Annotated in this window: 102 protein-coding genes, 2 tRNA genes and 3 rRNA genes (1 of these 107 running past the window's edge); 50 read left to right on the top strand and 57 right to left on the bottom strand. The window is 59.6% G+C overall.

Annotation, left to right across the window (positions count from 1 at the left end; all coding sequences use genetic code 11):
• The 5 genes from rrf to UF78_RS12690 form a co-directional block, all read right to left on the bottom strand.
• Positions 1 to 98: ribosomal RNA gene (gene rrf, locus UF78_RS12670) — 5S ribosomal RNA — on the bottom strand; the annotation flags it as partial.
• A 154-nt stretch (positions 99 to 252) separates the two neighbouring features.
• Positions 253 to 3,143: ribosomal RNA gene (locus tag UF78_RS12675) — 23S ribosomal RNA — on the bottom strand.
• A 249-nt stretch (positions 3,144 to 3,392) separates the two neighbouring features.
• A tRNA-Ala gene (locus tag UF78_RS12680) sits at positions 3,393 to 3,468 on the bottom strand.
• A 30-nt stretch (positions 3,469 to 3,498) separates the two neighbouring features.
• Positions 3,499 to 3,575 (bottom strand) — tRNA-Ile (locus UF78_RS12685).
• A 91-nt stretch (positions 3,576 to 3,666) separates the two neighbouring features.
• Positions 3,667 to 5,203, bottom strand: a 16S ribosomal RNA gene (locus tag UF78_RS12690).
• 705 nt (positions 5,204 to 5,908) lie between these two features.
• On the opposite strand from UF78_RS12690, the gene UF78_RS12695 reads away from it, so the two are divergent.
• From UF78_RS12695 to UF78_RS12715, 5 genes are all read left to right on the top strand, one after another.
• Positions 5,909 to 7,249 carry a TRZ/ATZ family hydrolase gene (locus UF78_RS12695; RefSeq protein WP_423831476.1) on the top strand — a complete coding sequence of 447 codons (1,341 nt, stop codon included), beginning with the start codon at positions 5,909 to 5,911 and terminating at the stop codon, positions 7,247 to 7,249.
• Positions 7,250 to 7,387: 138 nt separating this feature from the next.
• Positions 7,388 to 8,086 (top strand): bifunctional 2-polyprenyl-6-hydroxyphenol methylase/3-demethylubiquinol 3-O-methyltransferase UbiG, encoded by a 699-nt coding sequence (gene ubiG / locus UF78_RS12700; protein ID WP_045162581.1) that lies wholly within the window; start codon positions 7,388 to 7,390, stop codon positions 8,084 to 8,086.
• The gene (gene mupP / locus UF78_RS12705; protein WP_045162582.1) at positions 8,086 to 8,757 is read left to right on the top strand and encodes an N-acetylmuramic acid 6-phosphate phosphatase MupP; all 672 of its coding nucleotides are present in this window, start codon (positions 8,086 to 8,088) and stop codon (positions 8,755 to 8,757) included. Before ubiG ends, mupP begins: the two co-directional genes overlap by 1 nt.
• A 66-nt stretch (positions 8,758 to 8,823) precedes the next feature.
• A complete protein-coding gene (locus UF78_RS12710; protein WP_045162583.1) occupies positions 8,824 to 9,564 on the top strand; it encodes a YciK family oxidoreductase in 741 nt (246 codons plus the stop codon).
• A 206-nt stretch (positions 9,565 to 9,770) separates the two neighbouring features.
• The gene (locus UF78_RS12715) at positions 9,771 to 10,700 is read left to right on the top strand and encodes a GGDEF domain-containing protein (RefSeq protein WP_045162584.1); all 930 of its coding nucleotides are present in this window, start codon (positions 9,771 to 9,773) and stop codon (positions 10,698 to 10,700) included.
• 78 nt (positions 10,701 to 10,778) lie between these two features.
• On the opposite strand, the gene rluB is transcribed toward UF78_RS12715, so the two are convergent.
• The 4 genes from rluB to zwf all read right to left on the bottom strand — a co-directional run bounded on the left by rluB (position 10,779) and on the right by zwf (position 14,882).
• Entirely contained in the window at positions 10,779 to 11,912 is a 1,134-nt protein-coding gene (gene rluB / locus UF78_RS12720; RefSeq protein WP_045162585.1) for a 23S rRNA pseudouridine(2605) synthase RluB, read from the bottom strand.
• A gap of 133 nt (positions 11,913 to 12,045) precedes the next feature.
• The gene (locus tag UF78_RS12725; RefSeq protein ID WP_045162586.1) at positions 12,046 to 12,696 is read right to left on the bottom strand and encodes a bifunctional 4-hydroxy-2-oxoglutarate aldolase/2-dehydro-3-deoxy-phosphogluconate aldolase; all 651 of its coding nucleotides are present in this window, start codon (positions 12,694 to 12,696) and stop codon (positions 12,046 to 12,048) included.
• Between the two features lie 16 nt (positions 12,697 to 12,712).
• Positions 12,713 to 13,426 (bottom strand): 6-phosphogluconolactonase, encoded by a 714-nt coding sequence (pgl, locus tag UF78_RS12730; RefSeq protein ID WP_045162587.1) that lies wholly within the window; start codon positions 13,424 to 13,426, stop codon positions 12,713 to 12,715.
• Entirely contained in the window at positions 13,413 to 14,882 is a 1,470-nt protein-coding gene (gene zwf / locus UF78_RS12735; protein WP_045162671.1) for a glucose-6-phosphate dehydrogenase, read from the bottom strand. The genes pgl and zwf overlap by 14 nt, the downstream gene beginning before the upstream one ends.
• A gap of 152 nt (positions 14,883 to 15,034) precedes the next feature.
• On the opposite strand from zwf, the gene UF78_RS12740 reads away from it, so the two are divergent.
• Positions 15,035 to 15,898 carry a MurR/RpiR family transcriptional regulator gene (locus UF78_RS12740; protein WP_045162588.1) on the top strand — a complete coding sequence of 288 codons (864 nt, stop codon included), beginning with the start codon at positions 15,035 to 15,037 and terminating at the stop codon, positions 15,896 to 15,898.
• On the opposite strand, the gene UF78_RS12745 is transcribed toward UF78_RS12740, so the two are convergent.
• The 11 genes from UF78_RS12745 to edd all read right to left on the bottom strand — a co-directional run bounded on the left by UF78_RS12745 (position 15,899) and on the right by edd (position 28,502).
• Entirely contained in the window at positions 15,899 to 16,090 is a 192-nt protein-coding gene (locus tag UF78_RS12745) for a DUF1289 domain-containing protein (protein WP_045162589.1), read from the bottom strand.
• A gap of 94 nt (positions 16,091 to 16,184) precedes the next feature.
• The gene (locus tag UF78_RS12750; RefSeq protein ID WP_045162590.1) at positions 16,185 to 17,408 is read right to left on the bottom strand and encodes a maltoporin; all 1,224 of its coding nucleotides are present in this window, start codon (positions 17,406 to 17,408) and stop codon (positions 16,185 to 16,187) included.
• 221 nt (positions 17,409 to 17,629) lie between these two features.
• Complete coding sequence (locus tag UF78_RS12755; protein ID WP_045162591.1) at positions 17,630 to 18,787, bottom strand: ABC transporter ATP-binding protein; 1,158 nt, start codon at positions 18,785 to 18,787, stop codon at positions 17,630 to 17,632.
• 9 nt (positions 18,788 to 18,796) lie between these two features.
• Positions 18,797 to 19,627 (bottom strand): carbohydrate ABC transporter permease, encoded by an 831-nt coding sequence (locus tag UF78_RS12760; protein ID WP_045162592.1) that lies wholly within the window; start codon positions 19,625 to 19,627, stop codon positions 18,797 to 18,799.
• Positions 19,620 to 20,528, bottom strand: coding sequence for a carbohydrate ABC transporter permease (locus UF78_RS12765; RefSeq protein WP_045162593.1), 909 nt, complete (start codon positions 20,526 to 20,528; stop codon positions 19,620 to 19,622). Before UF78_RS12765 ends, UF78_RS12760 begins: the two co-directional genes overlap by 8 nt.
• A gap of 119 nt (positions 20,529 to 20,647) precedes the next feature.
• On the bottom strand, positions 20,648 to 21,916 hold the full coding sequence (locus tag UF78_RS12770; protein WP_045162594.1) for an ABC transporter substrate-binding protein: 1,269 nt from the start codon (positions 21,914 to 21,916) through the stop codon (positions 20,648 to 20,650).
• 116 nt (positions 21,917 to 22,032) lie between these two features.
• The gene (locus UF78_RS12775) at positions 22,033 to 23,265 is read right to left on the bottom strand and encodes an AGE family epimerase/isomerase (RefSeq protein WP_045162595.1); all 1,233 of its coding nucleotides are present in this window, start codon (positions 23,263 to 23,265) and stop codon (positions 22,033 to 22,035) included.
• A gap of 220 nt (positions 23,266 to 23,485) precedes the next feature.
• A complete protein-coding gene (locus UF78_RS12780; protein WP_155397642.1) occupies positions 23,486 to 24,946 on the bottom strand; it encodes an ATP-binding protein in 1,461 nt (486 codons plus the stop codon).
• Complete coding sequence (locus UF78_RS12785) at positions 24,930 to 25,664, bottom strand: response regulator (RefSeq protein WP_045162596.1); 735 nt, start codon at positions 25,662 to 25,664, stop codon at positions 24,930 to 24,932. The genes UF78_RS12780 and UF78_RS12785 overlap by 17 nt, the downstream gene beginning before the upstream one ends.
• Positions 25,665 to 25,704: 40 nt before the next feature.
• The gene (locus UF78_RS12790; protein WP_045162597.1) at positions 25,705 to 26,676 is read right to left on the bottom strand and encodes a glucokinase; all 972 of its coding nucleotides are present in this window, start codon (positions 26,674 to 26,676) and stop codon (positions 25,705 to 25,707) included.
• Positions 26,673 to 28,502: a phosphogluconate dehydratase gene (gene edd, locus UF78_RS12795; RefSeq protein WP_045162598.1), complete on the bottom strand. Its 1,830-nt coding sequence runs from the start codon at positions 28,500 to 28,502 to the stop codon at positions 26,673 to 26,675. Before edd ends, UF78_RS12790 begins: the two co-directional genes overlap by 4 nt.
• Positions 28,503 to 28,624: 122 nt before the next feature.
• Here edd and gap point away from each other — a divergent pair, with 122 nt between their 5' ends.
• On the top strand, positions 28,625 to 29,626 hold the full coding sequence (gene gap, locus UF78_RS12800) for a type I glyceraldehyde-3-phosphate dehydrogenase (RefSeq protein WP_045162599.1): 1,002 nt from the start codon (positions 28,625 to 28,627) through the stop codon (positions 29,624 to 29,626).
• Positions 29,627 to 29,667: 41 nt separating this feature from the next.
• Positions 29,668 to 30,144, top strand: coding sequence for a methylglyoxal synthase (locus UF78_RS12805; protein WP_045162600.1), 477 nt, complete (start codon positions 29,668 to 29,670; stop codon positions 30,142 to 30,144).
• On the opposite strand, the gene scpB is transcribed toward UF78_RS12805, so the two are convergent.
• The 5 genes from scpB to UF78_RS12830 all read right to left on the bottom strand — a co-directional run bounded on the left by scpB (position 30,138) and on the right by UF78_RS12830 (position 34,586).
• A complete protein-coding gene (scpB, locus tag UF78_RS12810) occupies positions 30,138 to 30,908 on the bottom strand; it encodes an SMC-Scp complex subunit ScpB (RefSeq protein ID WP_045162601.1) in 771 nt (256 codons plus the stop codon). The genes UF78_RS12805 and scpB overlap by 7 nt on opposite strands.
• Before the next feature lie 39 nt (positions 30,909 to 30,947).
• A complete protein-coding gene (locus UF78_RS12815; protein WP_045162602.1) occupies positions 30,948 to 31,766 on the bottom strand; it encodes a segregation and condensation protein A in 819 nt (272 codons plus the stop codon).
• A gap of 63 nt (positions 31,767 to 31,829) precedes the next feature.
• Positions 31,830 to 33,035, bottom strand: coding sequence for a tryptophan--tRNA ligase (locus UF78_RS12820; protein ID WP_196298667.1), 1,206 nt, complete (start codon positions 33,033 to 33,035; stop codon positions 31,830 to 31,832).
• 47 nt (positions 33,036 to 33,082) lie between these two features.
• Positions 33,083 to 33,706, bottom strand: a complete 624-nt coding sequence (locus UF78_RS12825; protein WP_045162674.1) for an L-threonylcarbamoyladenylate synthase — start codon at positions 33,704 to 33,706, stop codon at positions 33,083 to 33,085.
• A gap of 13 nt (positions 33,707 to 33,719) precedes the next feature.
• A complete protein-coding gene (locus UF78_RS12830; protein WP_045162603.1) occupies positions 33,720 to 34,586 on the bottom strand; it encodes a PHP domain-containing protein in 867 nt (288 codons plus the stop codon).
• Between the two features lie 179 nt (positions 34,587 to 34,765).
• Between UF78_RS12830 and ispZ the strand changes: the two genes are divergently transcribed.
• From ispZ to UF78_RS12860, 6 genes are all read left to right on the top strand, one after another.
• Positions 34,766 to 35,347 carry a septation protein IspZ gene (ispZ, locus tag UF78_RS12835; RefSeq protein WP_045162675.1) on the top strand — a complete coding sequence of 194 codons (582 nt, stop codon included), beginning with the start codon at positions 34,766 to 34,768 and terminating at the stop codon, positions 35,345 to 35,347.
• Between the two features lie 8 nt (positions 35,348 to 35,355).
• The gene (locus UF78_RS12840) at positions 35,356 to 35,655 is read left to right on the top strand and encodes a YciI family protein (RefSeq protein ID WP_045162604.1); all 300 of its coding nucleotides are present in this window, start codon (positions 35,356 to 35,358) and stop codon (positions 35,653 to 35,655) included.
• A gap of 75 nt (positions 35,656 to 35,730) precedes the next feature.
• Entirely contained in the window at positions 35,731 to 36,123 is a 393-nt protein-coding gene (locus tag UF78_RS12845) for a hypothetical protein (protein WP_045162605.1), read from the top strand.
• A gap of 19 nt (positions 36,124 to 36,142) precedes the next feature.
• The gene (locus UF78_RS12850) at positions 36,143 to 36,820 is read left to right on the top strand and encodes a response regulator transcription factor (protein ID WP_045162606.1); all 678 of its coding nucleotides are present in this window, start codon (positions 36,143 to 36,145) and stop codon (positions 36,818 to 36,820) included.
• Between the two features lie 133 nt (positions 36,821 to 36,953).
• Positions 36,954 to 37,358: a Spy/CpxP family protein refolding chaperone gene (locus tag UF78_RS12855; protein ID WP_045162676.1), complete on the top strand. Its 405-nt coding sequence runs from the start codon at positions 36,954 to 36,956 to the stop codon at positions 37,356 to 37,358.
• Between the two features lie 86 nt (positions 37,359 to 37,444).
• A complete protein-coding gene (locus tag UF78_RS12860; protein ID WP_045162607.1) occupies positions 37,445 to 38,818 on the top strand; it encodes a sensor histidine kinase in 1,374 nt (457 codons plus the stop codon).
• Here the strand turns inward: UF78_RS12860 and UF78_RS12865 are convergent.
• Together UF78_RS12865 and UF78_RS22640 are read right to left on the bottom strand one after the other, a co-directional pair.
• Positions 38,793 to 39,359: a nitroreductase family protein gene (locus tag UF78_RS12865; protein WP_045162608.1), complete on the bottom strand. Its 567-nt coding sequence runs from the start codon at positions 39,357 to 39,359 to the stop codon at positions 38,793 to 38,795. The genes UF78_RS12860 and UF78_RS12865 overlap by 26 nt on opposite strands.
• Before the next feature lie 122 nt (positions 39,360 to 39,481).
• Positions 39,482 to 39,853: a YkgJ family cysteine cluster protein gene (locus UF78_RS22640; protein WP_080890617.1), complete on the bottom strand. Its 372-nt coding sequence runs from the start codon at positions 39,851 to 39,853 to the stop codon at positions 39,482 to 39,484.
• Positions 39,854 to 40,043: 190 nt separating this feature from the next.
• Here UF78_RS22640 and UF78_RS12875 point away from each other — a divergent pair, with 190 nt between their 5' ends.
• Entirely contained in the window at positions 40,044 to 41,495 is a 1,452-nt protein-coding gene (locus tag UF78_RS12875; RefSeq protein ID WP_045162610.1) for a TrkH family potassium uptake protein, read from the top strand.
• A 5-nt stretch (positions 41,496 to 41,500) separates the two neighbouring features.
• On the opposite strand, the gene UF78_RS12880 is transcribed toward UF78_RS12875, so the two are convergent.
• Together UF78_RS12880 and UF78_RS12885 are read right to left on the bottom strand one after the other, a co-directional pair.
• On the bottom strand, positions 41,501 to 41,941 hold the full coding sequence (locus UF78_RS12880; RefSeq protein WP_045162611.1) for a nucleoside deaminase: 441 nt from the start codon (positions 41,939 to 41,941) through the stop codon (positions 41,501 to 41,503).
• A 77-nt stretch (positions 41,942 to 42,018) separates the two neighbouring features.
• Positions 42,019 to 42,948: a DUF808 domain-containing protein gene (locus UF78_RS12885; RefSeq protein WP_045162612.1), complete on the bottom strand. Its 930-nt coding sequence runs from the start codon at positions 42,946 to 42,948 to the stop codon at positions 42,019 to 42,021.
• A 256-nt stretch (positions 42,949 to 43,204) separates the two neighbouring features.
• On the opposite strand from UF78_RS12885, the gene UF78_RS12890 reads away from it, so the two are divergent.
• The 4 genes from UF78_RS12890 to UF78_RS12905 all read left to right on the top strand — a co-directional run bounded on the left by UF78_RS12890 (position 43,205) and on the right by UF78_RS12905 (position 46,966).
• On the top strand, positions 43,205 to 43,522 hold the full coding sequence (locus UF78_RS12890) for an Mpo1-like protein (RefSeq protein ID WP_045162613.1): 318 nt from the start codon (positions 43,205 to 43,207) through the stop codon (positions 43,520 to 43,522).
• Positions 43,523 to 43,694: 172 nt separating this feature from the next.
• The gene (locus UF78_RS12895) at positions 43,695 to 45,083 is read left to right on the top strand and encodes an adenylate/guanylate cyclase domain-containing protein (RefSeq protein WP_045162614.1); all 1,389 of its coding nucleotides are present in this window, start codon (positions 43,695 to 43,697) and stop codon (positions 45,081 to 45,083) included.
• Between the two features lie 65 nt (positions 45,084 to 45,148).
• A complete protein-coding gene (locus UF78_RS12900; protein ID WP_155397643.1) occupies positions 45,149 to 45,916 on the top strand; it encodes an AraC family transcriptional regulator in 768 nt (255 codons plus the stop codon).
• A gap of 147 nt (positions 45,917 to 46,063) precedes the next feature.
• Positions 46,064 to 46,966 carry a DMT family transporter gene (locus UF78_RS12905; protein WP_045162615.1) on the top strand — a complete coding sequence of 301 codons (903 nt, stop codon included), beginning with the start codon at positions 46,064 to 46,066 and terminating at the stop codon, positions 46,964 to 46,966.
• A gap of 32 nt (positions 46,967 to 46,998) precedes the next feature.
• Here UF78_RS12905 and UF78_RS12910 read toward each other — a convergent pair whose 3' ends face one another.
• The 4 genes from UF78_RS12910 to dctP form a co-directional block, all read right to left on the bottom strand.
• Positions 46,999 to 48,735 (bottom strand): IlvD/Edd family dehydratase, encoded by a 1,737-nt coding sequence (locus tag UF78_RS12910; RefSeq protein ID WP_045162616.1) that lies wholly within the window; start codon positions 48,733 to 48,735, stop codon positions 46,999 to 47,001.
• A gap of 62 nt (positions 48,736 to 48,797) precedes the next feature.
• A complete protein-coding gene (locus tag UF78_RS12915; protein ID WP_045162617.1) occupies positions 48,798 to 50,099 on the bottom strand; it encodes a TRAP transporter large permease in 1,302 nt (433 codons plus the stop codon).
• Positions 50,096 to 50,668, bottom strand: coding sequence for a TRAP transporter small permease subunit (locus tag UF78_RS12920; RefSeq protein WP_045162618.1), 573 nt, complete (start codon positions 50,666 to 50,668; stop codon positions 50,096 to 50,098). The genes UF78_RS12915 and UF78_RS12920 overlap by 4 nt, the downstream gene beginning before the upstream one ends.
• A gap of 75 nt (positions 50,669 to 50,743) precedes the next feature.
• On the bottom strand, positions 50,744 to 51,763 hold the full coding sequence (gene dctP, locus UF78_RS12925; protein WP_045162619.1) for a TRAP transporter substrate-binding protein DctP: 1,020 nt from the start codon (positions 51,761 to 51,763) through the stop codon (positions 50,744 to 50,746).
• A gap of 155 nt (positions 51,764 to 51,918) precedes the next feature.
• On the opposite strand from dctP, the gene UF78_RS12930 reads away from it, so the two are divergent.
• The gene (locus tag UF78_RS12930; protein WP_045162620.1) at positions 51,919 to 52,875 is read left to right on the top strand and encodes a LysR substrate-binding domain-containing protein; all 957 of its coding nucleotides are present in this window, start codon (positions 51,919 to 51,921) and stop codon (positions 52,873 to 52,875) included.
• Between the two features lie 142 nt (positions 52,876 to 53,017).
• Here the strand turns inward: UF78_RS12930 and UF78_RS12935 are convergent, their stop codons facing one another.
• Both UF78_RS12935 and araD1 read right to left on the bottom strand, forming a co-directional pair.
• The gene (locus tag UF78_RS12935) at positions 53,018 to 54,598 is read right to left on the bottom strand and encodes an aldehyde dehydrogenase (NADP(+)) (protein WP_045162621.1); all 1,581 of its coding nucleotides are present in this window, start codon (positions 54,596 to 54,598) and stop codon (positions 53,018 to 53,020) included.
• A 142-nt stretch (positions 54,599 to 54,740) separates the two neighbouring features.
• Positions 54,741 to 55,736, bottom strand: coding sequence for an AraD1 family protein (araD1, locus tag UF78_RS12940; RefSeq protein ID WP_045162622.1), 996 nt, complete (start codon positions 55,734 to 55,736; stop codon positions 54,741 to 54,743).
• 122 nt (positions 55,737 to 55,858) lie between these two features.
• Here araD1 and UF78_RS12945 point away from each other — a divergent pair, with 122 nt between their 5' ends.
• Entirely contained in the window at positions 55,859 to 56,815 is a 957-nt protein-coding gene (locus UF78_RS12945; RefSeq protein WP_045162623.1) for a LysR family transcriptional regulator, read from the top strand.
• On the opposite strand, the gene UF78_RS12950 is transcribed toward UF78_RS12945, so the two are convergent.
• A complete protein-coding gene (locus UF78_RS12950) occupies positions 56,812 to 57,993 on the bottom strand; it encodes a fumarylacetoacetate hydrolase family protein (RefSeq protein WP_045162624.1) in 1,182 nt (393 codons plus the stop codon). The genes UF78_RS12945 and UF78_RS12950 overlap by 4 nt on opposite strands.
• Before the next feature lie 213 nt (positions 57,994 to 58,206).
• Between UF78_RS12950 and UF78_RS12955 the strand changes: the two genes are divergently transcribed.
• The 6 genes from UF78_RS12955 to UF78_RS12980 all read left to right on the top strand — a co-directional run bounded on the left by UF78_RS12955 (position 58,207) and on the right by UF78_RS12980 (position 65,136).
• Positions 58,207 to 59,148 (top strand): LysR family transcriptional regulator, encoded by a 942-nt coding sequence (locus UF78_RS12955; RefSeq protein WP_045162625.1) that lies wholly within the window; start codon positions 58,207 to 58,209, stop codon positions 59,146 to 59,148.
• Positions 59,149 to 59,387: 239 nt separating this feature from the next.
• Positions 59,388 to 60,710: an L-fuconate dehydratase gene (locus tag UF78_RS12960; protein ID WP_045162626.1), complete on the top strand. Its 1,323-nt coding sequence runs from the start codon at positions 59,388 to 59,390 to the stop codon at positions 60,708 to 60,710.
• Positions 60,711 to 60,800: 90 nt separating this feature from the next.
• On the top strand, positions 60,801 to 61,850 hold the full coding sequence (locus UF78_RS12965; RefSeq protein ID WP_045162627.1) for a TRAP transporter substrate-binding protein: 1,050 nt from the start codon (positions 60,801 to 60,803) through the stop codon (positions 61,848 to 61,850).
• 69 nt (positions 61,851 to 61,919) lie between these two features.
• Positions 61,920 to 62,408 carry a TRAP transporter small permease gene (locus tag UF78_RS12970; protein ID WP_230623639.1) on the top strand — a complete coding sequence of 163 codons (489 nt, stop codon included), beginning with the start codon at positions 61,920 to 61,922 and terminating at the stop codon, positions 62,406 to 62,408.
• On the top strand, positions 62,405 to 63,661 hold the full coding sequence (locus tag UF78_RS12975; RefSeq protein ID WP_196298664.1) for a TRAP transporter large permease: 1,257 nt from the start codon (positions 62,405 to 62,407) through the stop codon (positions 63,659 to 63,661). The genes UF78_RS12970 and UF78_RS12975 overlap by 4 nt, the downstream gene beginning before the upstream one ends.
• A gap of 32 nt (positions 63,662 to 63,693) precedes the next feature.
• Complete coding sequence (locus UF78_RS12980; RefSeq protein ID WP_045162629.1) at positions 63,694 to 65,136, top strand: FAD-binding oxidoreductase; 1,443 nt, start codon at positions 63,694 to 63,696, stop codon at positions 65,134 to 65,136.
• 42 nt (positions 65,137 to 65,178) lie between these two features.
• Here the strand turns inward: UF78_RS12980 and UF78_RS12985 are convergent, their stop codons facing one another.
• Positions 65,179 to 66,963, bottom strand: a complete 1,785-nt coding sequence (locus tag UF78_RS12985; protein ID WP_045162630.1) for an IlvD/Edd family dehydratase — start codon at positions 66,961 to 66,963, stop codon at positions 65,179 to 65,181.
• Between the two features lie 247 nt (positions 66,964 to 67,210).
• Between UF78_RS12985 and UF78_RS12990 the strand changes: the two genes are divergently transcribed.
• Positions 67,211 to 68,281, top strand: a complete 1,071-nt coding sequence (locus UF78_RS12990) for a LacI family DNA-binding transcriptional regulator (RefSeq protein ID WP_230623641.1) — start codon at positions 67,211 to 67,213, stop codon at positions 68,279 to 68,281.
• Position 68,282: 1 nt separating this feature from the next.
• Here the strand turns inward: UF78_RS12990 and UF78_RS12995 are convergent, their stop codons facing one another.
• Positions 68,283 to 68,564, bottom strand: coding sequence for a SelT/SelW/SelH family protein (locus tag UF78_RS12995; protein ID WP_045162631.1), 282 nt, complete (start codon positions 68,562 to 68,564; stop codon positions 68,283 to 68,285).
• Between the two features lie 70 nt (positions 68,565 to 68,634).
• On the opposite strand from UF78_RS12995, the gene UF78_RS13000 reads away from it, so the two are divergent.
• Positions 68,635 to 70,815 carry a patatin-like phospholipase family protein gene (locus tag UF78_RS13000; RefSeq protein ID WP_045162632.1) on the top strand — a complete coding sequence of 727 codons (2,181 nt, stop codon included), beginning with the start codon at positions 68,635 to 68,637 and terminating at the stop codon, positions 70,813 to 70,815.
• A gap of 33 nt (positions 70,816 to 70,848) precedes the next feature.
• On the opposite strand, the gene UF78_RS13005 is transcribed toward UF78_RS13000, so the two are convergent.
• The 3 genes from UF78_RS13005 to recQ form a co-directional block, all read right to left on the bottom strand.
• Entirely contained in the window at positions 70,849 to 72,798 is a 1,950-nt protein-coding gene (locus UF78_RS13005; RefSeq protein WP_155397644.1) for a FimV/HubP family polar landmark protein, read from the bottom strand.
• A gap of 275 nt (positions 72,799 to 73,073) precedes the next feature.
• Positions 73,074 to 73,511, bottom strand: a complete 438-nt coding sequence (locus UF78_RS13010) for a MarR family transcriptional regulator (protein ID WP_045162634.1) — start codon at positions 73,509 to 73,511, stop codon at positions 73,074 to 73,076.
• A gap of 178 nt (positions 73,512 to 73,689) precedes the next feature.
• Positions 73,690 to 75,813: a DNA helicase RecQ gene (gene recQ, locus UF78_RS13015; protein WP_045162635.1), complete on the bottom strand. Its 2,124-nt coding sequence runs from the start codon at positions 75,811 to 75,813 to the stop codon at positions 73,690 to 73,692.
• A 247-nt stretch (positions 75,814 to 76,060) separates the two neighbouring features.
• Here recQ and UF78_RS13020 point away from each other — a divergent pair, with 247 nt between their 5' ends.
• Both UF78_RS13020 and UF78_RS13025 read left to right on the top strand, forming a co-directional pair.
• Positions 76,061 to 76,648 (top strand): YecA family protein, encoded by a 588-nt coding sequence (locus tag UF78_RS13020; RefSeq protein ID WP_045162636.1) that lies wholly within the window; start codon positions 76,061 to 76,063, stop codon positions 76,646 to 76,648.
• A 14-nt stretch (positions 76,649 to 76,662) separates the two neighbouring features.
• Complete coding sequence (locus UF78_RS13025; RefSeq protein WP_045162637.1) at positions 76,663 to 77,064, top strand: YbaN family protein; 402 nt, start codon at positions 76,663 to 76,665, stop codon at positions 77,062 to 77,064.
• 15 nt (positions 77,065 to 77,079) lie between these two features.
• On the opposite strand, the gene UF78_RS13030 is transcribed toward UF78_RS13025, so the two are convergent.
• The gene (locus UF78_RS13030; RefSeq protein ID WP_045162638.1) at positions 77,080 to 77,673 is read right to left on the bottom strand and encodes a tRNA-uridine aminocarboxypropyltransferase; all 594 of its coding nucleotides are present in this window, start codon (positions 77,671 to 77,673) and stop codon (positions 77,080 to 77,082) included.
• A 97-nt stretch (positions 77,674 to 77,770) separates the two neighbouring features.
• Between UF78_RS13030 and UF78_RS13035 the strand changes: the two genes are divergently transcribed.
• The gene (locus tag UF78_RS13035) at positions 77,771 to 78,442 is read left to right on the top strand and encodes a glutathione S-transferase (protein ID WP_045162639.1); all 672 of its coding nucleotides are present in this window, start codon (positions 77,771 to 77,773) and stop codon (positions 78,440 to 78,442) included.
• 24 nt (positions 78,443 to 78,466) lie between these two features.
• Here the strand turns inward: UF78_RS13035 and UF78_RS23235 are convergent, their stop codons facing one another.
• Both UF78_RS23235 and aceK read right to left on the bottom strand, forming a co-directional pair.
• Positions 78,467 to 78,592, bottom strand: coding sequence for a PA1414 family protein (locus tag UF78_RS23235; RefSeq protein WP_275589394.1), 126 nt, complete (start codon positions 78,590 to 78,592; stop codon positions 78,467 to 78,469).
• A gap of 178 nt (positions 78,593 to 78,770) precedes the next feature.
• Positions 78,771 to 80,495 carry a bifunctional isocitrate dehydrogenase kinase/phosphatase gene (gene aceK, locus UF78_RS13040; RefSeq protein ID WP_045162640.1) on the bottom strand — a complete coding sequence of 575 codons (1,725 nt, stop codon included), beginning with the start codon at positions 80,493 to 80,495 and terminating at the stop codon, positions 78,771 to 78,773.
• Between the two features lie 155 nt (positions 80,496 to 80,650).
• On the opposite strand from aceK, the gene UF78_RS13045 reads away from it, so the two are divergent.
• Positions 80,651 to 81,637, top strand: coding sequence for a DMT family transporter (locus UF78_RS13045; RefSeq protein WP_230623643.1), 987 nt, complete (start codon positions 80,651 to 80,653; stop codon positions 81,635 to 81,637).
• On the opposite strand, the gene UF78_RS13050 is transcribed toward UF78_RS13045, so the two are convergent.
• Both UF78_RS13050 and cysK read right to left on the bottom strand, forming a co-directional pair.
• The gene (locus UF78_RS13050; protein WP_045162641.1) at positions 81,564 to 82,439 is read right to left on the bottom strand and encodes a DMT family transporter; all 876 of its coding nucleotides are present in this window, start codon (positions 82,437 to 82,439) and stop codon (positions 81,564 to 81,566) included. The genes UF78_RS13045 and UF78_RS13050 overlap by 74 nt on opposite strands.
• A 326-nt stretch (positions 82,440 to 82,765) precedes the next feature.
• Positions 82,766 to 83,740: a cysteine synthase A gene (gene cysK / locus UF78_RS13055; protein ID WP_045162642.1), complete on the bottom strand. Its 975-nt coding sequence runs from the start codon at positions 83,738 to 83,740 to the stop codon at positions 82,766 to 82,768.
• 143 nt (positions 83,741 to 83,883) lie between these two features.
• Here cysK and UF78_RS13060 point away from each other — a divergent pair, with 143 nt between their 5' ends.
• The 4 genes from UF78_RS13060 to UF78_RS13075 all read left to right on the top strand — a co-directional run bounded on the left by UF78_RS13060 (position 83,884) and on the right by UF78_RS13075 (position 87,620).
• Positions 83,884 to 84,957: a DUF748 domain-containing protein gene (locus UF78_RS13060; protein WP_045162643.1), complete on the top strand. Its 1,074-nt coding sequence runs from the start codon at positions 83,884 to 83,886 to the stop codon at positions 84,955 to 84,957.
• 140 nt (positions 84,958 to 85,097) lie between these two features.
• Positions 85,098 to 85,943 carry an AAA family ATPase gene (locus UF78_RS13065; RefSeq protein ID WP_045162644.1) on the top strand — a complete coding sequence of 282 codons (846 nt, stop codon included), beginning with the start codon at positions 85,098 to 85,100 and terminating at the stop codon, positions 85,941 to 85,943.
• Between the two features lie 52 nt (positions 85,944 to 85,995).
• Complete coding sequence (locus tag UF78_RS13070) at positions 85,996 to 86,394, top strand: GFA family protein (protein WP_045162645.1); 399 nt, start codon at positions 85,996 to 85,998, stop codon at positions 86,392 to 86,394.
• A gap of 47 nt (positions 86,395 to 86,441) precedes the next feature.
• The gene (locus UF78_RS13075; RefSeq protein ID WP_045162646.1) at positions 86,442 to 87,620 is read left to right on the top strand and encodes a vWA domain-containing protein; all 1,179 of its coding nucleotides are present in this window, start codon (positions 86,442 to 86,444) and stop codon (positions 87,618 to 87,620) included.
• Positions 87,621 to 87,669: 49 nt separating this feature from the next.
• Here the strand turns inward: UF78_RS13075 and UF78_RS13080 are convergent, their stop codons facing one another.
• Genes UF78_RS13080 through UF78_RS13090 form a run of 3 tightly spaced genes read right to left on the bottom strand, consistent with a single transcriptional unit; the run spans position 87,670 to position 89,520 of the window.
• Entirely contained in the window at positions 87,670 to 88,218 is a 549-nt protein-coding gene (locus tag UF78_RS13080; RefSeq protein WP_045162647.1) for a DUF2937 family protein, read from the bottom strand.
• Positions 88,218 to 88,994, bottom strand: coding sequence for a class II glutamine amidotransferase (locus tag UF78_RS13085; RefSeq protein ID WP_045162648.1), 777 nt, complete (start codon positions 88,992 to 88,994; stop codon positions 88,218 to 88,220). Before UF78_RS13085 ends, UF78_RS13080 begins: the two co-directional genes overlap by 1 nt.
• A 58-nt stretch (positions 88,995 to 89,052) precedes the next feature.
• Positions 89,053 to 89,520 carry a hypothetical protein gene (locus UF78_RS13090; RefSeq protein WP_045162649.1) on the bottom strand — a complete coding sequence of 156 codons (468 nt, stop codon included), beginning with the start codon at positions 89,518 to 89,520 and terminating at the stop codon, positions 89,053 to 89,055.
• Positions 89,521 to 89,734: 214 nt separating this feature from the next.
• Between UF78_RS13090 and UF78_RS13095 the strand changes: the two genes are divergently transcribed.
• Entirely contained in the window at positions 89,735 to 90,175 is a 441-nt protein-coding gene (locus tag UF78_RS13095; RefSeq protein WP_045162650.1) for a universal stress protein, read from the top strand.
• 32 nt (positions 90,176 to 90,207) lie between these two features.
• Here the strand turns inward: UF78_RS13095 and UF78_RS13100 are convergent, their stop codons facing one another.
• Positions 90,208 to 90,900 carry a DUF6901 family protein gene (locus UF78_RS13100; protein WP_045162651.1) on the bottom strand — a complete coding sequence of 231 codons (693 nt, stop codon included), beginning with the start codon at positions 90,898 to 90,900 and terminating at the stop codon, positions 90,208 to 90,210.
• 136 nt (positions 90,901 to 91,036) lie between these two features.
• Positions 91,037 to 92,947 carry an ATP-binding cassette domain-containing protein gene (locus tag UF78_RS13105; protein ID WP_045162652.1) on the bottom strand — a complete coding sequence of 637 codons (1,911 nt, stop codon included), beginning with the start codon at positions 92,945 to 92,947 and terminating at the stop codon, positions 91,037 to 91,039.
• 269 nt (positions 92,948 to 93,216) lie between these two features.
• Here UF78_RS13105 and UF78_RS13110 point away from each other — a divergent pair, with 269 nt between their 5' ends.
• Entirely contained in the window at positions 93,217 to 95,145 is a 1,929-nt protein-coding gene (locus UF78_RS13110) for a transglycosylase SLT domain-containing protein (RefSeq protein WP_045162653.1), read from the top strand.
• 82 nt (positions 95,146 to 95,227) lie between these two features.
• Here the strand turns inward: UF78_RS13110 and UF78_RS13115 are convergent, their stop codons facing one another.
• The 3 genes from UF78_RS13115 to yegS all read right to left on the bottom strand — a co-directional run bounded on the left by UF78_RS13115 (position 95,228) and on the right by yegS (position 98,054).
• Positions 95,228 to 96,031 (bottom strand): MOSC domain-containing protein, encoded by an 804-nt coding sequence (locus UF78_RS13115; RefSeq protein ID WP_045162654.1) that lies wholly within the window; start codon positions 96,029 to 96,031, stop codon positions 95,228 to 95,230.
• Between the two features lie 26 nt (positions 96,032 to 96,057).
• Positions 96,058 to 96,990: a chemotaxis protein CheV gene (locus UF78_RS13120; protein ID WP_045162655.1), complete on the bottom strand. Its 933-nt coding sequence runs from the start codon at positions 96,988 to 96,990 to the stop codon at positions 96,058 to 96,060.
• Between the two features lie 134 nt (positions 96,991 to 97,124).
• On the bottom strand, positions 97,125 to 98,054 hold the full coding sequence (yegS, locus tag UF78_RS13125) for a lipid kinase YegS (protein ID WP_045162656.1): 930 nt from the start codon (positions 98,052 to 98,054) through the stop codon (positions 97,125 to 97,127).
• A gap of 370 nt (positions 98,055 to 98,424) precedes the next feature.
• On the opposite strand from yegS, the gene UF78_RS13130 reads away from it, so the two are divergent.
• The 10 genes from UF78_RS13130 (at position 98,425) to UF78_RS13175 (ending at position 111,201) form a co-directional block, all read left to right on the top strand.
• The gene (locus UF78_RS13130; protein WP_045162657.1) at positions 98,425 to 99,861 is read left to right on the top strand and encodes an undecaprenyl-phosphate glucose phosphotransferase; all 1,437 of its coding nucleotides are present in this window, start codon (positions 98,425 to 98,427) and stop codon (positions 99,859 to 99,861) included.
• 158 nt (positions 99,862 to 100,019) lie between these two features.
• On the top strand, positions 100,020 to 100,457 hold the full coding sequence (locus tag UF78_RS13135; RefSeq protein ID WP_045162658.1) for a low molecular weight protein-tyrosine-phosphatase: 438 nt from the start codon (positions 100,020 to 100,022) through the stop codon (positions 100,455 to 100,457).
• A gap of 15 nt (positions 100,458 to 100,472) precedes the next feature.
• Positions 100,473 to 102,683: a polysaccharide biosynthesis tyrosine autokinase gene (locus tag UF78_RS13140; RefSeq protein WP_045162659.1), complete on the top strand. Its 2,211-nt coding sequence runs from the start codon at positions 100,473 to 100,475 to the stop codon at positions 102,681 to 102,683.
• Between the two features lie 173 nt (positions 102,684 to 102,856).
• Positions 102,857 to 103,918, top strand: coding sequence for a glycoside hydrolase family 5 protein (locus UF78_RS13145; protein WP_045162681.1), 1,062 nt, complete (start codon positions 102,857 to 102,859; stop codon positions 103,916 to 103,918).
• 350 nt (positions 103,919 to 104,268) lie between these two features.
• Positions 104,269 to 105,525, top strand: coding sequence for a hypothetical protein (locus UF78_RS13150; RefSeq protein WP_045162660.1), 1,257 nt, complete (start codon positions 104,269 to 104,271; stop codon positions 105,523 to 105,525).
• A complete protein-coding gene (locus UF78_RS13155) occupies positions 105,485 to 106,369 on the top strand; it encodes a glycosyltransferase family 2 protein (protein WP_045162661.1) in 885 nt (294 codons plus the stop codon). Before UF78_RS13150 ends, UF78_RS13155 begins: the two co-directional genes overlap by 41 nt.
• Complete coding sequence (locus UF78_RS13160; RefSeq protein ID WP_045162662.1) at positions 106,359 to 107,120, top strand: WecB/TagA/CpsF family glycosyltransferase; 762 nt, start codon at positions 106,359 to 106,361, stop codon at positions 107,118 to 107,120. Before UF78_RS13155 ends, UF78_RS13160 begins: the two co-directional genes overlap by 11 nt.
• 158 nt (positions 107,121 to 107,278) lie before the next feature.
• Positions 107,279 to 108,310, top strand: coding sequence for a GDP-mannose 4,6-dehydratase (gene gmd / locus UF78_RS13165; RefSeq protein ID WP_045162663.1), 1,032 nt, complete (start codon positions 107,279 to 107,281; stop codon positions 108,308 to 108,310).
• A gap of 307 nt (positions 108,311 to 108,617) precedes the next feature.
• The gene (locus UF78_RS13170; RefSeq protein WP_045162664.1) at positions 108,618 to 109,532 is read left to right on the top strand and encodes a GDP-mannose 4,6-dehydratase; all 915 of its coding nucleotides are present in this window, start codon (positions 108,618 to 108,620) and stop codon (positions 109,530 to 109,532) included.
• A gap of 580 nt (positions 109,533 to 110,112) precedes the next feature.
• Positions 110,113 to 111,201 (top strand): polysaccharide biosynthesis/export family protein, encoded by a 1,089-nt coding sequence (locus UF78_RS13175; protein ID WP_045162665.1) that lies wholly within the window; start codon positions 110,113 to 110,115, stop codon positions 111,199 to 111,201.
• 153 nt (positions 111,202 to 111,354) lie between these two features.
• Here UF78_RS13175 and UF78_RS13180 read toward each other — a convergent pair whose 3' ends face one another.
• The 3 genes from UF78_RS13180 to UF78_RS13190 form a co-directional block, all read right to left on the bottom strand.
• Positions 111,355 to 111,543 (bottom strand): hypothetical protein, encoded by a 189-nt coding sequence (locus UF78_RS13180; protein ID WP_045162666.1) that lies wholly within the window; start codon positions 111,541 to 111,543, stop codon positions 111,355 to 111,357.
• A 386-nt stretch (positions 111,544 to 111,929) separates the two neighbouring features.
• The gene (locus tag UF78_RS13185) at positions 111,930 to 112,556 is read right to left on the bottom strand and encodes a PQQ-binding-like beta-propeller repeat protein (RefSeq protein ID WP_045162667.1); all 627 of its coding nucleotides are present in this window, start codon (positions 112,554 to 112,556) and stop codon (positions 111,930 to 111,932) included.
• Positions 112,557 to 112,592: 36 nt separating this feature from the next.
• Entirely contained in the window at positions 112,593 to 113,804 is a 1,212-nt protein-coding gene (locus UF78_RS13190; RefSeq protein WP_045162682.1) for a hypothetical protein, read from the bottom strand.
• 487 nt (positions 113,805 to 114,291) lie between these two features.
• Here UF78_RS13190 and UF78_RS13195 point away from each other — a divergent pair, with 487 nt between their 5' ends.
• Positions 114,292 to 115,343, top strand: the 5' portion of a protein-coding gene (locus UF78_RS13195; protein ID WP_045162668.1) for a TRAP transporter substrate-binding protein. The gene runs 10 nt beyond the window's last position; only the first 1,052 of its 1,062 coding nucleotides appear in the window; it begins with the start codon at positions 114,292 to 114,294; its stop codon lies beyond the right edge, outside the window.

Raw genomic sequence — 115,343 nt, forward strand, 5'->3', positions numbered from 1 at the left:
CTCACATGGGGAGACCCCACACTACCATCGGCGATGCGTCGTTTCACTTCTGAGTTCGGGATGGGATCAGGTGGTTCCAACGCTCTATGGTCGTCAAGCAATTCGGTTGGGGAGTCGGTGTTCAGTCGCTTCCCCTAATTGGGTATGTGATGGTGTTGCTGTATTGGTTTCGCTTGCGAGCGATGCGTCTTTTCGGTTTGTTTGTCGACTTCAACCGTCTGACACGCAAACATCAAATTGTTTGGGTGTTATATGGTCAAGCCTCACGGGCAATTAGTATGGGTTAGCTCAACGCCTCACAGCGCTTACACACCCCACCTATCAACGTCGTAGTCTTCGACGGCCCTTCAGGGAGCTCAAGGCTCCAGTGAGATCTCATCTTGAGGCAAGTTTCCCGCTTAGATGCTTTCAGCGGTTATCTCTTCCGAACATAGCTACCCGGCAATGCCACTGGCGTGACAACCGGAACACCAGAGGTTCGTCCACTCCGGTCCTCTCGTACTAGGAGCAGCCCCTCTCAAATCTCAAACGTCCACGGCAGATAGGGACCGAACTGTCTCACGACGTTCTAAACCCAGCTCGCGTACCACTTTAAATGGCGAACAGCCATACCCTTGGGACCGGCTTCAGCCCCAGGATGTGATGAGCCGACATCGAGGTGCCAAACACCGCCGTCGATATGAACTCTTGGGCGGTATCAGCCTGTTATCCCCGGAGTACCTTTTATCCGTTGAGCGATGGCCCTTCCATACAGAACCACCGGATCACTAAGACCTACTTTCGTACCTGCTCGACGTGTCTGTCTCGCAGTCAAGCGCGCTTTTGCCTTTATACTCTACGACCGATTTCCGACCGGTCTGAGCGCACCTTCGTACTCCTCCGTTACTCTTTAGGAGGAGACCGCCCCAGTCAAACTACCCACCATACACTGTCCTCGATCCGGATAACGGACCAGAGTTAGAACCTCAAAGTTGCCAGGGTGGTATTTCAAGGTTGGCTCCACGCGAACTGGCGTCCACGCTTCAAAGCCTCCCACCTATCCTACACAAGCAAATTCAAAGTCCAGTGCAAAGCTATAGTAAAGGTTCACGGGGTCTTTCCGTCTAGCCGCGGATACACTGCATCTTCACAGCGATTTCAATTTCACTGAGTCTCGGGTGGAGACAGCGCCGCCATCGTTACGCCATTCGTGCAGGTCGGAACTTACCCGACAAGGAATTTCGCTACCTTAGGACCGTTATAGTTACGGCCGCCGTTTACCGGGGCTTCGATCAAGAGCTTCGCTTGCGCTAACCCCATCAATTAACCTTCCGGCACCGGGCAGGCGTCACACCCTATACGTCCACTTTCGTGTTTGCAGAGTGCTGTGTTTTTAATAAACAGTCGCAGCGGCCTGGTATCTTCGACCGGCATGAGCTTACGGGGTAAACCCTTCACCCTCACCGGCGCACCTTCTCCCGAAGTTACGGTGCCATTTTGCCTAGTTCCTTCACCCGAGTTCTCTCAAGCGCCTTGGTATTCTCTACCCAACCACCTGTGTCGGTTTGGGGTACGGTTCCTAGTTACCTGAAGCTTAGAGGCTTTTCCTGGAAGCATGGCATCAACCACTTCTCCTTCTAAAAGAAGGATCGTCATCAGTTCTCGGCATTAAGATCCCGGATTTACCTAAGACCTCTGCCTACCACCTTAAACTTGGACAACCAACGCCAAGCTGGCCTAGCCTTCTCCGTCCCCCCATCGCAGTAACTAGAAGTACGGGAATATTAACCCGTTTCCCATCGACTACGCTCTTCAGCCTCGCCTTAGGGACCGACTCACCCTGCGTCGATTAACGTTGCGCAGGAACCCTTGGTCTTTCGGCGTGCGAGTTTTTCACTCGCATTGTCGTTACTCATGTCAGCATTCGCACTTCTGATACCTCCAGCAAGCTTCTCAACTCACCTTCACAGGCTTACAGAACGCTCCTCTACCGCTCAACTTACGTTGAACCCGTAGCTTCGGTACCTGGTTTGAGCCCCGTTACATCTTCCGCGCAGGCCGACTCGACTAGTGAGCTATTACGCTTTCTTTAAAGGGTGGCTGCTTCTAAGCCAACCTCCTAGCTGTCTGAGCCTTCCCACATCGTTTCCCACTTAACCAGGATTTTGGGACCTTAGCTGACGGTCTGGGTTGTTTCCCTTTTCACGACGGACGTTAGCACCCGCCGTGTGTCTCCCGTGCTGACACTTGCTGGTATTCGGAGTTTGCATCGGTTTGGTAAGTCGGGATGACCCCCTAGCCGAAACAGTGCTCTACCCCCAGCAGTGATACACGAGGCGCTACCTAAATAGCTTTCGAGGAGAACCAGCTATCTCCGAGCTTGATTAGCCTTTCACTCCGATCCACAGGTCATCCGCTAACTTTTCAACGGTAGTCGGTTCGGTCCTCCAGTTAGTGTTACCCAACCTTCAACCTGCCCATGGATAGATCGCCCGGTTTCGGGTCTATTCCCAGCGACTAGACGCCCTATTAAGACTCGCTTTCGCTACGCCTCCCCTATTCGGTTAAGCTCGCCACTGAAAATAAGTCGCTGACCCATTATACAAAAGGTACGCAGTCACCTAACAAAGTAGGCTCCCACTGCTTGTACGCATACGGTTTCAGGATCTATTTCACTCCCCTCTCCGGGGTTCTTTTCGCCTTTCCCTCACGGTACTAGTTCACTATCGGTCAGTCAGTAGTATTTAGCCTTGGAGGATGGTCCCCCCATATTCAGACAAAGTTTCTCGTGCTCCGTCCTACTCGATTTCACTTCTAAGATCCTTTCGCGTACAGGGCTATCACCCACTATGGCCGCACTTTCCAGAGCGTTCCGCTAAAATCAAAGAAGCTTAAGGGCTAGTCCCCGTTCGCTCGCCACTACTAAGGGAATCTCGGTTGATTTCTTTTCCTCAGGGTACTTAGATGTTTCAGTTCCCCTGGTTCGCCTCACACACCTATGTATTCAGTGTGTGATAACCATCTTATGATGGCTGGGTTCCCCCATTCAGACATCTCCGGATCACAGTCTGTTTGCCGACTCCCCGAAGCTTTTCGCAGGCTACCACGTCTTTCATCGCCTCTGACTGCCAAGGCATCCACCGTATGCGCTTCTTCACTTGACCATATAACCCCAAGCAATCTGGTTACTGTCTATAACGTGAAGACGACATTCGCCGAAAATCCGCATTTCGCTCTCTCGAGCAACTCGCAAATTTTACCTTGACTTGAATAATCACCAGTGAAAGTAATTACCCAAATCTACTTCTATCACATACCCAAATTTTTAAAGAACAGTTACTGGCGCAAAGACCAGAAATCAATACACTCAAAGAGCGCATTCATTTCTGTGCTTTCAGCGATTATCGAGTTAATGGTGGAGCCAAGCGGGATCGAACCGCTGACCTCCTGCGTGCAAAGCAGGCGCTCTCCCAGCTGAGCTATGGCCCCATCTACAGATCGGCCACATCCCATGACAATTGGTGGGTCTGGGCAGATTCGAACTGCCGACCTCACCCTTATCAGGGGTGCGCTCTAACCAACTGAGCTACAGACCCAATCGTCTCTCTCGGGTCGAAACCCAATCGCTTTTCGCTAGTGAATCAAGCAATTCGTGTGGGAACTTATGAAGAAGCTGAAGTCTTCGATTAAGGAGGTGATCCAGCCGCAGGTTCCCCTACGGCTACCTTGTTACGACTTCACCCCAGTCATGAATCACTCCGTGGTAACCGTCCCCCCGAAGGTTAGACTAGCTACTTCTGGAGCAACCCACTCCCATGGTGTGACGGGCGGTGTGTACAAGGCCCGGGAACGTATTCACCGTGACATTCTGATTCACGATTACTAGCGATTCCGACTTCACGCAGTCGAGTTGCAGACTGCGATCCGGACTACGATCGGTTTTATGGGATTAGCTCCACCTCGCGGCTTGGCAACCCTTTGTACCGACCATTGTAGCACGTGTGTAGCCCAGGCCGTAAGGGCCATGATGACTTGACGTCATCCCCACCTTCCTCCGGTTTGTCACCGGCAGTCTCCTTAGAGTGCCCACCATTACGTGCTGGTAACTAAGGACAAGGGTTGCGCTCGTTACGGGACTTAACCCAACATCTCACGACACGAGCTGACGACAGCCATGCAGCACCTGTGTCAGAGCTCCCGAAGGCACCCCTCCATCTCTGGAAGGTTCTCTGCATGTCAAGGCCTGGTAAGGTTCTTCGCGTTGCTTCGAATTAAACCACATGCTCCACCGCTTGTGCGGGCCCCCGTCAATTCATTTGAGTTTTAACCTTGCGGCCGTACTCCCCAGGCGGTCGACTTAATGCGTTAGCTGCGCCACTAAGATCTCAAGGATCCCAACGGCTAGTCGACATCGTTTACGGCGTGGACTACCAGGGTATCTAATCCTGTTTGCTCCCCACGCTTTCGCACCTCAGTGTCAGTATTAGCCCAGGTGGTCGCCTTCGCCACTGGTGTTCCTTCCTATATCTACGCATTTCACCGCTACACAGGAAATTCCACCACCCTCTGCCATACTCTAGCTTGCCAGTTTTGGATGCAGTTCCCAGGTTGAGCCCGGGGCTTTCACATCCAACTTAACAAACCACCTACGCGCGCTTTACGCCCAGTAATTCCGATTAACGCTTGCACCCTTCGTATTACCGCGGCTGCTGGCACGAAGTTAGCCGGTGCTTATTCTGTCGGTAACGTCAAAACAGCAAGGTATTAGCTTACTGCCCTTCCTCCCAACTTAAAGTGCTTTACAATCCGAAGACCTTCTTCACACACGCGGCATGGCTGGATCAGGCTTTCGCCCATTGTCCAATATTCCCCACTGCTGCCTCCCGTAGGAGTCTGGACCGTGTCTCAGTTCCAGTGTGACTGATCATCCTCTCAGACCAGTTACGGATCGTCGCCTTGGTGAGCCATTACCTCACCAACTAGCTAATCCGACCTAGGCTCATCTGATAGCGCAAGGCCCGAAGGTCCCCTGCTTTCTCCCGTAGGACGTATGCGGTATTAGCGTTCCTTTCGAAACGTTGTCCCCCACTACCAGGCAGATTCCTAGGCATTACTCACCCGTCCGCCGCTGAATCAGGGAGCAAGCTCCCTTCATCCGCTCGACTTGCATGTGTTAGGCCTGCCGCCAGCGTTCAATCTGAGCCATGATCAAACTCTTCAGTTCAATACTGCTTGGGTTTTGAGAAAACCCTAAACTTGGCTCAGCAATCGCAAATCTCTTCTCCTAAAAGAAGAGCACTCAATGATTTCTCGTTGAGTACATTGTGATGCTGATAATCTTGCTGACCATCAGTCTTACCTCACAAGCACCCACACGAATTGCTTGATTCAGTTGTTAAAGAGCGTTTCGATCAAGTCTTTCGTCTCAACCGAGGCCGCGCATTCTACAGCAGCCTTGTTTCTCGTCAAGCTGTTTTTGAAGAAGTTTTTCTTTCTTCTCAACCGCTTGCGCTTCCGATCAATCTCGCGTCTCTCGTCAGCGGGAGGCGAATCATACAGCGTCCAAAACCGCTGTCAACCACCTCTTTCAACCGCCTCCGATCAACCCGACCGAAGCTGCCAACAGGACTCAACCTCCACCCTGTCAGCCCGGCGCATTCTACTCGAATCCGCCTTCCGTGCAAGCCTTTATTTTAGCTAACTTCTTGATTTACAAGACGTTTCGCCAAAAGCCTGCGCCGGAGAAGGTGCGCATTATAGGCACTCACAAAACCACGTCAACGGTTGTTTTCAGTTTTCTCTACGGGGCAAATGGCTACGTACGTGCATATAGATAGGCCTGCCCAGTTTGCCGACGGTAGAGTTTCCTCCGGCTTCCTTCAAAGTACCTTCGACAGGCTTTACACTGGGCCCTTCTTTAGATCAATCGATGACCCAAATGCCGCATACACCTGCCGATCCGCTCGACCTATTGCTGCTTCCAACTTGGCTCGTCCCGGTCGAGCCAGCCGGTGTTGTCCTGAAGAACCATGCATTAGGCATCCGTGACGGCCGCATCGTGCTGATAGCGCCTCGCGAGGAGGCAGTCCAATACATTGCCCGCGAAACACGGGACCTCACCGGAATGCTCCTGGCCCCAGGGCTTGTCAATGCTCATGGGCACGCCGCCATGACCTTGTTTCGCGGACTGGCCGACGACCTGCCACTGATGACGTGGCTGCGCGAGCACATTTGGCCAGCGGAAAGCAGGTGGGTAGACGAGGCATTCGTACAAGCCGGAAGCGAGTTGGCGATCGCGGAGCTGCTTCAAAGCGGTGTCACCTGTTTTTCTGACATGTATTTCTTCCCAGACGTAGTCAGTCAGCTCGTGCACAAGCACGGCATTCGTGCACAGATAGCGATCCCAGTGCTGGACTTCCCTATCCCAGGCGCGCGCGACGCCAACGAAGCGCTTCGCAAAGGCGTCGCGCTGTACGACGACCTCAAGCATCATCCTCGCCTGAGTATCGCATTCGGTCCACATGCACCCTACTCGGTGGCAAACGGCACGCTGGAAAACATTCGAACCCTTGTCGCGGAAATGGACATCGGCATTCATATGCACGTCCATGAAACAGCGCACGAGGTAGAAGAGTCACTGAGCAAGCATGGCGAACGCCCACTGGCTCGGCTGGCCCGCATGCAGCTTTTAGGCCCACGTTTTCAAGCCGTCCACATGACCCAGATCGATGACGAAGATATCGCCTTGCTGGTTGAACACAATTGCAGCGTCATTCACTGCCCTGAGTCCAATTTGAAACTAGCCAGCGGCTTTTGCCCAGTCGAACGCCTCTGGGAGGCCGGAATCAATGTCGGCATAGGGACCGACGGCGCAGCCAGCAATAACGACCTCGACTTGCTGGGCGAAACCCGTACCGCCGCGCTGCTTGCCAAAGCCGTCGCAGGATCGGCGACGGCTCTCGATGCCCATCGCGCGTTACGCATGGCAACGCTCAATGGCGCTCGCGCTCTCGGACTGGACGATCACACCGGATCACTGGAGATAGGAAAATTCGCAGACATGGTGGCATTCGATCTATCAGGCCTTGCGCAACAGCCCGTCTACGACCCTGTCTCCCAACTGATCTATTCCAGCGGTCGAGATTGCGTACGCCATGTATGGGTGGGCGGCAAGCAGTTGGTCGATGATCGTCGACTGATCCGTATGGATGAAGAGCACCTAATTGCCACAGCCAAGGCTTGGGGGGAGAAGATCGGCGCTAAGCATTAAACGAGCACCGCTCATGCGGTGCTGCGACAAACTGACGTACACGAAGCGCTTCACCAAAGCCTCTTCGTCTGACAGAAGGTGGCAACATGAGCATTTGCAGCTCAAGCTTCTCCCTCAAGCTTTCAAACGGAACGGATCATGAGCAACGTCGACCACGCCGAAATCGCCAAATTCGAAGCCCTGGCTCACCGCTGGTGGGACCGGGAAAGTGAGTTCAAGCCGCTGCACGAGATCAATCCGCTTCGGGTCAACTGGATCGACGAGCATGTCTCGCTAGCCGGCAAGAAGGTTTTGGACGTGGGCTGCGGCGGTGGAATTCTCAGTGAAGCCATGGCCCAGCGCGGCGCTACAGTGACTGGGATCGACATGGGCGAAGCCCCTCTGTCCGTTGCACGACTGCATTTGCTCGAGTCCGGCCTGGAAATCGACTATCGACAAATTACTGCCGAGGCGCTGGCCGAAGAGTCACCAGAGCAATTCGATGTCGTGACCTGCCTGGAGATGCTTGAGCATGTTCCCGATCCAGCCTCCGTTATTCGCGCTTGTCACAAGATGGTGAAACCTGGCGGGCAAGTGTTCTTTTCAACCATCAACCGCAACCCGAAAGCCTATGCATTCGCCATTGTAGGTGCCGAGTATCTTCTGCAACTACTGCCGCGGGGCACCCACGACTTTCGTAAGTTCATTCGCCCATCGGAGCTCGGCGCATGGAGCCGCGAGGTCGGGCTTGCAGTCCAGGACATTATCGGCCTGACATATAACCCATTGACGAAACATTACAAGCTGTCGCCGGATGTGGATGTGAACTACATGCTCCAGACGCTTCGGGAGGCCTGATGCGTCTGCGTGCAGTGTTATTCGATATGGACGGCACGCTGCTGGACACCGCGCCGGATTTCATCGCTGTCGCACAGGCCATGCGTCTGGCACGCGGCCTTGATCGCGTTCCGGACCAGCAGGTCCGCGACGTCGTTTCGGGCGGAGCTCGGGCTATGGTGCTCAGCGCCTTTGATGTCGATCCCCTGTCTGATGAGTTCGAAGTGCTGCGGCTCGAATTCCTGGACCGCTATCAGGAGCACTGTGCCGTCGAAAGCCGCCTGTATGAGGGTATGGAGGAGTTACTGGTCGAGATCGAAAAGACAAATCTTATCTGGGGGGTGGTTACCAATAAGCCGTTGCGCTTCGCCGAGCCGATCATGCATCAGCTGGGCCTCGCTTCGCGCTCTGCCGTGCTGGTCTGCCCCGACCACGTCAGCAAGAGCAAACCCGACCCGGAACCAATGTTGCTGGCATGCAGCCAACTAGATCTCGACCCCTCGACCGTGCTGTTCGTGGGTGACGATTTACGCGACATCGAGTCCGGACGCGCAGCAGGGAGCCGTACGGCAGCGGTGCGTTATGGGTATGTCCACCCCGATGACGACCCGGATACCTGGGGAGCGGACATGGTCGTTGATCATCCCCTTGAATTGCTTGCCTTGCTGCATCGTACGACCGGGAATAGCTGACTCGTCGCCCGGCCACTTTATTGATAACACCCGGTGGGTGTCACCCACGATTACATGAGGCTTCAGATGTTCAAATACTCGGCCCGCCCCGACCTGCTCAGGAATAGGATCATCATGGTCACCGGCGCAGGCCGCGGGATTGGCGAAGCCGCCGCCAAAGCCTACGCCGCGCACGGTGCGACCGTCCTGCTGCTGGGCAAGAACGAGGACAACCTCAACAGGGTATACGACGAGATCGAAGCCGCCGGCGGGCCGCAGCCGGCGGTCATACCATTCAACCTGGAAACCGCCCTACCACACCAGTACGACGAACTAGCAGCGACCGTCGAGCGAGAGTTCGGGCGACTCGATGGCTTGCTGCACAATGCAGGCATCGTCGGCCCGCGCACGCCGATCGAACAGTTGTCCGGCGACAACTTCATGCGAGTCATGCAGGTGAACGTTAACGCTGCCTTCATGCTCACCAGTAGTCTGCTCCCCCTGCTCAAATTGTCGAACGACGCCTCGGTTGTTTTCACCTCGAGCAGCGTTGGGCGGAAAGGCCGCGCCTATTGGGGCGGTTATGCCGTATCGAAGTTCGCGACCGAAGGGTTGATGCAGGTGTTGGCTGATGAACTTGATGGCACCGCATCCGTGCGCAGCAATAGCGTCAATCCGGGCGCGACTCGTACGGACATGCGCGCAAAGGCTTACCCAGGGGAAAATCCGGCGGTCAACCCGCTACCGGCAGATATCATGCCGATCTATCTCTATCTGATGGGGCCAGACAGCACGGGCATCAACGGCCAGGCGTTGAACGCTCAGTAACTTACACCATCCAAAGCGCCTGTTTTTCGGCACTTCGTAACGGTGGGCATGTCATATTGGCATCACTCCGCCGTTCCGCTGGCAACTCTTTGCCGTAACGCCAGAAAAAATTACGCTAAGTCTTTGATACGAAAAGACATCCTTGAACTGGCATTAAATTCGCTTTAGAACCTCTACCAGCGCCAATTGCGTTCGAGGTTCACTTTATGCTGCCAGAGAAGCAGGACAATACCACCGATATCGAGACCGCTCGCGTCCGGCGTCTGGAGGTCAATTTCAACAAGCCGCTATCGATACGTCAGCTCGACCTTTCCGAGCTGTTACGTAATCTGGCATCACGCCTGCAGACCAGCTTGGAGATTGACAGGTTATTGGGGTTCTTTTTTGACGAAGTCTGCAACCTGGTCCCGTTGCGCGGCCTGTCCTATCGCCATGTCGGCACTGACTCCAACCTTCAGTTTGGCGAAGCCGAGGGATTCGTCGTGAACTATTCGCTGTCCAACCAAGCCGACTCTCTCGGCGAGCTCCGCCTGTTCAGCCAATATCAGTTATCCACGTTGGCGCTGGAGCAGCTCGAAAGCGCTGTTAACTGCATGCTCTTTCCATTGCGCAATGCTCTGCTCTACCGGCATGCCCTTCAGGCCTCGCTCAAAGATTCGCTGACGGGCGCGGGGAACCGCATGGCCCTGGAGCAAAACCTGGCTCGGGAAATTGAGCTGTCCCGACGCCATGATCAGGCCATGTCAGTCATCATGTTGGACATGGATCATTTCAAGACCCTTAACGACACCCACGGACACCAGGCGGGAGACGCCGCATTGAAAGCGACCGCCCTCTTGCTTAAAGAGCAGCTGCGCAACGTGGACATGGTTTTTCGTTTTGGCGGCGAAGAGTTTGTTCTGGTGTTATCCAACACCGGGCTTGAGGCGGCCGCTGTTGTAGCCGAGCGAATCAGAGCCGCCATCCAGAACCTGTGTTTTCTCGTTGGGGAAAAGCAGGTCCGGTTGTCGGCTAGCCTTGGCTGCGCCACTTATCAATCATCCGAGTCGCAGGAAGCGCTTCTGCGTCGGGCCGATCAGGCGCTGTATCAAGCCAAACGCGACGGACGCAATCGAATGTGCGCGGCCTCGGTATAGCATTCGCTCGAATGGCTGGCGAAAAAAAGGGCGGGGCCATTATGGCCCCGCCCTTCTCATTTAGCTTGCATCCATAGCTCAAGGACGTTTGGAGCGATCACCGCGTCCGAAGCCAGGACGCTGCCCTTCAGAGGCCGGCGGTCCATTGCGCTTGGCGGGAGACGGTTTGCCGCGATTGCGCCCAACAGTACTCGGCCGCTCCGCCACGGGTGTGCCGCGACTCGGTTTGCTGCGTTCATCGGCGTCACGCGGTTTGCGCGCCGGCTGATCGTTGCGCGTACGACGACCGTTATTGCCACCACTCGATGCATCCGCTTCATGAGCCGAGCGCAGAACCCTGGGGCGGCGCTCGGCGCGTCCGATAGGCTTGGCCACCTTGCGCTGCATACGGTCGAGCTTCTCCTTGGTCTTCGCTTTCATCCCCGGTAGCGCCACCGGCTTGAGCCCCACCTCCTCGCTGAGGATGTCGACTTCGCTCTGAGACATCTCGCGCCAGCGCCCCATAGGCAGGTCCGAAGTCATGAACACCGGCCCGAAGCGCACACGCTTCAACCGGCTGACGACGAGACCTTGAGACTCCCAAAGACGGCGCACCTCGCGGTTGCGCCCCTCCATCACCACGCAGTGGTACCAATGATTGAAGCCTTCCCCACCGGGCGCTTGCTGAATATCGGTGAACCGCGCCGGCCCGTCTTCAAGCATGACGCCCGTTTTCAGGCGCTCGATCATCTCGTCGTCGACTTCACCACGCACGCGCACTGCGTACTCACGGTCCATCTCATAGGACGGATGCATCAGGCGATTGGCCAGCTCGCCGTCAGTGGTGAATAGCAGCAGGCCGGTCGTATTGATATCGAGACGACCGATATTGATCCAGCGCCCTTCTTTCGGACGGGGCAGGCGATCAAAAACCGTCGGGCGACCCTCTGGGTCATCACGAGTGCAAATCTCGCCATCCGGCTTGTTGTAGATCAGGACACGGCGAACCACTTCAGCGGCTTCTTCGCGCTTGAGCAAGCGACCATCGACCGCGATCGCATCATGCAGATCGACGCGCTGACCCAGCGTCGCTACGGCGCCGTTGACCTTGACCCGGCCAGCGGCAATCCAGTTCTCCACGTCGCGGCGCGAAGCCAGGCCAATTCTGGCCAGGACCTTCTGCAGCTTTTCGCCGTGGGCAATATGAGGGGTTTCATCGTCGTGTTCGGTCATCTGGGCACCTCCCGGTGTGGCAGTTCCGATAGAAAGGCCGCGCACTATACGCGGCCCGGCTCACCAAAGCACTAGGAAGGTTAGCAGCCCGAACCAAGGTGCGCGCAGAGCGGCGCGCCAGGTGATTACAGGCTCAGCGTTTATCCAGCGCCGCCAGTGCGTCAGCCGTCGCTTGCTGAATCGCTGCCCAGTCACCGTTCTTCAGTGCCGCGCCGTCAATCATCCAGGTTCCGCCAACGCACATCACGTTGGGCAATGCCAGGTATTGCGCCGCGTTGCTCGCATTGACGCCCCCAGTCGGGCAGAAGCGAACATCACCGAAGGGTCCACCGAGTGCCTTGATTGCCGCAACACCACCGCATACCTCGGCTGGGAAAAGCTTAAAACGGCGGTAGCCGAGTGCGTAGCCGCGCATGATGTCCGACGCATTGCTAATGCCAGCCAACAACGGCACCGAGCTGTTCACGCCCGCTTGCAACAACTCATCCGTGCAACCCGGCGAGACGATGAATTGCGCGCCTGCTGCCTCGACTTCGTCCATCATCCGCTTGTCTAGCACCGTGCCTGCGCCCACACAGAGTTCAGGCCGCTCTTCACGCAGGCGACGGATGGCAGTGAGGCCGTGTGCCGAGCGCAGCGTGATCTCCAACGCCTTCAGGCCGCCCGCGGCGAGTGCATCGGCCAACGGCAAGATCTGCTCCTCGCTGCCTATGGTGATGACTGGAAGGATTCGGGCTTCGGTACAGATCTTTTCGATCAGTGCGTTTTTCTGGTCCATGGTCATGGAAAGTCCTCGGGCCTCACGGGCACCAGTAGATCTCTAACGGGGAATGCAGAAATGCGCGGATGGGCATCTGCAAGGTTTCGAGCTGCATTGCCTGACGCAGGGTTTCCAGCTTGGCCGGCCCTTGGATGGCCAGGCACTGAACCCGCGCGGTGGCCAGCAATGAATAGGTCATGCTGATGCGCTGTTCCGGGCTGACAGGTGCTTGCATCGGCAGGCAATGGGCTGCCCCATCTGGATCGAGCCCTTGGGCCAGCAATGGACTGTTCGGAAACAACGAAGCGGTATGACCGTCGTTGCCCATACCGAGCACCAGTACATCAATGGGCTGGTGCAGATCATCCAATCGGTGGCTAGCCAGCCGAGCGGCCTGCTCAAGTGTTTCGGCCGGCTGATACAGACCGAGCAGTTGCGCATCGGCTGCGGCATTCTGCAACAAATGGCGGCGAACCAGCCCTTCGTTGCTGTCGGCATCGTTGACATCGACCCACCGCTCGTCAGCGAGACTCACCTGCACCTTCGCCCAGTCCAGTGGGCAAGTCGACAATACCTCTAGAAAGGCGATGGGGCTGCGGCCGCCAGACACCACCAGGCTGGCACAGCCATGAGTCGCTACAGCGTAGCTCAGCGCCTCGGCGACCCGATCAGCCAACGCCCGGGCCATCTGATCGGGATCAGCGAGGCTATGTGCAACTACGCCCGAAGGCAGTTCAAGTTCAGAGATCGCCATACCAAGACCTCCCATCACGAGTGATCAAGGCGATGGACGCGACCGGCCCCCATGACCCGGCGGGATAGGGCTTCGGTGCGTCACCGAGGCGCGACCAGCCATCGATGAGCTGGTCACACCATTTCCAGGCGTATTCGATTTCGTCTTTGCGCACGAACAGATTCTGATTGCCCTGCATCACCTCCAACAGCAGGCGCTCATAGGCATCGGGAATGCGCGAGCTCTTGTAGGTCTCGGAGAAGTTGAGCTGCAGCGGCCCACTGCGAAGGTGCATGCCCTTGTCGAGCCCCTGCTCCTTGGTCATCACCTGCAGCGAGATGCCCTCGTCCGGCTGCAAGCGGATGATCAGCCGGTTGCTGATCAGCGAACGCTGCTCAGGCGCGAAAATATAAAATGGTGGCTCTTTGAAATGGATGACGATCTGCGAGACCTTTTCGGCCATGCGTTTCCCGGTACGCAGATAGAACGGCACGCCCGACCAGCGCCAGTTACAGATATCGGCACGCAGCGCGACGAAGGTCTCGGTGCTACTTTCGGCGTTGGAGTTTTCCTCCTCCAAATACCCTGGAACCGCCTTGCCGCCGACCGAACCAGCCACATACTGGCCGCGCACTACCTGCTGACCGAGGCGTTCCGGCGTGATCGGTGCCAGCGCCTTGAGTACCTTGACCTTCTCGTCGCGAATGCTGTCGGCGGTGAGGTCGCTCGGCGGATCCATCGCGATCAGGCACAACAGCTGCAGCAGATGGTTCTGGATCATGTCGCGCAGCTGTCCGGCCTGATCGAAATACCCCCATCGCCCTTCGATGCCGACCGTCTCGGCGACGGTAATCTCGACGTGAGAAATGTGGTGCTGATTCCACTGAGTCTCGAACAGGCTGTTGGCGAAGCGCAGTGCGATCAGGTTCTGTACCGTCTCCTTGCCAAGGTAGTGGTCGATCCGGTAAATCCGGGTTTCGGGAAAGTACTTTGCGACCGCGTCATTGACCACGCGCGAGGATTCAAGATCGTGTCCGATGGGTTTTTCCAGCACGACGCGGGTCTGCTCGGCCAATCCGACCGCAGCGAGGTGTTCGCAGATCGAACCGTAAACCGAGGCAGGCGTGGCGAAATACGCAATCAAGGGCATGTCAGACGACACCGCCTCAGCCAGCGCCGCATAATCATGTGCGTCGCGGAAATCCATCGTGAAGTATTCCAGCCGCGTCTGAAAGCGCGCGAGCGCCGTTTCGTCCAGTTGCGCGGCAGGGATGTACCGTCGCAATGCCTGATCGATCCGCTCCAGATGGACGGCAGGCTCTCCTTTATCCCGCGAAAGCGCCAATATGCGCGTATCGCTATGAAGGAGCCCCGCTCGGTCTAGCTGGTAAAGTGCGGGAAACAGCTTGCGCAGTGCCAAATCGCCCAGAGCGCCGAACAAAGCAAAGGTGGTCGCGTCAACAGTAATAGCAGGCATGTTTTTTATACTAACCAAATTAAGCTGCATGACAGATTCGTTAGCGCAGTTTAAGCGCATAATGTTGTTATTAAAACAACATAACCTGTTTTTTTTGCGCTCTGGATGGCATCTCACAGCCGCCGCGAGCACGGCCCCTTGAAAGAAGAGACATGGATCGCATGAAAAATCTCTTGGAACAGATAAAAAATCGGCTCGACGAGCTGAACAAAGCGGAAAGGAAGGTCGCCGAGGTGATACTGAGCGACCCGCAACAGGCCACTCGCTATAGCATTGCGGCGCTGGCACAAGCGGCGAAGGTCAGTGAGCCGACGGTCAATCGTTTCTGCCGGTCGTTCGGCGCCGCCGGTTATCCGGTGCTCAAGATCCAGCTGGCCCAGAGCCTGGCGAGTGGCGCAGCCTATGTCAGCCGTGCGGTAGAGGCGGATGATGGCCCCGAGGCCTACACACGAAAGATCTTCGGCAGCGCCATCGCATCACTAGACAGCGCTTGTCAGGCGATCGATCCACAAGTCATCAGCCATGCCGTGGACCTGATGATCCAGGCGCGGCAGATCCATTTCTTCGGCCTTGGTGCGTCCGCATCGGTAGCACTGGATGCCCAGCACAAGTTCTTTCGATTCAACCTACCGGTGACGGCTCATAGCGACGTGCTCATGCAAAGGATGCTGGCGTCCGTAGCGCATACCGGCGATCTGTTCGTAATCATCTCCTACACCGGTCGCACGCGCGAGCTGGTGGAGGCCGCGTCGATTGCGCGTGACAACGGAGCTTCCGTTCTGGGACTGACCGCTGCCGACTCGCCATTGGCCAAAGTTTGCACGCTGAGCCTAGACATACCCTTGCCGGAAGACACGGACATTTATATGCCGATGACCTCGCGGATCATCCAGTTGACCGTGCTCGACGCGCTGGCAGCCGGTGTCACCCTGCGGCGTGGGGTCGATTTCCAACCACATCTGCGCAAAATCAAGGAGAGCCTGATGGCCACCCGCTATCCGGCCGAAGAAAGCTGATCACTGCTTTTTCTTCCGCGCTTTGTTCAACGCCTTCAGCCGCCCGACGGCTAGCGCGTTGACCACCTTGCGCTCCTTGTTCTTCATGCTCTTCCAGGCCTTCATCTCGTCCCGGCTGCGACCGCAGCCGATGCAGACGTCGTCCTTGAGCTTGCAAATGCTGACGCACGGATTCTTCGCCTTGTCGCCCAAAACCACCTCCGATCAGCCTGAGGACCCTACCGCCTTGGCTAAGTAGAGGCCCTCTTCGCCTGGAGGTTCTAACCGAATCGGACTATCGGCTCGATCAGTCCCACCAGTACTCGACCTGCACGCCGAAATTCGAACCGTGTTGGTCGCCACCAAAGGCGCCGGTGTCGGACAGCGCACTACCGGCTGCCATCAGATTGGCCGCGTCCTGTGCCGCTTCGTTCCACTGGGCATAGGTGTAATACAGGCGCACCTCAGGACGAGCCCAGAAGTCGGGGCCAGCCGGTGACCACGTGGGCGCCACGGTGAATTTGGTCAGCTTTCGGGTGCCTTCCGGTGCATCGATCTGATCATGCCCGAGCTCGGCGACCAGCTTGAATTGGTCGCTCAAGGCATAAACCGGGCGCACGCCAACCGAGATCCAGTCCTGATCGCCGCCGCCTTGGCGCTTGTCCTTCTGGTACACGGCCTGGAACTGCCCACCGAAACGCGGCGTGACCTGCCAGTCGAAGTATTCGACCGCCCGCCAGCTCTTGTCACTGCTGCCCAGCGTCACGTCGCCGGTATAGCCGAGACCGGTACCCGGCCCTTCGCCGTACTGGAGAGCGAAGGTGTTGCTGCCGCCCAGGAAACCAACCTGCTTGTGTTGCACAGTAACGGCCCAGCCGCTGTTGGCATCCTCACGATCCGGCTCGTCAATGTAGCTGACACCGAACTCCAGCTCTCCGCCGGGGTTGCTGTCGAAGCCCCCGACGTTGAAATCGTGACGGTTGATGTAGTTTTCCTGGAACACGTTGTCCTTGCGGGAAAATGCGTAGCTGTACTTCAGCCCGCCGATCTCCATGTCTTCGATACCGGCACCAGTGGCACTCTGGTTCCAGTAGTAGAAGTCGGAGATATGGATGTCGTTCCGCTTGTAGAAACGCCGCCCCGCCCACAACGAACCACCATTGAGTGCCGGCACCTTGCTCCATTCGGCGTAGGCTTGCACCATCCGCGCCCAGCCATGGTCGCCGGTGAACTTCGGTGTGTGGTCATATTCGTTGTAGAGCGCCGCCATACCCTCGACGCTCAGCACCGAACCATCGCTCAGCGTGAACAGGTCCTGACGCAGTCCCAGCTCCGCGTACTGCTCGCACTCGTTACCGAGACGGAACTTGGACGGGGCTCCCGGCAGTTGGAAACAGGCTTGCGAAGCGCTACCGCTCGATTCGCCTACGCCGCTGCGCACGTAACCGTTGAAATCCAATGCCTGAACGGTGAATGGCATGGCGAGGCTCGCCAGCGATACCGCGAGGCCCAGGCGTGTGGTTTTTTTCATATCCGCTCCAATTAGCTCTTATTGTTGTTACTGCCGTTGGATCGAGCCGGTGAAGGCTCTCCTTACGATCCGCATGCCAGCTACCTGCGTGCTGCGGTTCGAACTTTAGCGATCCGGGCTCGCCCGCGTCGCCGAAAAACCAGGCACATCAATAACATTCAGACGAAACCTGCGCCGGTACGCAGATATACCGCGACCGGTCCTTTTCCTCACACTTCCGATCAACGAGCTATCAACCGGGTGACGATGCCGTTATGCCCAGCGGAGCCGTTTCCTTGGGTGATACCCAGCCGCTCGCCTGTCTGTGCGTCGAACAACAACACCTTGTCTGGCTCGAACAGCAGATCCAGGCTGGAGCCAGGCGCGGGCGCCGCGTCCGGAGCGAGACGAACACAGACCTTGGTCTGGTTGAGCTCGACGAAGACCATGGTGTCGGGCCCGGTGGGCTCAATTACCTGCACTTCGGCCCGCAGGGACGGCAGACCGCCTCCAGCGCCGAGCGTGATCTGCTCCGGACGGATACCCAGGATCACCTCGCGGCCTTCCAACGACTCGCCATCAGCCAGGCGCAGTGGCAACTCGCAACGGTCCTGACCGCTGTCCAGCAGCGCCTGCCAGGCGCCGCCCTGCTTGATCAGTCGCAGCGGAATGAAGTTCATCGGCGGTGAACCGATGAAACTGGCAACGAAGAGGTTGGTTGGATTGTTGTAGATCTCTTTAGGCGTACCGAACTGCTGGACGACGCCATCCTTCATCACTGCGACCTTGTCACCGAGAGTCATCGCTTCGATCTGGTCATGGGTGACATACACCGTGGTGGTCTTCAGCCGCTGATGCATCAGTTTGATCTCGGTGCGCATCTCGACCCGAAGCTTGGCGTCGAGGTTCGATAAGGGCTCATCGAACAGGTAGATCTTTGGCCGCCGCGCCAGTGCACGGCCCATCGCCACGCGCTGTTGCTGACCACCGGATAGCTGCGACGGCTTGCGCCCCAGCAGGTGCTCGATCTGCAGCAGCTGGGCGACTCGCGACACTTCCTCGTCGATCTTCGCCGCCGGCACCTTTCGCATCTTCAGGCCGAAGGCAATGTTTTCCTGAACGGTCATGGTCGGGTACAGCGCGTAGGACTGGAACACCATGGCGATATCGCGATCCTTGGGGCTTGCGCCGCTAATGTCGGCCCCGTCCACACGGATCTCTCCGCCGGTAATGTCCTCGAGCCCGGCAATGCAGTTCATCAAGGTTGATTTTCCGCAACCTGAAGGGCCAACCAGGATTAGGAATTCGCCGTCCTCGATCTTCAGGTCGATATCTTTCAAGGTGTCGTTGGAGCTACCCGGATAGCTCTTGCGGACGTTGCAAAGTTCAAGTGCAGCCATGTCGTTCTCCTAACCCTTGACCGCGCCGGCCGTGAGCCCACGCAGGAAATACTTGCCGGCGAGGATGTACACCACCAGCGTTGGCAGCCCGGCGATCATTGCCGCAGCCATATCGACGTTGTATTCCTTGGCACCGGTACTGGTGTTGACCAGGTTGTTCAACGCCACGGTGATCGGCTGCGAGTCGCCGCTGGCAAACACCACGCCGAAAAGGAAATCGTTCCAGATCTGGGTGAACTGCCAAATCAGGCAGACCATGATGATCGGCGTCGACATGGGCAGCAGAATTCGCCCGAAAATAGTGAAGAATCCAGCACCGTCCAGGCGTGCCGCACGGACCAAGGCGTCAGGTACGCTCACGTAGTAGTTGCGGAAGAACAGCGTGGTGAAGGCGATCCCGTAGACCACATGCACCAGCACTAGGCCGGCCGTGGTGTTGGCCAGACCGAACTTTCCGAGCGTGAACGAGGCAGGCAGCAACACGGTCTGGAACGGCAAAAAGCAGCCGAACAGCAATAACCCGAAAAACAGCTGGGAACCGCGGAAGCGCCACATCGACAAGACATAGCCGTTCAAGGCTCCAATCGCTGTGGAGATCAGAACGGCGGGTACGGCGATTTTCACCGAGTTCCAGAAGAACCCGTCGACCACGCCCCAGGCCTTGACCCAGCCGATCACCGTGAACACCTCAGGCCAGGACAACAAGTTGCCGGTGCGGATGTCGTCGGGCGTCTTGAAGCTGGTCAGCAACATCACCACAAGCGGCACCAGATACAACACAACCGCCAGCAGCAGCGTGGCGTGGATGGCCAGACGGCTCGGGCTGAATGTCCTAGTCATGACGCTTGCTCCGCAGTTCCGAGTAGAGATACGGCACCAGGATCGCCAGGATCGCGCCCAGCATCATCATCGCGCTGGCGGAGCCGATGCCCATCTGGCCGCGGCTGAACGTGAAGTTGTACATGAACATCGCGGGCAGGTCGGACGCATACCCGGGCCCTCCCCCTGTCATCGCCGCCACCAGATCGAAACTCTTGATAGCGATGTGAGCGAGGATCATCACGGCGCTGAAGAACACCGGCCGAAGGCTCGGCAGGACGATGCGCAGGTAAATGCTCGGCAGGCTGGCACCGTCGATCTGCGCCGCACGCACGATGGATTGGTCGACGCCGCGTAGCCCGGCTAGAAAAAGCGCCATGACGAAGCCGGAGGCCTGCCATACCGCCGCAATCACGAGGCAATAAACGACACGGTCTGGGTCGACCAGCCAGTCGAAGCGAAAACCTTCCCAACCCCAGTCACGAAGCATTTTGTCGATGCCAAGACCTGGGTTGAGCAACCATTGCCAGGCGGTCCCGGTGACGATCATCGACAAAGCCATCGGGTACAGATAGACGGTCCGGATGAAGCCTTCACGGCGGATGCGTTGATCCAGCAACACCGCCAAAAACACACCGATCACCAGGCTGATGCCAATAAACAGACCGCCGAATACCAGCAGGTTCTGGCTCGCCACCCACCAGCGCTCGTTGTCCATCAAGCGTGCGTACTGTTGCAAGCCGACCCACTTGTAGCTCGGCATGAAGCTGGAGTTGGTGAAGGACAGCACCAGCGTCCAGAGGATGTAGCCATAGAAGCCGACCAAGACCACCAACATGGTCGGTGCCACCACCAATTTAGGAAGCCAGCGCTGAAGCGCATCCAGGGGTGAGGGCTTGGTCATTACCGTCGCGACACTCATCGGGCATTACCAGTCAGAAGTGAAATCCGGGCCAAGCGCTCCCTACGACAGGTCCGCAGTCCTGTCGCGGGAAGCTTTGACGAAGGAGAAAGGGCCGCGGAACATCGGCCCTAGTCAGCCTATTGGGCGGACTTGATCGCCGCGTAGAGCTGCGCCCCGGCTTTGCTCGGATCGGCGTTCTTCTCGCTCATGAAGTTGGTCACGACATCGAAGATGGCGCCTTGCACCGCCAAGTTGGTGGCCATGCTATGCGCCATGCTCGGCTCCAATTGGCCATTTTGGTCGGCTTCCTTGAAGTCCTTCATCGAGGCTTGTGCGCAGCTGTCGAACTTGCTCATGTCCAAGTCGGAACGTACCGGAATCGAACCCTTGTTCTGGTTGAACACATACTGGAATTCGGGCTCCAGGGCGATCCGTGCCAAGGCATGCTGCGCCGCGACGTCGCCTTCGTCCTTGAGCTTGAACATAGCGATGGAGTCGATGTTGTAGGTGTAGCTGCCAGCGGTGCCGGGCATCGGTACGCACTGATAGTCCTTGCCTGCCACTTTGTCGGCAGCAGTCCATTCGCTCTTCGCCCAGTCGCCCATGATTTGCATCCCGGCCTTGCCGTCGATCACCTGTGCGGTGGCGAGGTTCCAGTCACGGCCGGCACGATTGTCGTCCATGTACGTGGAGAGTTTTTTCAGCGCGGTAAACACTTCGGTCATCTGCGCACTGGTAAGGGTCGCCTCGTCATGCTCGACGAATGCCTTGTGGTAGCCCTCAGGCCCCATGATGCCCAACACCAGGCCTTCGAAAACCGTGCTGTCCTGCCACGGCTGGCCGCCATGGGCCAATGGCACGAAGCCGGCAGCCTTGAGCTTGTCACCCGCGGCATAGAGCTCTTCGAGGGTGGTGGGCGCCTTGTCGATCCCGGCTTTTTCGAACACCTTCGGATTGATCCACAGCCAGTTGACGCGGTGAATATTCACCGGCACCGCGACGTAGTGGCCATCATATTTCATGGTGTTGGACACGGTCTTCGACAGCAGGCCATCCCAGTTATTGGCCTCGGCCACTTCATCGAGCGGGCTCAGAAGATCGAGAGCGCCCCACTCCTGCAGATCAGGGCCCTTGATCTGCGCTGCGCCGGGTGGATTACCGGATACCACACGTGTCTTCAGTACGGTCATGGCCGCGGAGCCTGCGCCGCCAGCGACTGCGCCGTCTTTCCAGGTAAAGCCTTCTTTGTTGACCAAGTCGCGCAGGACATTCACAGCGGCGGCCTCTCCTCCGGACGTCCACCAGTGGACAACTTCAACAGTGCCCTTGGAATCGGCAGCCAGTGCCGAGAGGGGAAACAGGGAGGCGAGAGAAACAACTGTGGCGAGGCGAGTTATCGCGTTCATTTGGATACCTTTTCTTGTTGTTATGCATGCAAGCTCAAGGCTTGCGCTGCATTGAATTCTAAGTCGGGTAAATACCTTAAGACGTAACGAAGGGATGCGCGTGTGTCACCGCTCCGTTACACAGCAGCGAGGGCCGTTGCCAGGCTCGGCGTCAGAGGTAGGCGAGGCAACAATACGGCCTGATAGGCGTGATAGAGATCGGGTTTGCCCGGCCAGATGCTACTCCCCGGTCGGTTTCCGCTATCGAGCTCATGGTGCCAGCTGCCGTTTTTCAGATCGATGAGGTGGCTCGCAGCGAACTCCCAGAAGCAGCGGTACCAGTCCTCATAAACCGCAGAGCCCGTGCGTTTGAGCAGCGCCGCGGCCGCTGCGCTGGCTTCGGCGTGCGCCCAATGCAAGCGCGCGCGCACCACGGGCTGGCTCTCCCAATCGAGTGAGTACACCAACCCGGGAGCACCGTCCGCGTTCCAGGCATCACGGCAGGCCTTGGCGAACAACTCGCAGGCGTCATCCAGTAACCATCCGGGCGCAACGAGGCCGGCATGCTCCAAAGCAGCCTCCAGGTTCAGCAGCAGGCGCGCCCACTCGAAACTATGGCCCGGCGTGCTGCCGTAGGGGCGAAACGGGTCGGCACGGTTACCGTCGTTATAGCCCGGCAGCGGACGCCATTCATGATCGAAATGCTCGACCACTGCATACCCACTTGCCGCCGCATGGCCGTGGATCAGCCGCTCCGCGATGCGTAGGGCGCGTAGCAGCCACACCGTGTTGCCAGTGGCGTCGGCCAGGGCAAGAAAGGCCTCGGTAGCATGCATATTGCTGTTGGCGCCGCGATAAGGCTCTTCCTGCTGCCAATCACGGCTCAGGCTTTCACGTAAGGCGCCCTCCTCTTCGCTCCAGAAGTGCGTCTCGAGGACCGCGATCGCCTCGTCCAGCAAGGTCAACGCTGCAGAACGGTCGGCAGCCAACGCGGAACTGGCAGCCAGGGCAACGAAGGCATGCAGGTATGCTGACTTGTCGCCCGTGCGCGTTGCATCGGCGAACCAACCGCCGAAATCGGCATCGTGCAAGGCGCCTCGCAGCGCGGCGAGCCCGTGGTCGACCAGCTCGGCGTATCCGGGAATACCCTGGATATGAGCCAGGGCGAAACAATGAGTCATGCGCGTGGTGTGGATCAACTCGGCGCAGGCGTGTTCCGGGAGGTGCCCGCTCGCATCGAGTGCGGCGAATCCTTGGTCGACTCGCGAAGCCCTGGCGAACGGCAGCAGACGCATGCCTTCGTCAGCCAACCACGCCAAATGGGCAGGCTTCTGCAGCCAGCTGCTTGAGGATAATTCAGCGGTTTTCATTATTATTTTTCCGTGCGAGCGAGTATGTCGTTGCCAATGACCGTGAGCGGTCAGCGTGGAGAACTGTGAGCATTTATATGAGTTCGGGCCGCTCAAGGGCAGAAGCGTTTTGCCCTTCACGGTGCATCGGCCAACTCATCGACCCGTTGCCGGAGTCTAGCGGGCGCTCGGAACCGGTCGGGTAACGAACATGCCGACCATCGTCACCACCTGGTGACATTCACTCGAGCTTGCGGGGCAGACGCAAGGTCACGCGAAGCCCGCCTTCCTGCAGGTTGCAAAGGCTGACCTCGCCACCATGGCTGTGGGCGATATTGCGTGCGATACCGAGTCCGAGACCATAGCCGGGTTGCTTGGCCGCCAAGCGAAAATTCGGTTCGAATACCTGCTTCAGCCAGGTTTCCGGCACGCCAGGGCCTTCATCGTCAACGTGCAAAACGAAGATGTTCTTGTCGTCCTCGATAAACAGATGCGCCCGCTCGCCATACTTCAACGCGTTGTCCAGCAGGTTGCCGATGCAACGCTTTAGCGCCAACGGCTTGCCGGCATAAGGCGCGAGCGCCCGGCCCTGAACTGTCACGCGTCCATTCCCGGCGGGTGCCAAGTAGGGCTCGGTGACGCAATCAAGCAGCAAATTGAGATCGAGCGGTTCGATGTTTTCGTGAATATCCGTGTCCTTGACGCATTGCAAAGCGCCTTTGACCAGCAACTCCAGCTCGTCGAGGTCCCGGCTGAATTTGCCCTGGAGCGTCTCGTCATCCAGTAGTTCAACACGCAGCCGCAGCCGCGTGATTGGGGTGCGCAAATCATGGGAGATCGCACTGAACAACTGGCTACGCTCGGTCAGGTAGCGACCGATGCGTTCGCGCATGCTGTTGAACGCCCGACTGACCTCGACCACCTCGCTGCCGCCCGCTTCCGGCAGCAACTCAACCTCGCTACCCAGCGACATTTCTCGCGCCGCGCGCGCCAAGTGTTTGAGTGGACGGCTCTGCCAGTGAACGAGGATGCCGATGAACAACAGCAGAAAGCTGGTAGTGAGAAAGATGAACCAGAGTTGCTGGTTAGGGATTCCTTGGTCTTCGAGGCTGACGTACGGCGCCGGCATCAGCGAAGCAAGATAGAGCCACTCGTCAGGGGCGATCTGGATCTGCGTGACCAGCACGGGCGGATTCAGCGGTTCCAGGCTCAATGCGTAATGTGCCCAGGATCGCGGCAGTTCGTCGAGCTTCAGTCCGCCATTGAAAATACGCAGGTCGTCCGGACTGACAAAGTTAACCGACATATCGACACTTTTGCCCAAGCGTTCACGCAGCACCTCGTCGACCTGCGCCAGCACCGCCTGCTTGCGTTCGGTGGGTGGCAAGATTTGCATTTCCAGCGGCTTGTCGTTCAGCGATACGAAAAAGCGCGTACCGCCCATGCTGCGCAATTGATCAAGCACCAGCGGCCGATAGCCCAGCGGCAGCGAGCGGAAATAGCTGACGCTGGCGGCCATTGAATGCGCCAGACTGCGTGCACTGGTCAGCAATCCCTCCATTTGACTGGCGCGCAGTTGCGACACCCAGATGAAGCTCGACAACGCCTGTGCCAGCAACACCACCAGCAGGGTCAGAAAAAGCATCCGTCCAAGCAGCGAACGCGGCACCAGCAACCAGCGACGCCTAGCCGAGCGAGTCATGATGCGGCAACACCTGGGCGGCGAGCAGGTAGCCACTGCCGCGAACGGTACGAATCAATCGTGGGCACTTGCCGGTATCCCGAAGGCGTTGGCGCAGACGACTGACCGCCATGTCGACGATTCGGTCGAGCGGCATCACCTCGCGGCCACGAGTCGCGTTGGCGATGGTGTCGCGGTCGAGTATCTGCTGCGGATGATCGAGAAAAAGCTTGAGCAAGGCGAAGTCGGCACCGGACAACAGCACCTCCTCGCCGTCCTGATGAAATAGCCGGTGGCTGACCATATCCAGCCGCCATTCGTCGAAGGCCAGCACATCGCTACCGCGCTCATGAGCGAAGCTGACCCGGCGCAACAGGGCCTTGATTCGCGCCAGCAATTCCCGCGGGCTGAAGGGCTTGCCCAGGTAGTCGTCCGCGCCCAGCTCCAAGCCGATGACGCGGTCGGTCTCGTCGGAACTGGCGGTCAGCATGATGATTGGCATCTGTGCCAGCCGCTGGTGTCCACGCACCCAACGGCAGAGACTGAAGCCGTCTTCGTCCGGCAGCATGACGTCGAGAATCACCAGATCCGGCGTATCCCCGCCCATGGCTTCGCGAAACTGCGCGCCGTCGGCAACGGTGCGCACTCGAAAGCCCGAACGGCTCAGATAGGTTTCCAGCAATTCGCGAATTTCCTGGTCGTCATCGACCAGCAGAATCGATCTTCCAGCCTGGCTCACCCGGCATCCCTTCTCTTGTTATATATCGTTTCAAGGCCGTTCAAGGCCCAGTCGGCACGACCTCCAGCAACTGCTGCAGCGCGACGCCAGCGCCCTCCAGACCAGGATAATCGGCCGTCACCACCCAGACTGGGACGTCGTCAAAATAGCGGCTCATGCAACCTTTGTCGCGAAAGCTCTGACGAAAACCGCTGCGCATGAAGAACTCGACGAAACGCGGCACTATACCGCCAGCCACATAGACACCACCGCGCGCACCGGTGGTCAACACGTTATCGCCGGCAATCCGACCCAACGATACGCAGAATTGTTCCAACACCGCTGCAGCGGTTGCATCACCGCTCAACGCAGCCGCTGTCACTTCTGCCGGAGTCGTCAGGGTTGCAGGCTCGCCATCCAGCGCGCAGCTGGCTCGGTACAGCTCCAGCAAGCCACCACCGCTGAGCACAGCTTCGGCGTTCACATGACCGAGCTTCTCGTGCAGGTGCTGCCAGAGCGCGGCTTCACGAACACTGCCGACCGGCAGGCAAACATGCCCCCCTTCGCCAGGTAAAGCATGCCAGCTACCGTCTGGCATCGGCAGCAGCGTGGCAACCCCGAGGCCGGTCCCCGGCCCGATCACCAGACGCGCACGCCCCGGCTCGGAATGGCCTTCACAGACGGTAATCAGTTCGTCGTCACCCAGCCGGGTCATGCCCAGCGCCATCGCGGTGAAGTCGTTGATCAGCAACAGATCGCTCAAGCCAAGGTCCTGGCAGAAGGCCTTGCGACTCAGGCGCCAGTGATTGTTGGTGAAGACGAACTCGTCGCCGGAAACCGGGCCGGCACAGGCAAGACAGACCGCCTGCAGCGCTTCGACACTCTGCCCGACGCCGCGCAGATAAGCGCGGATGGCATCTTCAGGACGCGGATAATCAATGGTCGGCAACACCCTCACCGACTCGATCTGCTGATCACGCCACAGCGCGAAGCGGGCATTGGTGCCACCGATATCGCCTACCAGTGCGGTCACTTGAGCGCCTCCAGCTCCTCGGTAAACACGCTCGCGCCCTTCTCCGCCGGGCTGAACGCGGCACGGAGAAAGCCGAACAGCTCGCGGCCGCAACCGATGCCCAAATCGTTCGGTGCCATCACCCGCTCGCGGGCGTCGAACTCGGCCTGATCTACCAGCACACGGAGTTCGCCCGTGTCACCGTCGACACGAATGACATCACCGTCGCGCACTCGGCACAACGGACCGCCATCGAGCGCCTCGGGACTGACGTGAATCGCCGCCGGTACCTTGCCCGATGCACCAGACATGCGTCCGTCGGTAACCAGCGCCACCTTATGGCCACGATCCTGTAGCACGCCGAGGAACGGCGTCAGCTTGTGCAGCTCCGGCATGCCGTTGGCCTTCGGCCCCTGGAAGCGCACCACGGCGATGAAGTCCTTTTCCAGCTCGCCGTTCTTGAATGCCTGCGCCAACTCCGCCTGGTCACTGAACACTCGCGCTGGTGCCTCGACCACACGGTGCTCCGGAGCGACCGCGGAAATTTTGGTCACGCCACGCCCGAGGTTGCCTTCCAGTACGCGCAAGCCGCCCTCGGGCGAGAACGGACGACCGGTGGGACGCAGGATGGCTTCATCGAGGCTATCTTGCGGGCCCTCTCGCCAGACCAGCCGTCCGTCTTCGAGGAAAGGTTCCTGGGTGTATTGCTTGAGCCCCTGACCCATCACGGTATAAACGTCTTCGTGCAACAGGCCGGCATCGAGCAGCGTACGCACCATGAAAGGCACCCCGCCACAGGCATGGAAATGATTCACGTCGGCCTGGCCATTGGGATAGACCTTGGCCAGTGTCGGCGTCACCGCGGAAATATCGGCCATATCCTGCCAGGTCAATTGGATGCCCGCCGCCTGGGCGAAAGCCGGAATATGCAAGGTGTGGTTGGTCGAGCCGCCCGTGGCGTTCAGGGCCACCACCGAGTTGATGATCGCCTTCTCGTCGACGATCTTGCACAGTGGCAAGTAGTTGCCGGACTGCGGGGTCAGGCGAGCGACCTGGCGCGCCGCCTCGCGGGTCAGCTCGTCGCGCAACGGGGTATAGGGATTGACGAAGGACGAGCCCGGCAGGTGCAGCCCCATGATTTCCATCACCACCTGATTGGTGTTCGCCGTGCCATAGAAGGTGCAGGTGCCCGGGCTGTGATAGGACAGCATTTCAGACTCCAGCAGCTCTTCACGACTGGCCTTGCCTTCGGCGTAGCGCTGGCGAACCTCGGCCTTCTGCTTGTTGGGAATGCCCGATGGCATCGGCCCGCCCGGTACGAACACGGCCGGCAGATGGCCGAAGCGCAAGGCACCGATCATCAGACCCGGGATGATCTTGTCGCAGATGCCCAGATACAGCGCCGCATCAAACATGTTGTGTGACAGTGCGATGGCGGTCGACATAGCAATCACTTCGCGACTGGCCAGGCTCATTTCCATTCCCGCCTCGCCCTGGGTCACGCCATCGCACATGGCCGGTACGCCGCCGGCGAACTGGCCGATCGAGCCGACGTCGCGCAACGCCTGCTTGATGATCTCCGGAAAATGCTCGTACGGCTGGTGCGCCGACAGCATGTCGTTGTACGCCGAGACGATCGCCACGTTGGCCTCGTTCATCAGCCGCAGCTGCTGTTTGTCGCTGGTCGATGCGCAACCCGCCACACCGTGCGCGAAGTTGGCACATTGCAGCTTGCCGCGCTGAGGCCCATCGCTCGCCGCGCCGGCCATCTGGGCAAGGTAGCGCTGCCGCGACGGACGGCTGCGCTCGATCAAACGTTCGGTAACTTCTTGAATCCGCGGGTGCATGCCATCACTCCTGCTCATGAATCTGTAGTTTTACCAACAAAACAACATGTATTTGGGCTTGATTTCTATTTTGACAGGAATAATCTTGTAATTCCTACAACAAATTCCGCCAGGGACTCATTATGACCATTCGTATCGCCATCAACGGCTTCGGCCGTATCGGACGCAACGTCCTCCGTGCCCTGTACAGCCACGATTACCGCGAACATCTGCAGGTCGTGGCGATCAACGACCTCGGCAGCTCGGCGATGAATGCCCACCTCTTGCAGTACGACAGCGTCCATGGTCATTTCGACGCAAAAATCGAGGTCGGCGATGATCGGCTGATAGTCAATGGAGATTCGATCGCCGTGACGGCGATCCGCAACCCGGCAGAACTGCCTTGGCGCCAGCACGAAGTCGATGTGGTCTTCGAGTGTACCGGTCTATTTACCTCCCGCGAGAAAGCCAGCGCTCACCTGCAGGCCGGCGCCGGCAAGGTCATCATCTCCGCTCCGGCTTCCGGCGCCGATGCCACCATCGTCTACGGCGTCAATCACGACATTCTGCGCCAGTCGCATCAGATCATCTCCAATGCATCCTGCACCACCAACTGCCTGGCTCCGGTCGCACAGGTGCTGTCACGCGAATACGGTATCGAGCACGGGCTGATGACCACTATCCACGCCTATACCAACGACCAGAACCTGTCCGACGTTTATCACAGTGACCCCTACCGCGCTCGCTCGGCCACTCAGTCGATGATCCCGACGAAGACCGGTGCCGCCGAAGCCGTTGGCCTGGTGTTGCCGGAGCTGGCCGGCAAGCTGACCGGCATGGCCGTCCGGGTGCCGGTGATCAACGTATCGCTGGTGGACCTGACCCTGGAGCTCAGCCAGGAAACCACTGCAGAGGAAGTCAATGCACTGATGCTGGACGCCAGCCGACGCTCGCCCATACTGGCCTGTAACTCGCTGCCGCTGGTTTCCTGCGATTTCAACCACAACCCGATGTCGTCGATTTTCGACACCAACCACACCAAGGTTAGCGGACGACTGCTGAAAGTGATGGCCTGGTATGACAACGAGTGGGGATTTTCCAATCGGATGCTGGATACTTGCCGCGCCCTGCACGAGGCGCCGTAGTCAGCGCTTCGGCCCTACCGCCCAATCAGCCAGGGAAGAACATGAACCGTATCGATTTCGTTACCGCGACACTGCCCGCCCGCAAGCGCATTGCGCTAGTAGCGCACGATCACTGCAAGGAGCGTCTGCTGGAATGGGCCGACCGGCAGAAAGAGCGGCTGGCAAGGCATGAACTGCTCGCGACCGGAACCACGGGCCTACTGATTGAACGGCGCCTGGCGCTGCCGGTGGAATGCATGATCAGCGGCCCGCTGGGCGGGGACCAGCAAATCGGCGCACGCATCGCCGAGCGACGGATCGACATGCTGGTGTTCTTCTGGGATCCCTTCGAACCGCAGCCCCATGATCCAGATGTGAAAGCGCTGCTGCGGGTTGCCGCCGTGTGGAACATCCCGCTGGCGGCCAACGAGAGCAGCGCCGACTATCTATTGTCGAGCCCTCTGCTCGATGAAGCCCACTCCCTGAGCATCCCCGACTACAGCAGCTACCTGGCAGGCCGGCAGTCCGCGGATCAATAATCGCGGCGATCCTCGTCTGGAAGACGTTGGCTTTCGTCTTCCGCTTCGTCACGCAGGTCGTCGAAGTCGGTTTTGAGACCTGTTTCCATGCTGTCCAGCTCGGCCAGCAGGCTGCGAAAGCTGGTTTGCCCGCGAGAGGCCTCCTCCGGTTCCTGTTCGAGATCTGCACGAGCCTGCAACGCCACCGGCACGGGCGCTTCTTCCACATCCACTGGCAGCGGCTCGGGCTCCATTTCACGCAGCACCGCCAGCGGTGGCAGCTCGTCGAGGTTCTTGAGGTTGAAGTGATCGAGAAACTGCTTGGTGGTGGCGAACATGGCCGGTCGCCCCGGAACGTCGCGATGGCCAACCACTCTCACCCATTCGCGCTCCAGCAGTGTCTTGACGATCTGACTGTTAACCGCGACGCCACGAATGTCCTCGATCTCGCCCCGGGTAATCGGTTGCCGGTAGGCGATCAGCACCAGGGTCTCCAGCAAGGCGCGCGAATAGCGCTGCGGCCGCTCCTCCCAGAGCCGCCCCACCCAGGGCGAAAAGCGCTCGCGAACCTGCAGACGATAGCCACTGGCAACCTCCTTCAGTTCGAACGCACGCCCCTTGCAGGACTTGTCGAGCACCTCCAGTGCTTTGCGCAACAGTGCCGGCGCGGGCCGCTCAGCTTCTTCGAACAGCTCGGCCATTCGGTCGATCGACATCGGCTTGCCCGCCGCCAGCAGAAAAGCTTCGAGCAGCGAAGCGAGATCCTTGGGATCGGAAAGATTCAACCTTGACTACCTCGGCTCATCCATAAATCGCACAAACAACTATTCGACCCGAGCTCGAACATGAATCGGCGCGAAGGGTTCGTTCTGCACCAACTCGACCAAGGATTCCTTGATCAGTTCGAGCACCGCCATGAACGTGACCACTACGCCAAGCCGACCTTCCTCGATCGTGAACAGAGCGGCAAAGGGAACGAAAGCGCCGCCGTTGAGCCTTTCCAGCACATCGCTCATGCGCTCACGAGTCGACAGCGTTTCGCGCGTGACCTGATGGCTTTCGAACATGTCGGCACGGCGCAACACCTCGGCCATGGAGATCAGGAGCTCCTCCAGACTGACCTCGGGCAACAGCTTGCGCGCCCGCGCATCCGGCGCATCCAGTCGCGGCACATGTAGCTCGCGACCGACACGTGGTAATTGATCGAGATCTTCGGAGGCCGCCTTGAAGCGCTCGTATTCCTGCAACCGGCGTATCAGTTCGGCACGCGGGTCGAGCTCGTCTTCTTCCACCTCAGCCGAACGCGGCAGCAGCATACGCGACTTGATTTCCGCCAGCATCGCGGCCATCACCAGGTATTCGGCAGCCAGCTCCAGACGCACCGCCTTCATCAGCTCGACGTAGCCCATGTACTGGCGGGTGATCTCCGCAACCGGAATATCCAGGATGTCAATGTTCTGCTTGCGAATCAGATAGAGCAGCAGATCCAGCGGCCCCTCGAACGCCTCGAGAAACACCTCCAGCGCATCTGGCGGGATATAGAGATCCTGCGGCAGATTGTTGAATGCCTCACCGTAGACCAACGCCAGCCGTAACTGCTCGCCGGGCGGGTCGATCGGCGCGGCGGCCTGGGGTTCCTGCATGCTCTCTCCACGGTCGAAGGATATTGAAAGCGGCAACAGCTTAGTCCTGTGGCCCCGCGACCTCTAGCGGTAGTTCAGGCCCATGGCCTGACGCACGACCATCAGCGTTTCCCGGACCTCGTCACGGGCCTGCTCGGCCCCTTCAGCCAGAATGCTGCGCACCAGATCCGGATTCTGCTCGTAATCCTGAGCCCGCTCTTGGAGCGGTGCCAACTCGAGTTGGATCGCCTCGATCAGCGGCGCTTTGCATTCCAGACAACCGATACCCGCGCTGCGGCAGCCCTGTTCGGCCCATTGGCAGACCTCCTCTCCCGAATGGGAAAGGTGCATCTGCCAGACGGGGCAGCGCGTCGGCTCACCGGGATCGTGACGGTGCACCCGTGCCGGATCGGTGGGCATTCGCTTGATCTTCTCTTCGATTTCGTCAGGCGTGTCGCGCAGGAAAATGGAATTGCTGGCCGACTTGGCCATTTTGCCGCCGTCGAGTCCCGACAGCTTGGACGAATCGCTCAGCAGAGCCTGCGGCTCGGGCAGCAACAATCTGCCGCTTCCTTCCAGATACCCGAACAGACGCTCCTGATCCCCGATGGTGATGGTCTGCTGATCCTTGAGAAGGGCGCGGGCGGTGTTCAACGCCTCGAGATCGCCCTGTTCCTGATAGCTCTTGCGCAGGCTGGTATAGAGCTTGGAGCTCTTCTTGCCGAGTTTGCGTATGGCGGCCTCAGCCTTCGCCTCGAAGTCTTCCTCGCAGCCATAGAGATGATTAAAGCGTCGCGCCACGTCACGCGCGAACTCGATATGCGGCAACTGGTCGGCACCCACCGGCACGACCCCGGCTCGGTAGGCCAGAATATCGGCGGCTTGTAGCAGCGGATAACCGAGGAAGCCGTACGTGCCGAGATCCTTATGCTGCGAATCGAGCTGTAGCTCTTTATAGGACGGCACGCGCTCCAGCCAGGCCAAGGGACAGATCATCGACAGTAACAGATGCAGCTCGGCATGCTCAGGAACCTGGGATTGAATGAACAGGGTTGCGGAGCTCGGGCTAACCCCTGCCGCCAACCAATCGATCGCCATGTCCTGTACATGCCGGGCGATATCGCTACCGGCAGCGTGATCGGTGGTCAGAGCGTGCCAGTCGACGATGCAGAAAAAGCACTGATATTCATGCTGCATCCTGACCCAGTTCTTCAATACGCCGTGGTAATGGCCAAGGTGAAGGCGGCCGTTGGGCCGCATTCCAGAGACCACACGTCGCTGCGAATCCATGGAGCTCAAAAGGGTTTCCTTCGTAGTTTTCGAAAAAGCGGATCGGGTCAGGCAGCGAAAGGCGCGGGATCACCACACCCCACCCGCACAACTTCCGGATCGCCGTCCACCAGGCTGATGACCGTGGAGGCCTCGACGCCACCGTAACCTCCGTCGATGATCAGGTCCACCTGATGCTCCAGCGCATCGCGCATTTCATAGGGATCGCTCATCGGCTCGGTCTCGCCGGGCAGTATCAGACTGACACTCATCAATGGCTCACCGAGCTCGGCAAGCAGCGCCTGGGCGATCGGCTGCGCCGGGACCCGCAGGCCAATGGTTCGGCGCTTGGGGTGCAAGAGCATCCGTGGCACTTCTCGGGTGGCGCTGAGGATGATGGTGTACGGCCCCGGCAAGTGCGTCTTGAGCAGACGAAAGGCCGCAGTGTCGACCTTGGCAAACAGGCCGAGCTGGGACAGATCACGGCAGACCAGCGTGAAGTTGTGTTTGTCATCCAGTTGGCGCAAGCGGCGAATACGTTCGATACCCGCCTTGTTGCCCATCGAGCAGCCAATGGCATACGACGAGTCAGTGGGATAAACCACCACTCCGCCGTTGCGAATGATTTCCACCGCCTGCTTGATCAGCCTGGCCTGCGGGTTTTCCGGGTGTACTTGAAAAAACTGGCTCACGGGAACTCCCTGTTCAGCGGGCAGCAGACTCGCATGGTTCATGGTCGAAATGTCTCCACAGCGGCGGCAGGTCATCCGGCAAGGTTCGATACATTCCCAACTCCGACCAGTCGCCAGGCGCATGAAAATCGCTGCCGATACTGGCCATCAGGCCGAACTCACGCGCGAGAATCGACAGACCGCCGACCTGCTCCAGCGGCTGCATGCCGTTGACGACTTCCAGCGCGTGGCCACCGGCCTGGGCGAACTCGACCACCAGACGCCGCCGCTTGCTACGAGTGAAGTCGTATTGCCAAGGATGCGCCAGACTGATCCAAGCCCCCGCTTCGCGCAGCGTAGTTACGGTTTGTTCGAGACTCGGCCAGTGCTGTTTGACATCACCGAGCTTGCCCGAGCCGAGCCATTTACGAAATGCTTCGGCGCGGTCGCGAACATGGCCGGCGCGCACCAGAAATTCGGCAAAGTGCGGGCGTGCCGGGGCGTTGCCGCTGTCACCCAGCTCCTGTTGCACGGCTCGTGCGCCTTCCAGCGCGCCCGGCATGCCTTTCACTTCCAAGCGCTGGGCAATCAGTTCCGCCCGACGCCAGCGGCCGTCGTGCAACTCCGCGATGGCCTTCTGCAGCACCGCGGCGTCCCGGCGGAACGCATAGCCGAGGATATGAATAGTCGCGCCGCCCCAGACGCACGATAGCTCGATACCGTTGACCAGCCGGATCCCCAACGACTCTGCCATGGCACGGGCGGCATCGAGACCTTCCAACGTGTCGTGATCGGTCAGCGCGAGCAATTCGACACCACGTGCATATGCCCGCTCAACCAGTGCGTCGGGCGAGAGCACGCCATCGGACGCGGTGCTGTGGCAATGCAGATCAACAATCATTCGGGACCTATTCTCCAGGGACTTGGCGGCATACTGTTACTGACCGTCGCCGCCAGCGCTCGTGCCGTCATCCACTTCGCCAAAGCTTGCGCCGCGTCCAGGAAATGGTCCGCAGGCAGCGTTCCGCCGAAAGCGCGGTTTGCTATTATGCCGCCCACATACCGCTTCTGGCTCTCTTCGTGAAACAAATCGTCGACTTCATTCCGCTGCTGCTGTTCTTCGTGGTGTACAAACTCGAGCCCAGAACTTTCGAACTGGCGGATCTGAACGTCACCGTCGGCGGCATTTTCAACGCGACCGCGGCGCTCATCATCAGCTCGGTCGTCGTGTATGCCGCGCTGTTCATTCATCAGCGCCGGCTGACCAAGAGCCAATGGCTGACGCTTGCCGCATGCCTGCTGTTTGGTGGACTGACCCTGGCCTTGCACAGCGAAGCCATTCTCAAGTGGAAGGCGCCGGTGCTGAACTGGTTGTTCGCGCTAGCGTTCACCGGCAGCCATTTCATTGGCGAAAAGCCGCTTATCCAACGCGTAATGGGCCATGCGGTACAGTTGCAGCCGGCACAATGGACAAAACTTAATGTCGCCTGGATCCTGTTCTTCCTCATCTGCGGCTTCGCCAATCTGTTCGTCGCCTTCGTCTACCCCTCTGTCTGGGTCGACTTCAAGGTCTTCGGCAGCCTGGGGCTGACACTGCTTTTCATGGCAGGTCAGGCCGTATACCTGGCCCGCCACATGCAACCCGAACCTGAAGAATCATAGGAGTAAACATGCTCTACGCCATCATCGCCACCGACGTAGCGAACTCGCTAGAGAATCGTCTGGCGGCCCGCCCGGCCCACCTGGCGCGTCTCGAGCAGCTGAAAAGCGAAGGCCGCATGATTCTCGCCGGGCCGCATCCAGCCATCGATAGCAACGACCCAGGCGCTGCCGGGTTCACCGGAAGCCTGGTGGTCGCCGAGTTCGAATCCCTGCAAGCCGCGGAAGCATGGGCGGCGGCTGATCCGTACAAGGCTGCCGGCGTCTACGGAGAAGTGGTCGTCAAACCTTTCAAGCAAGTCTTTCCCTGAGTCGATCGGCTGACGCCGTCAGATATTGCTCTGGTCGTGGGGTTTCTACGGCCGTTTAAGGAAAAAGGAGTTCCGATGCGCCAAGGTTCGCTAACCCTGCTGTTTTTCCTGAGTGTTGCCATGCCGCTCGTGAACGCCGAGGAAGGTCCAATCGATCCGTCTGCCGAACGACCACAGGTGGAGCTCGAAGAACGCCTGTCCGACAATGAACTACAGCCCGAAGCGCCCAACGACAGCCTCAGCATGGCCATTACCGATGCCGAGCGGGCTCAGCTGGCGCATCTGCGCAAAGAGAACCACCGGCTGCGCATGCAGTTGCAGCAAGTCCAACCGAAGGCGCAACCGCAACCACAACTGCTGAACGATCAGCAGCAGTGGTTTGCCGTGGGCGGCGGCGTCGGCGTGCTGGGTTTCCTGCTGGGCGTTCTCACCACGCGGGGACGCCGGCGCCGGCAATGGTTGAACTGAAGCGGATACGAGCAAAGGCATGAGCGAACTGTTACTGATAGACGATGATGAGGAACTCTGCGAACTGCTGGTGAGCTGGCTCGCCCAAGAGGGTTTTGTCGCTCACGCCTGCCACGACGGTCAAAGCGCCCGCGCGGCACTGGCCGAACACCAGCCGGCTGCGGTGGTGCTCGATGTGATGCTGCCCGACGGGAGCGGCCTCGAACTACTCAAACAATTGCGCAGTGAACATCCGGACCTGCCGGTATTGATGCTTTCAGGGCGCGGCGAACCGCTGGATCGCATCCTCGGCCTGGAACTGGGCGCAGACGATTATCTGGCCAAACCCTGCGATCCCCGCGAGCTCACCGCCCGGCTACGTGCCGTGCTGCGGCGCAGCCAGCCGGCAAGCACGCCAACTCAACTGGAGCTGGGCGATCTTTGCTATAGCCCGGCGCGCGGCGTCGCTAGCGTCGGCGATCACGAGGTCACCCTGACGCTTTCTGAAGGCCGCATTCTGGAAGCGCTGCTCAGCCAGCCGGGCGAGCCTTTGGACAAGCAGGCACTGGCGCAGCTCGCCCTCGGTCGCAAACTGACCCTGTATGATCGGAGCCTCGACATGCACGTCAGCAACCTGCGGCGCAAGCTTGGCCCTCATCCCGATGGTCGTCCGAGGATCGTCGCCCTTCGCAGTCGCGGTTACCTTTACGCCTCCTGATCGGCTTTACCGAGCCTTTACCCTGTACTGACCGCCGTTGACCTTGCGCTCCCTAGACTGAGCTCATCCGATCGAAGCGCAAAGCGCGCAGGCGTTCTGGCGATCGGTTCCCATACACAGGAGAGACCTCATGATGCGCAAGACTGTTATAGCCGTGCTTTTCGCTTCCGCCCTGCCCACCCTTGCCATGGCGATGCCCGACGAGGGCCATCGCCATCATGGCGGCAAACATGCCCCGTTCGAACAGCTGAACCTCACTCAGGAACAGAAAGCGAAAATGCGCGACCTGATGGGGGCCCAGATGAAGCACCGTCGCGAAATCACCCAGCGCTACCTGGACAAACTGCCCGAAGCCGAGCGAAAGGCCATGCTGGACGAACTTAAGTCGAGCAAAGAAAACACCCACAAACAGATGCGCAACCTGCTCAAGCCCGAGCAACAGAAGCAGTTCGACGAAATGCACGAGAAGATGGAAGCCAAGCGAGCAGAGCGCGCCGAGTTCCAGCAATGGAAAGTCGAGCGCGATCAGAAGAGCTAATTCCAGGCCTGTGCATCCGAGACCAACCCGCCGGTCGCGCCTCACCGAGGAGGCGCGAACTGGGCATTGTCGTAGAGAGATGACCGTTGCGATCTTTGTTCTGGCGTATCCTTGCAACATTCTGGCTGGCCATCGCGCTGGTGGCCGGCCTCGCCATGCTGCTGGGCCGCGCGCTAAACCAGGACTCCTGGATCATCAATCGGCATCCTGGCGTCAAGGATCTGGCCGAAATCTGGACGAGAGTCTACGAGCGCCAGGGCCCCTTGCCTGCGCAGTTTTTGCTCGAACAACACCGACAACGCTTCCATATCGACGTTCAGGTACTGGCCGAAAACGGCCAACCGATCATCCGCGGAACCTTTCCGGCACGCGCCGCCGCATTCGAAGCACGACAGGAAAACCTCTCGGGACGCCTGCCTTGGCGGCGCCTGACCACCGACTACACCAGCCCGCTCAGCGGCGAAACCTACCTGTTCATCTACCGTATTCCCAATTCCGAATTGCAGGCCTGGCACCGTGGCAGCCTGTTCTGGCCATTGAGCGCGATCGCCATCACGCTGGTCGTGCTGACCGGCTTCAGTCTGCTACTCACCCTGTCCATCACGCGCCCCCTCGACCGCCTTCGCGGCGCCGTACATGACCTCGGGCAGACTACCTATCAGCAGAATTCGCTTGCCCGTCTGGCTACCAGACGCGACGAGCTCGGCGTGTTGGCCAAGGACTTCAATCGCATGGGCGCGCGCCTGCAGAGCCTGATCGGCAGCCAGCGACAGCTGTTGCGTGACGTTTCCCATGAGCTGCGCTCGCCACTTGCGCGGCTGCGCATTGCCCTGGCGCTCGCCGAACGAGCGACCCCGACGGAGCGTGAAGCCATCTGGCCGCGACTGGCGAAGGAGTGTGACCGCCTGGAGGCACTCATCAGTGAGATCCTCGCGCTGGCGAGACTGGATGCCGAGCCCGGCGCGACGATCCCGGTCGATTTGCCGGCCATGTTCCAGCAACTGGAAGAAAATGCACGCATCGTGTCGCCTGCCCAGCGCATCGAAACCCGGATGGATGCCACGGTTGAATTTCACGGTTGGCCGGACATGCTGGAGCGAGCGCTGGACAATCTGCTGCGCAACGCGCTGCGCTTCAATCCAGAAGGCGCGCCGATCGAGCTGTACGCCACTGCCGACAACGACTGGCTGCTCCTGAGCATTCGTGATCGCGGTCCAGGTGTCGATGAAGCCCACCTCGCGCGACTGAGCGAACCGTTCTTCCGCGCGCCGGGGCAGACCACTGCCGGTCATGGGCTGGGACTGGCGATCGCCCGCCGCGCCGCCGAACGGCATGGCGGAGAGCTGTTGCTGGGCAATCATCCCGAGGGCGGTTTCGTCGCCAGCCTGAGGCTGCCGCTAAAACCGCCCGGTCTTTCCATCCCCGACCTGAGCTCTACTGCGCGCCGTTCCACCGGCTGACGAAAGACTGGGGATCCAACTCCGGCGGCGTCCGCAGATTGCCTTCCGGCGTGCCTAGATAAATGAAGCCGAGTACCTGTTCGTTCTCCGCCAGGCCTAATCGCTGTGCCACATGCCGGTCATAGGCGAACTCACCGGTGCGCCAGACCGCGCCTAATCCCTGGGCATGCGCCGCCAGCAACACACCATGCGCCGCACAAGCAACCGCGAGCACCTGCTCGGATTGGGGGATTTTTGGGTGCGGCAACACCTGGGCGATGACAACGACTAGCAGCGGTGCGCGCAGCGGCATCTTGCGCGCCTTGGTCAGGGCGTCCTCTGGCGCATCCGGCTGACGCAAACGAAGCGCCTCGACGAACACCTCGCCCAGCCGTTCGCGCGCGCCATCCTGAACGGTTAGAAAGCGCCACGGCCGAAGCTGACCGTGATCCGGTGCGCGCAGTGCCGCGCGGAACAAGACATCCAGTTGAGCGGCCGTCGGCGCCGGATCAGCGAGTCGCGTAACTGAAACGCGGTTGAACAACAGGTCAAGAGCATCCATCCAACACCTCCAAAACGAATCGGACATTCTAGGGGGTGTTGGCGTTTCATCGCGACCGCGCGGCACCATTTCGACAACGGCCTGTTTGGCAACCTAGCGGCTAACAGCTTGACAGGCGATGGTCAGGCGACCCGATCAGGCGACAGATGTGGCTCCAAAGGCGGAGTCAGTGGTGGCAGGCCATGGGCGGCCCGGGCCGCGTCGCAATGGGCATTGTGCTGGCCATCGGCCCAGGACGCTTCGAACTCGCGGCAGGTACTCGAGCGCTGCTCATACATCGTGCAACGCACGCCACACCCCACATCGCCCATCAGGCCGACGCACCGCGCTGGCTTGGATTCGGTCCCGAGCATCGCAACATGAAATGGGCTGACCTGCACGGTCACGTTGTCGGGTACGGTACCACCGGATGAGGCGCACTCGCCCCAGAAGAAGGACACACGAAAATACGCGCAGCAGGCGCCGCACGTGAGGCAGGGATTGTCGATCGACATGGAAGGTGAACACCCAGAAACCGGGAAAGGGCCGGCGCCCGGGCGGCTATTCTAATCATCGCAACGGACTTGGGAAGAGCCTCCCGGGGTGCTCCACAAAAGATTTTCCAGCGGGCCGATAGCCGGTTTACTGCCGCTGCGACAGGCGTAGAATGGCGGCCTCATTTTTCGAGCCGAGCATCAATCAAAAATGGCCTTGCCGACGCTGCGCATTATCGGTTTCATCCTCGGCATTTTCCTGATCACCCTTGCAGTCAGCATGGTCATTCCAATGATCACGCTGTTCGCTTTCGATCGTACCGATGATCTCCAAGCGTTCATCTGGGCGAGCCTCATCACCTTCAGCTGCGGTTTCGCTCTGGTAGCGCCAGGCCGCCCGGCGAACACCCACCTGCGTCCTCGCGACATGTATTTCCTGACGACCATTAGCTGGGTGATCGTTTGCTGCTTCGCCGCCCTGCCACTGATGCTCATTCAGCACATCAGCTATACCGATGCCTTTTTCGAAACCATGTCAGGTGTTACCACCACTGGCGCAACTGTACTTTCAGGGTTGGATAGTGCATCGCCGGGTCTGTTGATGTGGCGCTCGTTGCTGCACTGGCTTGGAGGCATCGGCTTTATTGGTATGGCGGTGGCGATCCTGCCGTTGCTGCGAGTCGGTGGCATGCGCTTATTCCAGACCGAGTCATCAGACTGGTCGGAAAAGGTCATGCCCCGCTCTCACATGGCCGGCAAATACCTGATCGCAATCTATGTGGCGTTTACGCTGGCCGCCTTCGTTGCATTCTGGCTAGCCGGGATGAGCGGCTTCGATGCCATCAACCACGCGATGTCGACCGTGTCGACAGGGGGATATTCGACGTCCGACGCGTCCCTCGGCAAATTCAGCCCTGCATCGCATTGGGTTGCGATCTTCTTCATGGTGCTGGGCAGTCTGCCGTTTACGCTGTACGTCGCTACCGCACGAGGAAATCGCGGCGCTTTATTCCGCGATCAGCAGGTCAGGGGATTTCTCCTGATGCTTGCGCTCACCAGCCTTCTATTCAGCGGTTGGTACTGGCTCAACCATGATGACAACTTGCTCGACTCGCTGCGAATCGTAACGTTCAGCGTGGTATCGGTGATCACCACCACCGGCTTCGCCGTTACCGATTACACCCAATGGGGTGGATTCGCCGTCATGGCATTCTTCTACCTCACGTTCCTTGGCGGATGTTCCGGCTCCACCTCAGGCGGATTGAAGATGTTCCGCTTCCAGGTCGCCTATGCCCTGTTGCGTTCGAACCTCAAGCAACTGGTTCACCCGCGAGCAGTGATACGCCAGCAGTACAACGGTCACAACCTCGACGAAGAAATCGTCCGTTCGATTCTGACATTCTCATTCTTTATCACCATGACCATCGGCGTGCTGGCCCTGTGTCTGGCGCTACTTGGCTTGGACCCGATCACCGCACTCACAGGCGCGGCTTCAGCGGTCTGCAACGTTGGTCCCGGCCTGGGGCCGATCATCGGTCCAGCCGGCAACTTCTCGACTCTGCCAGACGCTGCAAAGTGGCTACTCTCAGTCGGCATGCTGCTCGGCCGTCTGGAAATCATTACCGTACTGGTCATGCTGACACCCTCGTTCTGGCGTCACTGATCCAATTAGGTTTCGCCGATATCCTCGTTCCACAGTTCAGGGCTATTGGCGATAAAGCTGCGCATCATCTCGACGCAGCCTGGGTCCTGCAACACTTCGACCTCGACACCGCGGCCACGTAGCAACAGCTCTTCGCCCATGAACGTCTGATTCTCGCCAACCACGACTTTGGGAATCCCATATAGCAGGATCGCCCCGCTACACATCGAGCAAGGCGACAGCGTCGTATAGAGCACCGATTCGGTATAAACAGAGGCCGGTTGCCGTCCGGCATTCTCAAAGGCGTCCATCTCGCCGTGCAGTACAGCGCTGCCCTGCTGAACACGTCGGTTATGTCCACGCCCGATGATCTGTCCTCGGTGGACGATCACCGAGCCGATCGGAATGCCGCCTTCGGCCAGCCCCTTCCTTGCCTCGTCGATTGCCGCCTGCATGAATGCATCCATCCCCTTCTCTCCCCTGAATATCCAAGCCAATGAACAGGCCGATACGGCTGAATCGCGCGCCACTCAAACGTGAGCACTCAGACCGTGTCGGTCTTGCCCTTGAACAGCCGACGGCCCAGCGTAAGCGCTGCGAAAACCAGCCCCCCGACGAGGATGCCGAATGCCGCATCGAGCACCGTCGGCAGCAACCCAGCCAACACCGAGCCGACATAGGGCAACGCCACGGTGTTCTGGGCGCTGTCCTCGATGAAATGGTGAATCGCCTGGATGCCATGGGTGAGGATGCCACCGCCGACCATGAACATGGCCGCCGTACCGATCACCGACAACGATTTCATCAACCAGGGCGCCACCGTCAGTATGCCCCGCCCGATCGCCTGCGCCGCGCCACTGGCGCTTTTACTCAAGGCCAGACCGGCATCGTCCAGCTTGACGATACCGGCGACCAGCCCGTACACGCCGACGGTCATGATGACCGCGATGCCCGCCAGCACCGCCACTTGTTCGGTGAAGCTCGCGGCCGCCACGGTACCCAGCGTGATGGCAATGATTTCGGCCGAGAGGATGAAGTCGGTGCGTACCGCGCCGCTGATCTTGTCCCGCTCAAAGGCGACCATATCGACCTGCGGGTCCGCCAACGCCTGCAATTGCTGTGCATGGTGGTTGTCGTCTCGATGCAGAAAACGGTGCGCCAGCTTCTCGAAGCCCTCGAAACACAGAAACGCACCGCCGAGCATCAGCAACGGCGTAATCGCCCACGGAATGAACGCACTGATCAATAGGGCGGCCGGTACCAGAATCAACTTGTTTCGAAATGATCCCTTGGCCACCGCCCAGACGACGGGCAACTCCCGATCCGCCTTGACGCCTGTGACCTGCTGGGCGTTGAGGGCAAGATCATCGCCGAGTACACCCGCGGTTTTCTTCGCGGCGACCTTGGTCATGACGGAAACGTCATCGAGAACCGTCGCGATATCGTCGATCAGGGCAAGCAGGCTACTGGCCAATGCTGAGCATCCTCTGGAAGGGTTGGACAGAGCGGCGAGAACATGCCGCTGTATGGACTCTGGAACTAAGGCCGTCGCGCCGCAGCACAAGTTCCGGCGCAACTGCCGTCAGCGCTGGCTTCGCCACGCCAGCCCTATGCCATCGGGGCGCTGTCGGGGTTTCTGATGCCGGTCCGCAATACGCGAGCCGAAACCCTATGGCGAGCAAGCGTCAGCGAATCTAGACTGCGATGACGACAATAACAGGAGGTGCCGCATGAGCACGCAAACCGCCGAACGCTTTACCCGCTTTGCTGATTTTTATCCGTTCTACCTGGCTGAGCATAGCAATCGCATCTGCCGCCGCCTGCACTACGTGGGCAGCCTGCTGGTGCTGGCCATCCTTGCCTATGCGCTCATCAGCCAGCAATGGCTGTGGCTACTGGCGATGCCGGTGGCTGGATACGGATTTGCTTGGGTCGGCCATTTCGTTTTCGAGAAGAACCGGCCTGCGACCTTCCAGTATCCGCTGTACAGCTTTTTGGGCGACTGGGTCATGCTCAAGGATATGCTCACTGGAAAGATTCGCTTCTGAGGCTGAGCCAGGCACGGCCCGCTCGATACTCGCGGCCCGTCACGGATTGGACGGGCGATTTGGCGCAATGACGATGACTTGGTTATGATCGCCGGTCAGCGTCGTTCGATGCGCTGTTGCCTCCAACGGCGCATCCTAGAGCGCTGGAACCTTTCAGGGATAGTTATCCATCATGCCAACCGTGACCGGTGAACGGCGTAACGGCCTCGCGACTCGCCCCTTGCGCGAGTACTACGCCCGGGTGTTCGCCTACCTGACCTGCGCCGCCACGCTCGCCGCCGGTGTCTATACCCAGCAATTCGCCCTCGACTTGCTGTGGATGGTCCCCTATACCCTTCTCTATCCGCATTTCGCCTATCACCTGAGTTATCGCTTCAAGCGCGAATACCCGGAGCAAACTTCGCAGACCCTGCTGTGCCTCGACGCCTTGAATGCCGGCGCGGGAATCGTGCTGCTCGGCTGCATCCTGGTACCGAGCATGATGTTTCTGCTGACCCTCGGTTTCAGCGCACTGGTTATTGGCAGCCTGCGCCACTTGTTGATGACCATACTGATGGTGATCATCGGTGCCGGGCTGACCAGCCTGCTGGTGCCTTTGCGCTTCGACGGCGCAACCCCTACTCTGGTGTCGGCGGTCAGCATTTTGTTCACCACCCTGTATGTCTGTATCACGGCCTACTACGTGCACCAGCAGGGCGAGCGACTGGCACAGGCGCGCCGCGAAGTGGAAGCCGAGCAGGCAAAAGCCGCACGGTTGGCTCGTAATCTGGCCAAATACCTATCCCCGCAGGTCTGGGAGTCGATCTTTTCCGGCAAGCGCAGCGTACGGCTGGAAACCCAGCGCAAGAAACTTACGGTGTTCTTTTCGGATATCAAGGGCTTCACCGAGCTCGCCGAAGAGCTGGAAGCAGAAGCCCTGACCGATCTGCTCAACAACTACCTCAACGAGATGTCGAAGATCACCCTCAAGTACGGCGGAACCATCGACAAGTTCGTTGGTGACTGCGTGATGGTGTTTTTCGGCGACCCCACCAGCCAAGGCGCAAAAAAGGATGCGGTGGCGGCGGTATCGATGGCCATCGCCATGCGCAAACACATGAAGGTGCTGCGCCAGCAATGGCGGGCGCAAGGCATTACGAAACCGATGGAAATCCGCATGGGGATCAACACCGGCTACTGCACGGTCGGCAACTTCGGTGCCGACACCCGCATGGACTACACCATCATCGGCCGCGAAGTTAACCTGGCCAGCCGTCTGGAAAGCTCCGCCGAAGCCGGGGAAATTCTCATTTCCCACGAGACCTACTCCCTGGTCAAAGACGTCATTATGTGCCGCGACAATGGCCAGATCACGGTCAAGGGGTTCAGCCGACCGGTTCAGATCTATCAGGTCGTGGATTTTCGGCGCGATCTCGGCGCAACCAATAGTTTCGTCGAACACGAACTACCGGGCTTCTCCATGTACCTGGATACCAACGGTGTCCAGAACTTCGACAAGGAACGTGTCATCCAGGCGCTCAACCAGGCGGCTGACAAACTGCGCGACAAAGTCATCATGTAGTGCCAACGGCACGCGTCGAATTCCGCCGCAGCCGGCCACGCCATCCGCTTGCAGTCGAGGTAAACATGTCGCCCATCCTGTCCCTGCGTCATTACAACCAGGACCAGGTCATTCACAGCCATCAACATACGCAATTGGTGTTCGGCCTGCGGGGACAGCTGGATTTCGAGATTGATGGGCACGGTAGCCGCATTCAACAACAACGCCTTGCTGTAGTACCCAGTGATGCGCGCCACGCATGCGGTAGCACCGATGGCAGCCTCTGCCTGGTCGTGGACATACCCGATGGCGGCTGGTTACAACAGCACCTTGGTCATCACGCCAGCTCCACTCAGCGCTTGCTGGAGCAGTCCGCAGCACTACAGCTGACGCCATCCCAAAGCCAGCTCGTCAGCTGGCTTGCCGCCAGCCCGATCAACGATTCAATCATTGGCGCACAAGGCGCAGCCTTGCTGCTGGCCAGCCTGGGGGCAGGCTGCGAGCAAATCAGCCGACCGCAGTCGCTTCCGCTGGCCGCGCTCCATGCCCACGTCGACCGGCATCTGGCGCATCCGCTTGAAGTCAGGGATCTCGCGCGGCTGGCCGGCCTCTCCGTACAACGCTTCCATGTACGTTTCGTCAGCGAAACGGGCCTGACGCCACAAGAGTTCATCCGATTGCGCCGCCTGCAACAAGGCCGAGAGCTACTGAGCAGTACCCAATTGGCAGTCGGCGAGATCGCCGCACGCGTCGGCTATGCGTCGCAAAGCGCCTTCACGGCCGCTCTCAACCGCCAATACGGCACTACGCCTCGCGCCATCCGCCGCGAGACGCACGACAAATCACGAGACTGACGCGACAGACGAGCCGCACCGCACGACCTACCCTGGTGGCTCAACGCTGCGGGCGATGCTCCAACGCATATCGCGAGGCTCCATGATGAACTTATTCGACACCTCTGCTTCCCCTTTTCAAGGCCGATCCAAGCAGGCGGATCTACCGTGACCCACCGCAACGCCTTATTGGCGATCCACTTCGGCGCGCTGATGTTTGGCCTCTCGGGGGTATTCGGCAAACTGGCCGAAAGTCCGCCCCTGCTCATCACCTTTGGCCGCGCACTGTTTGCCGTCATCGCCTTGTTGCTGGCAGCGCAGTTCTTGCGTGTCGGCGGCAACCGTCCAAGCGGGCGGCAGCGTGTTGGCCTGTTGCTCGGCGGCGTGCTGTTGGGCGGGCACTGGCTCACCTTCTTCATGGCCGTAAAGATCGGAGGGGTCGGCATCGCCACGCTGGGCTTCGCCAGCTTCCCGGCCTTCACGGTGCTGCTTGAAGGACTGCTGTTTCGCGAGCGTACCCGTCCGGTCGAGTTCGCCATGGTGGGACTGGTATGCGCAGGCCTGCTGCTGGTGACGCCACACTTCGATCTCGCCAGTGAAAGCACTGTAGGGCTGCTCTACGGCATCCTCTCGGGGCTGACGTTCGCCCTGCTCTCGCTGCTCAACCGTGCCATCACCCGCGGCGTCGACCCGGTACAGGCCGCACTTTGGCAAAACGGCACCATCCTGCTGTGTCTGCTGCCTGTCACCTGGACCTCACTTCCCGCGGTACCAGTGCTGGACTGGCTATGGCTGGGATTACTCGGCGTGTTCTGTACGGGACTGGCGCACAGCCTGTTCGTGGCGAGCCTCAAGGTGCTGAAGGCGCGGACCACGGCGGTGATTTTCGCGCTCGAACCGGTCTATGGGATTGCTTTCGCGTGGTGGCTGTTCAACGAACAACCCACCCTGCGCATGCTGATCGGCGGTACCTTGATCATTCTCGCCACGGTGATCACCAGCCGTCTCAAGGCTCCGGCTGGCACCAGTGCCGCAGCATCGCTGACAGAGATGCCGAAGGCGCAGCGTTAGCTACGCCGGGCATGCAGCGGACAGCACTGCCGTCAGTGGGAATGACGCGGTACGTCCGCCCCTCGACAGCCCACGAGGAAGTCGAAGTCGCAGCCTTCATCCGCCTGTAGTACATGATCGACGAACAGGCGCCGATAGCCGCCGTCCCACAACAAGCCCTGCGGCGCTTGCCAGGCAGCCAATCGCTCTTTCAACTCTGCATCGGGAATGTCCAGATGCAGGCGGCCCGCCAGGCAATCCAGTTCGATGAAGTCGCCATTACGCACCACTGCCAGCGGTCCACCAGCGGCGGCTTCGGGGGCGACGTGCAACACCACGGTGCCGTAGGCAGTCCCGCTCATCCGCGCATCGGAGATTCGCACCATGTCGGTAATCCCCTTCGCCAGTACCTTTGGCGGCAACCCCATGTTGCCGACCTCGGCCATGCCGGGATAACCCTTGGGTCCGCAGTTCTTCATCACCAACACGCAGGTTTCATCGACGTCCAGCTCCGGATCGGCGATGCGCGCCTTGTAGTCGTCGAAATCCTCGAAGACCACCGCACGCCCTCGGTGCTTCATCAGCTCAGGTGTCGCCGCAGAGGGTTTCAACACCGCCCCGCTGGGTGCCAGATTGCCGCGCAGCACGCAGATGCCGCCGTCCTCGCGCAGCGGATTGTCCAACGCACGGATAACCTCGTCCTGCCCGTAGATCGGTGCTTGGGCGCAGTTGTCCCACAGCGACTTGCCATTGACGGTCAAGGCATCCGGGTTGGGTAACAACTGGTTTTCACCCAACCGACGGATCACAGCGGGCAGGCCACCGGCGTAGTAGAACTCCTCCATCAGGAAGCGCCCCGACGGCTGCAAGTCGACGATGGTGGGCATGCCCCGGCCGATGCGCGTCCAGTCATCCAGATCGAGCTCGACGCCTATCCGCCCGGCGATCGCCTTGAGATGGATCACCGCATTGGTCGAACCGCCAATGGCGGCATTGACGCGGATGGCATTCTCGAACGCCTGCTTGGTCAGCACCTTGGACAGCCGCAGGTCTTCCTGAACCATCTCGACGATGCGCATGCCGGACAGATGCGCCAGCACGTAGCGGCGCGAATCCACTGCGGGAATCGCCGCGTTGTGCGGCAACGAAGTACCCAGCGCTTCGGCCATGCAGGCCATGGTCGAGGCCGTGCCCATGGTGTTGCAGGTGCCGGCCGAGCGCGACATGCCAGCCTCGGCCGAAAGAAATTCGTCGAGACTGATCAGGCCGCCCTTGTACGCCTCGTGCATCTGCCAAACGATGGTCCCGGCGCCGATGTCGCGGCCGTTATGCTTGCCGTTGAGCATCGGACCGCCGGTAACGACGATGGCGGGAACGTCGCAACTTGCTGCCCCCATGAGCAACGCCGGGGTGGTCTTATCGCAGCCGGTGAGCAGCACCACCGCATCGATGGGGTTGCCACGAATCGACTCTTCCACATCCATGCTGGCCAGGTTACGGGTGAGCATGGCGGTCGGCCTGAGGTTCGATTCGCCGTTGGAGAACACCGGAAACTCCACCGGAAACCCGCCTGCTTCCAACACGCCCTTTTTCACGTGCTCGGCGATCTTGCGGAAATGCGCGTTGCAAGGGGTCAGTTCGGACCATGTGTTGCAGATGCCGATGATCGGCTTGCCCTGGAATTCGTGATCCGGAATGCCCTGATTCTTCATCCAGCTGCGGTACATGAAACCGTTCTTGTCGGTGGTGCCGAACCATTGAGCGGAGCGTAGGGGGCGTTTGTCGGTCATTTGCGATGCACCTGTTTCAGCGGCTGACCCGCCGGGCCCGCCAGATTGAACGTTCGGGTTGATTACAGCAGCCAGGTCGAGATGGCCGGGAAATACAGCAGCAGGCCGAGTACCGCGATCTGAATGACGATGAAGGGCACCATCGAACGGAAGATGTCGGTCAGCGTGATATCCGGCGGCGCCACGCTTTTGAGATAGAAGGCAGCAGGGCCGAAGGGTGGCGAGATGTAGGACACCTGCATGCTCACCGCGAACAAAATGCCGAACCACACCGGGTCGTAGCCGAGCTCGACGACTATGGGCACGAAGATCGGCAGGCAGAGCATGGCGATGCCGATCCAGTCCAGAAACATGCCCAGCAGCAGGAAGATCAGCATCATCACCAGCACGATGACGAAGGGCGCCACCTCCAGCCCGGTAATCGCGGATGAGACGAAGCGGTTGCCGCCCATCAGGTTGTAGACCCCGACCAGACAGGCCGCACCGATACCGATCCAGACAATCATTCCGCAGGTTTCCAGCGTCTGGGTCAGGCTTTCCTGAAGCAGCTTGACGCTGAATTCGCCGCGCACCAGCACGGCCAGCAACACACCCAGCGCGCCCATGGCCGCGGCCTCGGTGACCGAGGCGATACCGCCGTAGATGCTGCCGAGCACCAACCCGGCGATGGCGATCGGGAAGAACATGCCCTTGAAGGCTTCGGCCAACGTAAGTCGTGGCTGATTGATGTCCTTCTCCAGATGCGCACCGCCCATATGCGGATACCGCATGCACATCACCACCACGTAGAGCATGTAGCTGCCCATCAACAGCGCCGCGGGCATAATCGCCGCCTTGAACAGGTCGGCAATGGAGACGCTGGCGATCAGCCCGTAGATGATCAGCACAATCGACGGCGGCACCATGGTACCCAGCGAGCCACCCGCGCAGACCACGCCGATGGCGATGCGCTTGTCGTAGCCCAGGCGAAGCATCTGCGGCAGGGCCAGCACGCCGAGCAGGACGATTTCGCCACCGATGATTCCCGAAATCGCAGCGAGAAAGAACGCCACGACGATGGTCTGTACCGCGACCCCGCCCGGCAGCCGACCGGCGAAAAAGCGCATGGAATTGAACAAATCCCGCGCCAGACCCGATCGGTCCAGCAAGCCCGCCATGAAGACGAACATCGGTACGGCCACCAACGAGTATTCGGTGATAAAGCCGAACATCCGGCTCGCCACCAACGGCACCGCCACAGGTCCAAACCAGCCGAGGGTGAAACCGGCGGCCACCAGGCCGGTGACGAAGGCCAGCGGCAGGCCCAACACCAGCAAAGCGAAGATCGCGAAGATCATCAGGTAGGTTGCGATCTCGATGGTCATTGCGCGGCATCCGAATCATGACGTGCACGACGGTGAGTCGCGATCCGCACCACCTGCTGCACACACATCAGGGCAATCGAGGCGAGAATGACGATCTTGGTGAAGGCCGGCAGCGGCTGGTTCCAGGACGACCCGGAGGTTTCCAGGCGCCAGCTGCCATCGGGCGCGTGAGTCGCGTTATAGGCCAGCACCCAGGCGGCATAACCGATCGCCAAACAGAACAGGATGCCCAAAAGCAGATTCAGCAATTCCAGCCAGCTCCGCTTACGCGGCGAAAGCCGGTCGAGCAGGATGCGAATCTGGATATGCCGGTTGGTCGCCAACGCATAGGGCCCACCCAGCGCGAAGATCGCAGCGACCAGAAAGGTCGTGGTCTCGTGCGCCCACTCGGTCGGCGAGTTGAAGCCGTAGCGCATGATGACCTCGAACACACTGACCAGCATGGCGATGAACACCAGCCAGGCGATGGCTTGGCCGGCGCGACGAACGCCGCGATCGAGCAATCCGCGGCCCGGTTCGGGGGCGCAGGCGTCGAGATGATCGTCAGATGAAGGTTGAGCATTTTTCACAGCGAAACTCCTCGGACTACCCGGCCGAAGCCAGGGAGCCGTTGGTCATCGAAGAGAGGAACCGCAAGGTGCGGCTTAGAGCATGCCTTTGTCCTGCAAGTAGGCCTGGATCGAATCCACCGCCTCCTTGGCCTGGGGGCTACGCTCACGCCAGCGCGCCCACTCTTCCCGGGCGGATTGGCGGAAGCTCTTCAACTGATCGTCGGAAAGCGAGGTCAGGGTCACGTCGCCCTTCTGCTTGGCCAGCGCAACTTGTTCCTCGTCCTTTTTCTGCAGATCGCTGACCAGCTGTTCGGTGAACGCATCGACAGAGTCTTCGAGAGTCTTCTGTTGCTCGGGCGTTAGCTCATCCCACAGCGCCTTGTTGACCGAGATGTCCTTCATCGGCATAGAGTGAAAGCCGGGATAGACGGCGAATGGCGCGTACTTGTGATAGCCCTGCTGGTAATTGGTGGAGAACACCGTGTAGTCGGCTGCGTCGATCACGCCCTTTTCCAGCCCGGTGTATACCTCGGAGGTGGGCAGATTCACCGGCGCCGCGCCGACCAATTTGAAGATGTTCGAGACCATGCCTTCCGGCGCACGCACCTTCAGGCCCTTCAGATCGCCGAGCGTTTCGATCTTGCGCTTGCTGATCAGGGATTCGGCCCCCACGGCGCCAGCACGAATGAGGTGAACGTTGTATGGCTCGACCAGGCGGTTGTAGCCCGCCTCGCCGCCAGCGTTGCGCATGTAATCGAGAAACGGCGTCGGACCGCTCCAGGCGCCGACCATATTGCCGTACACCGCGAAAGCCGGGTTCTTGCCTGAGAAGTATCCGGGGTCGGTGATGTGCCCCTGGATGATGCCGGCACCGACCGCGTCCAGCGTCTCGTTGTTACCCACGATGGTGCCGGTCGGCAGGACCTCGACGGTGATCTCGCCGTTGGTTTTCTCGCCGACGCTCTTGGCCCATTGCTGGGCGATGCGGTACTCGTCGTCACCGGCATTGACGTTAATCTGAAATTTCCATTCCTGAGCAGCGGCGACACTGCCGGAAGCAAGGATCAGGCTCGCCGCAAGGACAAGGCCGGCACGGGGAATAGTCGGTTGCATAGTTGCCTCTCCACTTATTGTTATTCGGCATCTTCGGCCACGGTGACAGCGCTTCTTGGCGTGGCCTGTCCCGCTGTTGAAAAGACTAAAGAGCGCAGCCATCATCAACAAATACAAAATCTCGCCGCACCTATACGCAAACGGATATATCCGACATGAAACCGATCAACAGCAACTGGTTCGTACGAGCTCGCTTGAAGAACCGTCACATCCCTTTGTTGGTAGCGCTAGGCGACACCTCGAACCTCAATCGCGCCGCCGAAGGCCTGGGGATTTCCCAACCGGCCATTTCGAAGCTGCTGAAGGAGTTGGAAGACGGGCTTGGCGTCGCCCTGTTCGAGCGACATGCGCGCGGGGTAGTCCCGACGCTTTACGGCGAGACCATGATTCGCCACGCCAGGCGCTTGCAGAACACACTGGACAACGTCTACAGCGAAGTCGACGCGTTGCGCCAAGGGCAGCAAGGCCACGTTCGGATCGGCACCATCCTCACACCCTGCGCTGAGCTGTTGCCGGAAGTGGTCGGTCGTGCCAAGCAGCGTTTCCCGAACCTGGAACTGAGCATCCGGACCGGCTCGAGCCGCGATCTGATGGCGATCCTTGACGACGGCGAGCTGGATTTTCTGGTGGCGCGCTTCTTTGCCGGTAGCCAGCAGCACGACCTGCGCTTCGAACCACTGGCCAAGGAACCCCTGCGAATCTGTGCGCGCGCGGGACTCATCCAGCGGCCGATGTCGCGCGCCGAACTGAACGCCGCCGACTGGGTGCTGCCGCCGGCGGGCAGCGTGTTGCGTCAGGAATTCGATGGTTTGTTCCAGCGTGTTGGCATGCGGCCGCCGACCAAGGTGGTCAACGCTGAAAACCTGCTGATGGTCACCACGCTGGTCGAGAAGAACGACATGCTGACAGTGCTGCCGCGCGATGTACTGGCGCACTACGCACGTTATGGGATGCTCGCTGAAATCGACGTCGACGCCAGCATCGACACCGACCTGAATCAGGGCTTGATGGAGTTTGGCATCATCACCAAGGACCAGCGGCTGCTTTCCCCAGCCGCACGCAACGTGCTGGAACTGCTACGCGACGTCGCCCAGCAGACCGCGCTGGCATAACGCCGACCGAGATGGCACTGCCACAGCAACCACGAGCAATGACAGTCCATCTGCTAACGCGCGATCGCCATCGGTAAAGGGTGCCATTGAATGGCACCCAGATGACGTTCGGCTGATGCATCACATCAGCCGTCGGATTGAGCTAGATCGCGCTCCGGGTCATTTCACCATCGACGAGGCGGTTGATGCCCAGCGGGTTGGCGTTTTTCAGCGCCTCCGGCAGCAGTGCCTCGGGGAAGTTCTGATAGCACACCGGCCGTAGGAAACGGTCGATCGCCAAGGTGCCCACCGAGGTGCCTCGGGAATCGGAAGTTGCCGGATACGGCCCGCCATGCACCATGGAGTCACACACCTCGACGCCGGTCGGATAGCCATTGAGCAGCAAGCGTCCGGCCTTCTGCTCCAGCACCGGAGTGAGATCGGTGAAAGCGCTGAGGTCCGCCTCATCGGCAATCAAGGTAGCAGTGAGCTGCCCACGCAAGCCATGCAGCGCGCGCAGCAATTCCGCTTTGTCGGCGACCTCGACAACGATCGTGGTGGGCCCGAAGACCTCCTCCTGCAATAACTCGTCACCGTCGATGAGCAATTGCGCATCGGCCTTGAACAGCTGTGGTCGCGCCTGATTGCCGTCCTGCGCGGCGCCGGCCAGATGGGTGATACCCGGATGCGCCTGCAGATGCTCCAGGCCTTTGGCATAGCTCGTCAGTGTTCCGGCGTTGAGCATGGTTTGCGCCGGCTGCTCGGACATGAAACCTGTGAGTCGCTCGAGGAAGTCTGAAAACTCTGGCGAACGAATACCGATGACCATGCCCGGATTGGTGCAGAACTGGCCACAGCCCAGCACCACAGAGGCCGTCAGCTCATTGGCGATGGCGTCACCGCGCGCTTTAAGTGCTTCGGGCAGTACCAATACCGGATTGATGCTGGACATCTCGGCGAAGACCGGAATGGGCTGCGGGCGCGCCGCCGCCATATCGCATAGCGCACGTCCACCGCGTAGCGAGCCGGTGAAGCCGACCGCCTGGATCGCCGGATGCTTGACCAGCCACTCGCCGACACCGCCGCCGTAGATCATGTTGAACACGCCCTTGGGCATGCCGGTTTTCTCAGCGGCACGCAGGATCGCATCGGCGACCTGCTCGGCCGTTGCCATATGCCCGCTGTGCGCTTTGAACACCACTGGGCAGCCGGCGGCCAGCGCCGAGGCGGTATCGCCGCCGGCAGTGGAGAATGCCAGCGGAAAGTTACTGGCACCGAACACCGCGACCGGGCCCAGGCCCATCCGGCATTGGCGCAGATCGGGCCGCGGCAGCGGCTTGCGCTCCGGCAAGGCGCGATCGATACGCGCGCCGTAGAAATCGCCGCGACGCAGCACTTTGGCGAACAGCCGCATCTGACCGCTGGTACGTCCGCGCTCACCCTGGATGCGCCCGGCCGGTAGTGCGGTTTCCTGGCAGACCAGCGCGACGAAGTCGTCGCCCAGCGCGTCGAGCTCATCTGCGATGGCATCGAGAAATTCGGCGCGCCGTTCGGCTGGAAGGGCACGGTAGGTTGGGTAGGCGACGGCAGCGGCCTCTGCCGCCGCGTTCACTTCGTCTTCCGTCGCCTGAATGAATTCGAACGGCAGCGCCGCGCCGCTGGTGGCGTCATGGCTCTGCAGCTTTTGGGTGCCAGCGGCGCTACGCGCACCGGCGATGTAATTGTGGCCGAGAATGGCGGACATGGAATATCTCCTCTACCTGTTGGTTCAGGGGGCTCCGCATGGCGTGCGGAGCATGGCCGACGGCCCGTGGGCGAATGCCGCCGACCTCCAAAGCTGGGCCGGTGACTCGCCTGGTATGACGATTACAACTGCGCAGATTCGATCAGAGCGCCTTCACCCCGCCCGCGCCGATGCCGGGCTTGCGGATGGAAATACCGTTGCGCAGCGGCTCACCGAAGGCATCGAGGCTGACCTCGAACTGGTCACCCGGCTGCGCCTTGATCCCATCCGCGAACGACAGGGTAGCCGTTCCGAAGAAATGCACATGTACATCACCGGGTCGCAGGAACTGAGCGTACTTGAAGTGATGGTATTCGAGATTCTCTAGGCTGTGGCACATGTTGTCCTCGCCGGAGAGAAACTCCTTCTCCCAGAGCACCTCGCCGTTGCGGCGGATGCGACTGATACCAGCCAGGTTCGCGGGCAGCTCACCGATCCGCAGCTCCGGTCCGAAGGAACAGAACCTGAGTTTGGAGTGAGCCAGATACAGGTAGTTCTTGCGTTCGGTCACATGATCGGAGAATTCATTGCCCAGCGCGAAACCGAGCCGGTATGGCTGGCCGTCGTCGCCAATGACATAAAGGCCAGTCAGCTCAGGCTCTTCGCCGAAGTCCTCGGCGAAATCGGGCGCAGGAAAATCTGCACCGGGACGCACCAGGATGCTGCCATCGCCCTTGTAGAACCACTCGGGCTGCGCGCCGACGGTTCCCGGCTGCGGCTTTCCGCCCTGCATGCCCCAACGGAACATCTGCATGGTATCGGTCAGTTTTTCCGCGGTCTGCTCGACCTGCTGGTGCATCTTGTCTCGGGTCGAAGCGCTACCCAAGTGAGTCAGGCCGGTACCGCTGACCAGGCAATGCGCAGGGTCTTCATGGTCCAGCGGCGGCAGCACTCGCCCGGCATCCAGCAGTTGCCTATACGACGGCCCGGCATCGCAGCCCTGCACGTCGATCTGAGCCGCCAGGCTGTTACCGTTGCGAATCGCCGCCAGTGCCAGCTCGCGGGTACTGCTCACGCCGCGCAACATGTCGATGCGTTCGCCAATCACCACGCCTACCTGACGCTGGCCCTGTTCGTTCTCGAATTGAATCAACCGCATGAGGCTTCCTCTTCTTATTGAAGGGCCTGCAATCGCAGGCATCTGCTGCGGCCACTTTAAAAAGCACCGTAGGTGGTGCCTAATGAAAGCTTCTGATTGAGTGATAACTTCCAGTCATCCCCATGATCGCCGCCCTGCCCTCCATCGTTTCTCGCTTGCGCCTCAAGCAGCTGCGCCTTCTCATCGCACTGGATGAACAGGGCTCGCTGCACCGTGCCGCCGAACAGGTCTCGATCAGCCAGCCCGGCGCCACGAAGGCGCTGCACGAGATTGAAACGACCTTCGCCGCCGAACTGTTCACCCGTAGCAGCCAAGGGCTGCAACCCAACGATCTGGGTCGTTGCGTGATCCGCTATGCACGGCTGATCCACAGCGACCTGGCGCACCTGCGCGAAGAAATGGTCGGCATTCTGCAAGGACATGGTGGGCGTCTCTCGATAGGCGTGATAATGGGCGCCGTGCCGCTGTTGATGCGCGTGCTGGGCCGGTTGCGGCGCAAGCAGCCGGAGCTGTCAGTGGAGATCGTCGAGGACACCAGTGCGCGCCTGCTCGGCCTGCTCGACGAAGGCCGGCTGGACCTGGCGATCTGCCGGAGCAGTGTCAGCCGGCGTCCGGACGCTTATGACTGCCTGACCCTGCATGAGGAGCAGCTGGCCGTGGTCGCCCATCCTGACCATCCGCTCGCCGACGCCGCGGCGCCGCTGACCCTGGCCGATCTGAGCGGCTATCGCTGGGTCATCTACCCGGCGAACATGCCGATGCGCCAGTTGCTCGAGCGCGAATTCAGCGAAGCCAGCCTTGAGTTCCCGCGGTACCCGGTCGAAACCGCCTCCACCTTCACCACCCTCAGCCTGCTGCAGGAGGATCCCGAGCTGGTCGCCGTCATGCCGCTGTCGGTGGCCCGTTTCGGCGAACGCTTCGCCATGATCCGTCAGCTGCCGCTGACACTGCACTCGCGCAGCGAACCCTATGGTGTCATCGCCCGGCACGGGAGCAGCCTGTCGCCAGCGGCGCGGCTATTGCTCGAAGAGCTGCAGGACGAAAGCGGCTCGGCAGCGGCCGAGCCTTGCGTGGGCTAAAGCAGGCCGCGTGCCCCGAGGTTCTTCAGCAGCGCCAACACCCCGAACTCCCAAGGCGCCACCGCATCGCTGTGGTTGACCCGGTTGTGCAGCGCCCCCAGTTGATCGCTGCGTATGCTGACCTTGTCGCCCAGCTTGTGGGTGAAGCCCGAACCCGCCGTATCGCGGTCCTCGGTGGGCGCGAACAAGGTGCCGAGAAAGAGCAGGAAACCATCGGGATACTGGTGGTTGCGGTTGATCGCCTGCCCCACCAGATCCAGCGGGTCTCGACTGATCTGGTCCATCGAACTGCTGCCGTTGAGTACGTAGCCGTCCTCCCCCTCGACCCGCAGCTCCACCACGCTGCGGCGCACATCGTCGATGGCGAAGCTGTCGTCAAACAATCGAATGAAGGGCCCGATGGCACAGGAAGCGTTGTTGTCTTTCGCCTTGCTCAGCAACAACGCACTGCGACCCTCGAAGTCGCGCAAGTTGACGTCATTGCCCAGGGTTGCACCCACCGCCGCACCACGGCTGTTGACCGCCAGCACAACCTCTGGCTCGGGGTTGTTCCATGCCGAGCCCGGATGAATGCCTATTTCAGCCCCGGTGCCAACCGCCGCTAGCAACGGCGCTTTGGTGAATATTTCCGCATCCGGACCGATACCGACCTCCAGATATTGCGACCACAGGCCCTGCTCGATCAGCAAGCTCTTGAGGCCCATCGCCGCCTCGGAGCCCGGCTGGATGCGCGACAGGTCCGTCCCCAGAACCTGGTGAACCTGGCCGCGCACCGCTTCGGCCTTGGCCGGATCGCCCGCCGCCTGTTCTTCGATCACACGTTCGATCATGCTGGCGGCGAATGTCACACCAGCGGCCTTGATCACTTGCAAATCCGCCGGCGCCAACAGGTAAGGCCGGGCCGGGTCGCGATCTTCACCGCTGTTGGCCAGTAGCGCCTCGATGCTGGCGATCCGCGGCGCGTCCAGTTGTTGTAAACGCTGCAACAGTTCGGGCCCCTCGAACAGACCGCTCAGGGTGGCTGACACGCGGGACAGGTCATAGACGCCGCCCTCGCGCAACAGCACAGGGGTCGGGCCGGCCACGTCGCCGGGCAACCAGACGCGTCCGACCAGGGTGCCCTGCAGGCCATCGACGGGAAGGGTGTTTTCGAGAGTGAGCTGAATCCGGCGCGGCATAGGTCGGTTACCTTGGCGAAGATAAGAAACGCCGCGCCTTTAGCAGGACAACGAGCCCATGGCGTTGCAGCCTGCAGTACTATCCAGAGGGTGCTACCCGGACTGCGGGCGCGGCGATCATCACTTTAGGCAGCCAAACCGCCTGGCTTCTAATGACAAATTTTCAGGGTTCGATATGACTTCGTTATCACTCCGCCGTCGAACAGACCGATCATGAGCGTTGAACAGGGCAATTTGCCCGCGTTGAAAAACTGGCTCAAATACCGCCATCTAGTGCTGATATCCACCCTGGCGCGTACCGCGAACATGCACACCACAGCTGAGCAGATGGGCCTCAGCCAGCCGGCCGTCAGCAAGATGCTGCGCGATATCGAAGAGCTGTTCGGCTTCGCGCTGTTCGTACGTCTGTCACGCAAGCTGGTACCCAGCGAGCTCGGGCAGGTGGTCATTCAGCATGCTGAGAGTACCCTCAACGACACCCAGCGCTTCGCCCATCAGCTCGATACCTTGCGCAAGGGCGGCCACGGCAACATCAAGATCGGCGCGATCATCGCCGCCACCGCCGCCACCATTCCGGTGGCGCTGGTCGAACTCAAGCGACAGCGTCCGCTGTTGATGATCGAACTGGTTGAGCAGACCAGCGATCACCTGCTGGACATGCTCGAAAACAAGCAGCTCGATCTGGTGGTAGCCCGTTTTACCAACACCCGCCAGCAGCAGCGCTTCGACTTCCAGCCGCTGGCCGAAGAGCCGTTCTGGTTGGTCTGCAAACGCGATCATCCATTGAGCGCACAGCGCGACATTCATCCAGCCGAACTAACGCGCTGGCCTTGGGTGCTCTACCCCTTCGACACGCCGATGCGACAGATGCTCGAGCAACTGCTGAGCCAGCTCGACGTCGCGCCGCCGAGTAACGTCGTGGAAACCACCTCGGTGCAGACCACCCTCTACCTGCTGCGCAACAGCGAAACATTGGCACTACTGCCCGAAGCCATCGCCCGGCAGCAAGTCGAGCAGGGCTTGCTGTGCGAACTGTCCACCAGCCTGGCCACCCAATCGCTGCGGTACGGCATCCTCACCCGCAAGCATCAGACGCCCTCGAGCAATGCGCAGGAATTGATGGAGATTCTGTTGCGAGGGCGCAGCGAGCTTTGAGTGTTACGCGTCGTGCCATAACGACGCGGCTGTGGTTGACGACCAAACCAGATCTCAGACGTCGAATAACTCCCCGTTATCGTTCAATGAAGAAGCCTCATTAGTCCCGCGGTCGAAGCCGTCTATACCTTCCTCAGTGCTGGCGAGGGGACATCCCGCCGCTGAGCACCATCGTGCGCCGCGTCTCATCAGTCGCGACAGCAACAACAAGAACAAGACGCACCGGAAGGAAACCCGCAATGCCGACGATCACTCGGGTCGAAGTTCAGGATGTCCGGTTCCCGACGTCCCGCTCCCTGGACGGCTCGGACGCCATGAATGCCGCACCCGACTATTCCGCGACCTACGTCACCCTGTACACCGATGCGCCCAGCGGCCTCACCGGCCAAGGTCTGACCTTCACCATCGGCCGGGGCAACGACATCTGTGTTGCCGCAGCCCGGTCGCTGTCAGGTATGGTCGAGGGGCGCAGCCTCGCCTCGATCACCGAGAACATGGGCCGGTTCTGGCGCCAGATCATCTCCGGCGACAGCCAGTTGCGTTGGTTGGGGCCCGAGAAGGGTGTGATCCATCTCGCCACCGCTGCCATCGTCAATGCGGTCTGGGATCTCTGGGCCAAGATCGAAGGCAAGCCGTTATGGAAGTTGCTGGCCGATATGTCGCCCGACGAGCTGGTGCGCTGTCTCGATTTCCGCTTCGTCAGCGATGTGCTGACGCCGGAAGAAGCACTCGCCATGCTGCAGCGCCAAGCCAGTGGCAAGGCGTCGCGCGAACAGGCGTTGATCGAGCGCGGCTACCCCGCCTACACCACCTCGGCCGGCTGGCTCGGTTACTCCGAAGAGAAGATTCGCCGGCTGGCCCGTGAAGGGCTGGCCGAAGGCTGGACGCATTTCAAACAGAAGGTCGGCGGCGACCTGCAGGAAGACATTCGGCGTGCATGCATCCTGCGTGAAGAAATCGGCGAAACCGGCACCTTGATGATGGATGCCAACCAGGTTTGGGACGTCGACGAGGCGATCCACAACATGCGTCAGCTGGCGCAGTTCAACCCGATGTGGATCGAGGAGCCGACCAGCCCCGACGACATCCTCGGCCACGCCGAAATCCGTCGGCGCCTCGATGGCATCGGCGTCGCCACGGGTGAGCATTGCCAGAACCGCGTGATGTTCAAGCAGCTGCTGCAAGCGGGTGCGATCGATTACTGCCAGGTGGATGTCGCCCGTCTGGGTGGATTCAACGAAGCCATCCTGGTCCTCCTGCTGGCGGCCCGTTTTGGCGTGCCGGTCTGCCCGCACGGCGGCGGCGTGGGCCTGTGCGAATACATCCAGCATCTATCGATGTTCGATTACATCGCAGTGTCCGGCTCGCTCGAGGGGCGCGTGCTCGAGTACGTCGACCACCTGCACGAACACTTCGTCGATCCGGTGCGTGTGGAACGCGGTCACTACCGGGTGCCGACCGCAGCGGGTAGCAGCATCACCATGCATGCCGCGTCGCTCGCCGAGCATCTGTTCCCCACGGGTGCAGCCTGGCAGCTGGATGCGAGCCCAAGCGACCGATGAGCCAGGAGGTTACCCATCGCAGAGGCCTTCAAAGCAGGCGACCCTGAACCACCCGTCCCGCAGACCTTCACCCCAAAACGGAATGCCACGATGAAAACAAAGACAAGAAAACAGGTGATTTCCATACTCGGCGCGCTGGGCATTGGCCTTGCGTGTTTGCAGGCGGCCGCCGCGCCGGAATTTCCACCGCTTCCCGAGGTGAAGGGCGATACCGTCCCGGACAAAGGCACCTTCAACATCAAGTTCAGCATCGGTACTACCCAGTCCGGCGCTCAATACCGGGGGCTGGAGTACTTCAAGAAGATCGTCGAGCAACGCAGCGAAGGGCGCGTCAACGTCAAGCTGTTCCACAGCGCGCAGCTGGGCGATGACCTACAGGCGGTCAGTTCGCTACAGGCCGGCACACTGGAAATGACGGCACCGTCGACCTCTCCACTCGTTGGCATGCTGCCGCAACTCGCGGTGTTCGATCTCCCGTTTCTGTTTCCCACCCCGGCAGACGCCGACCGCGTGCTCGATGGTGAGATCGGCCAGAGAATGCTCAAGGATGCGTCCGGGCAAGGATTCGTCGCCATCGGCTGGGCCGAGAACGGCTACCGTCAGCTGACCAACAGCAAAACGGCCGTGCAGACGCCTGACGACCTGGCCGGGTTGAAAGTCCGCACCATGCAGAATCCGATTCATATCGACATCTGGCGCACCCTCGGTGCGAACCCGACGCCGATGTCCTTCGCCGAGCTGTTCACCGCACTGGAACAGGGTGTGGTCGATGGCCAGGAAAATCCCTGGATCACCATCTCATCGTCGCGTTTCAACGAAGTGCAGCCCTACGCAACCGAAACCAACCACGTCTACACGCCGTTCATGACCTTGGTTTCCGAGCGATTCTGGAATCGCCTGCCGGCTGAATACCAGGCACTGCTGGTGGATGCGAGCAAGGAGATGGGCATCTATGAACGCCATGTCAGCCGCACCATGAATGACCAGCTGAAGGCGGAAATGAAAGCCTCGAACATGAACGTCACCGAGCTTACCCCCGAGCAGGTAGCCGTCTTCCAGGAGCACCTCGAGCCCGTCTACGAGAAGTGGAAGTCACAGATCGGTGAAGACCTGGTGGATGCGATCCTGAGCAAGAATTGACGCCTCGCCCCGTCACGGGCAGGCATCCAGTGCCTGCCCGCCTCCCGTAAGCCTTCAGGTATGGTTCCCATGACCCGTCACTCATCTGCTCTCCAGGCCATGCTGGGCGTTCTGCGTTCAGCGCTGGAAATCACCATCGGCCTGCTGGTATTGGGCGTGGTGTTCTGTGTCGCCGCCAATGTCTTTGGTCGTTTCGTCCTCAATTACTCCTTCGTCTGGGCCGAGGAGTTTTCCCGAATCATGTTCATCTGGGTGGTCCTGCTCGGCGCCGGGCTCGCCAGCCTGAACGACGAGCACGTCTCGGTGACCTACTTCAAAAACCTTGTTGCCGCCCCGCTGCAGAAGGCGTTCAGCCTGATCACCGTGGCCGTCATCTATGCGGTCTGCATCTGCATCCTGATCGGCTTCAAGGACATCCTGTCCGGCTTCGTCAGCGTCACGCCCCTGCTGCAAATCTCCAAGACCTTCATTTACAGCGCCATGCCGGTCATGGCGGTGCTGACGTTGATCGCCAACACCATCGCCCTGTTCTCGATATTCAGCCGGAGCTCGACATGATCCTCTGGAGCATTCTGATCGGCCTGCTGGTGGCCATCGTGGTGGGCGTGCCGATCTCGTTCGCCCTGGCGGCGATAAGCCTGTTCATCTTCTTTTACGCCGACTACGCGATGACGCCCATCGTGTCCGAGGCGATCAACGGCCTGGATTCATTTCCCTTGCTGGCAATCCCGCTGTTCATCCTGGTTGGCGAGGTGATGAGCGAAGGTGGCATCGCCAAGCGCCTGGTGCGCCTGGCCAGCGCCATGGTCGGCTTCGTCTCCGGCGGTCTGGGGCAGATCGCTGTGCTCACCTCGATGTTCTTCGGCGGCATCAGCGGCTCGGCGGTCGCCGATGCTTCGGCGGTCGGCAGCATGATGATCGAACCCATGAAGCGTCATCACTACCCGGCACCTTTGGCCGCGGCGATCATCGTGGCCTCCTCGGTCGTCGGCATCATCATCCCGCCGTCGATCCCGATGATTCTCTATGGCGTGGTGACCAACACCTCGATCTCGCAGCTGTTTCTCGCCGGGATCGTGCCCGGAGTCCTGATCACCCTGGGTCTGGCCATCACCACCTACTTCCAGTCAAAAAAGATCGGCAAGGCGCAGCCCTTCAGCGTCGGCGAGCTAGGCAAGGCGCTGCGCGGTGCGCTGTTGGCGATGCTGCTGCCGGTGATCATCGTCGGCGGCATTCTCACCGGAGTCTTCACCCCTACCGAGAGCGCTGCCTTCGCGCTGGTCTATGCGCTCGTCATCTCGATGTTCGTCTACCGCAGCCTGACGGTGAAACGCTTCTTCCAGCTGTGTATCGCCACCGGCAAACTCACCGGGATCGTCATGTTGCTGCTGGCATTCGCCAACGTGCTGGCCTGGCTGCTGACCGCCAACATGATTCCGCAGCAGCTGGTCGAGGCCCTCGGCGCGCTCTCGCAAAGCAAGTTCGTCATCCTCGGCATCCTCACGCTGTTCTTGCTGCTGGTCGGCTTCTTCATGGACCTGACGCCGGCAATGGTGATTCTCGCGCCGCTGATGACGCCCATCGTGGTGAAGCTCGGCGTCGACCCGGTGTACTTCGGCGTGCTGATGTCCTTCGTGCTTGGCATCGGCCTGATCACGCCACCCGTCGGCACGGTGCTCTACGTGGGCTGCGGGGTCGGCAAGGTCGGCATGGAGCAGCTGGTGCATCGGTTGCTACCGTTCTACTTCACGCTGCTGGCGCTGCTGGTGCTGTTCCTCGCCTTTCCCGGCCTGGTGCTCTGGTATCGCTAGCGCGGGGCTTGCTCCCAACGAAGGAATTACGCATGAAGATTTCCCGCCAGCAGATGCTCGAAGGGCTGGTTTCGATCCTCGGCGAAGCCGGTGTAATGCGTGACGCGCAGGATTTTCAACGCTACGTCAGCGATTGGAGTGGCAGCCACCTGGGCACACCGCTGGGAGTGGTCCGGCCGGCCGATACAGCGCAGGTGGCTGCCGTCGTCCGGTTCTGCGCACAGCACGGCATTCCCATGTCGCCGCAAGGTGGGCATACCGGCCTGGTCGGCGGCGCCTTGCCCGATCGCACTCGACCGGAGCTGGTAATCAGCCTCGAACGACTGAACCGCGTCCGCCAGCTCGACCCCATCGGTTTCACCATGACCGTCGATGCGGGTTGCGTGCTCGAACAGGTCAAGCAGGCGGCCGAGGTGGCGGATTGTTACTTTCCGCTGGCACTGGGTGCTCAAGGCAGTTGCCAGATCGGCGGCAACATCGCCACCAACGCCGGCGGGGTGAATGTGCTGCGCTACGGCATGATGCGTGAGCTGGTACTGGGGCTGGAGGTGGTGCTGCCTGACGGCCGAGTCTGGGAAAGCATGAACGCTCTGCGCAAGGACAACCGCGGCTACAACCTGCAGCAGTTGTTCATCGGCAGCGAAGGCACGCTAGGCATTGTCACCGGAGCCGTACTCAAGCTCTCGCCGCGCCCACAGCGCACGCTCACGGCCTGGCTGGCCGTCGCGTCGGCGGCCGATGCGGTGCTGCTGTACACCCGTGCGCGACGAGAGTGCTGCGAGCAGCTGTCGGCCTTCGAGCTGGTCCCTCGGATCGGCATGGAGCTGGCGTTCGAAGCGATTCCACTGTTGTCCGATCCGCTGTCCGAGCCCCACCCCTTCTATGTGCTGCTGGAGCTGAGCGTCTCCGGGCCGCTGGACTTACGAGGCTTGTTCGACGGTTTCCTCGAACGAGCCATGAGCGACGGTTTGGTGCACGATGGCGCGCTTGCCAGCAGTGGTGAACAGGCGCGCAGGCTATGGCTGATCCGTGAGGGCATGGTCGAAGGCCAGCGTTTGCGCGGCGAGCACCTGCGAACGGACGTCTCGGTGCCCATCTCGTCCATCGCGGCGTTCGTCGAGCAAGCGAGTCAGGCGGTCGCCGAGATCTCGCCGCAAGCGACGACCCTGGTCTACGGGCACATCGGCGACGGTAACCTGCACTTCAACATCCTGCCGCCCCTCGGTCTGGACAACGAAGCGGTCAGCGCCCTGCTGCTGCACATCGAGGACGTGATATTCGCCGTCCTGGATCGCTTCAATGGCAGTATCAGTGCCGAGCACGGTATCGGGCGGATCAAGCAACAGGCCTATCTGTCTCGAATGGCACCGGAGGACGTGCAGCTGCTCAACGGCCTGAAGGCCCTGTTCGATCCCCTGGACCTGATGAACGCCGGCCGCATCGTTCTGCCGCGCGCGCGGACCGCGGCCGACTAGCACGCCCTGCCCGGCTGGCCTGCAGCCGGACTCGGTATTCGATCAATGCGAGTGGCGCGGCTCCCCGCGGTTGGCGATCACGCGCAAATAGAGTGTGGCAGGCTCCAAACAACCACCTGTCGAGAGCTGGCCGACCAGTTGCCGATACAGCTCCTGCCAGGGAGTTTGCGATTCTGGAATCGGCGGGATGGCATCCTGGCGCCGTCGCTCCAGCTCTACTTCGTCGACCAGTAAATCGACGCTACGGTTGTTGAGATCCACCCGTAGCCGGTCGCCGGTGCGAAGCAGCGCCAGCCCACCGCCCACCGCGGCCTCTGGGGACATGTTGAGAATCGAGGGGCTGGCCGAGGTACCGCTCTGGCGACCATCGCCCAGGCACGGCAGCGAATCGATGCCGCGGCGGATCAGATCGGACGGCGGCGCCATGTTGACCACCTCGGCGCTGCCCGGATAACCGACGGTGCCGCAGCCACGGATGACCAGAATGCAGTGCTCGTCGATCTCCAGTGCTGGGTCGTTGATCCGTGCGTGATAGTCCTCCGGCCCGTCGAACACAATCGCCCTCGCCTCGAAACGGTTTTCGTCACCTGGGGTGGCCAGATAGGTTCTGCGGAAGGCTTCGCCCACCACCGACATCTTCATGATGGCGCTGTCGAAGAAATTGCCGCTAAGCACGATGAAGCCGGCGCGGTGCTTGAGCGGCTCCGCGTAGGGGCGAATCACATCGCTGTCGTGGGCCTGGGTCGCGGCGACGATCTCGCCAATGTTTTTGCCGGACACAGTCCCGCAGCCGGGGTGCAAGCGCCCCGCCTTGAGCAGTTCGTGCATCACCGCCGGCACGCCACCGGCACGGTGAAACCCTTCACCCAGATACTTGCCAGCCGGCATGCAGTTGACCAGCAACGGCACCTCTTCACCGACGCGCTGCCAGTCCTCGAGCGACAGCTCAACGCCGGCGTGGCGAGCGATGGCAATCAAGTGCGGCGGGCAATTGCTCGACGCGCCAAGGGCCGAGGCCACGGCGATGGCGTTCTCGAACGCCTCCCGGGTCAGAATCTGCGACGGGCGAACGTCCCCGAACACCAGGTCAACGATCCGCTTGCCGGTGAGGTAAGCCATCTGGCCGCGCTCGCGATAAGCCGCGGGAATGCTCGCGCAACCCGGCAACGACATGCCCAGCGCCTCGGCCAGTGCATTCATCGAGAGTGCGGTGCCCATGGTGTTGCAATGACCGATGGAGGGCGACGCCGCCGTGGTCATTTCCATGAAGCCTTCGTAATCGATCTCGCCGGAGGACAACAGTTTGCGCGCATGCCACAGCACGGTACCCGAACCAATCAGCTCGCCTTTGTGGTGGCCGTCGAGCATGGGCCCGCCGGACAGGACGATTGCCGGCAGGTCGGTGGTGGCGGCCGCCATCAGGCACGCCGGGGTGGTCTTGTCGCAGCCGGTGGTGAGCACCACGCCGTCGAGCGGGTATCCGTGAAGAATCTCTACGAGGCCCAGATAGGCGAGGTTGCGATCCAGACCCGCCGTCGGGCGGCGGGTCTGCTCGGCCAGCGGATGCACGGGAAACTCCATGGGTATGCCACCCGCATCGCGTATGCCCGCCTTGACTCGCTGGGCCAGCTCCAGATGGTGCCGGTTGCAGGGAGCCAGGTCGCTGCCAGTCTGGGCAATGCCGATGATCGGGCGGCCGGACTGCAGCTCGCCCCGGGTGAGCCCGTAGTTCATGTAGCGCTCGACGTAGATGGCGGTCATGTCGGCGTGGCTGGGGTCGTCGAACCACTGCTGGCTGCGCAGCGGTCGTTTGTCAGCTTGGGTCATGGGAGCCCTTCTTGTTTTTGCCGGCCAGGACGCTCCTCGGCCGATCAGTTAGGGGGACGCCAGCCGCCGAACACAGAAGCGGATATCGAATAAATCATCCACAACACATCCAAGGAGCAGCAACTCGCTCGTCACAGCGCAAAATGTTACCGATAACATTCGCCTTGTAAAGCGCGGTGAACGACCAGACCGACAACGGGCCGCAGGTATACTCCGATGCCACCAGTGACTGCCGGAACCCGTACCGATGACGGACAACATCCTCGCGCCAGACGTATCGCCCCCGCGCATGGCGGATGTCGCCAGGCTCGCCGGCGTCTCCAAGATGACGGTTTCGCGAGTGCTGGCTGGGCGGAGCGTCAGCGAGAAGACGCGAAAGCGCGTTCAGGAAGCCATCGAGCGCCTTGGCTACTTGCCCGACGCTTCGGCCGGCACCCTCTCGAGCGGACGCTCCGAATTCATCGTCGCGCTGGTGCCCTCGCTGAACAGTTCGAACTTCGCCGACACGGTGCGCGGCCTGAATGATTGCATTCAGGGGCAGGGCCTGCGTCTGCTGCTGGGCGACACCGATTATCACCCCGAGCAGGAAGCGTTACTGGTGCGGACATTGCTGCGGCACCGGCCGCTAGGCGTGATGCTGACCGGCAGTGCCCACCTGGACGTCACGCGCAAACTGCTGTTGCAGTCAAAAGTGCCAGTGGTGGAAACCTGGGACGTGCCTGACGAGCCGATAGAACAGTCCGTGGGCTTTTCCAATGCTGAAGCCGCATCGGCTCTGGTTCGCTACCTGCACGGTTGCGGCTATCAACGCATCGGCTTCATCGGCGGAGCGTCAGCCCTGGATCATCGCGGCCTGCAGCGTCGTGAAGGCTATCTGCGGGCGCTCAGTGAGCTGAATCTGGATTCCCGGGTGGTCGAACATGGCCAGTCGCCGATCACCATGAGCCACGGCGGCGAAGCCATAAGCCGCCTGCTGGAGCAATGGCCCGACACGGACGCGGTGATGTGCGTCAGCGATCTCTCGGCCTTTGGCGCGATCATGCATTGCCATCGTCAAGGCCTGAGCGTACCGGACGATATCGCCATCGCCGGTTTTGGCGACTTCGAGGTATCACGCCATTGCACGCCGACGATCACCACTGTGTCCGTCGACCCGTACCGAATCGGCTGGCGCGCCGGAGAAATGCTGCTGGCCAGCGCGGCCGCGCAACGTGCGGGCATGCCGAAGCCGCGGGAAGTTTCGATCGTCGACTACCAGATCCTTGCCCGTGAAAGCACAGCACCGCCAGCTGCCGGCCGGAACACCCCTACTGTCTGATCTATCTGTCGTTATGCCCGAGGTCCCGTTGCGGATCGATCTGGTCGCGCACGCGCTGTTTCAGCTCCTTGGCTTCCGGGAAGCCGCCGTCGCGCTTGCGCTCCCATATCTGCACGCCGTCACAGGCAATATGGAATGTACCGCCACTGGCCGGCACCAACGAGACCTTGCCCAAGTCCTCGGCGAAAGTGGACAACAGTTCCTGAGCCAGCCAGGCCGCACGCAGCAGCCACTGACACTGGGTGCAGTAGGTAATGACGATTTCCGGTTTGCTATCGGCCATGACAGGACGCTCGTGGGCTGACGGACGCCTATAATAGCCGCCATTTCGCAATCCTCCCGCCGGTGTTGCCATGTCCCGCCTACTCGTTCTGCTGATCCTCCTGATGCCGCTGACAGGATTCGCCGATTCCCAGCCCCGCACTGGTTTGGTGCTGTCCGGAGGTGCTGCAAGAGGACTGGCACATATCGGCGTCCTGAAGGCATTGGAGGAGCACGGCGTGCGAATCGATGCGATTGCCGGTACCAGCATGGGTGCGGTGATCGGTGGGCTCTACGCCGCAGGCTATAGCGTCGAGGAGTTGGAAACGCTGGCACTCGATCTCGACTGGCAACAGGTACTGTCGGATGATCCGCCGCGGCAGGATGTACCTTTTCGACGCAAACAGGACGACCGCGATTTCCTGGTCAAGCGCAAACTCAGCTTCCGCGACGATGGCAGCCTAGGGCTGCCTTTGGGTGTCATCCAAGGACAGAACCTTGCCCTACTGCTCGAACGCCTGCTCGTGCACACCAGCGACACCCGTGATTTCGATCGCTTGCCAATACCCTTTCGCGCTGTGGCAACCGATATCGCCAACGACAAGAAAGTCATCTTCCGCAGCGGCCATCTGCCCCAAGCCATTCGCGCCAGCATGTCGATCCCTGCGGTGTTCGCCCCGGTCGAAATCGAAGGCCGTCTGCTCGTCGACGGCGGTATGGTCGACAACATTCCCATGGATGTCGCCCGCGACATGGGCGTGGATCGGCTGATCGTGGTGGACATCGGCACGCCACTGCAGCCCCGCGAGCAGCTGCTTACGGTCGTCGATGTACTCAATCAATCGATCACCATGATGACCCGACGTAACTCCGAGGCTCAGCTGGCGACCTTGCGTCAGGAAGACCTGCTGGTACAACCGATGCTGGCGGGGTTCGGTTCGACCGATTTCGGCCGCACGGAAGCGCTTATCGACGCAGGGTATCGTGCGGCCACCGCGCTGGACGCCCGTCTGACCGCCATGCGCAGCGAAACCGGTGGCAACCCTGCGCTGAGCCTCGCCCGCTCAGCCGAGCCTCGTACACCACTGATCACCGCGGTGCGCATCGAGAACGATTCGAAAGTGGGCAACGCGGTCATCCGCCGGCACATCCGCCAGCAAGTGGGCAAGCCCCTGGATCTCCAGGATCTGCAGAATGACATGGGCACGCTGTACGGACTGGACTATTTCGAGCAGGTCGAATACCGCGTGGTGCATGGCAATCCGGGCAATACGCTGGTCATCACCACCCGTGAAAAGCGCTCCGGCACCGACTACCTGCGCCTGGGCATCAACCTCTCGGATGATTTTCGCGGCGACAGCGCATTCAACATCGGCGCCAGCTATCGCAAGAACGGCATCAACGAGTTGGGCGCCGAGTGGCTGACACGCCTGCAGCTGGGCGATCGCCAGGAGCTGTTCAGCGAGTTTTATCAGCCGTTGGATGCCGGTTCGCGCTGGTTCGTTGCACCCAACCTGTTCGCCGAGACACAGAACATCGAGGCGATCATCGATAACGACCCCATTGCCGAATACCGCCTGCAGCGATACGGCTATGGGCTGAACCTGGGGCGACAGATTGCCAACAATGGCGAAATCCGCTTCGGTGTAGGTCAGGCTTGGGGCGAGGCAGACATTCGCGTCGGCGACCAGCAGCTACCGGATTTCAACTTCGAGGAAGGTTATTACCAGCTGCAGTATTCGTTCGACACGGTGGACAACGTCGATTTTCCGCGCGAGGGCGAAGATATCGGGCTGACCCTGCGCCAGTACGATCCAAGTCTCGGCTCGGATCAGCGCTATCGCCAATGGGAGTTTCGCCTGGATAAGGCCGTCAGTTTCGGCCTGCATACGCTGGTCTTCGGTGGCCGCTATGGACGCACCCTGGACGACGCCGAGATCGTCACATCGAGCTTCTTGCTCGGTGGCGCACGGCAGCTGTCGGGCTTTCGCCAGGATGCCCTCTCCGGTCAGAACATCAGCCTGGCCCGCATGATCTATTTCCGCAGGATGACGCCGCGCTCGTTCTTGCCACTGGATTTCCCGCTGTACTTGGGGGCATCGCTTGAACGCGGTCGCGCCTGGAACAACGACAACGCGTTCGATAGTGGCTATATCAACGCCGGCAGCATCTTTATCGGCTACGAAACGCCCCTGGGACCGCTGAACTTCAGCTACGGCCTGAACGATGAATCCGAGCGCGCGCTGTACATGAATCTTGGGCGCAGCTTTTGATGGCCTCGCCCAGCGCTCATACCGGAACCTCGATCAGGCGATCTGTGCAAGCAACTCGTTGACTTGCTGCCGCTGCTTCTCGTCGCCTTCGATCGCGAGGCTTTCCAGAATGACGCAGGCGCTCTCCATGTCGCCCTGCTTGATGTAGGCGGCAGCCTGATTGAGGCGAACCAGATGCTCCGGGTTTGCCTCCAGCTGGCGCAGTTCTTCGGTCGCCGAAATCGACGCGAAGCTACAGGAATTATCGAACAGACTGGGCAGGTCGCCGAGCGTCAATGCACTTTCGTCAATGCCATCCAGCCAGGGCTGTGAATCTTCAGAGGCAATCTGCTCGCGACTCTCAGCCAGGCGTGGCTCGGCGACCATGGGCGCCAGGCCTACCAACGGCGACGGAGAAAACTCGTTCAGTACGAACGTGACGTCTGGATCCAGCGATGACTCATGATTAGCGGATGCAAACGTCGCAGCCAAGGCGGGACACACGGTCAGCAGCGGGTCCAGCTGCGCCTGGCTACCACCCGCTTGCAGGTAAGCATTGGCAGCGGCGCGGCAACGGTCGATATCACCAGACTCCACGAGAAGCCCGAGGTGGCGCAAGCGAATATCGAGCTGCTCGGGTGCTCGCTCGATACCGCGCTGCAGCACTTCGAGCGCCTCGTCGCGGCGACCGTAGGACAGGTAGATCTCCGCCGCCTCGAGCACGTCCGTTTCGCTGACGGAGGCGTGCGCGGGCTGGCGAGGCATCTCCAGCGCCACCGTCGGCGCGACAGGCGCCGTAGGTGTCGGCGGTACAACCGATACGGGAACAGCTACCGGGAATTCGACGTGTCGTTTGTGGCGGCGCCCGAACCACAGCCCACCCAGCAGCAGCGCTACCAGCACGCCTCCGCCAGCCAATGTCCAGTCCTGCCACCCGAATGCCGGCTCGGCAATGGCCATTTGTGCAGCTGACGGCTCAGCGACAGGTTGCTCAGGCGTATCCACTGGCGCAATCGATTGTTCAAGCTGAGGCGAAGCGGTCGTCTGTGGTCGCTGCTGCTCGACTAATTGCCCGGTGACAGCCTCGAGCTCCATCTGCAAGTCGGCCAACGTCTGCCTGAGCTGCTGGTTCTCCTCTCGACTGGCCGCCAGCTCTTCGAACAGCTGACGGCGCAGAGCCGTGATTTGATCGTCCAGTGCCGAGGCATCGGCAGGCTCAGAACTGGCTACCGGATGATTCTGGGCCATGGATTCAGCCATCGGCTGTGCACTGACAGGTTCGGCAAGCGTAGTGGCAGCTCTCTCCGCCGAATCTGGCAACAGCAGGTTCGCACCGGCTTTTAGGCGCCCCGGATCACCATCGGGAAAGGCATTCGGATTAAGTGCCTGGATATCGCGCATGAACTGCGACTGGGAACCCTGCGCGCCGTCAGCGACATAAGCGTTTGCAATCGTCCAGAGACTTTCGCCACTCGCAACCCGATGGCGCTTGCCCAGCGACGCTTGCGGCAATTCGGCGGGCTCTGAAAAGTGAGCTGGTTCGGCGCGCACTGGCGAAGCCACCGCTTGCGGGACGCTGACCACCTCGTTATCGGGAGCCGGCGTGGTCGGCAGCGGATCAAGCAGAACCGTGTACTCGCGCAACATCCGGCTCTTCGCCCGGGTGATCTCGACCAGGAAGTTCAGGTAAGGCTCATTAACCGACTTGTTGGAAGCCACGCGGATCCGGCTGCGGGTACCGTCAATCACGGGGGTGAAGCTCAGATCCTGCAGGAATGCCAGGCGCTCGACACCGACACGGGCGAAGTCATTACTAGAAGCTAGGGCAACACGGATGTCATCGGCCGACAGATCGGCCACATCCAGCAACTCGATTTCAGCGCTCAGCGGCTGATTCAACGCGGAGCGGAGTGTGATATCGCCCATGCCCAAGGCAGACACCAGGCCGGAATAGATCAGCGAGCCCGAGGCTACCATTAACAAGACTCGACGACTTAGTGCCATAACAACCTCCACAGCCGACCAGCGGCGTGCATGGACGCCGACCCACTGTTCGATTACTGAACTGTGACGCGGTTATCGACAGATACAGAAAAAGATGGATGCATTTCGTCGGCGAACGCGCTATGGCATTGTGCCACTACCATGCAAACCAGCCTACGAGCAAAGGATGAACGGCGGTCGCCGCCTGGTTTGCGAACAGTCGAATGAGGAAGAACGACGCGCCAATCGACGACGACAAGGGCAGCGATCTCGGTAGTGATTAGCCCACGCCGGCTTTAACGTTTGGCCTTGACCAGGTTGGCCAGAATGCGCTCATGCACCTGTTGGCAGTTGCGCAGGTCTTCCTCGTCGATGCCTTCGAAGAGCTCCTGCCGAACCTGGGTGGAGATCGCTTCGATCTTCTGAATCAACGGGCGCGCCGGCACGCCAAGAGTAATGAGCTTGGCACGGCGATCCCCCGGCGCCGGCTGGCGATGCACCAACCCCTGAGCTTCAAGGCTGTCCAGCAATCTGGCCAGCGTCGGACCTTCGACCGCCACGCTTTGCGCTAGCTCGCGCTGGGTTGGATCGTGATCGAACCGGGCCAGATGCAGGAGAACCAGCCACCGGGCCTGCGACAAGCCTAGATCGGCCAGCCGGCGATCCAACTCGGCGCGCCAGCCACGCGAAAGTTGCGCCAATTGCATGGCGAAGCGGTGTTGGTCTGGGTACATGGAGCGGCGTTCCTGCAAAACTAATTATTAGTGAGCTAACCACAGCTCTAAAATGCTGGCAAGCGGCCCTCTACTCTGGAACGTAACCGTGAGTTGCAGGACAAGCCTCAGCCCGAGCGCAATAGGCAACAAGCGAGGCGCCGGCTAGCCACGCCGGACTATATGCCAGGTATGGCGATCAGAGTTCGAATTCGGCCTGCAATGACGCCCGCACGCAAAACAGTACCGCTTCTGGAACACGTCCGACGAAGTGCTCGGCAATTGACGCAACGGGAGGAAGCTCGCCTTCGCCATCGAGGAACGCCTCCTGGATCTCGCCCAGCAATTCCTCGGGTAGATCCAGCGCCTGCTCCAAGCTGAGCTGTTGCTGGCCGATCGCTTCGGCGAGCATGGCGTACACATTCTTCTCGCTGCAATCGAGCTGTCGGGCTATCTGCGCTGGCGTCATACCGGCACGCGACAGGGTGATGAGCTCATGACGCACATCCGCAGGGGACCTGACCGCCTTCGCCGTACCCTGCAGGACTTCCAGAAACGCTTGGCCATAGCGCTCAAGCTTGCGCGCACCCACGCCACTGATGCGCGCCATGTCGCTAAGCGAGCTCGGTTGGCTGCGGAGCATTTCCAGCAAGGTCGCATCCGGGAAAATTACGTAAGGCGGTACGCCATGTTCTTCGGCGAGCTTGCGGCGCAGCGTGCGCAACGCCTCCCAGGTCTCGCGTTCCTCGCTGCGAACCAATTGACTCGCCGCGCTGACGGAGGTCTTCGGCGCCTTGGCAGCCAGCTCGCGGCGCAGTTCGAGGGTGACTTCGCCACGCAATAACGGACGGCAGCTGTCGCTGAGTCGCAACCCACCAAAACCTTCCAGGTCGACATCCGCCAGCCCCCGCGCGACCAACTGACGGAACAGCGAACGCCACTCCCCTTCCGATAGCGCCTTGCCAACGCCGAACACCGACAGTTGTTGATGGCCGAAACTACGAATCTTCTCGTTGTCGCGGCCGAGCAGGATATCGACCAGATGCCCGACGCCGTAGCGTTGTCCGCTGCGGTAGATCGCCGACAGCGCTTGCCGCGCCGGTTCGGTGGCATCCCAGGTCTGTACGCCATCGACACAGTTGTCGCAATGACCGCAAGGTTCGGGCATCTGCTCGTCGAAATAAGCCAGCAGAACCTGGCGACGGCAGCGGGTTTCCTCGCACAGCGAGAGCATGGCGTCGAGCTTGTGCTGCTCGATGCGCTTGTGCCGATCATCGCCCTCTGAATTGTTGAGCATCTGCTTGAGGAAAATCACATCCTGCAGGCCATACGCCATCCAGGCATCAGCAGGCAGGCCATCGCGACCCGCACGGCCGGTTTCCTGGTAATACGCCTCCAGCGATTTGGGCAGATCAAGATGAGCGACGAAACGCACGTTGGGCTTGTCGATCCCCATTCCGAAGGCGATGGTTGCCACCATGATCAGGCCTTCCTCGTTGAGGAAGCGCTTCTGATGGAAAGCCCGCAGATCGTTCGGCAACCCGGCGTGGTAAGGCAGCGCAGGAAAACCCTGCTCGGTGAGGAAGGCGGCAATGTCATCGACCTTCTTGCGCGACATGCAGTAGATGATGCCAGCATCGCCGCGACGCTCCGCCAGGAAGGCCATCAACTGCTTGCGAGGCTGTTCCTTGGGCACGATGCGATAAAAGATGTTCGGACGATCGAAGCTGGAAAGAAAACGCTCGGCATTCTCCAGATGCAATCGCTGGACGATTTCCTCTCGGGTGCGCTTGTCCGCCGTGGCAGTCAACGCGATTCGCGGGACGCTGGGGAAAAACTCTGCGAGCTGTCCCAGCTGAAGATACTCGGGACGGAAATCATGGCCCCACTGCGAGACGCAATGGGCCTCGTCGATGGCAAACAGACCGATTTCCAAACGTTGCAAGAACGCCAGCATGCGCGGTTGAACCAACCGCTCGGGCGCGAGATAGAGCATTTTGATTTCGTTGCGGCGCAGGCGATCGGCGATGTCTCGCTGTTGCTCAGCCGTCAGGGTCGAATTGAGCGCTGCCGCAGCAACACCCAGCTCCTCGAGCGTGGCCACCTGATCGTCCATCAGCGCAATCAGCGGCGATACCACTACTGCCAGGCCGTCACGGAGCAATGCCGGCACCTGATAACAAAGCGATTTGCCGCCACCGGTCGGCATCAACACCAGTGCGTCATCGCCGCCGGCCACGCGCTCGATGATCGCACCCTGGTTGCCACGAAAGGCGTCGTAGCCGAAAACATCTTTGAGAATGCGCTGTGCCTGATCGAGCATGCCGGTCTCCGAAACAAGACGCGCGAGTATACGCGACACGGGCGCGGGGTTCAGGCTGAACACCACGATGACGCGATAGCCGGACGGTGAGTTCTATTGCAGCGGAACTCCATCGGTATTTTTCTATCTGTCGAAGGACGACGGCGCGCGAAAGCTGGCCCAGCCACTACCGCCTGATAGCGCGCGGTAGCGGGAGACCCGCAGCTCGTCTAGAATCACCGCTGTTCTCATCCCAAGGTAGTCTTTGATGTCATTCGCCGAGCAACTCGCCCGCTTGCAAGTGTTTCTGGATGCAGATGACCTGCATGAAGAAGCACTGGATTACATCGCCGCGCACGGCTACCTGACCGCGCTGTGCATTTGCTCGGAGCAGGTGCCCGAACGCGAGTGGATCGATGCGCTGTTCGCCGAGCCGCCGAAGTACGCCGACGACACCGAGCGCGAAGCCATCGAGGCGACACTGACTCAGCTTAAGGCGCATATCGCCCGGCAGCTGGCCAGTGACGAAGATATGGAACTGCCTTGCGAGCTCGACATGGGCGACGAACCGGACGAATCCGATCTGCGCGGTTGGTGCATCGGCTTCATGGAAGGCGTGTTCATGCGCGAGTCGGTGTGGTTCGAAGATTCCGAGGAGGAAGTCAGCGAGCTGCTCCTGCCGATCATGGTCGGCTCCGGGCTGTTCGATGAGCAACCCGAGTTCAGCGACATCGCCGAGGATCAGGATCTGGTCGGGGAAATGGTCGCGCAGATCCCTGAAATCCTCACCGCGCTGTACCTGATCTGCCATGCCCCCGAAGAGAAACCGGCGCTTCTTAAACCGCGCAAACATTAAACCCGGGTAACCTCTTGGCGCACCGCGATATCCCGACGTATCGCAACCCGGTAGTGCGTTATACGCTACTGGGTATCGGCTGGTTGAGCGTTGCGCTCGGCGTCATCGGCATCTTTCTGCCGGTCCTGCCGACTACGCCCTTTCTTCTTCTTGCCGCCGCCTGCTTCGTCCGCAGTTCACAGCGCTTCTACAACTGGCTGGTGATGCACCCGAGGCTGGGTCCCTGGTTCCGGGATTATCTGGAAGGCAAAGGCATCCCGCTGAAGGCAAAAATCTATTCGATCGTAACGATGTGGCTGAGCATCAGCGTGTCCTGCTGGTTAGTGCCGATGTTCTGGGCACGAATCGGAATGCTGACCAGCGCGACACTGGTGACGCTGTACATCCTCCGCCTGAAAACCCGTCCGCCGCGCTAAGCCACGGATGCGTGCTCACCGGTGCTGGAGGCTTGCGTGATTGCGCTGGAACACCTCTGTGCCCATCGCCGCGATCTGCCGCTCGATCATCGTTTCGAACGGTCCCAGCAACACATCGAACCTATCGGTGTCCTCAAGCGTATTCAACACAGCCACAATCGCTTCGAGGGTGGACAACGCACCGGGCATCGGGGCCTTGCGCAGTCGATAGCGGGACATCAGGCCCTCTGGTAGTGCAACACGCGGCAGGTCGGCAATACGCGGATTGAGGTGCAGCAGCTTGCGGGCCTTGCGCCAGGTGCCGTCCGGCACGATCAATCGCAGCGGCCCACCCTTCTGTGCCAAATCCACAAGCGACACGGCCTGCTCGCCGGGAAACAACAGGTAGCTTTCGAGGCCATCGTCTGGGAGATCCTCGAATACTTCGCCCGCTCGGAGCTCGGCATTGGTCAGACCCAGCGCTGCCAAGCGCGCCGTGTTCAGGGCGTGTCTCGTTTCGCTAGGGTGCTGAAGGATCAGCACAGCAGTGGTGCTGGCAACAGAGGGGATCAAAGCACAGAGGCAATGACTCAACGGGCGCTGGCAACGCGTGCATTGTGGACGGGACATGGCTTCTCCTGAATGGAGGCGAAGTCTGCCACAACCGGCAGAAACGTAACGGTGGACTAAGCTAGTCGCGGTCACCGATTGTAAAGAGGCTGCACCGATGCTCACCCTGCACCACCTGGACAATTCCCGCTCGCAACGCGTGCTCTGGCTGCTGGAAGAACTGCAACTCCCTTATGAGATCAAGCGCTACGCTCGAGACCCGCAGACAATGCTTGCTCCACCTGAACTGAAGAAGGTGCATCCGCTCGGCAAGTCGCCCGTCATTACCGACGGCGACCTGACTCTGGCCGAGTCCGCCGCCATCATTGAGTATCTTGTCGACCGCTACGGCGACGGCCGACTGACCCCGCCCATAGGCTCATCCGAATACCTTCGCTTTCGCTATTGGATGCACTACGCCGAAGGTTCAGCGATGCCGCCGTTGCTGCTCAAACTGGTATTCGATCGCATTGGCAACGGGCCAATGCCCTTTTTCATTCGGCCGGTGGCGCGGGCAATCGCCAAAGGCGCGAACAAGGCATTTATCGGCCCACAGCTAAAGCTCCATCTGGATTACATGGAGAAGGAACTAGAGAAAAGCCAATGGTTCGCCGGGGACGAATTCAGCGCTGCCGACATTCAGATGAGCTTCCCGTTAGAAGCCGCCCAAGCGAGAGCGGGCCTGGATGCCAGTCGCCCGAGGCTGAGTGCGTTCTTGCAAAGGATACGTGACCGCCCCGCTTATCAACGAGCCATAGAACGGGGTGGTCCGGTGATGCCCGGGCGCTGAAATTCAACCCCCCGGCTGTACGGGTCAGCGCCTCTTGGCTGCTGACTCGCCTCGTTGCGCGCGGACCGGTATCGGTTGCAGCCGCGGCGGTTCGATGAAGCCAAGCGCCACTGCCAGATTCCAGCACACACTACTGAGCCATGCTTTCATGATGAACCCTCCTGCTTGGTAACGGGTCTTGGTGGAGCCATGGGCTTCGTAATCAGCATAACCCAAGAAAAGCGCCGTTGCCTGCAACAAATGTTGCTGATTGTCAGCCTCCGAGCCTATGTGGTTTGGCTCTATAAATTGCGACCCGCCTTGACCGCGAGCGTTCACCACATACCACTCACTGGGCAGCCTCCAGCCTGCGCCTGTACGGAAAGACATCGATCACTTTGCCATCGCTTATCGCTTGCTGCAGGCCCTTCCAATAGTTGGCGTCGTACAGCTCGCCGTGGAGCTTGGCAAAGAGGCGACGCTGCTTGATATCGGCAAACAGAAAGCGCGGGAACTCCTCTGGAAACACATCGTTCGGACCGACCGAATACCAGGGTTCGGACGACATTTCGTCTTCCGGATAACGAGCCTCGGGGATGTAGCGGAAGTTCACCTCGGTGAGGAAGCAGATCTCGTCGTAGTCATAGAACACTACCCGGCCATGACGGGTCACACCGAAGTTCTTCAATAGCATGTCGCCGGGAAAGATATTGGCGGCGGCGAGTTGCTTGATCGCCAGTCCGTAGTCCTCCAGCGCTTCCTGTACCTGCTGTTCGCTGGCGCTCTCCACGTAGATGTTCAATGGCGTCATCCGCCGCTCGGTCCAGCAGTGGCGCACCAGCACCGTATCGCCCTGTACCTCGACCGTTGACGGCGCAACCTCAAGCAGTTCTGCCAGGCAGTCGGGATCGAACTTGGACTTAGGGAAGCGGAAATCGGCGAATTCCTGCGTATCGGCCATGCGCCCTACCCGGTCGACACTTTTAACCAGCCGGTACTTCTCGATGACGGTCGCCCGGTTGACGTTCTTGGTCGGAGAGAAGCGGTCCTTGATGATCTTGAAGACCGTGTTGAAGCCCGGCAGCGTAAACACGCTCATGACCATACCGCGCACACCCGGCGCCATGATGAAGCAGTCATCAGTGGTTGCCAGGTGATTGATCAACGCGCGATAGAACTCCGACTTGCCGTGCTTGTAGAACCCAATGGAGGTGTACAGCTCGGCGATGTGCTTGCCCGGCATGATGCGCTTGAGAAATCCGATGAACTCCGCGGGTATCGGCACCTCGACCATGAAATACGAGCGCGTGAACGAAAAGATGATCGAGACTTCCGCTTCGTCGGTGATCAACGCATCGGCGACGATTCCCGCGCCTTCGTGGTGAAGTAGCGGTATCGCCAGCGGCCATTGTTCGTCGCGTGTGAAGATCCGTCCAACCAGATAGGCGCCCTTGTTGCGGTAGAGCACCGAACAGAAAAGCTCAACCGACAGCTCAGGGTCCTTGCATACCCAGTCTGGCAAGGACACCTGCAGCTGCGCCTCGAGCCGCCGCAGGTCACCGTTCAGATCCGCGTAGGGTACGGAGAAGGCAAAGTCCCTAAGGATCTGCGCGAGCATGCCGTAAAGGTCACCGCCGGGCTGATACCGACGCGTCTGGGCCTTTCGCTCGTGGGCACGATTGGAGGGCCGAGTGGTATGGATGAACATGGTGCCGTCGCTGATGCAGTCATGGCTGAACAACGTACAGAAGATCGAGTTGTACCAAGTCTCGGACAATTCATCGTCAAAGCGGGGATTGATCTGATCGATATAGGCGCTCTTGATCTGCGGCCACTGCTGTACATCCAGCAGTACCTCTGGCTCGAATAACGCTCGCAGGTCCGCTGCCGTTTCGCCGACCTTCTGTTCGTACAAGTTGATGCGTGCCGCCGAGGCATGCTGAGCATCTTGCCACTGTGCTTGTTCGAACCGGGACCGAGCACCTTCAGTGATCAGCCGGAAATGTTCACGGTAGTTATCGAAGCCCAGCAGGATCTGCCGCGCGATTTCAGCGTCCGGCGATTTTGACAGCATGGCGATCGTCTCCAGCGATGGAAGCCCGAGCTTATCCAGCCACCGATCGCAATGAAAGGACCGCAGCGGGTCGCAAGCCGGTTTGAAAGCGTGATTCGGGTTGCCAGACAGGCAGACCTCGCCAACACTTCGGTGTCCCGTCGTCGGAGTTTCCCATGCGTCCTTCAGACCTACTGCGCCTGCTCGGTCTCGCTGCCATCTGGGGCGCCAGCTTCCTGTTCATGCGAATCATCGCGCCGGAACTCGGGACATTTCCCACTGCGTTCTTCCGGGTACTATTTGCCTGCCTAGGCCTGTTGGCGATTCTGATGATGATGCGGATCCGCTGGGATTTTCGCGGCAAGCTGAAACTGTGTCTGATTCTCGGAATGATCAATTCCGGCGTCCCGTTCGCGCTCTATGCCCTGGCAGCGCAATTTCTGCCAACCGGCTATTCCGCGATTTTCAACGCAACCACACCAATGATGGGCGTAATCATTGGTGCTCTATTTTTCGCCGAAGCGCTGACGGCAGCGAAACTGGTCGGAGTGCTATTCGGCCTGAGCGGCGTGGCGCTGCTGACACGTACCGGCCCCGTGGCATTCGACGCACAGCTGTTGATCGGCGCGCTCGCATGCCTGGGCGCGACCGCCTGTTATGGATTCGGTGGTTTCCTGACTCGTCGCTGGATCAACCAGCACGGCGGGTTGAGTAGCGAATTGGTTGCCTTCGGCAGCCAAGCGGGAGCGGCACTCTGTCTGCTGCCACTGTTCGTCCTGTCACTGCTGACAGCGCCCCCGGTTTCCTGGGGTGACAGCACCGTCTGGCTCAGCCTTGCCGGGCTCGGCATCGTCTGTACCGCATTCGCCTATATTCTGTATTTTCGCCTGCTTGCAGACATCGGCCCGGTTCGTACCCTGACGGTCACCTTCATCATTCCACCCTTCGGTGTGCTCTGGGGCGCCCTGTTTCTTGATGAACCGCTGGACTGGGCCTATGCCTATGGCGGTGCGCTGATTGCCGTGGCGCTCTGGCTCGTACTCAAGCAGGCGCCGGCCACGACCGCGGCGACACCTGCGTCCAACGAAGTTAACGACGGTCCGGCGCTGGCCGAAATACCAGAACGAGACCAAGCACGATCAGCAACATGCCGACCAGACTGAGCATCGCCAACCGGTTGCCGAATACCAGGTAGTCCATTACCGCCGTCACCGCCGGCACCAGATAGAACAGGCTGGTCACGTTGACCAGATCTCCCTTGGCGATCAGTCGATACAACAATAAGGTCGCGGCCACCGAGATTACCAACGCCATCCATGACACCGACAGCCAGAAGCCCGGTTCGAAGGTTATGTTCATGGGCTGGAATGGCACGAACAGCGAACAAAGCAAAAGCCCGGCGAGATACTGCAAGGGCATGGCACGTAGCGGATCACCTTTGGCTCGTTTCTGCATCATCGAGCCCAGCGTGATGCTCGACAGTGCCAGCAAAGCACAGGCCACGCCCGCCACGGACAGCCCTCCCACGCCAAGGCTCTGATACACCACCAGCACCAGTCCACTCAGACCAAGCAGCAATCCGAACAGCCGCAGCGGTCTTAGCCGTTTGCGCTCCAGCAACACGGCCGTCAGGATCGGCTGCACGCCTAGCAGAGTCGCCATGACCCCCGGCGTCATCTGCAGATCCAGTGCCAGCAGATAGAAGATCTGATAACTGCCCAGCAGCACCAGACCGGTGGTCAAGGCATACCGACGCGCCTTCCATCCGTCAGGCAGCGATAGCGAGGCCAGCCTCACCACCCCCACCAACGCCACCAGCGCGATAACGAAACGAACCAACAGGAAGGCGAACGGCGACGCGTACGCCAATCCCCATTTCGACACGATTGCCCCACTGCTCCAGAGCAGCACGAAAAGGCCCGTAGTCGCATACGCGACCAGGTTGTTGCGTGAGAAAGAAATCATCCTGCCACCTTTGATCAGGCATACGAAACTGCGCCAACGAATGGCAAATGCAGTGACGGAAGTGCCGGCGAACCGGCGTGACTCAAGCCACCGCGGGTGGCGGTGGCGGAGCCAGGAACAAGCCCGGTGGTGGGCTCGCAGGATGGCGGGGAGATGTGATCGGCATGCGTGCAAGAGCTGCGAAACCACCCGCGTATGGGCGTTCGTGGTCAGCGACGTTGCAGAAGCATGTGCGGTTCATACCGATCTCGAAGCATTGGAGAAGCAGGTTTCAGACTATAGCGGTGCTGCGCCGGTTCTGCCAAGCCAGATCGGCGCAACGGGTGTTACTGCTGCAGTTCCTGCTCACCGAACAGGTCGGCAAACAACATGGTGGACAGGTAGCGCTCGCCGGAATCGGGAAGAATCACCACAATGTTCTTGCCCTGCATTTCAGGCCGCTGGGCCATGCGCACCGCCGCAGCCATGGCGGCGCCGCAAGAGATGCCACAGAGGATGCCTTCTTCGCGCATCAAGCGCAGCGCCATGGCCTTGGATTCTTCATCACTGACCAGCTCGACTTGATCGACAATGGACAGATCGAGATTCTTCGGCACGAAGCCGGCACCGATGCCCTGGATCTTATGCGGGCTCGGTTTGACCTCATCTCCCGCGAGCGTCTGGCTGATTACCGGAGAGCTGGCGGGCTCGACCGCCACACTGAGAATCTTCTTGCCCTTGGTGCCCTTGATGTAACGCGAAACCCCGGTGATGGTGCCGCCAGTCCCAACCCCCGAAACCAGTACGTCGATGTTGCCTTCGGTGTCGTTCCAGATTTCCGGCCCGGTGGTTTTCTCATGGATCCCCGGGTTGGATGGGTTCTCGAACTGCTTCGGCAAGTAATACTGGTCACGGTCCGATGCGGCGATTTCAGTCGCCTTCTCGATGGCGCCCTTCATGCCTTTCGCCGGATCGGTGAGCACCAGCTCCGCGCCAAGCGCCTTGAGTACTTTGCGCCGCTCCAGGCTCATCGAAGCCGGCATGGTCAATACCAACTTGTAGCCACGTGCCGCGGCGACGAACGCCAGACCGATGCCGGTATTGCCGGAAGTCGGCTCGATGATCGTCATGCCTGGTTTGAGCAGTCCGCTTTTCTCGGCATCCCAGATCATCGCCGCGCCGATCCGGCACTTTACCGAATGGGCCGGATTGCGGCCCTCGATTTTGGCCATGATGCTGACGCCCTTCGGGCCCAACCGATTGATCATCACCAACGGGGTATTCCCGATGGCCTGCGCATTGTCAGCGAAGATGCGGCTCATGACAGTGTCCCTGCGAGTGGAAAATCAGACTGATCAGCCTAAGCCCAGTCTCATGACTCGTCCAGCCGAACTCACCGATACGAGCAACGGTCCACCTTCAAGTAAAGGCAGTTCGATGACCACACCTTCGGCCAGACCACTCCATGAAAAGACGTTACCGACTCCCGCTGTGGATACTTCTGTCATTGGCATTGCTACTGCTGATCATCCACCTTGCCCTGCCCCACTTGGTGCGCAACTACCTGAACGACAAGCTGGCGGACATGGGCGAGTATCGCGGCCATGTCGACGACGTCGATCTGGCCTGGTGGCGTGGTGCATATCAGATTGACGGGGTGCTGATCGAGAAGAAGAACGAGAAGGTTCAAGCCCCTCTGTTCACCGCTCCGACAATCGATATCGGGGTGAGCTGGCGAGCACTCTGGAAGCATCGCGCCCTGGTAGGTGAGGTCCGGCTGGAACAGCCAGAACTGAATTTCGTCGACGGCAAGGACGCCGGCGATTCGCAGACCGGCGAAGGGGTCGACTGGCGCGAAAGGCTTGAGGAGCTGGTGCCGTTTACCTTGAACGAGCTGCGTGTCATCGACGGTCAGCTATCGTTCCGCAACTTCGAATCCGATCCGCCAGTGCATATCTACGCCAACGCGATTAACGCCAGTCTCTACAACCTGACCAACACGGCGGATGGGCAAGGCCGCGTGGCGACGTTCGAAGGCAACGCCAAGTTTCTGAACCATGCCCCTATGGAAGCCACCGCGAGCTTCGACCCCTACACCAACTGGGAAGATTTTGAAGTGAACCTGCGCTTGACCGGGGTGGAGCTGACCAAGCTGAACGACTTCAGCAATGCCTACGGCAAATTCGATTTCGCCGGCGGCACCGGTGACTTGATCATGGAAGTAGAGGCCAACGACAGTCAACTGTCTGGCTACATCAAGCCCTTGCTGCACCAAGTCGAAGTGTTCAACTTCGAGCAGGACGTCGAGAACGAAGACAAAGGCTTCTTCCGTGGGATCTGGGAAGCCGTGGTCGGTGGCGGCGAAGAAGTCCTGCAGAACCAGAGCAAAGATCAGTTCGCTACGCGTGTTGAGCTATCCGGCAGCACCAAGAACACCGAGGTCAGCCCGTTTCAGGCCTTCATCGCCATCTTGCAGAACGCTTTCGTCGAAGCATTTTCGGCCCGTTTCGAGCGTTCACTGAGTGAAGACGACAAATAGCGGAGCACGGTTGAGCGGCCTGCGCCCATTCAGTGACTGAATGATTCGCTCGCGTTCACACTAAAGGGCCCATCCCTTATAGTCGATCTCTGACTCAAACACGAAGCGCCTGCGTGCCAGGCCCGATCAAGGAAATCCTGATGAAGTTCGAAGGCACCCAATCCTATATCGCCACCGACGACCTCAAACTGGCGGTCAACGCAGCCATCACACTGGAGCGCCCGTTGCTGGTGAAAGGCGAGCCGGGCACCGGCAAAACCATGCTCGCCGAGCAACTGGCAGAGTCATTCGGTGCGAAATTCATCACCTGGCACATAAAGTCCACTACCAAGGCCCATCAGGGCCTGTACGAATATGACGCGGTGAGCCGCCTGCGTGACTCGCAGCTAGACTCAGACCGGGTGCACGATGTACGCAACTACATCAAGAAGGGCAAGTTGTGGGAGGCGTTCGAGTCCGAACAGCGCGTCATTCTGTTGATCGATGAAATCGACAAGGCGGACATTGAGTTCCCCAACGACCTGCTGCAGGAACTCGACAAGATGGAGTTCTACGTCTACGAGACCAATGAAACCATCAAGGCCAAGCAGCGCCCGATCATCATCATTACGTCAAATAACGAAAAGGAGCTGCCGGATGCCTTCCTGCGCCGATGCTTCTTTCACTACATCGCCTTCCCTGACCGGGAAACGCTGCAGAAGATCGTCGACGTGCATTATCCGAACATCAAGAAGGACTTGGTGGCCGAAGCCCTCGACGTGTTCTTCGATGTTCGCAAGGTACCCGGGTTGAAGAAGAAGCCATCCACCAGCGAACTGGTCGACTGGCTCAAGTTGCTGATGGCCGACAACATTGGTGAAGCCGTGCTGCGCGAACGTGATCCGACCCGAGCGATTCCGCCCCTGGCTGGAGCCCTGGTAAAAAACGAACAAGACGTGCAATTACTTGAGCGTCTGGCATTCATGAGTCGTCGCGCCAGCCGCTGAACGGCGGCGGCTCCAAGCGGAGCCGACCACCTCACACACTGGAGGAAGAACCATGCAAACGCATACCGGTAGTTGCCTCTGCGGTGTCGTGCGGTATCGCATCGACGCACCGATCAACCAGCTCACCCATTGCCATTGCAAGATGTGCCGCAAGGCGCACGGGGCTGCATTCGCGACCTACGCGAGCGTGCCGCTGGAAGCGTTTCACTTCCTCTCCGGCAAGGATCAGCTGGGCGTCTTCCACTCCTCCGAACATGTGACGCGGACGTTCTGCATTCGCTGCGGATCCAATCTGCAATTCGTCGATAACCGAGAGCATGAGGTCGGCGTCGCTGCCGGCACGCTCGACTCTTCGCTGCCCGTCCCGCCCCAGGAGCACATTTTCGTCGGTTCCAAGGCGGACTGGTACGAGATCAGCGACGGGCTCGCGGAACACGACGAAGACCTCTGACCACCAAACGCAAGGTGCCGTGATGACGGTACGCCCGAGGTTCTGCCATGTTGCTTGGCCTGTTCAATGAAATGCGCGCCGCCAAGGTGCCGGTGTCGGTACGCGAGCTGCTCGACCTGATCAACGCGTTGAAACACAACGTGATTTTCGCCGATATGGACGAATTCTATTTCCTGTCGCGGGCCATTCTGGTCAAGGATGAGCGCCACTTCGACAAGTTCGACCGCGCCTTCGGCACCTACTTCAAGGGCTTGGAAAACCTCGATCAACACATTGAGGCGTTGATTCCAGAAGAATGGCTACGCAAGGAATTCGAACGCTCGCTGAGCGATGAAGACCGCGCCAAGATCGAGTCCCTCGGTGGGCTGGACAAGCTGATCGAGGAATTCAAGAAGCGCCTGGAAGAGCAAAAGGAACGGCACGCCGGGGGTAACAAATGGATCGGCACCGGCGGCACCAGCCCGTTCGGTTCCGGTGGCTACAACCCCGAAGGCATTCGCATCGGTGATGCTGGCAAGCGTCAAGGCAAGGCGGTGAAGGTCTGGGACCAGCGCGAATACAAGAATCTCGACGATCAGGTCGAACTGGGCACTCGCAACATCAAAGTCGCCCTGCGCCGCTTGCGCAAATTCGCCCGTCAAGGTGCGCAGGACGAGCTGGACCTCGATGGCACCATCGACCACACCGCTCGAGACGGCGGGCTACTCAACATCCAGATGCGCCCGGAACGACGTAATGCGGTGAAGCTGCTGATCCTGTTCGACATCGGCGGCTCGATGGACGCTCACGTGAAGGTCTGCGAAGAGCTGTTCTCCGCCTGCAAAACCGAGTTCAAACACCTGGAGTATTTTTACTTCCACAACTTCATCTACGAGTCGGTCTGGAAGAACAACTTCCGCCGCACCTCCGAGCGCACCTCGACACTCGACCTGCTGCACAAATACGGCCCTGATTACAAAGTGGTATTTGTCGGCGATGCCGCCATGGCGCCTTATGAAGTGACCCAACCCGGTGGCAGTGTCGAACACTGGAATGAGGAAGCGGGCTACGTCTGGATGCAGCGCTTCATGGCCAAGTACAAGAAACTCATCTGGATCAATCCCTACCCCAAGGACACCTGGGGCTACACCTCATCCACAGGGATCATCCGCGAGCTGGTGGAGGATCGGATGTACCCGCTGACATTGAGCGGTCTGGAAGAAGGGATGAAATTTCTGGCGAAATAGCAGCCAACCGATCACCGTCACGGTGCCATAGCGAACCCGCCTGGGCTCGCTATGCATTATCACCTGGACGACCCGAGCGAGCGACGCGACGCACATTACGTGGCCGACGCTGCGGAAACAGCAATCGGCGGATCAGCAGAAAAATGCTCTCGGCAATCCAGGCCAACAGCAATGCACAGCCGACCCCCCAAGCGATCGCCTCGGGCGCCAGCAGGACCTGAAAGCGGTAACTGCTCCAGACCTGATGGCGAATGGCCTGGTCGGCCCCGAAGAACACATGCCAGGCTTGTGCATACCAGGGACCCTGCATGATTCGCCACTCACGATCGAGCAGGCGTGCGCGTTCCACGAGCGCCGCGACACTGCGTGCATCACTCTGGATAACTGGATCATCGCTGGCACGATAGTGCTCCACCAGCGCATTCAAATTGCCCTCGAAGAACCGTCCGGCCGTTTCCTGAAAGCCCAGCAGCCCCTGCTGCGCTTCGATCCGGCGCGCCTCGACGTGACGTTCATATGCTTGAATAAAGCCCGGCACCTGGACGCCAATCAGCAAGCCAAGGGCGAACACCGTCAGTCGCAAATAGCTTCGTAGCATCACTGCACCTGCCCGCGCGCAACGCACTCGCCCAAACGCCAGAGCGTCCATTCGCCCGGCTGGTGAACTTGCCACTGCTCGTTATCAGTCAATGGCTCGGTTGCCAATACGGTAACGACATCATTCGGCGTTGTTTCAACGGTGAAATCGACCGTCAGGTCGGCATCTTTCAGTTGTGCCGGGCCAAAGGGAGCGCGCCGAGTAATTTGCACGAGCTTGGTGCTGCAGAAACTGAACAACCATTCACCGTTGCTCAGCAAGCAATTGAATACGCCTTTGGCACGGTAGCCCGCGCAGGCGTCGAGCAGTGCAGGGAGCAGGTCCTCGGCAGCCACGCGGTCGGGGAACACGCTGCGCACCCGGCTAAGCAGATCGCAGAACGCCGCCTCGCTATCGGTATCGCCGACTGGCTGGTAGAAACCACGCGCAGGACTGAAATCAGCGAGCTGACCGTTATGGGCGAAGCACCAATGCTGCCCCCACAGTTCTCGCACGAAGGGATGGGTATTGACCAGAGCGACCCTGCCGACGTTGGCGTGACGGATATGACCGATCACCACTTCGCTCTTGATCAGGTAATGCTGAACCATCTTCGCCACTTCGGACTCGCAGCTGGCCACTGGATCCTGAAACAGACGCAGACCACGGCCTTCGTAGAAAGCGATGCCCCAACCATCTTTGTGTGGCCCGGTGCGCCCCCCGCGCTGCATCAGCCCCGTGAAGCTGAAATGAATGTCGGTCGGTACGTTGGCGCTCATGCCGAGCAGTTCACACATGCATGATCTCCCGCTATCTCTTGTGTTCCGAGTGCCCGGTATTAGCCGGTCGACTCGCTCATAACCTGGGCTCGGTCCGTGACTGGTAACGATTGGAGGGGCGGTAGTCCACCTGCTCGTCATCCTCGAGCCGCTCCCGCAAGGTACGAGCGTCCTCCTCTGCTGCAGATGCTGTGCGCCGCCGCCCGAGCCGGCGCTCGATCGGCCAGCGCAGCGCCACCAATACTGCGTATAGCGCGAATGCGATCAGCCCGTAGAGTGCCAAATCCGCAACTGCACGCCAGGCGTTGTTGCCGACCTTGAACAGTAGATCCAGCGCGGTGATCGCCACAGCCGGCGCGAACAGTTCCCGAGTGGGATCGACGATGGTGGGTGTCAGTAGCAGTACGGCTGCGATCAGCCGCAGCGGCTCGCGCAGCCAGCGCCACAGGGGTCGCGTGACACGGAACCACACCAGCAGAGCTCCCAGTGCAGCCACTCCATAAGCTGTCCAGGCGAGTAGGTAATCATTGGCGAATAGGAACATGACGATCTCGTGTGTAAGGCAGTGTGCTCACCGGCGTGTAATGCCGCGCATGATAACAGTGGCGAGCCTGCCGGCTGCCAGTTCGCAATGCAATGACAAGCTGGTCATCATCCATGTAACGCCGTATAAACGCTGAAAACAAAAAAGGGCCGGAAAGCGCCAGTAGCGTGCCGAGAAGCCATACTTGTCACACGGACACATCAGGAGAGCCATCATGACCTACCAGCATATTCTGGTCGCTACCGACCTGAACGACGAATGCCACCCGGTCGTAGCACGCGCCGAGGCATTGGCCATCGCCAGCGGCGCAAAACTAGCCTTGGTCCACGTCATCGAACCAATGGCCATGGCCTTCGGCGGTGACGTGCCGATGGATCTATCGATGCTGCAGCAGCAGCAGTTCGACCAGGCCCGTGAGCGCTTGACCGGGTTCGCTGAGCGTTACCCCAGCCTGACTGTCGAGCAGCGTCATCTAGCCTACGGACAGCCCCGTCAGGAGATACACAGGCTGGCCAAGGAACAAGGTTGCGATCTTGTCGTTGTCGGCAGTCACGGCCGTCATGGTCTGGCGCTGCTGCTCGGCTCTACCGCCAATGACATTCTTCACGGAGCCCCCTGCGACGTGCTTGCTGTTCGGCTGACCAAGGCCGAGTAACTTCACCGATTCTGCGCCTGAGCCCTGGCGGCTCAGGCCATCTCCGGCCCCTCTCCGGCGCTCATCACCAGCGGTCTGATTTTCTTCAACTGGGTCTCCAGTGAATAGGTCAGGCTGGTTGCCATGGAGAAAAACGTCAGGAAAGCCTTTAGATTGGAGTCGCCGTGACAGGTGTCGTGGATTCGCTGCCAGAACGCCTGATTGACCAACTGCAGTTGCTGGAAAGATCGCACCAGGCCACGCAACTCCCAGTCGGCATGGCGTCCTTCACGTAAATTGAAGTACTGCCGGGCCAGATACAGCGAGACCGCACGCAGCACGAACTCCTGATTGCTGGCGAACGGCAGATGCTGATGCGCCATCGGCTTGAGCCTGCCCAGCACCGGGCACGCGCTGGTAGCCATGATAACGCCGAGCAGCGCACGCAACCCCTCCTCCAGCCCTACCAGCTTGTTGTATTCCCGTTCCGGCGTACGCACTCGCACTTGCGCTTTCTTCACCGCAGGCAGGCCCTGGAAGTCCTCGATGACCCGGTGCAGGTCCACCGCGGCGGGGCAATGGCTGAAGCTGTCCCGACTCAGTGGGCAATTGTTGCACTGCTGATGATCCAGGCGCGTCCATTTGGGTGCCTGACTGGCAGCCTCGTGATCGTAGACGCGGTCCAGCTCGATCCGGTAGCTGAACTCATGCTCGTCGTCCAGGACGATGCGGTAATCAATTGCCATCTAAGCTCCGTCTGGAATGCTGACAGGTGTCGTTTAGTCTTGGTGTCCGGGTCACGCCATGCGGAACATCAAGGGCTGATCTATGGCATCGAGAGATGTGCTGGACAGAACGGGGGATTTCCACCACGCGTGCGCTTCAATCTTCCAGCTCGGCCCAGCGCTCCAGCAATTCGTCGAGTTCTGCCTGCAGCGCCTCAAGACGCGATATCGTTTCGCCAGTATGCTCCGCAGTCTGCTGATAGAACGTCGGCTGCGCAATTTCGGCTTGCAACGCGGCGATGTTTTTTTCGACTGCGTCTATTTTTCCCGGTAGCGCCTCCAGTTCGCGCTGGACCTTGTAGCTGAGTTTCTTCTTCGCCGGGGCAGGTTCGGCGTTGGGTGTCGCGGGCTTGCTCTGCGGTGTTTCGACTTTCGCTTCCTTGGCTTCCTTCGTCTCGGCTACGCCGAGCAGTTTTACCGAGCCGCCTTGCCGCAGCCAGTCCTGGTAGCCGCCGACGTATTCGCGAACGACCCCGTCACCCTCGAAAACCAACGTACTGGTGACCACGTTATCGAGAAACGCCCGGTCATGGCTGACCATCAATACCGTGCCCTGGAACCCGAGTAGAACCTCCTCGAGAAGCTCGAGGGTTTCCACGTCGAGATCGTTGGTCGGCTCGTCCAGTACGAGCAAGTTGGCCGGCTTACTGAACAGTTTAGCGAGCAAGAGGCGTGCCCGTTCTCCGCCAGACAGTGCCTTTACTGGCGTGCGGGCCCGCTGCGGGCTGAACAGGAAGTCACCGAGGTAGCTGAGAACATGGCGATTCTGGCCGTCGATAGTGATGAAGTCGCGCCCCTCGGCGACATTGTCGATGACAGTCTTTTCCAGTTCCAGCTGGTGACGCAATTGGTCGAAATACGCCACTTCCAGTTTGGTCCCCGCCTCAACCGTGCCACTGGTGGGTTGCAGATCGCCCAACAGCAGCTTGAGCAGTGTGGTCTTGCCGGTTCCGTTGGCCCCGAGCAAACCAATCCGATCGCCACGCTGCAGCACCATCGAGAAATCGCGAATCAACGGCTCGCCGCCCGGATGAGCGAAGCTTGCATGCTCGACGACGATGACCTGCTTGCCGGATTTCTCCGCTGCGTCGACCTGGATGTTGGCCTTGCCTTGATGCTCACGGCGTTCGCTGCGCTCGGCTCGCAATGCCTTGAGTGCACGAACACGGCCTTCGTTACGAGTACGGCGGGCCTTGATGCCTTGGCGAATCCACACCTCTTCCTGCGCAAGCTTCTTGTCGAACAGCGCATTGGCCGTTTCTTCAGCCGCCAACTGTTGTTCCTTGTGCACCAGGAAGCTGGCGTAATCGCCGTTCCAGTCGATCATGTGGCCTCGATCGAGCTCGAGGATGCGAGTCGCCAGGTTCTGCAGGAACGCACGGTCATGCGTGATGAACAGCACCGCACCGTTAAAACCGGTCAGCGCTTCTTCCAGCCAGGCAATCGCGCCGATATCCAAGTGGTTGGTCGGCTCGTCCAGCAGCAGCAGATCGGGTTCCGATACCAGCGCCTGAGCCAGCAGAACGCGCCGCCTCCAGCCGCCGGAAAGCTCGGCGAGGGTTTTGTCGGCTGGCAGCTGCAAACGACTCAAGGTGCTATCGACCAGCTGCTGCAGACGCCAACCGTCCTTGGCTTCGAGTTCTTGCTGGACATGCATCAGCTTGTCCAAGTCGGCTTCGTTCTGGATGTTCTGGCTGAGGTGATGGTAGTCGGCAAGCAACTGACCGACGCCGGACAAGCCTTCGGCTACCACGTCGAACACGGTGCGCTCGTCAGCGAGCGGAAGCTCCTGCGGCAGCTCGCCGATCTTCAGCCCCGGCGCGCGCCAGATTTCGCCGTCATCGGGCAACTGGCTGCCCTTGACCAGACTCAGCATGCTGGACTTTCCGGTGCCGTTGCGGCCGATGATGCACACCCGCTCACCCCGCGCAATCTGCCAGGACACTCCATCGAGCAATGGATTGGTGCCATAGGCGAGGGACACATTGGTCAACTTGAGCAGGGTCATGACTACCTCCGGAAAACAGGGCGCGCAGTCTAGCAGAATGCGCCTGTCAGACGGACGTCACCGCGTTTGCGGGCATGCGTCCGAGGGCTTCATCCACAACCAGCCATCATGATTCCGCCAGCGTCCCAGGCGCGCCACATCTGGCTTATCGTACGTTCGTCGGAACGTACTAGTTTGTTGGTTTCAACAGCTTAATCCTCGTTTAACTGCCAGCGCGGCCAAGCTAAGCTAGCGCAGCAATCCCTCATGCCCCCGTCTTCGGAAGTCTCATGCGCGGTCGACTCTCCAGTATCTGTTTTTGTCTGTTGTTCACTGCCGTCACCCTCGAAACCGCTCAAGCCGCCAGCCTTCAGCAGCAACGGCAGTATTACGACGAAGCCAAGCGAGCCTTGGCCAAGGGCGACAGCGGCCCGTATCGGCGCTACGCCAGCGCGCTGCGAGACTACCCGCTAGAACCTTACCTGGCTTATGACGAGCTGACGGCACGGCTGAAGTCCGCCAGCAATGACGAAGTCGAGAAGTTTCTGGCTGAGCATGGCGACTTGCCCCAGGCCAGCTGGATGAAACTGCGTTGGCTGCGATTGCTCGCCGCGCGCGGCGACTGGCGGCCCTTCGTCGCGCACTACGATCCGAAGATGAACTTCACCGAACTGGACTGCCTGTTCGGCCAATACCAGCTCGCCAGTGGACAGACGAAACAAGGTTACGAGACCGCCGAGCGGCTCTGGCTGGTTGGTAAATCACAGCACAACGCATGCGATGCGCTATTCGACCGCTGGGAAGCCGCCGGACAACTCACCGAAGAGTTACGTTGGAAGCGCACCAAACTGGCGGTCGAGAACGGTAACTACGGCCTCGCCAGTTTCCTCACCAAAAGCCTGCCGACGCTGAAAGCGCAGGGCGAACTGCTGATCGATGTCGCGCAGAAGCCGCAGATGCTTGATCAGACGGGCCGCTTCATGACGCCAACGCAGACGATGGGCGATATCGTCTCGATCGGCCTGCGCCGGCTTGCACGCAAGGATCCGGAAAAGGCCCTCCGGCTGCTTGAGACATACGCCAGGCGCCTGTCGTTCTCAACGGACGAAAAGGTCGCGATCGCTCGCCAGATTGGTCTCACCCTGGCCAAGCGCTTCGATGCACGCGCACTGAAGGTCATGGCCGAGTACGATCCCGAGCTGCGTGACGATACCGTCAGCGAATGGCGGGCCCGCCTGTTGTTGCGCCTGGGACGCTGGGACGACGCCTACGCGCTGACCCAACGGTTTCCCGAGGAGCTCGCCAACAGCAACCGTTGGCGTTATTGGAAAGCACGCAGTCGGGAGCTGGCCAAGCCCAATGACGAACAAACCATTCAGCTCTACCGGCCGGTCGCCAGCGAGCGCGACTTCTATGGATTCCTCTCGGCCGACCGCATCCAAGCGCCTTACAAGCTCAACCATCAGCCACTTGCGCTGGATCCAAAGTTGATTCAGAAGGTCCGTAACACCGCGGGTATCCGCCGTGCTATGGAATTCCATGCGCGTGGGCAGATCGTCGATGGGCGCCGGGAGTGGTACCACGTCAGTCGGCTGTTCAGCCGTGAAGAGCTGGTCGCGCAAGCACGGCTAGCCTACGAGATGGAATGGTACTTCCCGGCCATTCGCACCATCAGCCAGGCGAAGTATTGGGACGATCTGGACATTCGCTTCCCCATGGCCCATCGCAACAGCTTGGTGAAGGCAGCTAAAGCGCGGGAGATTCATCCAAGCTGGGTGTTCGCCATCACACGCCAGGAAAGCGCCTTCATGGCCGACGCCCGTTCGCACGTCGGAGCCACGGGACTGATGCAGTTGATGCCGGCCACCGCGAAGGAAACCGCCAGACGCTTCGGCATCCCGCTTTCATCACCGCAACAGGTGCTCAATCCCGATGTCAACATCCAGCTGGGCGCCGCCTATCTCAGTCAGATCTACGGTCAATTCAAAGGCAACCGGGTGCTCGCCTCAGCCGCTTACAACGCTGGTCCCGGGCGGGTTCGTCAATGGTTGAAGAACGCCGAACATTTGCCGTTCGACGTCTGGGTCGAAAATATCCCGTTCGATGAAACCCGCCAGTACGTGCAGAACGTGCTGACCTACTCGGTGATCTACGGACAGAAGCTCAACGCACCACAGCCCCTGGTCGAGTGGCACGAGCGCTATTTCGAAGGGCAGTGATGGCGATGGCAGGCCTTAAAAATGCCGGCCGCACGATGGGGACGCACCCCATTCTGCGGCGCTGCGGTTTTGCTATCCGAACCTATTCGAGCACTTGCACAGGCATGCCCACCTTCAGCACGCCAGTGCCCTCGGCGATGAGGTTCTGTCCGAAAAACACCCCGCCATCCCCCTTTCGGTAGTTCATCAGCGTAGCCAGTGGCTCACGGGTCGGGCTCTTCTCACCGTTGAGCGGATCAATGGTCGGGATGATGCAGCGCGAACACGGCTTGACTACGCGAAACTCCATATCGCCAATACGAATGCGCCGCCAGCCGTCCTCGGCGTAGGGGGCCGAGTCGGCGATCAGCAGATTCGGCCGAAACCGTCGCACGTCGAGCAGTTGTCCCACCCGTGCAGAAAGATCGTCAAGTGATCGCTGGCCGATCAGTAGGAAGGGAAAGCCATCGCTGAATCCGGTCAGCTCGCCAGGTCGGGCATAGTCCTGGTCGATCTGGATGCCCAGCGCGTTTGGCAGATGCACCAGCCGGCACGGGCGTTCGAGCAAGCGCGTCAGCCAGGCCGCCGCGGCATCACCGGCATCAGGTGCCCGCAGGGTCTCGCGCCAGATCAGCACGCCGCGCATCATGCTGTCCGGGCCAGGCACTGGTACCCGCAGCGTCTCCATGCCGGGGGCGCACATCAATAGCGCCGTTTCGCCCTGCCAGCGCGCGGTCAGCAATGCCATCTGCGGCAGTATTCGCTGTGTCAGGAATTTTCCAGTCGCCGCATCCACCACCATCCAGCGGCGGTCGCCGCTCAGACCGAGCTCGTCGCATCGCCCCTCCTCAAGCAACTCAGCGGAACCGGACTTGAGCGGAAAACGGTACAACGAGGAAAGGTGCATGCGGGTGCCTCGATCAGATGGACGGGTCAGCGAGTTTCGTCCAGCAACAGGCGTTCTCGGACGACATCCACCAGTTTCTCCGGCTGGAACTTGGAAAGGAAGTTGTCACAGCCGACTTTCTGCACCATCGCCAGGTTGAAATTTCCGGAAAGGGACGTATGCAGCACCACATACAGATCACGCAGACGCGGATCGTTACGGATTTCAGTAGTGAGCCGGTAGCCGTCCATCTCCGGCATTTCAGCATCGGTGAACACCATCAGCAGGCGATCGGTGAGCACTTCTCCCGCATCGGCCCACGCCTTGAGCCGGTTCAGCCCTTTCATGCCGTCGCTGGCGGCATGTACGGTGATGCCGAGCTGGCTGAGGGTCTCGCGCAGCTGCGCCAGTGCGACGGTTGAGTCATCGACACAAAGCACTTCACGCCCCCTGGCGCGCTCGAGCAACGGATCGGTTAGACGTTCGGGCGCGATGCTGGTGTTGTACGGGACGATTTCGGCCAGCACCTTTTCCACGTCGATGACCTCGACGAGCTTATCGTCGACCTTGGTGATCGCCGTGAGGTAATGCTGGCGTCCCGCCGTGGTCGGTGGCGGCAACACTTCCTCCCAGTTGAGGTTGAGGATGCGGTCCACGCCACCGACTAGAAACGCCTGAATCGAGCGGTTGTACTCGGTCACGATGATGGTGCTGCGCTCATCCGGCACCAGTGGGCGCAGCCCGATGGCACGCGATAGATCGATCACCGGGAGCGTCTGGCCACGCAGATTGACGACGCCGCAGACCGAGCCGTGCCGGTGTGGCATCAGCGTCATCTTCGGCAGTTGCACCACCTCCTGGACCTTGAACACGTTGATCGCGAATTGCTGGCGACCCGAGAGCCGGAACATGAGGATTTCCAGACGATTTTGCCCCACCAACCGGGTGCGTTGATCGACTGACTCTAGAATGCCGGCCATTATGCGGGCTCCTTGCGAATAAGGGATGTAACAAGCTATCGGCCGCAAAGCTTCGCGCTTTATTATCGGAACAAGTATTTTATCGGCCCGCAGCGAGCCACCTGATTGATCAGCCGGTAGTGGGTACGCCGCGGTCAGGCGGGCTCGCCATCAGCTCGAGGCAGTGGCTCATCCCGCAGTAACGGGCTGCCGTCGGGAAGATGCAGTCGCAACGCCCTACGCTTCACCGAGAAGCGCATACGCTTCGCTGCAAAGGGTTCACCATCAAGGTTGATGTCGATCTCATCCGGCGCTTCAACCTCGATCCATGGCACGCGCGCGGTTACTGAAACGGTATCGATTCCCAGCAGCCCACCGCTCAACAGCGTACCCAAGGTGCCTACCGTATCGGCAGGCGCCGGGACGATGCAGATATCGAACAGGCCATCATCGATCGAAGCCTGCGGACACAGCTGTTGCCCACCCCCAGACTGACGACCGTTGCCGATACCCAGTGCTAGAAAGTCGCCTTCCCAGGCGAAGTCAGGTCCAACAAAGCGCCCCCAGGCAGCGCGCAGTTCACTGAAGCGCGACAAGCCGGTCAACAGATATGCGCTGCCCCCCAGCACCCGCTTCAGCTCTTCGGAAGTCGTAGCAGTGACCTTGGAACCGAAGCCACCGGTGGCCATGTTGAGGAAGGTTTCACCGTTCATTTCTCCGACATCGACCCTCACCGGCTCGCGATTGAGCAAGGTCAGCGCCTCGAAGGGCGTCAGCGGAATCTCGGCGGCTTGGGCGAAATCATTAGCAGTACCCAACGGCACTATCGCTAGGCTGGCATCCGAACCACTTTCGAGCAAAGCCTGGGTCATTTCCCGCGCGGTCCCGTCTCCACCTCCAGCGATCAGTGTTCGGTATCCCGCGGCGAGCGCTTCCTGCACCAGGCGTGCGGTATCACCGGCTTCCCAGGTCACCCGTACGGCCAGTTCGTTTCCCAATTGACGCCATTCGTTGACTGCGGCACGCAGCTCGTCGTTGAGCGCCTGTTTCCCGTGAAGAACAAGTAACGCCTTGGGTTCATTCATTTCCAATAACTTCCATTCGGTAATCGGCAAATAGGACCTGCTGCGGCACCAGAAAGTTGTGAGTCTGGGACCAACCGCGACTTAAGCCCATCGACACATCGCGTTGACCATCGGTCAGGAGACCGCACCCGAAAACGCTCGGTGCGGAACCAGCCCTTGCTCATAACCTTTAAATATCAGCCCTTTAGCAGCGAATTTAATCCTCACGACTGACTAAGCACTTTGCACCCTGACGGTGAACTCATTTCCTGGAAGGCGGTCGGAGCAGGTGTCCAGGTGAAGGTTGCGATAGCGGCCTGCCATCAGAACCGCGGATCGCGGCGATCAAAACGAGTATTGAGCTAGCAATAGCCGTAGGAAGGAGCCTTGTATGCGCTTACAGTCCGTTGGAACCCTTGAGTACGCCCACCCCAGTTTTGTTGATTATTTCCTTGCCAGCGTTCGCTTGATTCACGGACTGACCGCTGTTTTGCCGGGCGTCCTGCTGTTGCTTTTTCTGCCGCTCGAACTGCCGGCGGGCGGTGGTACTTTCAGTACCTTTCTGATGTTTTTCGGCGTCATCAGCGTAGTCATTTTCCAGTCGGTTGGTATCTATAGCGAAGAAGTGTTCAGCACACTGCTGCGCTTCCGCACCATGTTGGTGGCCTGGGCTGCTGCGTTCAGCCTGTTGATCTTCATGCACCAGGGGCTGGGCATGTTCAGCTACCTGGAAGCCAAGCACCTGACTTTCTGGTTCATTGCCAGCGGCGTCCTGTTCGGCGCCGAGCGATTGATGATGCTTGCACTGTTCCGTCGCCTGATGGCCAAAGGTGTATACCTGCAAAATGCGGTGATCCTCGGCGGCACCGATAACGGCCTGCGCGTTGCCGAGTATCTAGCCCATCACCGCGACATCCGCACCGGCGTACTCGGTTTTATTGATGACCGCCTGGAGCGCCTGCCCAAAACGCTGGCCGACCTCCCACTGCTGGGCAATACGCGCGATCTGGAACAAATGATCCGCGAAGAAAAAGTCACCCAGGTTCTAGTCGCCCTGCCCTGGTTCGCCGACAGCCGCATCGGCCAAGTGATCAATGAACTGCGCAAGCTGCCGGTCAACGTGCTGCTGGTCCCGGACATGGTCGCCTTCCGTCACGCCAACAAGCGCATCACCGAAGTCGGCGGGCTGCCGACGCTGATCGCTTCCGATCTGCCGCTGCGCGGCTGGTCGCCAATGTTCAAGCGCATCGAGGACATCATCCTCTCCAGCCTGGCTCTGCTGGCCGCCGCGCCCGTGATGCTGTTGCTGGCCCTGGCGATCAAACTGGACTCGCCCGGCCCGGTACTGTTCAAGCAGAAGCGCTACGGCTACAACAACCGGCTGATCGAGGTGTTCAAGTTCCGCTCGATGTACCACGCCAAGTCGGATGCCAATGCCGAGCGCCAGACCACCCGTGATGACGACCGCATCACCCGTGTAGGTCGCTTCATTCGCAAAACCAGCCTTGACGAGCTGCCCCAGCTGCTCAACGTCTTCCTCGGCAGCATGTCCATGGTTGGCCCGCGCCCTCATGCAACCGCGACCAAAGCCGCGGGCGTGCTGTTCGAAGACGCCGTCTCGGAATACTCCGCGCGCCATCGCGTCAAGCCCGGCATCACCGGCTGGGCACAGATCAATGGCTATCGTGGCGAAACCGACACCCTCGAAAAGATCGAAAAGCGCGTCGAGTTCGATCTGGACTACATCGAGCGCTGGTCGGTCTGGTTCGACATCTACATCCTCGCCCGGACCATTCCCGCCTTGCTATTCAATAGGGACGTCTACTGACTGCAGCACGCATTGACCGGCCCCATCAAGGCGATACGCCACTTCATGCGCGAGCGCAGCAGGAAGATTGAACTAATGAAGCGAGCAAATATCAGATTTGCGTTCTGCTACACGCATGCCCATCCGTCCAGGAATTCGGGGCTGAGAGGCTAAGCGAGATGTTCCAGAACATATTGATCGTCTGTGTCGGCAACATCTGCAGAAGCCCGGCGGCCGAAGCGTTGCTGGCGCATAGGCTCCAGGGTAAAGGCCTGACAATTAGCTCGGCAGGCATAGGTGCACTAGTAGGCAATCCAATGGACAAGACCGCACATGAGGTGCTTGCCGACCACGGCCTGGAACACAGGTCCCACCGTGCTCGGCAGGTCGATAGCGAGATGCTGCACCAGGCCGACCTGATCCTCACCATGGAGCACAGTCACGTCCAGCACATCCGCCAGATAGCCCCCGAAGTACATGGCAAGACCTTTCTGATGGGTAAATGGCTAGACAACATGGAAATCCCCGATCCCTTTCGTCAATCCAAGCCCGCATTCGAACATGTCCACAGCCTTCTGACGCAGTCCGTCGAGAGCTGGCTTCCTTACCTGAAATAAGAAGAAGGAACTTCAATGACCACCATGCCCCGCCCCATCTACGAAACCAAAGAGGACAAGGACATTGACCTGGCCCACCTCTTTGACACGCTCATCAATAATCGGGCCTTGATCCTCACCATCACAGGCTTCTTCGCGGCACTAGGTGTCGCCTACGCATTGCTCGCCACGCCGGTGTATCTGGCCAGCGCGATGATTCAGATCGAGCCGAAGAATGGCTTGCCCAGCCTCACCGATGTGGTGGGCAACGCACCGGCAGTCTCCCCGGCACAGACCGAAATCGCACTGCTCAAGTCGCGCTCCGTTGTGGGCGGCGCGGTGGAGGCGCTCAACCTCGACATCAACATCGAGCCGCATTACTTCCCCCTGATCGGCGGGTTCGTGTATCGCCGCTTCGAGCCGACTGAAGAAGGCGAGCTGGGTTGGTACCCGGACGGTTTCGAGTCCTACGCCTGGGGCGGTGAATCGCTGCGTGTCACTCAGCTGATCGTGCCGGACAAGATGCATGGCGAAGAGTTGACACTGGAAGCCGCTGAGAATAATGGCTTCATTCTGCGCGACCCCGACGACGAAGTGGTCGCTCAGGGTGTGGTTGGCGAACCGGTCGAAACGCCGGATTACGGAATTACCGTCGCCGAGCTCAACGCGCGGCCAGGTACCACCTTCACGGTGATCAAGAACCGCACCTACGCCACCACCGAGGACTACCAGAATCGCCTCTCCGCTGGCGAGCTCGGCAAGCAGTCCGGCATCGTCAATGTGACCCTGGAAGGCACCGATCCGGACAAGGCCATTCAGGTGTTGGAGGAAGTGGCGCAGCGCTATGTGGACCAGAACGTCGCACGCAACGCCGCCGAAGCGACCCAGAGCTTGGAATTCCTCAGCGAACAGGTACCGGAAGTTCGCAAGAAGCTCGATGCCGCCCAAACAGCGCTGAACAAGTACCAGACCGGCAACCGTTCGGTAGACATCTCGGCCGAAACCCAATCGGTACTGGATCGCATCGTCGATCTGGAAAAGCAGATTTCCGAGCAGAACCTCAAGCGTACCGAGATGGAACGCCGCTTTACCCGTCAGCATCCGAACTTCCAGGCGCTGATGAATCAGATCAATCAGCTACAGATGCAGAAGGCCGAGCTGGAGAAACAGATCGGCACCCTCCCCTCGACCCAGCAGGAACTGCTACGCCTGACCCGTGATGTGGAAGTGTCGTCCGAAACCTATTCGATGCTGCTGAACAAGACTCAGGAGCTGGACATTATCCGTGCCGGTACCGTGGGCAACGTGCACATCATTGACCACGCGGCAGCCGACATCGATCAGCCCGTCAAGCCGAACAAGCCACTGATCGTCATTGCAGCCATCCTCCTCGGAGGCCTTCTCGCAGTCGCCTTCGTTTATGTTCGCGAGGCGCTCAAGCGCGGCGTGGAGAATCCAGAAGAGATCGAGCGAGTCGGCATTCCGGTGTACGCCGCAATCCCGTTCAGCGAGAAGCAGGGCGCGCTGGAAAAACGTTTGGCCAACTTCAAGCGGGACAAAAGCAGTGCTTCTTATCTGCTGACCATCAACGATCCGGCGGATCTGGCGACCGAAGCCATGCGCAGCCTGCGCACCAGCTTGCACTTCGCCATGATCGAGGCCAAGAACAATATCCTGATGATCACCGGCCCCAGTCCAGCCGTCGGTAAGTCGTTCGTCACCAGCAACCTGGCGGCGGTAATCGCGCAATCCGGCAAAAAAGTGCTGCTGGTCGACGCCGACATGCGCAAGGGGTATCTGCACAAAGTCATGCGTTGCCAGGGTGAGAAAGGGCTTTCGGACATCCTGTCCGGGCGCATCACGCTGTTCGACGCCATCCAGAAGACCCAGCTCAACAACTTGCACGTGATTGCTCACGGCCAGTTGCCACCCAACCCGTCCGAGCTGCTGATGCACGAGAACTTCTCTCGCTTCGTCAAAGAAATCAGCACGATGTACGACATGGTGATCTTCGACACGCCGCCGATCCTCGCAGTCACCGATGCCGCCCTGGTCGGCAGCCAGGCTGGCACCACGCTGATGGTTACCCGCTACGGCCTGAACGGCGTCAAGGAGATCGAGGTCGCCAAGCGCCGCCTCGAGCAGAACGGGCTTCTGGTCAAAGGCGTGATCTTCAATGCCGTGATTCGCAAGGCGTCGAATTACAGCGAGTACGGCTACTACCAGTACGACTATCAGAGCAAGTGAGTGTACCCGGCATGTACCGCATGCCGGCCTCACGAACAACAGCTTTTGCCACTCGTTGCTCCGCATCGACTACTCGTTCCCGTTCGCTCGCATTCGTTAGCGAACGGTGCACGCAGGTTGCGCAGTCAATGCCAGCCCTGTTGCAGATAGTTCAATTGGAGATCAAGGTAAATATGACACGTTGCTTTCTTTCGCCCGTGCTTGGCGCGATACGGCTGGCTGCAGGCTTGGCACTGGTCAGCTGTGTATCGCTTGCGCAGGCTCAATCCAGCGAGAATAGCGCCGGTATCGACCTGATCGGCATCAATATGTCCGGCGCCAATTTCGCACCTCATATAACGCCCGGTAAGGTCGGCACTAACTATTTCTACCCGGAGGAAAAATACTTCAAGTATTACGCGGACAAAAATATCCGTTTGATCCGCTTTCCATTCATCTGGGAGCGCGTGCAACATGACCTATACAAAGGCGTGAACTTCGATCAGATCCGCCTGATTAGGCGCACTTTGGATTACGCGGCCAAGCATGGCCAGAAAGTCATTCTGGATATGCACAACTATGGCCGATACAAGGGCAACCTGATCGGCTCTCCCGAAGTGCCATACGAAGCCTACGCTAGCGTCTGGAGAAAACTCGCCGAAGAGTTCAAGGATCACCCCGCTCTGCTGGGCTACGACATCATGAACGAGCCCCACTCCACCAAGGGATTGTGGCCAGCTGCGGCACAGGCGGCGGTCGATGCGATCCGTCAGGTGGACATGAACACCCTGATCTTCGTGGAGGGCGACCGCTGGGCCAGCACTTTCCACTGGCGCAAGGTGAACGAGGACTTTCTGATCGAAGACCCCGCAGACAAGCTCATTTACGAAGGTCACCTGTACTTCGACAAAGACTTTTCCGGACGCTATGCAGCGGACGAAACCGTCAGCCCCATGTTGGGGGTGGAGCGAGTCCGACCTTTCGTCGAGTGGTTGCAGGAACACAACCTTAGAGGTTTCTTGGGTGAGTACGGCGTACCTGGCCATTCCGAGTCGATGCTGGTCGCCATGGATAAATTGCTCGGCTATCTCAACGAACACTGCATTCCCAGTGCCTATTGGGCCGGCGGCCCGGGTTGGGGCAAGTACGTCCTGGCCGTTGAGCCCATCGACGGTAACGACCGGCCGCAAATGGAGGTGCTGCAAAAGAACATCGCCAATAGCTGTACGGAATACGGACCGACGCCGCGGCCTTGATCGATGCCCAGCTACCCTATCCGCGTATCCGCCGTGGAGAAACGCGTAGCACCTCGGCGGTGTGACGGCAGTCAGAAATTTTTGGCAAAACTGGCAATCACACGCAACCCAACCACTAACCGGTTGTCCAACGTTTCGACCGAGCATCAGCGGATTAATGCGAGCGAAACTCGAATGACCCGCCTATCGAAGGAGTCTGGTTACCGACGGTTGCTGCGCGATGAAAGGCAGGCCGGTAACAGCGATACCAGGACGACGCATCGAAGCATCGGTACGACAACGTTCAATGGCTTGAGTTTGTTGCGGCGTAGTTGGTCTGGACAATGGAAAAGCACCTAAGGACCCAGGTGATGACAAACATCAGCTCAAGATTCTTTTATTTACCTTTGACGGTGTTGGCGCTCGTTCTACATTTCTCTGTATTCGGCGATAGCACGCACAACCCGATCGGATTCAAATTTCTCAACGAAGCCTATCTGGCGGTTTGCCTTGGTGCATCGTTGCTTCTCGTGCTCGCAGCTGCAGAGGATGCGTCCCGAGAATTGCGCGTTCTGATGTACTACGCCTTATATAGCGTTTTGGTATTTACTCTGCTGCCGGCGATATTCTCGTTCTATACGTTCGGCCAACCCATTGCTTACGGGCTTATCGAAGAACGAAGAATTTTGTTCGCTTTTGGTTTCGCACCTCTTTTATTGCTCGCGAAAAAACTGACGACCCGCCAGTTCGAGCATTCGCTCTTGGGCGCGGCGCTGCTGGCAGTATTTCTTTCATGGTGCTTCAAGTTCGGCCTGTTGCCTGATCTGCGCACAGAGCAAACAGCATGGGACCGTCCAGATCGCTCCTCCATAGGCCCCTTTCTGATTTGCTTTACCTACTTCTATTGCATTCAGACCTGGGCGAGAGGGAAGTCTCCGATCAATGGCGACAAGCGGGCGCGTAACCTCTATCTCATCATGGCCGCGATACTTCTCATGACGCTGATTTTCGCAACGCAAACTCGCCAGCTTATTGTACTTTGCCTTGCTTTTACGCTTTTTTCTCTTAGGGCCAAGGCCATCATATGGGCCGCTTCACTCTGTATTATCTTATCGCCCTTCTATTTCTATCCAGAACTTCTCCAAACCTTGGGGCTGAACATCGAGTTCTATCAAAACAGTCTTGAAGGCGATGTAGACGATGGCGTGCGTCGTTACACGATCGCCGCCATATTCAATCATCTGGATCTGGTCAACTGGCTTCCCAGCGGTTCACTTTCGCTGATGTGGCAGGACGGCTTCATCCCTTATTTCGGTGAACATTTTTTCCTGTCGGACGTCGGGATCATCGGAACCATGTTCCGCTTCGGGTTTCTGACCTTCCTGGTGGTGCCAATGTCGCTGTTCATTTATCAGCGCATCGCCCGCAACATAAACCCGGACATGGGCTTCAATTACGCGGTCATGCTGGCGCTCTTCGTGATATGGCCACTCAGCGGCCTGTTCGAATACGCACAACCGATCGTTGTCATGCTTTTCGTTGTACATGCTTTACGCGCACGCCATCTTCGCAGCAAGGAACGAGTACATGAACGTCGCACTTATTCTCAACTACAAAGCTGCTACTGAAACTATCAGCTGCGCAGAAAGCCTGCTCACTCATTGCTCGACAATCGATCATATCGTCATCGTCGACAACGACTCCCAGGATGGGTCAGCCCTTGCCTTCCAGCAATGGCTGGATGACAAGGCATATGCAAAGGTAACGTTGCTCTGCAATCCGGAAAATAACGGTTATGCCGGCGGCAACAATTATGGCTTGCGCTGGGCGATGGAAAATCTCCAGCCCACCTACTTCTGGGTTGTCAACAACGATACGTATGTCGACAGCGATGCTTTCTCGCCGTTACTCGAAGCGTTGCAGCGGGACGACCGCCAGTTCGTCGGTTCGCTCGTGCTGAGCGCCGACACCGGGCGTTTGGAATGTTACGGGGGCGGAAAGCTGTACCCCATCCTGGGCAAGGCACGCCTGCTTGGAAAAAACCAGAGCCTCGAAGCACTGCAGCAGCAGAACCTCCAGCATGACCCCGATTACATAATGGGTTGCAGTCTCGCGTTTTCAGCGGCGCTGACGAAGGAGATCGGCCTGATGGACGAAAGCTACTTCATGTACTTCGAAGAAGTGGATTGGCAATACCGCGCCAGGCGCTTCGGTATCTCGATCAAGGTCATTCCAGAAAGCCGCCTGTTCCACTATGGCTCTCTCAGCCTGGGAAATCGCTCGGCTTTCTATCATTACTATCGCAACCGAGCGGCCACTCGCTTCAATAAGCGATTCTATGGACCGCTCTTCGCACTTACTTCCGCATTCTTGCTTTCAGCCGTTACAACGATAAAGGAATTCAGAAATCCCACCCTCGCCTGGTCGGGTATCAAGGGCGCTTTCAAGGGAGTAGCAATGAGTGTCAAGTGATACTAATGCGTTCGGAATAGATTTCTATTCCGGCAATAAGAAAACGTTATTGAGCTACATCCGAGAGGGTGTTAAGCAACCCTATTCATTTGTAGTAACGCCGAACGTGGATCACCTCGTTCAACTGGAGCATGACGAAGAGCTCCGAGATGCGTACGCCAAAGCCCGCTGGAGGCTCTGTGACAGCCGTATTCTTCTATCGTTGTTGGGACGCCTGGGTGTGCATCTGGACGAGGCCATTCCGGGCAGCGACCTGACCCTGGATATTCTCAAATGGGCCGACAAGGATCGCTTGCGCGTGGTTCTGATTGGTTCGTTGCAGTCGGAAGCCGACAAGCTGAGAGCCCTCTACCCCGGCATCGATCTGTATCACTACAACCCGCCGATGGGCTTCATCAAGAACCCCGAAGAAGTGCAGCGTTGCTTGCAATTCGTTCGGGAAAACCCGTCGGAACTGGTTCTGTATGCCGTAGGGACGCCGCGCGGAGAAGTTCTGGCCGCGGCGACTCAGTCTCATGAGCGTTCTGGCATGGGCTTTTGTATTGGTGCGTCCATCTCTTTTGCGACGGGCACCATCAAGCGTGCGCCGAAGTGGATGCGCGAATACAAGCTCGAGTGGCTTCATCGCATGTGCATGGAACCCCGCAGGCTGGCCAAACGTTATTGGATTGATGCGTTGTATATCGTGCCCGCCTTTCTACGGGAAAAAAGCTCGAGGCAAAAAGCCAGCCCCGCAAAGCAGGAGTCTTGATCGGATATCGAAGGGCTGCCAAAGGGCATGCCACCGTCGTTTCGTTATGTTGGTCGGCAACTAACGAAAAAAACTCGCGAATACTGCTTCGCTGCTGCTTTCCAGACAATAGCGAAGCAAGAGCAATTTCTAAAATCTAACCTCAAACAGGGAAGAACATGAAAGCAATCATCACGGGCATCACAGGGCAAGACGGCGCTTATCTGGCGGAGCTTCTGCTGGAAAAAGGCTACACCGTATATGGCACTTTTCGGCGTACCAGCTCGGTAAATTTCTGGCGAATCGAAGAGCTGGGTATCGACAAACACCCCAATCTGCATCTCGTTGAGTATGACCTTACCGACCTGTCCTCCAGCATCCGCTTACTTGAGAACAGCGGTGCAACCGAGGTGTACAACCTCGCGGCACAAAGTTTCGTCGGGGTTTCATTCGAACAACCGCTGACCACCCTGGACATCACAGGCGCAGGCGCTGTGAACCTGTTGGAAGCCATTCGTATCGTCAATCCGAAGATTCGCTATTACCAGGCCTCCACCTCGGAAATGTTCGGTAAGGTTCAAGCCATTCCGCAAGTGGAAACCACCCCCTTCTACCCTCGCAGTCCCTATGGCGTCGCCAAGCTCTACGCGCATTGGATGACCATCAACTACCGAGAGTCATACGACATCTTTGGTTGCAGCGGGATCCTGTTCAACCACGAATCGCCTCTGCGCGGCCGCGAGTTCGTGACCCGGAAAATCACCGATTCAGTGGCAAAGATCAAACTGGGTCAGCTGGATGTGCTCGAACTGGGCAACATCGACGCGAAGCGTGATTGGGGTTTCGCCAAAGAATACGTCGAAGGAATGTGGCGCATGCTGCAGGCCGACGAGCCTGACGTTTTCGTACTGGCGACGAACCGTACCGAAACCGTGCGTGATTTCGTGACCCTGGCATTCAAGGCAGTCGATACCGAACTGCGATGGGAAGGCAGCGGTGAGCAGGAGCAGGCTATCGACACGGCGACTGGCAAGGTCGTTATGCGGGTCAATCCAAAGTTCTATCGCCCAGCAGAAGTCGATCTGTTGATCGGCGACCCGCAAAAGGCCAAAGACGTGCTGGGCTGGGAACCCAAAACTTCGCTGGAACAGCTGTGCCGCATGATGGTGGACGCCGACCTGCGCCGCAACCAGCAGGGTTTTTCGTTCTAGGAAGGTTGATCGCCCACTGAGCGGAGCTGTACTGGATGCTTTAGTTGGGCACCGGCACACTCCGCCAGAGAACCGCGAAGGACACCGGACCTGTTCTCTGAGCTCACTTCCCCTGAACGATGGCCAGCTTGTTTATGCCAGCGATTCACGGTCGGCGCTGGCTTGAACTGATCAGAAAGATGAAAGGCGCCGTTCCAACGGCGCTTTGTAATCAGCCAGCCGACCGTAACCGGGACGCAACATCCCATGCCTATACCAGGGATAGATCGCTCCGCTGAAATTGGAATTTCATGCTATCGGGAAGAACATGCGTAAAGTGCTGATTACCGGCGTCACCGGTTTTACCGGCCGCTATATGGCAGAAGAATTCGCAGCCTACGGCTACGAGGTTCATGGCCTCAGCTATCGCCAACCCATGGGTGAACTGCCGATGGCGGTCTCAGCCATTCATTGCTGTTCGCTGAACGACACCGAGACGCTGCGAGCACTGTTGACGGAAATACGGCCCACCTATGTTGTCCATCTGGCCGCCGTGTCTTTTGTCGCACATACCGATGCGGACGCGATCTACAACGCCAACCTGCTCGGCACTCGTCACCTGCTCGAAGCGCTACGCACAACAGCTACCGGCCTGGAAGGCGTGCTCCTGGCCAGCAGTGCGAATGTCTATGGAAACGCTACCGAAGGCGTACTGGACGAATCTTCACCTTTTGCTCCGGCCAACGATTACGCTGTGAGCAAAGCAGCAATGGAGTACCTGGCGCGACTATACGTTGGGCGGTTGCCGTTGATTATCAGCAGGCCGTTCAATTACACGGGGGTTGGTCAGGCTGAGCAATTCCTCATCCCGAAAATCGTCGCGCACACACGTCGTCGCGCCGATGTTATCGAACTGGGGAATCTGGATATCGCCCGCGACTTCTGCGATGTCCGTCAGGTTGTACAGGCCTATCGACGACTGTTGGAAACCCCCGCCGCAATCGGCGAAACGGTCAATATCTGCTCGGGTTCTGCGTATACGCTCGAATATGTTCTTGAGCAGGCGGCCGCCATATCCGACCACCGAATGGAGGTCAGGGTTAATCCAACCTTCGTGCGCAGCGCTGATGTAAAAAATCTGTTCGGCTGCAGAACCAAGCTGGACTCGCTTATCGGCGACCTTCCCCAGATAGAACTGAAGGATACCTTGCGCTGGATGATCGAACAGCCATTGGAGAATTAATACTTTTTTCAATAACAGCGGCGTTGCCGAGGGCCTAAGGGCATTGCGATTGGTTATAACAGAGCGGGTATCTTCGATCCTTTTTAAGCTCGACTGGTACGAGCATCGAATGGCGTACGGTTATTCATAAGCCTTACTTCTCCGCTTATTTGCATGCGTGCCGCAACCGCGCCCCAGGGTGAAAAGAAACGAATTGCCGTTCTAGACGCTCTCATCGCTTAGCACCACAAATGCTTGCTACATCAATGCCTGATTTGTGCGCATTGTCTTGAACCCCCGAGAAACGGAGCGGTCTATGGCTACGGTGAGCGGCAAGCGCCTGTTGCAGTCTCGTGAAAGCGCTAAGCAGGTTGACTGAAGCCTGTCAGTAACTCTTCCGAAACAGGTCTCACATCGAGTCATGACGTACGACTTCCAGCGCTTTGCGGTAGCGGCATCAGGAGAAGCAGATATTGAATCGTTTTTGCACTTTCGAAAAACCGATTGTTGATAGACGAATCAATTTCGCTCGTTCCTTCAGTTCCAAGTGAATCTGCTGTTTCACTTCGTAAAACAACTATTCCGTCAAGGATGAAGAACCATGAAACCATTATTTGCTCTCGCTTTCTCTTCCGTACTGGTGCTCCAGGGATGCGTGTTTTCGCCTGGCCAACACCTTGATCCGGATGAATTCAAGGACGGTGCGGTATCAGAAGACGGTACTGTACAGCTGATTCGCATCACTCCCGATATGCTCAAGGGCGAGCTGTCCTCGGACAGGGGCACCTCCAGCAAGCAGGAACTGATCGACTACAAACCGGAGGCGTACCGTATCGGCGCCAACGATCTTCTCTATATAACCGTATGGGATCATCCGGAGCTGACAGCACCGTCCGGTCCGCAGCAGCAACTCGATGCCAACGGGCGCCTGGTTCGCCCTGATGGCACCCTGTTCTACCCCTACATCGGCACCGTCAACGCTGCGGGCCGTACTATTGAAGAACTGCGAACCGACATCGCACGCCGCCTCGCCAATTACATTGACAGCCCACAGGTGGACGTTGCATTGCTGCGTTACGGTAGCCAGCGCGTAGTCCTGTCCGGCGCGTTCAATACGGCTGGCGAAGTACCAGTCACCACCGCCCCGATTACGCTGGTCCAGGCCATCGGCCAGGCCGGTGTAGACACCGAGACCGCTGACCTGTCCAGCCTGATCCTCAAGCGTGACGGTCGCGAGTACATGCTTAACCTCGACGACCTCAACCGTCCAGATTCCTGGCTGAACCAGGTCTACCTGAAAGACGGTGACCAGCTCCACCTGCCCTACAACGACCAGAAGAAGATCTATGTGCTCGGTGAAGTCACCCAGCCACAGGCGCTCAGCTTCAAGGCCTCGAGCTTCAATCTGATGGATGCCATCGGTACTGCAGGCGGCATTCGACAGGATACGGCTGACGGCGAAGCGGTCTATGTCATCCGTGGCGCAGAGAACATCGCCACCGAGAAAGCCAAGGTATTCCAACTGAACGCGGCCTCCCCCACCGCCTTCGCCCTGGCCAAAAGCTTCCCGCTCCAGCCGCAGGATGTGGTGTTCGTAGGGCCGGCCGGAATCACTCGCTGGAACCGCTTCATCAGCCAGCTGTTGCCGTCGGCCACCGTGGTCGGTACCGGTGCGGCGTTCAACCGCTAATGACGTGAAAGGCATCAGGTCCAGCGCGGCCTGAGAAAAAGAACCGCAGCCAGCCCCTTGGGCGGCTGCGGTTTTTTATTTCCGTCCACATCCCGTGTGATGCCCGAGCCAGTGAGCTTGTGCCATCAGCATTGAGTGAACGACATCAACTGCCTATTCGGTCGGGATAGTTGGGTCATCTTCAAACATGTCGATGTCTTCATCGGTGAGCTCCGGCTCCTCGGGGTCGGACATCGGGGCATCATTGATGCTAGCGCCGTCCGGATCCCCGGGCAGGGGCGCCTGCGCGTCAGGATCGTTCGCCGCCTGTACTTCAGTAAACATCATGGATTCGACTTGCATGCTTCACCTCGCAGTGAGGCTCTCGATGAGCCTCTGCAAATTTCGAACGGTGAAGCCGCGATTGGTGCTGAACCTTCAGTCGGAACAGCGAAGCGCGTAATTAGCCGCAACCGCCTTCCGTATGACATCAGCTCGGCCTTGCGGTAGGCGCAAGCTGAAACACACGGGCACACGAGGACATCCTGAACCAGCACCCGATGCCCTATTCGCCTCCACCGAGAACGCCATCAGGAGCGCGCCGAAACCAACTCGATTACGAGTGTCCTGCAGCAGTGGCAGGACGCCGGAAGGCCGTCTGGCTTTCCGGCTGTAACCTGCCCTTTGTCGATAACGCTCATCCAGGCAAGGCATGGGCCAACGCATAGGCCATTGCAACCAGCGAGACGTCAGATGGGGCGGTCAACGGCTCTTAATTTGCCGCTTGGGCCACCGCCGCAGAAGAAGCGGCCCGTGCCATCGTATTCGAGCCCGGATACGCCGACACCCTCAGGCATTTCGACGGCGTCCAGCACGTCGCCTGTGGCCAGGTCGATGCGCCTCAGCTCGCTCTGGCCTTCCTCCCAAACTCCATGCCAGAGTTCCCCGTCGGCCCAGGTGACGCCTGTGACGAAACGGTTGGACTCGATGGTTCGAAGAATGGCGCCTGTTTGAGGATCGAGTTGATAGATCTTTCGCCCGCGATACTGGCCAACCCAGAGCGTCCCTTCTGCCCATGTCAGACCCGATGCATCTCCAGGTGCCGTAATGGTGGCAAGCACTGTGCCGTCCGTGGGATCGACTTTATGAATGAGGTCGCCCGATATCTGGTACAGGTACTGGCCGTCGAATGCCGTTCCGGCATCCGAGCAGACATCGATCGAACGCAGGGTTTCGCCGGTTGATGGATCGAGCGCATGCAGTTTGTCTCCGCTTGCAAACCAGACGTGCTGGCCATCATAGCTGACGCCATGCACGCTCTCGATGCCATCGAAGGGTCCGTATTCTCGTGCGATGTGTGCTGCTGATCGGTTCATGTGTCCATTCCTCCTTAACAGGTGGGAAGATCCTAGTCACATCATCACGGAAACGGGGAGTAACAAGATCGGCGCGAAACCAGGCGTGTGCGACGTCATCCAGCGCCGCGACCTACCGCTACCGAATGATTGCACGCTACCGACCGTCGCCAACGAGTCCAATGCTCGTTGCACGCTGCGCTGGCTGGTTCCGAGCGCAAGGGCAAGCGCGGAACTCGACCAGGACTCACCGTCAGCCAAGCAGGCGAGCACGGCCGTGTGTTTCTCTTCGGCGGGGCGTGTCAGCACAGCGACCTCGTCCGTCGCAAGCGGCGCGAGCACGAATCCCCGCTTCGTTGCAGTCACGCCAACCAGCCCCAACAGCAATGCTCGAAGACGCCCGATCTCCACACGCAACCGAGCCCTGTGCGACTCATCGACGGCCCGGGCCCGGAATGCTCGTTCAATCAAGGTGCGTCGCGATACGTCTGCCGGCCAGGCTTCTCCCAGCACGCGGATCAGCTCGAACAGCACAGGGCGTTTGATCAAAGAAATGCTCGCATTGCCTTTACACACGATATGACGGCATGCGTCCACAACGACCATGCCTGACGTCAGTACCTGTTGCACTTCGTCCAGCTGCACCAGTCGGTCGTCGCGCTGCGTAGTCAGCCGTGCGACCGGCTTGCTCAATGCAGCGGAGGCGCGTTGCAGCTCCGCACTCAGAGCGGGAATGCATGCTCGGCTCGCCGCATCCTCGGCTCGTGCCAGCGCCCTGCGCGCGCTATCGACCTGAAGACGCCGGAGCGCTATGGCTGCAACGACCAGCTCATGGATCGCCTTGGACGCGGGTCCAAGTACTGCCGAATCCAGTGCGGCCAGAGCGCATTCAGCGTCGTCCATGCGGCCGATCAGAACCAACCGCCGAAGCTCGATCAAACGCGCGTGCGCGGCGTTCGGCCAATCTCCATGCGCTTCGAGTGTCGCTCTCGCGTCGTCGAGCCTTTGCGACGGCCAGCCCAGATCGCGTGAAGCAAGCGCGATCTCGGCTTCGGCGACAACGCACCGGGCGCGGGGCACCGCCTCTTCGAAGCCGAAGGCGGCGTCACGCAATAGGGCCTTCGCTCGCACGAAATCCCCGAGTTGTGCCATTGCGATACCCCGAAGCGCAAGCGCTGCCGGATCGTCGCACAACGCGACCCTTTTGAGAGCGCCAAGTGGATCGCCAGATGCAAGTGCCTGCGCCGCGGCTTTCCTCAGAGAATCCATCCGCATCCCGTCCACACCTATATACCTCGAGGCTCCGATCGATCTGTCTTCCAGTGTCGATGACAGATCCTCCTTTTGATCCGAAGGACAACAAACCCATCGCTAGGAGTGGGCGGCCCCTCGCGGGCAGTTAACTGGCAGACGTTGCAGTCACTCTCATCGATGTCGATCTGCCCCAATGAGCCTAGCCGCTCCACGGAATTTCCATGCGCTGATAGTAGTAGCCACAGTTATGCAGCCCGGCAATGGGCCGGCAAACACAGCGTCCCATCGCTCGCACAAGGCTGACGCCTTCTATTAGAAGCTGGCCAGCCGAACGGCAAGGATGCCGTTCGATAATCGCACAGTAAGCAGCATGCCCGATTGATTGCGCAGACCGGAGCTTGCACGATTCATCGGCGATACGAGCCGCTGTCCGCCAAGGCGAGCCTTGCTCCCTTCCAGACACGCCGTTCGAACATAACAATGAATAAAAAAGGATGACGTGATGCTCAAGTTCCCCAAAACGCTGCTGTCCATGTTTGCGCTCGGGTCCCTCATGCTGAACGGCGCGGCCCATGCCGATGAACCAGTAGTCACCCTGAAACTGGCCCACTTCCTGCCCGCGCATTCGGTGACCCAGGCGCAATTTCTCAAACCTTGGGCGGAACGCATCACCCAGCAGTCCAACGGACGCATTCAGTTCCAGTTCTATCCTTCTATGCAGCTCGGCGGCACACCACCGCAGCTGGTCGATCAGGTTCGCGATGGCGTAGCCGACATCGTCTGGACCTTGCCTGGCTACAGCAGCGGCCGCTTTCCGCTCACCGCGGCGTTCGAACTGCCCTTCATGAGCAGTTCCTCGGAAGCCAGTAGCCAGGCCATGTGGGACTTCATTCAAAGACATGGACAGGACGAATTTGCCGACATGCACCTGTTGGCCACGCATCTGACTGATGGTGCCCTCGTGCATACGACGAAAAAGCCTATTCATACTTTGAAGGATTTCCGCGGCCAGAAGCTGCGCGCAGCCAACCGCACCGCCGCCAAGACCATCGGGCTGCTCGGCGCTACGCCTGTGGCGATGCCCGTCCCGCAGGTTCCCGAAGCCCTGTCCAAAGGCGTTGTGGACGGTGCGGTGCTGCCATGGGACGTAGTCCCTGCGCTCAAACTGCACGAACTGGTCAGGTACCACACCGAAACCGCTGCTGGCACCCCGGCGCTGATGCACACCGCGCTGATCGTCGGGATGAACCAGGACACCTACAACAATCTGCCCGCTGATCTGAAGCAGATTATCGATGCCAACAGCGGTCGCGAACTCTCCCGCGAAGCTGGACGCATCTGGGACAACCAGGTGGTGGAAACGGGCCACAAGCTGGCTCAGTCGCGCAATAACGAAATCTACATACTGCCCCCGGAGGAGCAGGCCAAGTGGGTTCAGGTTACCAGCAAGGTCAGTGAAGACTGGATCAATGAAGTTGAAAGCAAAGGCTACGAGAACGGCAAAGCGCTGCTGGAAGAAGCTCGCCAACTGATCGAGCAATACAACGCCCAGCT

The sequence above is a fragment of the Stutzerimonas stutzeri genome (assembly GCF_000952685.1).
Lineage (GTDB): Bacteria > Pseudomonadota > Gammaproteobacteria > Pseudomonadales > Pseudomonadaceae > Stutzerimonas > Stutzerimonas stutzeri_E.

Bases quoted from the DNA above. Each gene is read 5' to 3' on its own strand.
- UF78_RS12695 (WP_423831476.1), top strand. From the start codon at position 5,909: ATGACCCAAATGCCGCATACACCTGCCGATCCGCTCGACCTATTGCTG.
- ubiG (WP_045162581.1), top strand. From the start codon at position 7,388: ATGAGCAACGTCGACCACGCCGAAATCGCCAAATTCGAAGCCCTGGCT.
- mupP (WP_045162582.1), top strand. From the start codon at position 8,086: ATGCGTCTGCGTGCAGTGTTATTCGATATGGACGGCACGCTGCTGGAC.
- UF78_RS12710 (WP_045162583.1), top strand. From the start codon at position 8,824: ATGTTCAAATACTCGGCCCGCCCCGACCTGCTCAGGAATAGGATCATC.
- UF78_RS12715 (WP_045162584.1), top strand. From the start codon at position 9,771: ATGCTGCCAGAGAAGCAGGACAATACCACCGATATCGAGACCGCTCGC.
- rluB (WP_045162585.1), bottom strand. From the start codon at position 11,912: ATGACCGAACACGACGATGAAACCCCTCATATTGCCCACGGCGAAAAG.
- UF78_RS12725 (WP_045162586.1), bottom strand. From the start codon at position 12,696: ATGACCATGGACCAGAAAAACGCACTGATCGAAAAGATCTGTACCGAA.
- pgl (WP_045162587.1), bottom strand. From the start codon at position 13,426: ATGGCGATCTCTGAACTTGAACTGCCTTCGGGCGTAGTTGCACATAGC.
- zwf (WP_045162671.1), bottom strand. From the start codon at position 14,882: ATGCCTGCTATTACTGTTGACGCGACCACCTTTGCTTTGTTCGGCGCT.
- UF78_RS12740 (WP_045162588.1), top strand. From the start codon at position 15,035: ATGGATCGCATGAAAAATCTCTTGGAACAGATAAAAAATCGGCTCGAC.
- UF78_RS12750 (WP_045162590.1), bottom strand. From the start codon at position 17,408: ATGAAAAAAACCACACGCCTGGGCCTCGCGGTATCGCTGGCGAGCCTC.
- UF78_RS12755 (WP_045162591.1), bottom strand. From the start codon at position 18,787: ATGGCTGCACTTGAACTTTGCAACGTCCGCAAGAGCTATCCGGGTAGC.
- UF78_RS12760 (WP_045162592.1), bottom strand. From the start codon at position 19,627: ATGACTAGGACATTCAGCCCGAGCCGTCTGGCCATCCACGCCACGCTG.
- UF78_RS12765 (WP_045162593.1), bottom strand. From the start codon at position 20,528: ATGAGTGTCGCGACGGTAATGACCAAGCCCTCACCCCTGGATGCGCTT.
- UF78_RS12770 (WP_045162594.1), bottom strand. From the start codon at position 21,916: ATGAACGCGATAACTCGCCTCGCCACAGTTGTTTCTCTCGCCTCCCTG.
- UF78_RS12775 (WP_045162595.1), bottom strand. From the start codon at position 23,265: ATGAAAACCGCTGAATTATCCTCAAGCAGCTGGCTGCAGAAGCCTGCC.
- UF78_RS12780 (WP_155397642.1), bottom strand. From the start codon at position 24,946: ATGACTCGCTCGGCTAGGCGTCGCTGGTTGCTGGTGCCGCGTTCGCTG.
- edd (WP_045162598.1), bottom strand. From the start codon at position 28,502: ATGCACCCGCGGATTCAAGAAGTTACCGAACGTTTGATCGAGCGCAGC.
- gap (WP_045162599.1), top strand. From the start codon at position 28,625: ATGACCATTCGTATCGCCATCAACGGCTTCGGCCGTATCGGACGCAAC.
- UF78_RS12805 (WP_045162600.1), top strand. From the start codon at position 29,668: ATGAACCGTATCGATTTCGTTACCGCGACACTGCCCGCCCGCAAGCGC.
- UF78_RS12815 (WP_045162602.1), bottom strand. From the start codon at position 31,766: ATGCAGGAACCCCAGGCCGCCGCGCCGATCGACCCGCCCGGCGAGCAG.
- UF78_RS12820 (WP_196298667.1), bottom strand. From the start codon at position 33,035: ATGGATTCGCAGCGACGTGTGGTCTCTGGAATGCGGCCCAACGGCCGC.
- UF78_RS12830 (WP_045162603.1), bottom strand. From the start codon at position 34,586: ATGATTGTTGATCTGCATTGCCACAGCACCGCGTCCGATGGCGTGCTC.
- UF78_RS12840 (WP_045162604.1), top strand. From the start codon at position 35,356: ATGCTCTACGCCATCATCGCCACCGACGTAGCGAACTCGCTAGAGAAT.
- UF78_RS12845 (WP_045162605.1), top strand. From the start codon at position 35,731: ATGCGCCAAGGTTCGCTAACCCTGCTGTTTTTCCTGAGTGTTGCCATG.
- UF78_RS12850 (WP_045162606.1), top strand. From the start codon at position 36,143: ATGAGCGAACTGTTACTGATAGACGATGATGAGGAACTCTGCGAACTG.
- UF78_RS12855 (WP_045162676.1), top strand. From the start codon at position 36,954: ATGCGCAAGACTGTTATAGCCGTGCTTTTCGCTTCCGCCCTGCCCACC.
- UF78_RS12865 (WP_045162608.1), bottom strand. From the start codon at position 39,359: ATGGATGCTCTTGACCTGTTGTTCAACCGCGTTTCAGTTACGCGACTC.
- UF78_RS22640 (WP_080890617.1), bottom strand. From the start codon at position 39,853: ATGTCGATCGACAATCCCTGCCTCACGTGCGGCGCCTGCTGCGCGTAT.
- UF78_RS12875 (WP_045162610.1), top strand. From the start codon at position 40,044: ATGGCCTTGCCGACGCTGCGCATTATCGGTTTCATCCTCGGCATTTTC.
- UF78_RS12880 (WP_045162611.1), bottom strand. From the start codon at position 41,941: ATGGATGCATTCATGCAGGCGGCAATCGACGAGGCAAGGAAGGGGCTG.
- UF78_RS12890 (WP_045162613.1), top strand. From the start codon at position 43,205: ATGAGCACGCAAACCGCCGAACGCTTTACCCGCTTTGCTGATTTTTAT.
- UF78_RS12895 (WP_045162614.1), top strand. From the start codon at position 43,695: ATGCCAACCGTGACCGGTGAACGGCGTAACGGCCTCGCGACTCGCCCC.
- UF78_RS12900 (WP_155397643.1), top strand. From the start codon at position 45,149: ATGTCGCCCATCCTGTCCCTGCGTCATTACAACCAGGACCAGGTCATT.
- UF78_RS12910 (WP_045162616.1), bottom strand. From the start codon at position 48,735: ATGACCGACAAACGCCCCCTACGCTCCGCTCAATGGTTCGGCACCACC.
- UF78_RS12915 (WP_045162617.1), bottom strand. From the start codon at position 50,099: ATGACCATCGAGATCGCAACCTACCTGATGATCTTCGCGATCTTCGCT.
- dctP (WP_045162619.1), bottom strand. From the start codon at position 51,763: ATGCAACCGACTATTCCCCGTGCCGGCCTTGTCCTTGCGGCGAGCCTG.
- UF78_RS12930 (WP_045162620.1), top strand. From the start codon at position 51,919: ATGAAACCGATCAACAGCAACTGGTTCGTACGAGCTCGCTTGAAGAAC.
- UF78_RS12935 (WP_045162621.1), bottom strand. From the start codon at position 54,598: ATGTCCGCCATTCTCGGCCACAATTACATCGCCGGTGCGCGTAGCGCC.
- araD1 (WP_045162622.1), bottom strand. From the start codon at position 55,736: ATGCGGTTGATTCAATTCGAGAACGAACAGGGCCAGCGTCAGGTAGGC.
- UF78_RS12945 (WP_045162623.1), top strand. From the start codon at position 55,859: ATGATCGCCGCCCTGCCCTCCATCGTTTCTCGCTTGCGCCTCAAGCAG.
- UF78_RS12950 (WP_045162624.1), bottom strand. From the start codon at position 57,993: ATGCCGCGCCGGATTCAGCTCACTCTCGAAAACACCCTTCCCGTCGAT.
- UF78_RS12955 (WP_045162625.1), top strand. From the start codon at position 58,207: ATGAGCGTTGAACAGGGCAATTTGCCCGCGTTGAAAAACTGGCTCAAA.
- UF78_RS12960 (WP_045162626.1), top strand. From the start codon at position 59,388: ATGCCGACGATCACTCGGGTCGAAGTTCAGGATGTCCGGTTCCCGACG.
- UF78_RS12965 (WP_045162627.1), top strand. From the start codon at position 60,801: ATGAAAACAAAGACAAGAAAACAGGTGATTTCCATACTCGGCGCGCTG.
- UF78_RS12970 (WP_230623639.1), top strand. From the start codon at position 61,920: ATGACCCGTCACTCATCTGCTCTCCAGGCCATGCTGGGCGTTCTGCGT.
- UF78_RS12975 (WP_196298664.1), top strand. From the start codon at position 62,405: ATGATCCTCTGGAGCATTCTGATCGGCCTGCTGGTGGCCATCGTGGTG.
- UF78_RS12980 (WP_045162629.1), top strand. From the start codon at position 63,694: ATGAAGATTTCCCGCCAGCAGATGCTCGAAGGGCTGGTTTCGATCCTC.
- UF78_RS12985 (WP_045162630.1), bottom strand. From the start codon at position 66,963: ATGACCCAAGCTGACAAACGACCGCTGCGCAGCCAGCAGTGGTTCGAC.
- UF78_RS12990 (WP_230623641.1), top strand. From the start codon at position 67,211: ATGACGGACAACATCCTCGCGCCAGACGTATCGCCCCCGCGCATGGCG.
- UF78_RS12995 (WP_045162631.1), bottom strand. From the start codon at position 68,564: ATGGCCGATAGCAAACCGGAAATCGTCATTACCTACTGCACCCAGTGT.
- UF78_RS13000 (WP_045162632.1), top strand. From the start codon at position 68,635: ATGTCCCGCCTACTCGTTCTGCTGATCCTCCTGATGCCGCTGACAGGA.
- UF78_RS13005 (WP_155397644.1), bottom strand. From the start codon at position 72,798: ATGGCACTAAGTCGTCGAGTCTTGTTAATGGTAGCCTCGGGCTCGCTG.
- UF78_RS13010 (WP_045162634.1), bottom strand. From the start codon at position 73,511: ATGTACCCAGACCAACACCGCTTCGCCATGCAATTGGCGCAACTTTCG.
- recQ (WP_045162635.1), bottom strand. From the start codon at position 75,813: ATGCTCGATCAGGCACAGCGCATTCTCAAAGATGTTTTCGGCTACGAC.
- UF78_RS13020 (WP_045162636.1), top strand. From the start codon at position 76,061: ATGTCATTCGCCGAGCAACTCGCCCGCTTGCAAGTGTTTCTGGATGCA.
- UF78_RS13030 (WP_045162638.1), bottom strand. From the start codon at position 77,673: ATGTCCCGTCCACAATGCACGCGTTGCCAGCGCCCGTTGAGTCATTGC.
- UF78_RS13035 (WP_045162639.1), top strand. From the start codon at position 77,771: ATGCTCACCCTGCACCACCTGGACAATTCCCGCTCGCAACGCGTGCTC.
- UF78_RS23235 (WP_275589394.1), bottom strand. From the start codon at position 78,592: ATGAAAGCATGGCTCAGTAGTGTGTGCTGGAATCTGGCAGTGGCGCTT.
- aceK (WP_045162640.1), bottom strand. From the start codon at position 80,495: ATGCTGTCAAAATCGCCGGACGCTGAAATCGCGCGGCAGATCCTGCTG.
- UF78_RS13045 (WP_230623643.1), top strand. From the start codon at position 80,651: ATGCGTCCTTCAGACCTACTGCGCCTGCTCGGTCTCGCTGCCATCTGG.
- UF78_RS13050 (WP_045162641.1), bottom strand. From the start codon at position 82,439: ATGATTTCTTTCTCACGCAACAACCTGGTCGCGTATGCGACTACGGGC.
- cysK (WP_045162642.1), bottom strand. From the start codon at position 83,740: ATGAGCCGCATCTTCGCTGACAATGCGCAGGCCATCGGGAATACCCCG.
- UF78_RS13060 (WP_045162643.1), top strand. From the start codon at position 83,884: ATGAAAAGACGTTACCGACTCCCGCTGTGGATACTTCTGTCATTGGCA.
- UF78_RS13065 (WP_045162644.1), top strand. From the start codon at position 85,098: ATGAAGTTCGAAGGCACCCAATCCTATATCGCCACCGACGACCTCAAA.
- UF78_RS13070 (WP_045162645.1), top strand. From the start codon at position 85,996: ATGCAAACGCATACCGGTAGTTGCCTCTGCGGTGTCGTGCGGTATCGC.
- UF78_RS13075 (WP_045162646.1), top strand. From the start codon at position 86,442: ATGTTGCTTGGCCTGTTCAATGAAATGCGCGCCGCCAAGGTGCCGGTG.
- UF78_RS13080 (WP_045162647.1), bottom strand. From the start codon at position 88,218: ATGCTACGAAGCTATTTGCGACTGACGGTGTTCGCCCTTGGCTTGCTG.
- UF78_RS13085 (WP_045162648.1), bottom strand. From the start codon at position 88,994: ATGTGTGAACTGCTCGGCATGAGCGCCAACGTACCGACCGACATTCAT.
- UF78_RS13090 (WP_045162649.1), bottom strand. From the start codon at position 89,520: ATGTTCCTATTCGCCAATGATTACCTACTCGCCTGGACAGCTTATGGA.
- UF78_RS13095 (WP_045162650.1), top strand. From the start codon at position 89,735: ATGACCTACCAGCATATTCTGGTCGCTACCGACCTGAACGACGAATGC.
- UF78_RS13100 (WP_045162651.1), bottom strand. From the start codon at position 90,900: ATGGCAATTGATTACCGCATCGTCCTGGACGACGAGCATGAGTTCAGC.
- UF78_RS13105 (WP_045162652.1), bottom strand. From the start codon at position 92,947: ATGACCCTGCTCAAGTTGACCAATGTGTCCCTCGCCTATGGCACCAAT.
- UF78_RS13110 (WP_045162653.1), top strand. From the start codon at position 93,217: ATGCGCGGTCGACTCTCCAGTATCTGTTTTTGTCTGTTGTTCACTGCC.
- UF78_RS13115 (WP_045162654.1), bottom strand. From the start codon at position 96,031: ATGCACCTTTCCTCGTTGTACCGTTTTCCGCTCAAGTCCGGTTCCGCT.
- UF78_RS13120 (WP_045162655.1), bottom strand. From the start codon at position 96,990: ATGGCCGGCATTCTAGAGTCAGTCGATCAACGCACCCGGTTGGTGGGG.
- yegS (WP_045162656.1), bottom strand. From the start codon at position 98,054: ATGAATGAACCCAAGGCGTTACTTGTTCTTCACGGGAAACAGGCGCTC.
- UF78_RS13130 (WP_045162657.1), top strand. From the start codon at position 98,425: ATGCGCTTACAGTCCGTTGGAACCCTTGAGTACGCCCACCCCAGTTTT.
- UF78_RS13135 (WP_045162658.1), top strand. From the start codon at position 100,020: ATGTTCCAGAACATATTGATCGTCTGTGTCGGCAACATCTGCAGAAGC.
- UF78_RS13140 (WP_045162659.1), top strand. From the start codon at position 100,473: ATGACCACCATGCCCCGCCCCATCTACGAAACCAAAGAGGACAAGGAC.
- UF78_RS13145 (WP_045162681.1), top strand. From the start codon at position 102,857: ATGACACGTTGCTTTCTTTCGCCCGTGCTTGGCGCGATACGGCTGGCT.
- UF78_RS13150 (WP_045162660.1), top strand. From the start codon at position 104,269: ATGACAAACATCAGCTCAAGATTCTTTTATTTACCTTTGACGGTGTTG.
- UF78_RS13155 (WP_045162661.1), top strand. From the start codon at position 105,485: ATGAACGTCGCACTTATTCTCAACTACAAAGCTGCTACTGAAACTATC.
- gmd (WP_045162663.1), top strand. From the start codon at position 107,279: ATGAAAGCAATCATCACGGGCATCACAGGGCAAGACGGCGCTTATCTG.
- UF78_RS13170 (WP_045162664.1), top strand. From the start codon at position 108,618: ATGCGTAAAGTGCTGATTACCGGCGTCACCGGTTTTACCGGCCGCTAT.
- UF78_RS13175 (WP_045162665.1), top strand. From the start codon at position 110,113: ATGAAACCATTATTTGCTCTCGCTTTCTCTTCCGTACTGGTGCTCCAG.
- UF78_RS13180 (WP_045162666.1), bottom strand. From the start codon at position 111,543: ATGCAAGTCGAATCCATGATGTTTACTGAAGTACAGGCGGCGAACGAT.
- UF78_RS13185 (WP_045162667.1), bottom strand. From the start codon at position 112,556: ATGAACCGATCAGCAGCACACATCGCACGAGAATACGGACCCTTCGAT.
- UF78_RS13190 (WP_045162682.1), bottom strand. From the start codon at position 113,804: ATGGATTCTCTGAGGAAAGCCGCGGCGCAGGCACTTGCATCTGGCGAT.